Consider the following 115,343-nt stretch of genomic DNA (forward strand, 5'->3'; position numbering starts at 1 on the left):
CGTCACAAATACTGCAAAACTGTTCACCGCAATGATGGTTATATGTATGGGTTTTCCACTCTTGTCCGCTAAATCGGCGATTAGAGGCGTACCGATCGGTTTAGGGAGGCTGAAAAATATTTTGAAATTTTTTTGCTTTACCCCTAGACTTGTGCTGAGATGTTATGTTATAGTTAAAAACGTTATGGCGAGTGTAGCCAAGTGGTTAAGGCAGTGGTTTGTGGTACCACCATTCGTGGGTTCAATTCCCATCATTCGCCCTTTTGATTTTATTGTGCAGAATTAACAAAGGTACGTTGTTGGGCTTCAGCCCTCTTTAGGCGTATATATAAAGAGGGCTCGCATCCCAACAACGTACCTAATTCTCTGATGACTGTAAAACCACCTTGGGTTTCGCCTGTATAGACGCGGTTTCTAACCGCCCAGTCTTCCAATATGCTAATCTTAAATCCAATCTCAAATCTAAAATCCAAAATCTAAAATCAAAATATGCCATCTTTAGTAGCAGAAGATTGGGGATATAAATTTAGTGGCGATCGCACAATTAGTAAATTTATTGGTCAAGTTGAAGGAGAAGCGGCTTTAGCGAAATATTGCGATTGGGAATGCAGAGATCGGGCGGAAGTTGTGATGTCGGAAATAGCCGGTAAATCCCCCAGTCTTTTCTACGTGCGGCGCCAAAAGGTAAATGAGAGATTTTCTGAAGAGGAAATCTGGGAGTTGATTCTTGCTACGGATCGAGATGATTTTAAATTACCGGAATTGTTGCAAAAAGCCGTGAAGCGAAGCTATCCCGAAGGGAATCGCACTTTACGCTTGTTAGCAACTGTACGGATAGAAGACGGAATCGGCGGGTTGAAACTGCTGGATGCTGGTTTGGTGGCGCTTCCTAGAGGTAGAAAAGATGGCTATGCTTTGGCGGTACAGTTGCGACTTTTGCCGAAAAGTAGATCGCCAATTCCTGCAAAGTCGATCGCCCGCGTCCAACAAATGCCATTTTGGGACGAGAGACACATACCAACAACCGAACAATTAAAAGTTTGGCACACTTTCTTAAATGTCGAAAAACGCATCGCCGAAGCGCGTCAATTTTGTGTACCTTTCCGCGCGCATAACTATGGTTCCGGCTTCAAAATCGTTACTTTTGAAATCGATCGCAATTCGGCAACTCTTGACGGCTACGAGGAGAATCCCTTACAAGTCGGCGACTTTCGCGAAAGGCTGAAACAAGCCAGAAATGAAGACATTATTTTGTTTGATTCGCCGCCGGGAAGCAGAAGCAGCCGCGATGGCGAGACTTTGGGTAGCATTGCGGAAATTGAATTTGAACGTGGTATGTTACGGATTAAGTTGGATGTTGATTTGGGCGATCGCATGGCGGGCGGTAGATATCAACTTCCCAAACAAGGATTTTTGTATTTCGAGGCGGCGGGCGATATCAGTCAGATCGATCGCAAAAAGAAAGCTTTAAAGATGCTGGCGGATGGCCGCGCTCAAAATCCCTATTTAAGCGAGTTTTTATTTGACTCTTCCGAGGCGAGAATTCCCGACAAGCTGGTAAAATTGGATCGGGAAAATTTATTAAATCGCAATGCTAACGACGATCAACTCGCTGCCGTAGAAATGGTGCTTTCGGCGCGGGATTTAATTTTGATTCAAGGGCCGCCAGGAACCGGGAAAACGACGGTGATTGCGGAAATTTGCTATCAAATTGCGCGTCAGGGCGGGAAAACTTTGATTGCTTCTCAGGCAAATTTAGCCGTTGATAATGCTTTGAGTCGGTTGGTTCACAATCCGGCAATTCGGGCTTTGCGAAAGGGAAAAGCCCATAAGGTACAGGAGGAAGGCCAGCCGTTTTTAGAGGAAAATGCGATCGGCACTTGGCTGCAAAATACGGCGACTGATTGCGAACAAAAACTGTCGCAGCGTCAGATTAATGTCACATCTTTACAGCGGTTGCTGGCAGATTTCGACAGATTTAATGCCTACTCGGCCGCCGAGAGAGCTTTTTTTAAGGAACAAAAATACCTGCACGACGGGAAGGCGGAGGTTGAGGAAAAGTTGACCGCGCAATCAGCAGCGTATCAATTAAGTTTAACTGCTAAAAGCGAGATTGCGTCTTTGGTTGATGGGCTGGCAAATTTACTGGCGGCGCCGGAGATTAACTGGGAATCTTCAGAAGTTTCCGAGTTTATGCCGAAACTAAAACCTTATTCTGAAGGCAATGTTTTAGTCGAAAACTTTATGGCAAATGTGCGGCTTTGCGTCAACCATACTATTCAAATAGGATTGGATCGCCCTAGTTGCGGTGCGTTTGGGATTGCGGTTTGGTTGCGGGAAACTGTAGCAGCACAATTATCCGAATTTGAGACGGCGGGCGATCGCGCCCAGGAGGTTTGTCACGCCATGTCAGGGGTTGCGGAGTCGTTGCGGGTGTCGCGCCAGTTGTCGGATGCTGTGAATCAACTCGAGTTGGGCGACAAGCAAAATCAGACACACCGCCACAATCTCGAACAGAAAATCAGTAATTTGGAACTGCGAAAAGCAGAAATTGCCGCCGTTGTCGTCGCCGTTGCAGAGTGGATTGAGACGGCGGATACCCGACTTTATACTGTTGTGCAATCTTGCTGGGAAACGGGCGCGATGCTGACGGATGATATGGTAGAATTGCCCGCAGGACTTTTGAAAATTGCCCGATCGCTCAAATTGCCGATCGTCCCGCCGAAGTGTAAAGTCAGTTTGCCCGATTTGGAAAGACTGCAAAAGGCGATCGCCCATGAAGCCAGCGCGGGTTTTAAGGACATTCAAGGGCAGCAGTTCCGGTTTAGCGAGTTTTTGCACCTAAATTTGATTCAAATGCCGATCGTGCTCGCTGCGGGCGATCGGGCGCAATGGCAACAACTAGCCAAAGACTTCGCCAGCTATTCCCAAGTCAGTCAAAGCCAGCGCAAATTTATCCTCGAAAAAGCTGACACTTTCTTAGCTAACATCCAACAATTTTACAGTCAATCCTTGCACCAAAATCAAATTCAAGAAACCTTCGATCGGCTAGTCAAAGAATTGCTGCATACTATTCTCGGAAACGCCCGCCAGTGCATAGTTCCCCTGAAAACCGAAACCGAACAACAACTAATTAAGCAGCAACAGTTATTAGATAAAATCGGTCAAACCGTCAGCCAGCAGCAAATATCCGCCGCCCAAGTTCAAGTAGAAGCCGCGCAGCAAGAAGCGAACTTAAAAATTAGCGAAGTTACGAATCAATTGCAAGCAATTGTAGAACAGTCAAAGGTTCCAGACAAGTTGCGGATTCTCGCCCAACAATATCTCGCGCAAAAGTCGAATATTTGGGAACAACCGCAGCAGTTTTTCAAGCAAGTTGATAGTTGGAAAACCAGTGTGATTCAGCTTAAAAAATCCCTGGCTGACTTAGATCCGTTCGGGATTTTGGAAGTTGTCAAAACTACTCTTGACGAGCAACTATCCCCACTGCAAATTGCCGCTACAACTGCACAGGAGGAACTCGCGACACTTCAAACAGAATTGAACGAAATTACGACTCAACTGCAACAACAGCAGCCCACAGCAGAATTAATCGTAGAGAGAAGTTGGTGGGAATCAGCATGGCAAAATATCCCGACTAAATACCAAATAGAAGTTCCCAGTACCGGATTATTCAGCGTAGATTTTTTAAGCAAAATCAAGCGTTTATTCAAGCATTGGCAGCGGGAATTAGAACGAGAAGAAACTGCCCTCAATCGTTCTCAAAACTTCGTCACAGATTGGATTGAAAAACTCCGCCATCCGTCAGAAAAAGACCGTCAAGATTTAAAGCAAATTTATATTGACAACGCGAACGTCATCGGCATTACCTGCGTGCAAGCTGCCAGCTTTGATTTTAGCAAAAACTTTCCCAGCTTTGATGCAGTCATCATTGACGAAGTTAGTAAATGCACTCCGCCCGAGTTATTAATCCCCGCCTTGAAGGGCAGAAAATTAGTATTAGTGGGCGATCACAGGCAATTGCCGCCGATGTTTAATCAAAGTACGATCGACGACATCGCCGAAGACATCGGTTGTACCGGAGACGAACTTAGCTTTATCAAAGAATCGCTGTTCAAAATATTGTTTGAAAAAGCTGACGACGGTATTAAAAAAATGCTGACAACTCAGTACCGAATGCACCCGCAAATCATGGGCGCAATCAATCAGTTTTACCAGCAAAAGCTCAACTGCGGGATTTTGGAAGCAGACACGAGACGCGCGCACCATCTCGCAGGTGACACCATCAAAGAAAACAATCACATCCTGTGGGTGAAAACGCCCGTGGGACAAGGGTTTGAGGAGGGGAAACAGGGTACTTCGCGGTTGAATGTCAGGGAGATTGACGCGATCGAGCTTTTGTGCGAACAGATGGAAACCGCTTGGCGGCCTAAAATGGTAGAGGGTGAACCGCCGAAGGAAATCGGAATCATTACTTTTTACGGTGCTCAATTGAATGCAATTAAAGATAGAATCGCCGCCGAAAGATTCCCATCTTTGAGTATCCGCACAGGTACGGTTGACATCTTTCAAGGAATGGAAAGACCTGTGATTATTGTCAGCACTGTGTGCAATAATATTAGAGGCGATATTGGATTTGCTAAGGAACCGGAACGGGTGAATGTGGCTTTTTCTCGCGCTCAAGAATTGTTAATAGTTGTCGGCTGTCACGATTTATTTACGCAACAAACAGGTACTGTCGGAAAAATGTATCAGGAAGTTTCAAAAACGGTGCGTCACTGCGGAGGTTTTGTAGATGTTGCTAGCGTCATCGGCTAAACAAATTGATGCGAATTTAAGTTCGCTAGCGGCACAAATTGAGCAACAAAACCCTGATTTGTCGGTGTTGGCGGCGCGTGAATTCCGCTTTGCAATTCGCCAAACTCCGCTGGAAGTGACGATTAGCGAACCTCGCGAGTTTAATGTATTGGAAGAGTTCATTTTGCGGGCGGGTGTGGAGTTCGATCCTGCGCCAACTTTGCAGGAGTTGGCGGATTTGTTGGGGTTGGATCGGGTTTTTGTGAAGACTGCGGCGACGAATTTGGTTAATTTGGAGATTTTGGAGGTGGCGGAAAATGGTAAAATTGCGATCGCGAATCCCGCCCTTACGGGGGCTACGCCAACGAAGACGATCGCACCTCTAGGCGAAGATTTTTTTGATAAAGGTGCAGTTAGTCGATCGCAAATCCAATCAATTTACGCCATTTCCGATCCATTAAACCAAACTCTCACCTTCAAATTCGACGCTGTAGCAGCAGAATCAATCAACTTACCAGATTTAGCAGACTTCGTATCCCTCGAACATAAAATTACCGACCTTGCGGATTTAAGCATAACAGAAATCCAGCCGCTGATCCAAGCTTCCGGCTTAGGGATTCACGTCCCCGAAAACGGCAAAATCGTCTCTCAGTGCGATGTCATCGGTGATGATTTAGATATTTGGCAAATTGTATCAGTTTTTGTGTTGCAGGATGCGATCGAAAATAAAACTACCATCCAACTCCGACAGGGAAAGCACATATTAGAAACAGCCTCAAACTTGCTAAACGAACTCGAATCCCAACAAAAATTTTCCTTAAACGACTTGTGTAAATTAACCGAAGAAGATGTTATTTTGGAAGAACCAGAAATAATTGCTACTCCAAAAACTCGGAAATCGGCAGCTAAGAAGAAAGGCAAGGAAACGATATGATCGGGACTAAAAAAGACTTTATATCAATTCCGGCTGCGCCGGAATGACAAGCGAGGAGACGGCAGTGCCGTGTCCCTACGCCAGATTAATTGTAGGGAAACGGCACTGCCGTCTCCTGATTTTGGGTAATATTAATTCCGATGTAACCCGAATTGATATTAGTCCTGATTAACCAACAAATGAGGTAATTGTGCAATGGATAAACTAGCTCAATACCGTCAATACGTTCAGACATTAATCACCCGTTATGCCGAAGATGATGTTTCCGATGATGAAGTCGAAGTGCAACTTATCTGCGACACAGAACGAGATCATTATCAGTGGATGAATGTCGGCTGGGAACACCTTAACCGAATTTATCGAAGCATCATTCACATTGACATCAAAGATGGAAAAATCTGGCTTCAGCAAAATTTAACCGACCAAAATCCAGCGGAGGAATTAGTTGCAATGGGAGTGCCAAGAGAGGATATTGTTTTGGGATTGCAACCCCCATACAAACGACCGTATACTGACTACGGTGTAGCGTAAATAGTTGACAGTTGACAGTTGACAGTTGACAGTTGACCCCTTCGACTACGCTCAGGGCACAGCAGTTGACAGTCTATTCTTATGGTGCGCCAGTCTTAAGATTACTAAAAAAACTTAGGGTTTCCCTACTGACCGAATAGCAGGGGTTTGAAGCACCAGCATGAAGGCAGATTGTGATAAGAACGGAGTTTAAATCTCCATTCTTATCAATTCGCTGTCAACTGTCAACTGTCAACTGTCAACTGTTTATTGAGCCTTAACGCATTTCAGCATCCGCAAAGTAGCCGCGGCTGCGTAATTGCGCTTTGCAGAATCATCGGGAGCAAAACGAGTTCCAACTTCGTTAACAGCGGAAGCAACAGAACAATAAGCAGACATTTGAGTAATAATCGCAGCAGCCCAATGATTTTGAGTGTCTGAAAAAGTTTTAGGCGGTTCTTTTCCAACTAAATTTGGCTGCATTCCCCGCGCCGACAAACCAAATTCTGATGCTCTCCGCAGCACCGCCATCAATTCAGCGCGAGTCACTGACTGCATGGGTTTAAAAGTTCCATCTTGATAGCCACTAACTATTTTATTGTCCCGCGCAAATTGCACTTTTCCGGCACTCCAGCGCGTGCTATCAACGTCGCTATAAGGACGAGTAGAAACATTGTTAGGAAATGTGATGTTAGCACCTTGGATTCCTTTCAATGATTCCAATACTAAAGATACCAATTGCTCTCGCGTAACGGCAAGCTGCGGCCGAAATGTATTATCTTGAGCAAAGCCGGCGACAAACCCAAGGCCCACAGCTTCTTTAATTTCGGAAGCGTAGATATCGCTAGCAATATCTCCGAATGTAGAAGAGCCAGTATTGCCTCCGGTATTTCCTCCGGTATTTCCGCCAGTATTACCTCCGGTATTTCCGCCAGTATTTCCGCCAGTATTTCCGCCAGTATTTCCGATTTGTCCCGGTGCGGCTTGACTGCTAGTGAAATAAAAGTGACCTAATACTTTCCCTTGATAAGTTCTTTTACTAAAGCGCCAAGCGGGATCGAGAGTGATTTTCATAAAGCCGTTAGTATTGCCGTTGGTGCGGCCGATAATTATCGGTTGAGCGTTAGGATCGCTGGGAATTCCCATTAATACCACATTGCCATCAACATTTTGCAATATTAGGCTGTATTTTAATGCTAAATCGGTGCCGGCCATGCGAATGGAAAAGCCGTTGCTGTCTGTGGCGCGGCCGCAAATGCCGGTGAAGTCAAAAGTAGCTAATAACGGATCGACTGTCACGGGATTAGAACCGCTTTCGCTCCAGCACTTCCGTCTGTCTGTGACTTGTTCTACAATAAGCAATTGGTAGCCGGTCAAACCGCCCGGTTGGGCGATCGCAATTACTCGATCTTGGTTAATTTCGGTTTCGTCAAAAGTATATGCTTTCGCCGGAGCGATCGCCCCGAGTGTTAAAATTGCTGAACCGACAAGTGCGGCCGCTGCTCGTACCAGTGAATGTTTCATAGTTTTTCCCTATTTACCCCTTATTTTGGTCAGACATCTCTAGAAGATGAAAAGGTCGCGGTCTTAAGACAACAAGATAGAATTTTACCATTTGTTGTTCCAGCGATCTCAAGTGCGATCGACTCCGGTTAGATCGGATGATATCGTTTCCGGTTGCATCGGAATGATTTAACCGCAGAGGGCGCAGAGGGCACAGAGAGAGAATAGAGAGATTAATACAGGACGATGCTACCGGATTTGATATGATACTGCAATGCGATCGTTAATGCGGTGTTACGATCGCGAGCGGGGACGCTCGCACTATAGGAAACATATTATTATTCGGATGCCTGCGGAAATGATATTAATTATGAGAAAGAGCGCAATATACAAAAAAACGGTGCGTTAACAAGCCTGTAACGCACCCTAAAACAAATATTGAAAACGTGCTTTCTCTAGCTAGCGGAACATACTGCTAACAGAACTATCTTCGTGAATCCGCCAAATAGTTTCGCCCAGCAAATTCGCTACCGAAAGCACCGTCAACTGCTTGAATCGGTTCTCTTCAGGTACGGGAATTGTATTTGTAACAATTACCTCTTCCAAAACTCCGCTAGACAAACGCTCGATCGCCGGAGGTGAAAAAACCGCATGAGTAGCACAAGCATATACCTGTCTCGCACCCTGGCGGCGCAACAATCTCGCGCCTTCGGTAATCGTCCCCGCAGTATCGATCATGTCGTCCACCAACACGGCAGTTTTGCCTTTGACATCCCCGATGACGTTCATCACTTCAGCGACGTTGTGAGCTTGGCGGCGCTTGTCAATAATTGCTAGGGGAGCATCGCCAAGCTTTTTCGCAAAAGATCTCGCCCTGGCGACTCCGCCCACATCCGGCGAAACGACGACAATATCTGTCAACTTCTTGCTCGCGAGATAATCCAACAGCACTGGCGAACCGTAAACATGATCGAAAGGAATGTCAAAATAACCTTGAATCTGAGCTGAGTGCAAATCCATCCCTAAAATGCGATTTGCTCCAGCTTCAGTAATCAAATTAGCTACCAGCTTTGCAGTAATTGACTCTCTGCCGGCTGTTTTGCGATCGGCTCTAGCATAGCCGTAGTAAGGAATCACAGCAGTAACTTGTCTTGCTGAAGCGCGGCGACAAGCATCGATCATAATTAATAATTCCATGAGTCGATCGTTCACCGGACAGCAAGTAGGCTGAATCAAGTAAACATCGCAACCCCGAATCGATTCTTGAATTTGAACGTAGAGTTCCCCATCAGCGAACCGCTTGCGAACCATCGGCCCCAAATCGATCCCCAAATAGCGAGCCACCTCTTGGGCGAGGGGAACATTAGCAGAACCGGAGAACAGCCGCAGACGGTCGTGAGCGGAAACCGGCGGCTCGGGAAACGGAAGCGGTAAAGTAGCAGAACGGATCACAGCAGGCCTCTTGCAAGACGTTTATTTAACCGCCATCTTACCATCGGAAATTAGAAATGTTCAGCCAATATTTGGAGAGATTTAACTTTCGGGGCGGCCGCAAGTGTTAACTTAGGCGAACTGAATAGAAGTTGCACAAATATGTCGGATAAACAGGGTTTATGGCTGGCTGTGTGCAGGCAGAAGCGCGATCGCACTTCTGTCTCAATACGGTTCACTTAAGGTTTGTTTGTCATTGCTGTCCTCGCGACGCAAACGAGCGCGTCTGTTTGTCACATTCTTTTTCCCCGTGGACTATCAGTGAACCGTATTGACTTCTGTCTGTGCGTCTCAAAATTGTGCCGACAGTCTATTTGGGGCCCAGACTTGAAGTGCAGCCGCTCAAAATTCGGTCAAAGGCCGAAAGCCACCGGCTTCAAGGTGATAAAAATGCCACCAACAGGCAATAAACTTGCAAAATACTGTAAAAAAAGTTAAGAATCGGAAGCATACTCCTGATTTTTGATATAGCAAAGCAAGGTAAAAATCGATGAGCTTAAGAGAACGGATTGACGCAGAAATCAAAGCAGCGATGAAGTCCAAGGACAAAGTTCGCTTGGAAACTGTTCGTGGCATCAAGAAAGTTATTCTGGAAAAAGAAGTCAGCCTCCGTCCCTCGGGGCAAGAGACGCTGACAGAAGCTCAAGAATTGGAAATTTTGATGCAGATAGCAAAACAGCGCCGGGATTCGATCGACCAATACCGCAAAGGTGGCCGCGAGGACTTAGTGGCACAAGAGGAGGCGGAGTTGGCAATTCTGGAAGAGTATTTGCCGGCGCAGATGTCTGATGAAGAGGTGAGTCAAGTGGTTGACGAGGTGATTGCTTCGGTGGGCGCTACTTCTGCCAAAGATATGGGCAAGGTGATGGGCAAGGCTATGCAGCAGCTTAAAGGCAAAGCAGACGGTAACAGAATTCAAGAGATGGTAAAAGCAAAGCTTAACAGTTGACAGTTGACAGTGGACAGTTGACAGTTGGTAGAAGTCATTAGTCAGCAGTCAACAGTCAGCAGTCAGCAGTCAGCAGTCAACAGTCAACAGTCAACAGTCAGCGGTCATTAGGAAGAATGTAGCAGCCTGCTAATTTTTCGCCTTTGCGATCGCCCAAAAAAACCGCAACTATGGGGCAAACCCCTCCGGGGGAACCCCTGATTTTCGATCGCCCGCTTGCGCCTAATTTCTCAAAGTTGCTCAAAAAGAAGTAAAATGCTAACTTTCATCGGGACTGGGAACTACAGACAGTGAAGTACGATCTTGAGCATTAAAGATTTAACATTCTAAGTCTGCCAGCGATCGTCTATTTTTTAACAATTTCTACTTAAACTTATGCAGCCACCTATTTCTATTGGAACTCTCCTACAAAACCGCTACCGCTTGGTGAATATTTTAGGTCAAGGGGGATTTGGCCGGACTTATTTAGTAGAAGACGAGGGGCGGTTTAAAGAACGCTGCGCCCTGAAAGAGTTGATTCCAATGCAAAGCGGGCCTTACGTTTTGGAAAAATCGAAGGAATTGTTTCAAAGAGAGGCGGCAATACTTTACCAAATTGCCCACCCGCAAATTCCCCAGTTTCGGGCAATATTTGAAGAGAATCAACGTTTGTTTTTAGTGCAGGATTACGTGGAAGGGATGACTTACCGCGAACTGTTGCTCGATCGAACTAACACAGGCGGCACCTTCAGCGAAGCCGAAGTTTTAGTCTTTATCCGACAAATGCTGCCGGTACTGGCTCATATTCACGCCCGTGGTATCATCCACCGCGACATCTCGCCAGAAAATATCATCCTCCGTGAAAACGATAAGTTGCCGGTACTGATTGACTTTGGAGTGGTGAAAGAACTCGCTACCAAAGTTCAGTCTCCCGAAGGAACAGCCCACGCGACAACTGTGGGTAAAATTGGCTACGCGCCGATGGAACAATTGCAAAGCGGGCGCGCAACGGCCAGCAGTGACCTGTATGCTTTAGCTGTAACGGCGATCGTCCTGCTGACGGGCAAAGAACCGCAGGAATTGCTGGATCAAACAACGCTACAGTGGAATTGGCAGCAGCAAGTACAGGTGAGCGCTGGTTTGGCTGTGGTGCTGAATCGGATGTTAAATCGCTCTCCGGGCGATCGATATCAATCTGTCAGCGAAGTCGCTCAAGCACTCGACACCCAAACTAATTCTAACCCTCAATCTAACGCGCCAACTGCACCACCAGCATCAGCAGTCGTCCAGTCAAATCCTTCGCTAATCGCAACGGTAGCCGTGGGGAGACCACTCGAATCCGAGCCGGTGGTGCCCCTAAGTCCCGGCCCGCAAAACCAGCCAGATCCGCTAATTGAGCCTGCTGGTGGCTCTTTGTGGGATAATCCGGTTGCTGCGATCGGACTGCTAACAGGCTTAGTCATCTTGACAGGCTTCGGTTCCTGGGCATTAGTAGGCTCATTTCTCAACAGCAAACCGAAGCCCACAGCCACTCCGACAGCGCCATCAGTCATAACTCCGACGCCGAGACTAACTCCGCTTCCAACCCCGGAACCTTTGCCAACTCCAACCCCGGAACCTTTACCAAGCCCAACTCCAGAACCTTCGCCAAGCCCAACTCCAGAACCTTCGCCGGAAATCACACCAGAACCTTCGCCGGAAATCACCCCAGAACCTTCGCCGGAAATCACACCATCGCTACCACCTGAACCAACGCCAGCGCCAGAACCCACGCCAACACCTGAACCGACACCTGCGCCAACTCCCGCGCCGAAACCGACACCCGCGCCAACTCCCGCGCCGAAACCGACACCCGCGCCGACTCCCGCACCCAAACCGACTCCCGCACCGACTCCCGCACCCAAACCGACTCCCGCACCAACTCCTGCACCAACTCCTGCGCCGTCACCAACTCCTGCGCCGTCACCAACTCCTGCGCCGTCACCAACTCCTGCGCCGTCACCAACTCCTGCGCCGGAACCCGCACCGACTCCTGCGCCTTCACCGGAACCCGCACCGACTCCTGCGCCTTCACCCTAGTTCTGGCAAAATTCCTCTAGACTTAAGTTGAAGCCAATTACTTACTAGCTTTTGCCAATGAACTCGCTGCTGATTGCTGGAACTGATACTGACGCGGGCAAAACTGTTTTGACCAGTGCTCTGGCTGCTTATTGGCAAATGTATTTTCCCGATCGCAGTTTGGGAATTATGAAGCTGTTGCAAACCGGCACGGGCGATCGAGAACTCTACACCCGTTTATTTAGCCTCGACCAATCCCCCGAAGAACTCAATCCGCTGCACTTTAGCGCGCCTCTAGCACCACCGATTTCTGCCGAACGCGAGGGGAGAGCGATCGAACTCGAAAAGGTCTGGACGGCGCTGCAAAGCCTCACTGAGCGCAAGAATTTTGTGCTGGTGGAGGCTTTGGGAGGGCTGGGTTCCCCTGTAACGCGGGAACTGACGGTGGCGGATATTGCCCGAGATTGGCGGCTGAGGGGCGTTTTGGTGGTACCTGTGAGGTTAGGTGCGATCGGGCAAGCTGTAGCGAATGTTGCCCTCGCCAGACACACGGGCTTTCAGCTTAGAGGCATTGTCCTTAATTGCCCTCAAGCTTGTTCCGAACAAGAAATTGCCGATTTTGCGCCGATCGATTTAATCCAGTCTCTGACTCAAATTCCAGTGTTGGGTACTTTGCCACATTTAGACGATCCAAATGACCTGAAAAAATTAGCGGCATCAGCATCAGAATTAGATTTAGAGCGGTTGTTACATGGAGTTAATTTGCTTCCTCAGACTGCTAAATAACCCCATTCTCAACACCTCTGTTGCTCAATCTTCTCTTTCTCTGTGTACTCTGCGCCCTCTGTGGTAAAACATCTTAGATTTTATTTTAACCGCAGAGAGCGCAAGATTTTATTTTAACCGCAGAGAGCGCAGAGAGCGCAGAGAAGGAAAAGAGAGTTTTACAAATTATTTAACTGGTTCCCAGGTAAAGAGTAAAACGAGTAAACAACTAACAAATAACAACTAACAAATAACAACTAATATGGTTTCTACTGTACCGAATTTAACCGATTTCGATTTATCTCAGTTGCGGCTGGAGATTAGAAGTTTGCAGCCTCAGCTAGTCGAATGGCGCCGCCGCTTGCACCAAAAACCGGAGTTGGGTTTTGATGAGAATTTAACAGCCCAGTTTATCTCGCAAAAGTTGCAGGAATGGGGAATTGAGCATGAAACTAATATTGCTAAAACGGGTGTTGTCGCAACTATTGACAGCGGGAAGCCGGGGCGAGTTTTGGCAATTCGAGCGGATATGGATGCTTTGCCGATTCAAGAGGAAAATGAGGTGGATTATCGATCGCAGCATGATGGTATTATGCACGCTTGCGGTCACGACGGTCATACTGCGATCGCCCTTGGGACAGTTTGTTATCTCGCCAAACACAAACACAGCTTTTCGGGTAAGGTAAAATTCATCTTTCAGCCCGCCGAAGAAGGCCCGGGCGGCGCCAAACCGATGATTGAAGCCGGAGTTTTGCAGAATCCTGACGTTGAGGCGATCGTCGGCTTGCATTTGTGGAACAATCTACCATTAGGCACTGTAGGCGTCCGCAGCGGCGCCCTGATGGCGGCTGTAGAAGTTTTTGACTGCACGATTTTTGGCAAGGGCGGGCACGGTGGAATGCCACACCAGACTGTAGATGCGATCGTCGTTACAGCCCAAATTGTCAGCGCCCTACAGGCAATTGTCGCACGGAACGTTAACCCGATCGACTCAGCGGTAGTCACAGTCGGCAAATTCCACGCAGGGCACACCCACAACGTCATCGCCAACACCGCCCAAATCGGCGGCACAGTGCGCTATTTCAATCCCATATATCAAGGTTATTTTCACAGGCGAATCGAGCAAGTAATTGCCGGAATTTGTCAGAGTCACGGCGCCAATTACCAACTAGATTATTCTTCGATTTATCCACCAGTTATCAACGATTCAAGCATGGCTGACTTAGTACGCAGCGTGGCTGAATCCGTTGTGGAAACTCCTGCGGGAATAGTCCCAGAATGTCAAACAATGGGCGGGGAGGATATGTCATTCTTTTTGCAAGAAATCCCCGGCTGCTATTTCTTTTTAGGTTCCGCAAATCCAGAGAAAAACTTGGCTTACCCGCACCACCACCCGCGTTTTGATTTTGACGAAACTGCGTTGGGGATGGGTGTAGAAATGTTTGTGAGGTGCGTAGAAAAATTCTGTGGTTAGAGTAGAGTCGGCGGTTGAAACCGCGTCTATACAAATAAAACCTGCCTCCGCAGGTTGAAGAATCAAAGGTTAAAATTACGTTATTCAGCAATTAGACTCGGCGGTTGAAACCGCGTCTATACAAACAAAACCTGCCTCCGCAGGTTGAAGAATCAAAGGTTAAAAATATTTTATTCATCAATTAGACTCGGCGGTTTCAACCGCCGACTCTAACAAACCAGGTTATCTCGTTTGAAAGATATTCTGCACCATTTTCTTATCCACACTCGCCGCCGCCTTATCCAATTCTGCAATCTCCCCCGAATTCAACTCCCAGCCCAAAGCACCAATATTATCCATCGCCTGCGCCGCCGATTTAGCCCCCGGAATCGGAATAGTTTTTTTGCAGATGCACCAGTTGATTGCTACCTGCGAAACAGTCTTGTTTCTGAACGCCGCTATTTCTCGCAAACAGCCCAAAAGCGATCGCATTCCCGGCAATAATTGCTTGCACGCCAAACCTCGGATACCTTTAGGAATAGAGCCATTTTCCGAATATTTTCCAGTCAGCAACCCCAAAGCTAAAGGACTGTAAGCAATCAATTTTATCCCCAATTCATCGCAAACATCTTTCAATCCAAGTTCTGTTACTGGATAAGTAGAAAGTAGCGAATATTGCACTTGTAAAGTCACAATAGGAACTTGGCGCGAACTAAATCTTTGATGCACCCATTTCAACCGTTTCGGCCCGTAATTAGATAAACCCACTCCCTTGACCAATCCTTGCTCGTAAAGGTCTGCCAAACCGTCCAAAAGAGCCCCCTCTTGCCAAGGTGCATAATTGGCTGTAGACCAGTGCATTTGCACTAAATCTACATTCTTTCCGAGGCGCGAAGCCGAGGCTTTTCCAGCAGATATCATGGATTGTCGCGTCAGTCTCCAAGGATAAGCCGCTAGTTTTGTCGCTATACAAATATTGTCTTGATTTGCACCTTGATATTGTTGGGAAAACTGCCCCAAAAGTTGCTCGCTGCGTCCGTTTAATTTCCCGGTTCCGTAGGAATCACCTGTATCAAATAAGGTGACACCATTGTTAACGCAAAGATTGAACGCGGCTTGCAATTCCTCGTCCATACTTTCATCGTAACCCCAGAGTAATCTGTTACCCCAAGCCCAAGTGCCGCAGCCCATTTTTGGTAGTACAATTTTTTGATTAGTTGACATTTTTATTGATGATTAATGATTGATATTAGGGTAAGGTATACTGAACAAGTGACCGGGGATGCTCGCACTCGTTCGTCGTTACCAAAGTATCTCACCAGCCCCTCACACGCGAGCGGGGACGGCACTAGGAAGAGACTGAGGAATGATATTAATGATATTATTTTCGCTTACATCCAAACAATAATTTTCCGCTCTTAAGTGCGAGCGTCCCCGCTCGCGTAACCTTCACTCCCCGCTCGCGTAACCTTCACTCCCCGCTCGCGTAACCTTCGCTCCCCGCTCGCGTAACCTTCACTCCCCGCTCGCGTAACCTTCGCTCGCCAGCGCTGCAATATCACGATGTAACCGGATTTGATATGAGGACTTTTTACTTTTTAGATGTGGCTGGTGAGGGCGAAGGTGGGCTGTTTTTTGTAGGTTGATTGGGCTTAGCTTTGGGGTCTGGTTTGGCTGGGGGCGGCGGAGGAAAAGTTGCCGCGCGTCTCGGTATTTGTAGCGCTGTGCGGAATGCAGAAGACGGGAAGAAGGCGCTAAATTGAGAAAGTCGATCGCCCATTGGTTCGGGTGCATCTTCCCACAAGCTTTCGTAGTAGAAGAAAGCGGCACCTAAGCCGTATTGTTGGACTGCTTGCACCTGGGATTTAATTTGCCCTATCGCTACTGGACGATTTCTTAAACCTGTCATAATCCCAACTCCAGTGGGAATTTTTTGCTGTGCTTCTCGCATTTCTGGACGGTTAATCTTGTCCACAAATGATTCTAGATTGGGACGGTACACTTGCACGATCAGTTCGTCGGCAATATCCAAACGCACCCAAGCCAGCCAATCTTGGAGGTGATGTTTGTAAGCAAATTCGTAGTAATTGGGAGAAATCGAGAAAATTGCCTTGGGTTTTGCTGCTTTGACGGCTTGATTTAGTTGGGACATAAAAGCGGTGATTTTATTAGCTCGCCACTTCACCCATGCTGCGTCTTGAGAGTCGGTTGGAGGTGCTTTTTTGGTTTCTTTGGTATACAAAGCCACTGTGTATTCGTCATAGCCAAATTCTGAGGGCAAACTCATATGGTCGTCGAATTGGATGCCGTCGGCGTTGTATTGGGTGGTGATTTCTAGTACGAGTTCGGTAATAAATTTCTGGACTTCGGGATGAAAGGGATTGAGCCAAACTACTTCGCCACCTGCACCGTTTGATGTTTGAGTGCCGTCTTGTTTTTGTGTCAGCCAATCGGGATTGTTTAATGCTAATTCTGAGGTGGGAGGAGTCATGAAACCAAACTCAAACCAAGGAATTACTAGCAGCCCTTGACGGTGAGCTTGAGCGATTAAATCTCCGATCATATCTTGTCCGTCTAACCCTCTATAAACAAAGGGTTGAATGTCTCTTTTTTGGGCGACTGGGCTGGGATACATTGCATAGCCAGAGTTCCAGACTACGGGATAGATTGTGTTAAAATTTAATCGCTTTAATTGGCTGACAGCCTCGGCTACTTTGCGCCTATCTCTGAGGATGTCTTTGTCGTTTGTCGTCATCCAAACTCCGCGAATTTCTTGGCGGGGTTGCTGGGCGATCGCGCCGATCGCATTATTGACCAACAATACTATAATGAATGAGAGGGCAAACAGCAGTGGGAACAAACGTTTAATCGATCGCGACCAACTGCGAGGAATGATCCGTAATGTCATAATTTTGAATGGTGAGTTAGCTTTCAAACACACCCCGGCATAATTTGGCGATCAAATTTGCTCGCTCTACAGTCTACAGCCATTTGCGCTGAATGTGCGATCGTACAATCGCTGAAAATCTGCGATGTAGGCGGGGGGTAAGTGAGAGCATTTTGTCAAAAGTGCTGGCCAATCTTAATTACACACCGCCAGCTCTCCTGACCGGACAGTCCTGTCTGCGGAAGTGCGAGTGCTGTACAATATCGGGGAAAGGAATATTTCGATCGAACATCTGTAATTGTGAAAGATTTAGTCTTAATTGGTGGCGGTCACAGTCATGCTATTGTATTGAAAATGTTCGGCATCAAACCGCTGCCCTCCGTGCGGTTGACTCTGATTAGCGATGTCCTGTACGCGCCCTATTCGGGGATGTTGCCGGGACACGTTGCCGGGTTTTACGATTATGATGAATGTCATATCGATTTGCGATCGCTCGCCGAATTTGCCGGGTGTCAAATATTGGTCGATCGGGCGATCGCGATCGACTTTAACAAAAATTTAGTAATTTGTCAAACCAGCCCTCCAATTAACTTTGACGTGCTGTCTGTGGATATCGGCAGCACTCCCGCGACTATATCAGTTCCAGGTGCGGCAGAATACGCAATTCCAGCTAAACCCGTACCGGAGTTTTTAGCTAGCTGGAATCAGTTAATCTCTGCAACGCAAAACTATCCAAAAAAACCTGTACGAATCGCGATTGTTGGTGGCGGCGCGGGCGGCGTAGAATTAGCATTGAATATGCAATCTCGTCTGGCGAAGGAAGAAGGAAGAAGGAAGAAGGAAGAAGGAAGAGGGAAGTCGGAAGAGGGAAGAAGGAAGAGGGAAGTCGGAAGAGGGAAGAAGGAAGAAGGAAGAGGGAAGAGGGAAGAGGAAAGAAGGAAGAAGGAAGAAGGAAGAGGGAAGAAGGAAGAGGGAAGAGGGAAGTTCGGCAGCGGATTTTGTAACGGATGGATTTTAAAGGAGAGAGGAAAGTTTAAGCAGGAAGAAGGATTAGAAATTCATTTGTTTCATAGCGGTGCTGAATTGATGCCTGCACATAACAAACGGGTTCGCCGCCGCCTGAAAGAAATTCTGATTAGTCGCGGCATTCAACTGCATCTAATGGAAAAAGTTAGTGCTATAGAAAAGCAAGAAATGATGGAAATAACATCCGATTCTCAATGCCCAATGCCCAATGCCCAATGCCCAATGCCCAATGCCCAATGCCCAATGCCCATTTACCAAATATACTGTGAATCTGGTTTGAAGATTGAGTGCGATCGCATTTTTTGGGTGACACAAGCATCCGCCGCCCATTGGATCGGAGAATCTGGTTTAGCAACTGACTCAAACGGCTTTATGCAAGTCAACGATTGCCTGCAATCAGTCTCTCACTCCAACGTATTTGGGGCTGGAGACATCGCGGCGATGGTTAATTATCCCCGTCCCAAAGCAGGGGTGTTTGCTGTGCGTCAGGGCAAACCGCTGTTTGAAAATTTGCAGCAGTTTTTATTGCAAAAACCGCTGAAACCCTTTGCACCGCAGGAGAAATATTTAGGCTTAATCGGTACTGGGAATAAAAGGGCGATCGCATCTCGCGGATCGTGGATGTGGGAATCAGCGCTACTGTGGTACTGGAAAGATTGGATCGATCGCCAATTCATGCAAAAATTCAGTAATCTACCCAAAAAACAGCAATAGTAAATCAAAATACATTCAACTATAATCTTCTCTTTTATTCTCTTACTCTGCGTACTCTGCGCTCTCTGCGGCTAATAAAAAAAGTTCATTTAGTTGACAGTTGACCGCTTGACAGTTGACAGGTAAACACAACTACCGTCAGAGGAGCGAGTGATTTCGTGGTTTGACTGCTCTTCTATCCAATCAGTACACCACGAAAGCCAGCATTTTGTCAAGACACCTGCTACAGATACATATCAAATCTGCATGGGATTTCCGATATTATGGCAGCGGGCGCTTTGAAAGTGCGATCGACTGAAGGAGGCACCCTTGGCACCCAGGAGACAAACCCCCCGTGTAGGCGCGCGATCGACTTTTTTAAGTTTATTGGCACTTTCGCGGAACATTACAGCTCAAACAAAATCAAAACTACTATAGATTAGAATTGGGAATCTGGAATCGGGAATCGGGAATTGGGAATCGGGAATTGGGCATCGGGCATCGGGCATCGGGAATTGGGAATTGATAATTGCTCCCATGATAACTGATAACTGAGAACGGACAACTGACAATGGACAACTGACAACTGACAACTGACTAATGACCTATTTTCGCTCTGCTTTAATTTTGACATTAGGTTTTTGGCTGCTACCGATAGCAGTGCGATCGCAATCTGTCGTTCCGGCGAATGACGGCACTAATACTGTTGTCAATCAGGAGCAAAATCGCTTAAACATTAGCGGCGGACAACTGTCGGGAAACGGCGCCAATCTCTTTCACAGCTTCAGCCAATTTAATCTTAGCGAAGGTCAAATCGCAAATTTTCTAACTAATCCAAATATTCAAAATATTTTAGGGCGGATTTCCAGCAGCAATATTTCCGTCATTAACGGTCTGATTTCTGTAAGCGGCGGCAACTCAAATTTATTCCTGATGAATCCGGCGGGAATTGTCTTCGGTCAAAATGCCAGATTAAACGTGCCTGGTTCTTTTTTGGCTACAACTGCTACAGGTATCGGTTTCGGCGATCGCTGGTTCAATTCTGCTGGAATTAATGATTATAAAGCTTTACTGGGAAATCCCAATCAATTTAATTTTAATAACTCACAAGTCGGTGCAATTGTAAATGCAGGAAGTTTGGCAGTTGGCAAGGGTCAAAATTTAACTTTGCTGGGCGGTACAGTAATTAATAGTGGGCAATTATCGGCGCCGGCCGGTCAAATTACGGTGGCTGCTGTTCCGGGAAAAAATGCAGTCCGCATCAGTCAAACGGGTAACTTATTGAGTTTAGAAATTACTCCATCTTTGCCGTCAGAAAAATCTGCGATCGCCCCTGCTGCTACTTTACCTCAGTTGCTGACGGGCCCAGGAGTAGCTTCAGCCACAGGTTTAACAACCAACGCACAAGGTGAATTGGTACTGACGGGCGGCCAAACAGTGCCGATAAATGCCGGAAGTGCGATCGTCTCGGGTACTGTAAATGTATTTGCCCCTGCTGGCCAGACTGGCGGCACGGTAAATATTTTAGGCGAAAAAGTCGGATTGTTCGGCGCAAATATTAATGCTTCCGGGACTAACGGCGGAGGTGTTGTGCGCGTCGGAGGCGGTTTCCAGGGGCTCGAACCAGTGTTAAATGCCCAGGTAACTTATGTTAGTCCTGATTCTACGATCGCCACAAACGCGATCGACCGCGGCAACGGTGGCACAGCCGTAATTTGGTCAGACAATACCACTGGCTTCTTCGGCAATATTACTGCTCGCGGCGGCACTGCCGCAGGTAACGGTGGCAGAGTCGAAGTTTCTGGCAAAAATGCTCTAACTTTCCAAGGACAGGTCGATACCCGCGCGCCTAACGGGGCGATCGGCAATTTGTTGCTCGATCCGGCAAATATTACCATCGTCAGCGGTAACGGCATTTCCAGCGCGCGATCGACCGGCGGGGAACTCCAAGCCACAGGATCGCCCGCTGAAACATCGATCTCAGACGCGCAGTTGGAACAGATGGCTGCCGGCAGCAACGTAGTTTTAGACACTCCGGGCTACATCACCGTCCAAGACTTGCCCGACAACCAACTTTCACTGCAAGCGAGAACCGGAGACAGCGTAACATTTAGAGCGGGCGGAGTGTTTTTTGTCAACGATCCCAAGGATTTAATCGAAACTCAAGGCGGCAACATCAACATTTTTGCCAGCAGCATCTCTCTGGGGCGGCTGAATGCGAACGGTGGCAACATTGCTCTCACTGCTAGCGGCATTGACTTCAGGGGCGGCAACAATTCTGTCAGCAGTGCGGGGGGAACAATTAGCTTGCAACCCAACGACGGCAGACAAATTCGGATTGGCGGCAGCGGGGATAATTTAGGGATTTTGGACTTAACGGCAACGGATATCGCTGCTTTGGCAGGGGATTTTGGCTCGATCGCGATCGGGCGTCCCAACAGCAGCTCGATCGCGATCGTCACACCCATTACCTTCAACAGTTCGCTGACACTTCAAGGCAACTCTATCGCGATCGACAATCCCCTAAGAACGACTGGCAGCGCTAGTTTGACTCTCGATGCGTCCCAAACTGCGATCGGCGCAAACATTTCGACATCCGGCGCCGATCTCACTTTGACAGGCAACTTCTCCCTAAATGCTGATGTAGCTTTGAGCACTCAAGCTAGGGGCAACATTCTGTTCTCCGGCAGCCTAGACGGAACTCGCGCCCTTAGACTTGACGCTCAGAGAGTGCTGTTCGGCGGTACAGTCGGTCAAGCTGCGCCCCTAGCTAGTTTGACTGTCAACGGCCGCAGTACCGAGCTATCCGGTGCGATCGCGACTGCGGGCAACATCACTTTCAACAGTGCCGTCACAGTCGATCGCACCGCCACCCTCGCCGCCAGTACCGGCAATATCACTTTTGCCAATACCCTCGACAGCACCCCGGGCGGCGCAAATAATTTGACCCTGCGCGCTGGTGGCAACATTACTTTTGGGGGTTCCGTCGGTCAAACTCAGAGCTTGGGCCAGCTCTCGGCTGACGCTCCTAGCATCACGGCGACTTCGAGAATTACCGCGCGCAATTTGACCCTAAACGCCCGAGATCCCGCTACCCTCGGAGGGGACAACGGGGCGGGTTTACCAGCCGATATCAACGCAGGAAACCTACTCTTAGAGGGCAATTTAAGGACGGATGGCGGCAGCATCAACCTGCAAGCAACTCGCGAGGTGAGGACTGGCAATATTACCTCCAACGGCGGGAGCATTCGAGTTGAGGGAAATACTGTTACTGCCGGTACGATCGACTCCTCATCAGCAACGGGAACAGGCGGCGCGATCGCACTCAAAAGCAATGCCGGCCCTTTAACTGCCGGCTCTTTGAACGCTTCGGGAGCGATCGGCGGCAATATTGACCTCACCTCCCAAGCCGGAATTTCCGCTCTCGATCTCACCTCCCGAGGCACTCAGAGAAACGGTGGCACCGTCTCCCTCAGCGCGACAGGTAACATTCTGTTGGGTTTTATCGATGCTAGAGGCGGCAAACAAGACGGCACAGGTGGCAACGTTGATGTGACAACCCTTGGTTTATTTCGATCGAACAATGTTTTCACCGACGATATATCTGGCAATCTTTCCAGCAGTATTTCTACTGCCGGAAGTGCCAGAGGCGGCGCGATCGCAATTCGGCACGGCGGCGGTAGCAATCGACCATTTGTAGTTGGCGGCGCGATCGACAATGGAACCAAGGGAAGCATTAATTCTGGCGAGGGAAACACCATTTTCCCCAGTCTTGCTTTTGGGGAAACTTACACCCAAGGAAGTTTACCAAATCTGATTTCCCTAATCGCACCAACTCCCGCAGCAACTCCCGCACCAACTCCAACTCCCGCACCAACTCCAACTCCCGCACCAACTCCCGCATCAACTCCCGCACCAACTCCAACTCCAGTGTCCGTAAATCCTGAGCCTGGGCGATCGCTTCCGGCATCTTTGCAAGTAGAATTGCGATCGCCAAATCGAGACAAGCATTCTCCAATTAGCCCGGATATTTTCACTCCTTCTCGCAGATACGATCCGGCAGGCTCGGGAGTGTTAGCATTTGAGAGAACCTTCACTCGCGAGTACGAAAAACATCTAAAACTGCCCGCCAGAACGCCGATAACTAATATGTCGGTAATTTACGAAACTCTTCGCAAAAACGAACAAATTACCCGCGTAAAATCGGCAATCATTTATATGAATTGGGTCAGCGGAACCAACGGGGCAGCGAAAGAAAATAGTTCGGTGCTGGTGGCAAGTCGGAATTTATCTAATGTATTTCCTGCAATCAAAAACCTCACATCCGAGTCTCCTAGCTCCTTAGAAAACAAGTTAGGAAAGAGCCTCCAACCAGCCGGCAAAGAAATTTCCGATGTTCCTAACGGGGAGCAGTTAGAATTAGTATTAGTCACAGCTAACGCTCAACCAATACGCATTTTAGTTCCCGCAATAACGCGATGGCAAGTATTGCAACTAGCAGAATCCCTGCAAGCCGAAATAACTAATCCCAGAAGAAGAAACAGCATCAGTTATTTGGATGCAGCCCAAAAGATTTATCGGTGGTTAATTGCGCCAATAGAGACAGAATTGGCAGCTTTAAAGATTGACAATTTAATTGTAATTCCGGCAGCAGGTTTGCGAAGCTTGCCCTTTGCTGCCCTTCACGATGGCAAACAATTTTTAGTAGAAAAATACAGCATTAGCGTGATTCCAAGTCTGAGTTTGACGGATACCCGCTACCAGAATATTGCTGACGATGAAGTTTTGGCGATGGGCGCGTCGGTATTTCAAGATAAAGCGCCATTACCGGCGGTACCGGTGGAGTTAGAGGCGATCGCGCCGCCCGATCGCGGAAAATCATTTTTGAATCAAGATTTTACCCTCAGAAACTTGCAAGCTCAGCGGACAAATCATCCGTTTGGTATCATTCATTTAGCAACTCACAGCGAATTCCAGCCCGGGCAACCGACTAATTCTTACATTCAATTGTGGGATACTAAGTTGCTCATCACTGAAATGCCGAAGTTGGGGTGGAATGAACCGCCAGTGAATCTCTTAGTTTTAAGCGCGTGCAGTACCGCTTTGGGCGACGAAGAGGCAGAGTTGGGGTTTGCCGGTTTGGCCGTAGCTAGCGGTGCGCGATCGGCTTTAGCGAGTTTGTGGGAAGTCAGCGACGAGGGAACTTTGGGGCTGATGACAGGGTTTTACCGGCAGTTGCGCGCCCCCAGACGCGAGGGGAATGTGACGATTAAAGCCGAGGCTTTGCGGCAAGCGCAATTGGAGATGCTGCGGGGGCGCGTGCGGATTCAAGACGGGCTGCTGCGAGTCGAAGGGCTTGCTTTACCTCTAATTTTGCCTCCGGAAATTGCCGCGCGGGGCGATCGAATCCTTTCCCATCCCTATTATTGGGCCGCCTTCACCATGATTGGCAATCCCTGGTAATTGGCGATTAGTGAGGTACGTAGTTGGGCTTTAGCCCTCTTAGGTACGTAGTTGGGCTTTAGCCCTCTTAGGTACGTAGTTGGGCTTTAGCCCTCTTAGGTACGTAGTTGGGCTCTTAGGTACGTAGTTGGGCTTTAGCCCTCTTAGGTACGTAGTTGGGCTTTAGCCCTCTTAGGTACGTAGTTGGGCTTTAGCCCTCTTATAGTGATTATAAAGCAAGCGAAGTCGCATCAAAAACTCCATTTACAAGTCATACCTCATCTTTCTGAGAAATGCTATAGTCTCGCAGGCAGAAACCAGTTTTTTTACAAAAACACTGGTTTATCGCCTTTAACAAGGGTAAAAAACCCGGTTTCTTTAGTCGGATTACATAATCCCTCTCCCCCTCTCCCCCTCTCCCCCTCTCCTCTGACTTCTAATCACCCCCGATCGAACTCAAATTATTTCGCAAAGTTTGTTCCTGCCGCTTAACCGCCGCCAACAATTCTGCATTTTGCAAAATCACCCCCACTTGATTGTTAAAAATTTTCATATAGTTTTGATCGCTTTGGTCGAAACTTGCCCGAAAACGCTCCGGCACATTTTCCTTAGATAATTCAATCGATTTATCCTCGCCATCCGATTTAATTTTATTAATTAACTGCGTCACAGCAATCAACTCCCCGTCTGGATTCCAAACAGGCATACAAAGCAAACTGCAAGTCCGATATCCGGTTTTTTCGTCCGTCTTTTTAGAAGTTTCAGAACCCGGATAATCATAAAGATCGAACGGTATATTTAGAGGAACCCCCATTTGGGCCACTTGTCCCACATAACCTTGCCCGATCGCCACACGCAACTCCAATAAATTACCATCTGGCAAAATAATTTTTGTCCACAATTGATTAGCATCTCTATCGATTACCCAAAAACTGCTGCGATCTGCATTCATCAATTCTTTAGCAGATTCCATCACACGTTGCAAAATCGAATCAATTTCTAAGCTGCTTTGGCTGACAGAACGAGTAGCCGCCATCAACGCAGCCGCAACTCTTTGTCCTCGGGCTGTTTTGTGAAAGGTACGGAAACTTTCTAAAATCATTTGAATCAAATTCGCATCTTCGGCAAACCGCTCTTCATCCAGTTTTGTAAACCCTTCCAAATCAATTTTTTCTGACAAAGACAAGCTGGAGCGATCGATTTTTTTGATTTTATTAATTAGCTGAATTACAGCTACTAAATTACCCTCGTCATTTAACAAAGGAAGTGTTAACATAGTATAAGTTCGATAGCCATTTTTGATATCTAATGCTTTTGCCGTTTCCGAACGCGGATCGTCGTAAAAATCAAACGGAATATTAATACTTTGTTTCGTAGACGCCACATGACCGACAATTCCTTTATCTGCCGGAACGCGAATTTCTAGCGATCGATCGCCCTCAGCATCGGCTTCAGCAATAATCGACCAAAACTCATTTTTTTCTTCGTCTAGCAAAAAAATGCTAGTGCGATCGGCATTCAAAGACTTACCCATTTTCAAAGTAATCGATCGCAAAGTAGCATCCAGAATATCATCAAAACCCTGACCGTCCATCACCTGATTTAGCATTGCCAGAGTTTGGCTGACCACATTTTGCGGGTGATCTTCAGCCTGCTGTTTCATCGCCGCAAATTGTCTCGCATTGTGCAATGCCACCCCGACTTGAGTGTTAAAAATTTGCATATATTTTTGACTGTTAGCATCGAAGCTGTCTTGAAAGCATTCCGGCGCTTCCGGCCAAGTTTCCGGGTCATATTCTGGAAAATCTCCCGGTCTTCTTTTGTTAATTAATTGAGTGACAGCCACTAATTCACCGTCAGGACTGCAAACAGGCATACACAGCAAACTGCAAGTACGATATTTTGTTTTTTGGTCAGTTTGTTTCGCGGTTATTGATTCGGGATGTTCGTACAAATCGAAGGGAATATTTACAGGTTTGCCGCTGTCAGCAACTTGACCCGCAAAACCTTGTCCGACTTCGATCCGGAGTTCGCGAACCGAGCCATCTTCAAAGCGGATTTTTGTCCACAGTTGCCCTGTTTCGCGTTCTAACAGCCAAAGAGTGCTGCGATCGGCATTCATCAATCTTTTAGCAGCTTCCATCACTTTAGTGATAATTTCTTCCGAATCCAAGCTGCTTTGAGAAACAGATCGCGTTGCTTCCGTCAGAGCTTCCGAAGCTTGCAATCTTTGAGTTAACTTATAACAAGATTGACACCTTTCCAACAACCGCTGAATAGCTGGAACATACTCTCCAATCAAAGTGCGATCGACTTCTGTAAACCCTTCTATATCGACTTTCTCAGAAAAAGTTCCTGCCGGATCGTGCTGTTGTTTTAACTTGTTGACCAACTGCACAAAAGCAAATATATCTCCCTTTTCATTTAACATAGGTGAGGTTAAATTGCTGTAAAGTCTGTAACCAGTCTTTTTATCTTGCTCTTCCACGACATCGGAATACCAATTTTCCGATAAATCGCTGGGAATGCTGACAGCTTTTTTATAAATAGTCACTCTGCCTGCTGTTGGATTGTTTGCCATAATTTGAATCTTTGTCGAACTGCTGTTTGTAGTTCTGGCAATAATCGACCAAAGTTCATTTTTATCTTTATCTATAAAAAATATGGTAATGCGATCGACACTCATCAATTCCCCTAGTTTAATAGTAATCGAACCCAAAATTTCATAGAGTACATCCTCAAAATCTCTGCCTTCCATACTGTTGAGCATAGATAGGACTTTGTGTTCTTGATGGGCAACTAATTGTTTAAAGTTTGGTTGGAGAGCAGCCAAAGCTTTTTTCGTCCAATTTCGATTAAATACAGAGGCATAAATTTTATTATAAATGCTTAAAATCCCCCCTCTTTTCACAACCAAACCAGACAATCGCAGTTCCATTTGTTCGAGGCTTTCATCAGCCGGAATTTTGGCTTCGCTACACGAATCAGAAGCAATTAAAATTTGCTGGTAAATTTTAAGCAAAGTCTCAGTACGCTGTCCGCTTCTGAGAATGCGATCGCGAATTGTTTTCAAATGTGGCGGTTCGTCTTGAACTTCCCAATTATCAATAATTTGCGTCTGGACTAAATTCTCCACCCAATCTGCGATTAAAGATTTATCCTGAGGAATTTTTGCCGGGAAATTTTCGGCTTGTTGCCAAATATAGTTGCAAATCTTTTGAGTTAAAAACGGCTGTCCTCCCGTCCAAATCAGTACATTTTCTACAACAGACTCAGGATAGCTAACTTTCCCTGCTAAACCTTGTACCAAAGGTTGAGCTTCGTGCAGTTTAAAGCCATACAATTCGACAGCGCGACCGAGATTAAAAGGCGTACAGTATTTATCTTGAATCAAGTCCGAAGGAGTCGCAACCCCCAGCAAAGCAAAAGTCAGGCGATCGAATTCATGGCAAGCACGAATGAAGGCAAAAAAGTCATCTGCCCGAAAATTTAAACTCAAAATACTGTCTATTTCATCAACAAAAATTACAATCTTACCCTGAACATTTTCCAGTAAAACTTGTTCAATAAACTCGCTTAGGCGCTGTACGGGCGGCAAGAATTCTCGCTCCCGCACCCACGATCTCAAATTCAAATCTAGCTTAAAACTGGTAACTAAACGTCTAATAACCCCCGCATACCACTGATCGGGATTGATATCTTGAGAACCGATTTTAGTTAGATCGATCGCCGCACAAGCAATACCTTCTGCTTGCAATTTGTGCATAGTTCGCACGCGCAAGCTAGTTTTACCCATCTGGCGAGAATTCAGCACATAACAAAACTCGCCATTTGTTAAGCCTTGATAAAGTTCAGAATCCGCTTGTCGCACTACATAAGTGGAAACATCTAGAGGCAAATGTCCACCAACTTTATAAGTATAGGCTGAGCTTTTTTCTTGATACATAACCTGTTTTCAATGAGTAGAATACACAGCCGATCGCCATTTGAGAGCCTAATTACCCTTCAATTTGTCCAGATTGACTTAAAAGACGCTGCAATGCTTCAAAAGCACGGCGCGCCAAATTGAGTTCAACAGTAACTTTTTCTCGCTGAAAAATCACGCGATCGCGAATTTCCAGCGCCGCCACCAAAACTTCATAATCCTCCCCATTCATCAAACCGTGAGCGAGGAATGTTTGAGCCAAAATAGGCGGTTCTTGAATTTCAAAATTAATCGAGTGGTGTTCAGCTACCATCCGCATCACTGATTCAGTAATAGATCCGATCGAACAGGTAGCGAGTTCAAAATTACCTTTTTCGATCATTTCTGATGCTCTTACCATGTAAACCTGAATATCGTATAGATCGTGCTGGCGATAGTCATAGGAAGGTTGCATCATCTCTTCTTCGGAAGTCTTTTGACTTTTTGACTCAGGAGGACGCGGTTTTAATGCTGCAAGGACAGATTCTTGAGCCGTACAAATAATCAAGTCTATTTCTGGATTTTGAATAAATTTTTGCCAGTCATAATCCCTCGACTTTACTAACACTTGATAACCTTGCTGGCGATATTTATCGGCAATCTCTGCAATTTCTGTTACTTCTAATTTTTGTATCGTTGCTATCATTGATTTAGCTCCATCGGCTCAGTTGGTATGTCAATTTTAACATAGATAAATTCTAGGGCAGCAGTCAAAGCTTCAGCTATCAAAGGAGATATTGCAGTGAAATCTTCTAATTCCTTAAGTTTGCGCCGTTTTACTGTGAGGTCAGTCACTTGTCTGTCATCAACGTAAACTAAAATCTTCATCGCATCTACAATCGGCTTGATAATGTTATCTAAATCAGATATTTGAGTAATGCAATAGTGAGTGATGATGACTTGAACTGGTTCGCTAGTTGCTGGGATGCCTATTGGCATAGCTTCGGCGGCTATTTGACCGACTTGGGCTTTCCACTCTTGAAGTTTTACTCGGTTATTTGTTTGTAGAGAAACTGGCGAACCAGTGACGATAAATTCAAAGGGAATCAAGATTTTTCACTCCTCTTGGTGATAATATTTTAATCGATCGCCCGAAAGAACTCCCCGTTCACCGCAATCCCCTTTCCTGCAAAAGCGCCTGTGCCCAACCAACATCATCGTCCTTCAGTCGCGGCACAGGCTGCTGAGCATAGTCGATCGACAAATCAAATCCCGCTCTGTCATACACACCGCTGAACAAAGCTTGCAAATCCACCTGAAATTCTGTATCTCCCGGCTGCAATGGCAAGAAAAATGGTGGAATTTCTTCTCGTACCGTAAAAGCATACAATTGAGCTTTTGGACGGCGATTTGCCCTGCTAATTAAAATGCGATAATCCGTGTTAGTCCCGCCAGTTACAGGCATTTGTCTCCCGGCCCTGAGCAAGTCAATTTCTACTAAATGAGAGGCACTTCTTAACACTTCTTGTCGCTTGTTTTCATAGGCCTCTCGACCTTTCCCAGTGCGTTTGTTTTTCGGCGAAAGAATTTCTATGACTGTGATTACCCGATTTGTACCTACCTCTCGGAGTTCTAAATAGCCTTCCCTAGCTTCTTCCAATATTGGTACCGTAACTGTCATCGGTTCAGAATGGGGCAGCGTTGCAGTCATAACAGATGGGCTGGCGGTGGACGGGCGATCGAATACTGTCACGTCAGGAATTGCCAACAAATCGCTATCTTCGGCCTCGCTCAAATAAATCCGCTTTTCAATTGCCGCCCGGTATTTCGGGCGCAGCGCAGGCCCGATCGCATCGGCGATCGCCGTAATTAAGCGGTGATGAACTTCCGGCCAAAATTCAGGATTTTCTAAGTAAGGGTCTACCCCTGGAAATGGAGACGGCATTTTATTACCTCCCGCAAGAGTTTTGTAAGTTAGATGAATCTTAAATACATTTTAGTCGATCGCCAAAATACTGACGGTACAACTCAAAGCGCACAGTTACCTCATTTCCCCGCAACTGCACCAGCCCCAAACTGTGCAACTTAAACGCCAGCACAGATTCTAACTCTACAGGTTCATTAGCTGCTACTACCCTACTAAAAGCCACTGCTAACTCCTGATGTTCTTGCAAATTCCACAAATGACGGCGCAAATGATCGCCGTAAATTCCTGCTTCAGTAGGAGCAAGTTCTAAAAGTTCATCTAAACTTTCCTCTAAATCTTTTTGTTCTTTGGCAGAACCTGAAAATCGGCGATTGAAAAGAGCAAATTCTTGAGCAATGTGATATAAAGCTACCCGCACCAAATACGGATGACCGCCCACAATATTCATCAATTTTTCCACCATATTTATTTGCCAATTCAGCCCGTGCCTTCTCGCTAAATCAGCCACTTGTTCGGCGCTAAACTCGGACAATTCTATTGGCAAACCCACATTGAAAGGCGATTGATTCACGTTCAGCGGAATGTAAACTTCTGTTGAATGCACCACTACCAAACGCAGTTTTGCCCACAGTTCGCTGTCGCTGTCGCCATATCCGGCTTCTTCATACCAGGCCCTTAGCAGCCCAAAAAAATCATCGGCAATTGTAGGATACTGAAAAACGCGATCGACCTCATCCAATCCCAACACCAGCGGTGCATTGTTTCCCGACAACAAACAATCTTCAAAATAAGCCGTACAATTATCTTTACTGCCGTAAGTATCAGTCCAATAATCGTCAATCTGGTGAGGCAACCGCAGCTTGCGCGTAATTTTGTTGCAGAACCACCTCAGCAGTGAATTGAGATTGGCAAATGACGCAGCATCTGCGTGTTGAAAACTCAGAGGAACAGTGCGATAGCCTTGTTCTTTTGCCTGATAAAGAATCCTCGCCATTAACGAAGTTTTGCCCATTTGTCTCGGTGCTTTTATCCTAATTAAAGTTCCCGGCTGCAAAAGTTCCTTGTAACACTGAGCTTCCCAGGGAACGCGATCGACATAAAAAGCCGAATCCAGCCTGACTTGTCCTTGGGGAATCTGCGGCTCTGCGGCGGGTGATGGAGGATTTGAAAGCGGCAGAGTCCGAGAAATGGTTACAGTCTGAGTCGCAGTTTTAAGGAAAGAATGCTCTGGCGCCAGCAGGTTTAAATTAACTATAAATCCTGCGGATATGTCATCTTCTGTATCTGTTTGCGATGTACCTGCTGGCTGTACTGTGCTTTCCCCAGCGACTGTTTCTAAAAGCATTTGGTTGATTTCTTGTAGCAGTAGTACCGTGTCAGCCGGCGATGTCCACTCGCGCTGCTGAGTATCGTTGATGTAGTTCCGCAAGTCATGGTTTAGCCGTATGCTGGGAGGATAATTGACTCGAATTGGCAACACGGCAGGCGCCGGATTTTGCCGTCTGTAGCGCAATTCTTTGATTTTCCGCAATTCTTCCATAACTATTTCACTAACTGCTGTTTCCCCGGACAGCAGCAATAAAAAATAGTCACACTGTTCTAATTGAAAGTCAATTTGAGAAAGCCAGTTTTTTGCTGATTCGCGATCGGGATAAACCGCCCCAATATTGGCAGCGAATACTTGGTGTCCCGTTGCATTTATGCCTTCGGCAAGCTCCAGTGCCAAACTCAGATCGGGTTCTTGGTTGCAATAGCTAATAAAAACTCGTTTTCCGTGATTTGTCCCATTTCTCGGTTCAGTCTGGGAAGGCTGTTTTAGATGTTCTGCCGATCGCATTTCCTGCCGCGCGATCGATCGAGCTATGGCTCCTCGCACGTTCTTTTTTGTAACTTTCTCTCCCAAGATACTTGACAGCTTCTGCCACAGCTTGTATCCTACATCTTTTTCGACATATTCCGGGTTTAATGGGTAAATCTGTTCATAGGTTTGTCCTTGCCAAGTCCCGATAAAAACCTGCCTTTCCAAATCGTTGAGGTGTTTGCCAGTTTTGAGGTGAACTGAGTTTTCTATAAATTCTAAAGCTTCTTGAATATTCATTTTTCTACTAAGGTATTTCGATTGTAGATTGGAGATTTTAGATTTTAGATTTTAGATTTGGGAATCACTGATGGCGATCGGGGTTGGGAGCTTGCCTGCTGTAGGTTCGTTTTAGAAAAAAAGTCCCACACTTCCTTGATAGCAAGAATTTTTATAAATTGTATAGCCTCGCGGGTCAACATTCAAGCCAGCAGCCGAGCTGAGGGCTTGCACGGCAAATTCCGAGTCGAGTTAGCTGCTCCTTCGCTTTCCTGAGGTTTTATGAGTTTTTATGAGGTATTGCGGTAGCTCCCCAATCAGCGGGAAATTGCTGAGGCGCAAAAACTGTCAAACTTATGAGCTTTTCTGGTTGCGATCGCCAATTGCGATCGGTGACAATAAAAACCAACAGCCAGTCGATCGATTTTAGATTTTAGATTTTAGATTTTAGATTGACTGCACAAATGACTTCTTGGAAAAAAAAATACTCCTCTGACAGACTAATTGCAAATATGCAATAGTTCGCAATCACCCGCCATCAAGGTAACTACAAATGTTGAACCCCACCACAGTCATCATCAGTTCCTTAACTGAAAGCTTAAAAGCCGGATACCGAAACACTTACGGGAACATTAAATCTGACAGCGCCAGACTTATCGAACAGGTTGTCAGCCTAGCTTTAGAAAACATTGCCAGCAGCGACGCTCTTTATCACAACGTCGAACATACAGTTCTTGTCACCTTAGTAGGGCAAGAAATATTGCGCGGTAAATACCTGAGCGAAGGAAACATCTCCCCAGAAAATTGGCTGGAGGCGATCGTTTCTTGGCTGTGTCACGATATCGGTTACGTCAAAGGAATCTGCCCTCAAGATCAACAAAGCCAAAGATTGTATGCGACAGGCACTGACAACAATACAATTTATCTAGAATCGGGTACAACTGATGCTAGCTTAACTCCCTATCATATAGACAGGGGTAAAATGTTCGTACAAGAACATTTTTTCGGTCACGATTTGATTGATTCGGAGGCTATTATGCGTAATATTGAATTGACTCGCTTCCCCGTACCGAACGACGAAGAACACTCTTGTACTGGCAATTATCCCGGCTTAGTGCGGGCAGCAGATTTGCTCGGTCAACTCAGCGACCCCCGCTACTTACAAAAAATACCGGCGCTGTTTTATGAATTTGAAGAAATAGGTAGTAATAAAAATCTAGGCTACTGCCATCCGGCAGATTTGCGATCGGGCTATCCCAAGTTTTTTTGGAATGTTGTATATCCCTACATTCAAGAAGGATTGCAGCATTTGAAAATGACTGCTGGGGGTCAAGAAATAATTGCCAATCTTTACGGAAATGTGTTAACAGTAGAGAAAGAAATTGCCTCTTGTGCTGCAACTTCGGCGGTAAAATCTACGCCAAAGTTACTGGCTGATGTTCGCGGGTTTCAATTTCTGAATTTCCAGCGGTTTCGGGGATTGCCTGACAGTTTTAGTCAGAGGAATAAAAAAAACATGAAAAGTTTGTTTGTAATTGGCAATGGGTAATTGGGCATGGGGCATGGGGCATGGGGCATGGGGCATGGGGCATTGGCCTTCCCAGGGCATTGGGGATTGGGCATTGGGCATTGGCCTTCCCAGCGCATTGGGCATTGCGGATTGGAATTGGTAATTAGTAATTGCTTCCAATGACTGTCAACTGCCAACTGCCAACTGTCAACTGTCAACTGTCAACTGTCAACTGTCAACTGTCAACTGTCAACTGTCAACTGTCAACTGTCAACTGTCAACTGTCAACTAACTTAAGGTTTTTCCGTCTGCTGCAAATGTCGCCAAATTGCTTGATAACATACGTGCCAAAAATACATAGCCAAATTCAGAAGAGCTAATAACTTAGTGCCATCTTCTAACATAGCGTGTGCTCCTAGACTACGAGTGTCTATAATATCCTCAAACCGCGAGATAGCAAATAAGAGGAATGCGGCGATTAAGGGCAGGTAAGGAGTGGTTTTGATGTATCGCCAAAATTTAATTCCGTAAAGGAAAACGCCACTACCATAACACAAATAAATTAATTTCTTAGATATTCCCAACTGAGAAAGAATCAAAGTCATCCGAAACCTGTCATCCAAGAAAAAGACTCCCAGCAGTAAAGCGCTAAAAAAGAAGAATATTGCCGATCGACTGCGGGGGTCTTTTTGGCGCAGGAGTCCGAATGTAAATGCACAAATTGCGACTGGGATGCACCAGAGGACTTCGGAAATTCCGGTGAAAAGGCCTTCGTAAGGGAACCAGAAATTAAAAGGATCGCTAAAGAGGCGTTCAACTCCGTCTCCCTGGTTGTTGAGTTTGGCGTATAGGCTCAGTCCGCCTAAAATTAGGAGAGCCAGAGTGTTGAAAATGACTAAAAATGGTACAGTAAAAAAGTGTTTTTTGAGAAGTTCTAAAAAAGTTGAAAAGTTGGGAATTTTATCGAATAAAGGCTGATGCTTCATAATTGTTTTCCCAGGAATAGAGTTTGTTAGACTATTTTATATTTTAAATTTTAGATTGGCAATGACTGATGAAGAGCATTCTTGGGAACATGGGTTTACAGTTGCATTCTTGTTTGAAGCGAGTGTTAAGTAAATCCACCCGATCAAACGTAAAATACGGTTCGCGGTTAAGCTTACTGTGTATCTCTTCTTCCTTCTTCCTTCTTCCTTCTTCCTTCTTCCTTCTTCCGAACCGGCAGCCAAACGACGAATGTAGTGCCGCTATCGGTTGGATATAAATGAGCTGCACTAGATGGCAGCCATTCCGGATTTACTGGGGAAAATACTTGGATTTCTCCTTGCATTTGGCGGACTAAATCGCGGGCGATCGCCAAACCCAATCCTGTGCCGGGAATTTCTGTCTGGGCTTTTTCTCCCCGGTAGTGTCGCTCAAATAAATGCTCTAAATCCTGGGGGGGAATGCCGGAACCTGTGTCGCTGACTGCAACTGCTATGGCAGGTAAGGGGCGGTGGTTCGCTTCGTAGCTTACTTTAATATAAATTTGGCGGCCGGCGGGGGTATATTTCAAAGCATTGTCAATTAGGTTGCTCAAAACTTCGCGCAAAGCTCGATCGCTCGCCGAGACTGGTGGTAAATCCGCCGGAATGTCGGCTAGCAATGACAGATGCCTTTCCGATGCGATCGCCTCGGCGGAAATTAACAGCGGTTTTAAGACTTCTGTCACTACACAGGATTCGTCCAAATTGGCCACTGGTAACAGCGACAGAGGAGAATGCTGGATTAATTCGATATTAGAAGTTGCTGTTTCTGAAGTGCCTGATGGGAGTCTGAGATTTGCTTCGCCGGTATCTACTGTGCGATCGAACTGGCCGAGCAATTCAGAGAGCCGATCGCTCTCTCGGACAATACTATAAGCCACATTGCGATTTTTGTCTTCTGGTACCAGCCTGCGCGCTAACAGTTTGCCAAAAGTTCGCAACGCTGTCAGCGGACTCTTGAACTGGTGCAGCAAGTTGTGCATCGTGTCATAAACCTGAGCCTGGATTTGCCGAGAAGATCCCAATTCCTGATGCATCCACTGCGATCGCTGGTCTAAAATGCAGGCTAGGGCCAAAGTGCGAGCAATTTGTTGTATCTGAGCCTCCTCTCGATCGTTCCAAGCCCTGTCTTCCCTACCGCTGACCAGGAGTCCCAGGACAGCGTCCTCGTGTATCAGAGGCGTCACTATTTGCCTCCGTTGCTGCCACACATTCCCCGGGCCTTGGCACTGATTGGAACTGTTTTCAAAACCCGGCAGTGGCTCGGGTGCGATCGCCCCCACGGTTGATGCTTCCACAGCCAAAACCGGCGCAGCCAGCCGCCGCGGCATTGGTTTCACTGTCGAGCTTGAAGCCGGTTCGAGCCTCAACTCCTGATTTTCTGGTTCGACTGAGGTTTCTGGGTAAACTGCGATCGGCACTAACTTTGCCTCGCTGCCTTCTACCAGCTCTTGTGTCAGGTATACTGCGCTGAATGTCGCACCCAAACTGACTGCGATCGCCACCTGCGATCGACAAAGCTTGACAAATTCTGAACTGGCTGGCATTAACATGAGTGCCACATTAAGATATTTTACGGAATTTTAACTAAATTACAACTGCTCAGCCCCCGATTACAGATTGGAGACTCCTAAATTTCTAGTATGTGGGCTTTGATGGCAGGCTGCTCGGTTCCCAGGATTCAGCTTTCACAAACACAATTGCTTTAAAGCCCCGCCTGCATAGCTTCCCCAGAGTCCCAAGCTTGGCTGCTGCCGGAAGTTGCGGCCCACCTTACCACAACCGCTGCACTTTTGTCGATCGGCACGAATGTTAAGATTATGTCGATATATTAAAAACAGTTGAAGTTTAGAGCTAGAACAGATATACTGGCCTCGGATTTGGTAGCTATCATTACCTAAAAATTGGATAAAAAGCCACGCCCGATCGGGACAGCTTTGATGATTGAATCATGTATTGTTGATTCGCCAGATGTAAAAATCCGGTCTCAACTCTATAATCCAAAAAATCTGAGATAGGTTGGGGCATCAACCTAGGATGCTCGGCAATATCAGACAAACTGTGCTTGAGAAAAGCTGTTTGAATCCAGAATCCCCATGTCTTTATGGCTGGGGAGTATGTCAAAACCTGTCTGCTCATACTGTCTGCTCACACTGTCTGCTCACAGAGGAGGTAAAGAAATTGGCCAGGAGACGCAAGCGCAAAAGTCGCCGCCGACAAGAAGGACGCAGAATTTTAGAGTGTGTGCCTCAATATAGCATCGAGAGCGGCGAAGATAAACCCGTAACAGCGGCTCGCAAGTTCATCCATGCCGAAGGCATTGCTCCCCCAGCTTTACTGTTGGTCAAGCGTAACGAGCATACCACCGACAGATACTTTTGGGCTGAAAAAGGTTTGTTCGGAGCCCAATACGTAGAAGAGAACCATTTCTTGTTTCCCAGCTTAAAGGTGATGCTGGAAGCAACCGCAGAAAAAATTCCTGCGGTGTCCGCCAGTCGCGCATAGATCGAAATGTTTAGATCAAAACATTGACACCAATGTTTTTCTAGCTCTTTTAACAAAAGCGCGAGAGTTCTCATTGTCTGGAGAGTGCCAACTGAAATTTACGCGAAAAATCCTTGGGAAGTTAAGGTAGAAGGAGCCATCGCAACAGTATAGATCGTCAAGAAAGGGCGATCGGCACAATTGGCACTCTCAGGATAATGGTTTTTTTTGACTCTGCCCAAAAACGAATACAAGCCCGGAATCGAGTCGCGAACCACTCCAAATTTTAGACGAAAATTAAAGCTCCCAGATTCATCTGTAGAATAAATCTCAAATCTAAAATCTCACAATCTAAAATCGTTTGACCGTGCCAGATACATTTAACCCAGCAAATCCAAGACTAAGCCCGAATTAGCTGTGTATGGCAAGACGCGTGAAAGCTGCAAGCTCTCCCGTCAAGGAGGTATCTCTCAAAGCTTTCAACAAGATATTGAAAGCGCCATTTCAATCTCTGTTCACACTTTGAACAGGTTTGTGATGTGTATTATTCGGTTATGTCTACTACAAAACTGCCATATTTAACAGCTTGATGCTTCAACATTTGCTGAAAACGATAATGACTCAAAGTGACCATCGCCCTAGCTGTTTTAATCGCTAGAGCGTTTTTTATTCCCGCCCTACACTACCAGCTTTTACCCAATTATTCAATAAGTTTCTAGAAAATCATTTACTTTGCATCAACAGTCGATCGAACTTTCGGGCCAACTAGAGAACTGCCAGCAGCAATCCTTTTGTCGGCTCGAAGTCGAAGCACGGCATCTAGCATATCAAAAAAACGTTCCGCGCCAAACTTTTAATCTTCCAGGGGTTTCAAATTTAAAGCTTTTTGCATAGTTGCTAGTTCGTCGCGGTGAGCTCTGACAGTAACAAAGCTTTTAGTTGGGCTTTCCGAGTCAGCAACTGATTCGAGTTTTAGAAGGACTTGCTCGGAGCGTCCGGCTTTTTTCCAGTAAAATACTCCCGTCAACGGCGACAGCAGTACCAAACCTAGGAAAATTTGACCTTGCTGTGGTACTAGCATTCCCAAAACCAGTCCCAAGCAGAGAGCGCCGCCTGCACTCAACAGGGTTAAAAAGATAGCTAGAAACCAACTCGGCCGCACAAAACCCTCAAAGGTGACTTTATAGTTGGGGGCATCAACGGCTGCAACTCGGTAAGCCCTAGAAGCAAAATACTCTTGTAGCTGGGTTAACAGTAACTCTTGGGCGCTCTCGGAAGCAAGCTTGACTTGTTCGATGCGATCTTTGACTGAGGCCTTGATGAAGAAAAACAAGCCAACAGCCAACAGCAGCGTCATCACAAAAGTTGAAGAAAGAACAGTAGTATCCATCGGTAGAAGTTTGTGTAAGTGAAATTATCTACTATGACTTTACAGAAGTTTACAGAAGAAAGCGATCGAGGACTTACGCAGACACTTTTTAACCCAAATTCTCGCCAAGCTTTCTAGCAATGCGTTTTTCTCCCCATCACCCAATTCCCATATCTCCCCATCATCCTTAATTCTCAAGTGACAATGCGTAAGTCCTGACGTAGTGAATCGCTACTCTAATCGCTGTGCGGCGGCGATGCTGGCAAAGCGAAGGCAATCGGACAATTCGCTTTGCTAGTAGCACCGCATCTCAAGGGTTTAGGCATCCGATTTCAACGCCTGCTAACCCGTGTGACCAGTTTCCAAGGCACGGGGACGACGGCCAGACGCGCCGTTTCCCTGACCGATGTACTCGTGCCACAGACGAGCCAGGTCTTGAGCTTGATGCCGCCACTCAGGGAGGATTTGATACATCCGGCGGGGGCGGCCGCGTCCTTCTACTTTTTTCCAGTAACCGGTAATGACGGCTTCATCTTCGAGAAATTTCAAAGCGCTGTAGAGGACGGTATCAGAAAGTCGGTAGATGGGGAATTCCCTTTCTAGTTGTCCGATGAGTTCTGTACCGTAGGAATCTCCGCGCAATAACACCGAGAGAATGTAGCACACTGCCAGTTCCTTGTTTAGATAAACAGGAGGGGGGTCTTGAAAAAATTGATAGATATGTTCAAATTTCATCTGTCTTGTCCGCTGGAAACTCTCGTGATACCGTCAGGTTAACGGGAGAGGAAAGCGGGGCGGGGTGTGCCGCTTCCTAAGGATTAAGTGGGAATGGGGGAAACAGAGGTGCAGTATTTCCCCAGTTGTGTTGATAGCCGGAACTGTTGTGGTGCACTGCGCTAATGTTTGCTTGCGCCAAGGTTGAGGAGCGCTCACATAACTAGGGTAACTTTACTTCCTCTTCCAATCTATCGCAGCTACTATTGCCAAGTGTGCGATCGCACGGAAGAGTTGCACTTATTTCGGGGGTTAGTGTTTTAACTCAAACTCAGAAGTCGCAACCCCCAAACCCTCTGCGTTCCTGGTTTGTGGGCTATGGTTTGTCAGAGTTCGCCGGCTTTTTCGGGCAGAAATTTTGCCTTTAAACCGGACTCAGACCTAACATGGCGCGCAGTGTAAAAGTTAGAAACACAAAAGTCGCTACAATCGAAGTAATCAGGGCGATCGCAGTTGCCGGTCGATCGAGCAGAGGTTTGAGTCGCTCGAACAGGAAAAAAAAGATTCCCAGACACACAGTAATCAAAAAACGAGGGTAGCGAGAGATGTTATTAATGAAATCTTGCATGAGCACCGGTGGGGTAAAGTGTTACAGCTCGATCTTTGACTGGTAACACTTGTGAGCGAGTTAGACAATTTTGGCACAGCCGGAGCTAAATCTGCCGATCGGGCGATCGGTCATTTTTCAAGGGCGATGCTAACATATATAATTCTAACGAAAAGTTTTGTGAGAGCGATCGGGTCTGAGTCTGTTCAATGCCGGAACGCGACCTCCGTTCAACAGTTGACCGCTTGACAGTTGACCGCTTGACAGTTTGAGAGCGACCTCTACCTATAAGTCCGAGGATTGGAGTAATGAATAGTCTGATTTTAATTTCTCCCTCAAAGCGTTCCGGCTTTCAACCAATTCTTTCTGGTAACGAATGAGAGAAGTATTTCTATTCAGTTGTAGTTGTGAGTTGTAGTTGTGATAAATATTATAGGGCTGTTATTTCTACCTAAATGTCTGCTGCCGCACCTTCTTTCGTCTTGCCGCGTCCATTTCTGAAATGGGCTGGAGGCAAAACAAGGTTGATTGGACAATATCAACCTTATTTTCCTAAAAAGTTCACCACTTACTACGAGCCTTTTTTGGGCGGCGGAGCCGTATTTTTTTACTTAGCACAACAGCACCCTTCTGTGCAAGTTGTGTTAACAGATATTAATCCTGAGTTGATTAATGCTTATCGCTGTGTCAGGGATAAAGTTGAGGATCTGATTGAGCTTTTGTTAGAGCACGCTTTAGAGCACAGCAAGGACAATCCAGCCTATTATTACTCGGTGCGATCGCGATCCTACAACACAGATACAGAAAAAGCAGCACGGCTAATCTACCTCAATAAAACTTGTTACAACGGCCTCTACAGAGAAAACTCCAAAGGTGAATTTAATGTTCCCATAGGCAGATACAAAAATCCTAACATTTGTCAACCAGAATTATTGCGATCGGTCTCATCTCTACTCGAACCAGCTCAAATTGAAGTGAGAAAATTCGATCGAATTTTAGATTTTGCTACAAGCAGCAAAGACTTTGTTTATTTTGACCCGCCTTATTATCCTATCAGTTCTACTAGCGATTTCACAGCTTACAGCCGCGAGAACTTCAAACAAGCCGAACAGATAAAGCTTAGAGATGTTTTTGCAGAACTTGCCCAACGGGGTGTCAAAATTATGCTGTCTAATTCTAACTGCGATTTCATCGATAAAATATACAGCGATGCTGAAGCTTTTAAAATAGCTCATCTCCCTCAGCAAATTGAAATATCAGCGTCTAGGGGAATTAACTCTAAGAGTTCCAAGCGCGGCAAAGTCAAGGAATTATTAATAAGTTCATTTTAACTAAACACCAAAATCCACTCTCTATCTAGTCGAAGTTGAGTTAGTTAGGTGTAGGGTGCGCCGCCACCGAAAATTCCTCAAGAAAAATTGATAATGTAACCGTTCCACACCTGTGATTGCACGGCCTGTGGAAACAAACCCATTTTTGGATAGCAATGCTTTTCGTCGATATCAACCACAAAAAGTTTAGAAACAGTGTCAAAAAATTGGCAAAAAAAAGGAATTATTACCTATTGACTTGTTTGGACTTTAGGTGGTATATTTTAGATAATGGAAGTGGTGAGTCTAATTTTAATTTTGCGACTATTCCCATTATTAAATTGTACCTCCAAAAAACTTCAGAGTCAAGCGGTTAACTCGAAAAAAAAGGGCGATTTTTTTCACTTTAATAAAATTAAAATATTTGAATGCTGGGTTATCGTAAATAATAGCAGTTTCCCCAAAAAAAGCAACTGTAGGGAAGGGGAAAATGGCGATCGCGATCGGTAATGCCTGATTAGAGATGTTTGTTAGCCCAAGTAATGAAAGCTTCGAGCTTGTGAGCCCCCAAAAGATTTTGATTTTAGGGAATTTGCTTTTTAAACCAGTCGATCGAACCTTGCCCATTACTCACAAGTTAAGCTAAAAGCACTGTTGTCAATGAGTAATCTTACTCATTTTTTTTACCGAGATACCAATTAAAATATGACTCCATTTGTTCCTTTATTATTGAAAAAAAATTGTTCGGGACTTCTTTGAGTTCCAGGGAAAGGAGAAATAATTAGCCTGATCTGAGGTTTTCGTTGTCGCTTAACAATCCCTAAATCTTGATTTTTATCGTCAGCAAAATACTTAACTTTCGTCAGAAGCTAATCCTTTTTGATAGGCAACAGAAAAATGATACATTCCCCGATAAATCATTTCTAATGAAACACGTTCAATTGGCACTCCTAATTCATCTGCAACGGCATCCCCTAAGTCTACCAAAACCGCATAAAATAGCCAGGTAGCCCAGATTTGGAGCTGAATTCCGTTGACAGAACCTGTCCATAAATAACTTAAATTTAGGAGTCTCTTTACTATACAAAAGGCGTCTTCAATTCGCCAGCGTCTTTGATATAAATCTGCCACTACATAGGGGGCAATATTTCGGGTTCTCGGACACTCGTCAGATAAGAACGCCAGCTATTTTTCGAGCGAATTTGTACTAATCTTATAGTCAAACTTGGTGTCTTTTTTGTCCCTGCACCTATCTGGATTATCTGGTCTTTGACATTATAAGTATTGGTTAATACCCGCTTGACTTGATAAGATGCACCTTGGGAGCATCTCATTTTTGCAAAAAGCATTTTTTTTTACAGTGCGAGCTTAAGAGCTCGCGTATTGTACAATACGCGAGCTCTTAAGCTCGCACTACTACAAATGCAAAACTGAGATACACCCTGCACCTTTCTTAATTTGAGTGATAAATCCAATTTCTTGCTCAATTGATTTTGACCAAAAAGCGAAGTGATAGAAGCCTCTATCCAGTAACAGCAAAGTTTTTGGCTTAACTGTTTTTAGTAAATCTTCTTCCCAATGGGTATCTGCTTGTTTCGGATTTGTCCAAAACCAAATTTCTTCGGGAAGATGAGTTACTAGGTCTATTATTACTCACATTTTTCCGGATAATTTACCAATTGGAACATCTGATAAACTTTCTAGTTTACGAAATAATGCTTCTAATGTTGAGCCGTCTGCTATGCAGATATTTTCAAAGTTTTTTAAGGCAAATTGTACGCTATCTGGTAATGGTCTCGACTTTCTCATCAACCATTTTTGTCGAAAATGAGGTACTAATTCTTTAAATACTTTTTCAAACAAAATAGCTCTCAAAGTTAAAAATCTGAGTGATAATGCTTGTTGGCTAATTTCTTGTGGCTGACATCATAAAAAGCCTTCTCTCTTTAATAATCTGGTTAATTCTGTTACTCCTGCTACGTCTCGCCATAATAAACTTAATACGGAGACCATCATTAACGGTAGTGTTAAAATTCTATCTCTTAAATTTAGTTGGCGATAAAAAGTTTTTTGGGCCGCCATTGCTGGAATTAATAAATCTTCCAGGTGATTCGCGATCGCTTCGTTTTCTACTTGAGGACGATTTTTTTTCTTTGCACGATCTCGGTTGATTCGTTTTTTGCTACTCATAAACTGGTTCAATTATGGCTCAACTGCTTACCCGGTCAAGGTTTCATCCTATTTTACCTCTTGCAAGTCTACCCCCTTGACAATTTGCACTTTTTCTTAACTTGTCACAAATGGTCAACCGTCAACCGTCAACCGTCAACAGACTACTTTTGCGGGCGCTGATATTTACTCAATAAATCAGCAAAGCGTTTGTAATCCAAAGGCTTCCTCAAATACTCCGCCGCTCCCAATTCTAAACCATGATTTTGATCGTCCAAAAAAGTCAACATAATCACCGGAATATTAGCTAACTCCGGATCGGCTTTCAAGGCCGAGAGAACCGCCCAGCCGTCCATACTCGGCATCATCACGTCTAGAGTAATCGCATCAGGTAGCGACTCCTTAGCTAACTCAAGCCCTGCCTCACCGCTAGCTGACGAGAGTACCCGAAATCCTTGTTTCGACAAGCAGCGGGCGATCAAATCTCGCGAGTCAGGATCGTCGTCAATTACTAGCACAGTCGCAGCATCAGGAAGTTCCAGCGCTTGCGATCGCACTTCTTGCTGCGCCGTTTCTTCCGGTGTTCGATCGCCCTCGGCTTCTTTCTCGATTTTAATCGCCATCGGCAAGCGAATCGTAAAAGTAGAACCGCAATCAAACTGGCTCTCAACTGTAATATCCCCGCCCATCATCTGGCAAAACTTTCGGCTAATAGTAAGCCCCAAACCCGTGCCACCGTACCTGCGGGTAGTCGAATCGTCAGCTTGTGAAAAAGCTCCAAACAGCCTCGAAATCTGATCGTCAGTCATGCCGATGCCCGTATCGGTGACTTGAAACACGATCGAATATTTGTGAAATTCAGAGGCAATATCCGAGATATCCTCGGAATTCTCCACCGGCAAAACTTCCGATTCTTCCTTCCAAACATTAATTGTAATTTTGCCTCGATCGGTAAACTTAGCAGCATTGCTGGCCAAATTCAACAGCGCTTGCCGCAGCTTCGCCGAATCAGCGTAGATCGTACCAATATCGCGATCGCAATTGACACTCAAAGTATTGCCATTTTTCCCCACCAGCGGTTGAACAGTAGTCATAACCTGATCGACTAAATTCAAGACATCAAAAGTCTCCAGGAAAAGAGTCATCTTTCCTGCTTCTATTTTAGAAATATCCAGGATGTCACTAATAATGTTCAGCAACTGCTTGCCTGCCATATTAATGCTTGCCAAATCCATCACAAACTCTTCTTCGCCGAGTTCAAGAGCCTCTTCTTGCAGCAGCTCGCTGTAGCCAATAATCGCATTTAAGGGCGTCCGCAATTCGTGAGTCATATTTGCCAAAAACGTGCTTTTCGCGCGGTTAGCAGCTTCCGCAGCGTTCTTAGCAATTTCCAATTCACCCGATCGCTCTTCTAGCTGTCGTTGCCGCACCTCCAAACCTTTGAGCAAACTGCTAATTTGCTGAGCCATTGTATTGAGAGTAGAAGATAGAACTCCGATCGCATCATTAGACACCACAGGCGATCGAGCCGTCAAATCACCGCTCGCAATCAGTTGGGCAGTTTCCCGGAGCAAACCCAAATTCCGAATAATCGCCGACACCGACACACAAGCAACTATACCTGCGATCGAACTCAAAACCAAAGCCCCCACCAGCCAACTCTGAGTGCGACTCGCCACAGCCATAGTTTGCTCGGCCAGCACCGCCATTGTTGCCTCCGCAGCCCCCGCTGGAGCTGATGCTGCCTGCATCGCCAGCAAAGAGTTCTTCATCTCCAAAGAACCCATCCACCCGACTCCCACCGCCATCCAAGCGATCAGTACCATGATCACAAACAGCCCGAGCAAAGAAGCCCTAGTACCCACAGAAATCTGCTTCGGACTTAGTGCGGCCGCCCAAGGGTAGCTTTTGAGAAAAGGATCCGGCTGTACAGGTGCCCCGGAATTCCAAATCTCCTCAATTTGACCGTCCGATCGCACCTGACCAATCCGCACTGTTTTCCAGGTATGCTGAGTTTTGGCATCTATTTTTACCATGCCAGAAGGCGCTGCAAACTCAATATTTTTAGCAGCCGCCCTGACTTTAATTACATCTATCGAACCAGCTTTTTCTACTGCTTTCTTCCACAGATAAACCCCCAAATAAGCCGCTTCGATTGGGTCATCCGTGACACGATTTTCCCCGTATCTCGCTTTATAATCCTTAACAAATTTCTGATTTTCCGCTGTATCAACAGTTTGAAAATAGTTCCAAACCACCCAATGTCCGGCAATATTGGACGGCCCTATCGCCCGTATTTCCTCTTCTGCCACGCTAACCGACATCACCGGCAAATCCTCCGGTTTCAAACCAGCTTCCCGCAGACGAAGGAAAAAAGCCACATTGCTGTCGCCGTTAAGACTGTTGAGAATCGCATCCGGTTTCACTGCTAAAATATGTGCGATCGCCTCGTCCACCTCCCTCGAACCCAGTGGCAGATACACTTCCCCCGCCAACTCTCCTCCGAGTGCAGCCAGTTGAGCTTTCACAATCAAATTTGCCGTCCGGGGAAAAATATAATCAGAACCCAACAGGAAAATTTTCCGCTTCCCCTGAGCCAGCAAGTAATTCACCCCAGGTACAATCTGTTGGTTCGGGGCCGCACCAGTGTAAAAAATATTCGGACACTGTTCTAGCCCTTCATACTGTACCGGATAAAAGAGCAACCCATTGCCGTACTCAAAAGCCGGCAGTACCGCCTTGCGACTAGCCGAAGTCCAACAACCAAATACCACCGCCACCTGCGATTCTTGGAGCAATTGCTTAGCTTTTTGAGCAAAAGTCTGCAAATCGCTGGCTCCATCTGCTATCACCGCTTCCAAGGGGCGTCCGAGTACCCCTCCCGCCGCATTAATTTCCTCAACAGCCAACAGCGTCGCATCTTTTACAGAAATTTCGCTGATGGACATAGTTCCCGTCAGCGAATGCAACACGCCTATTTTGATCGGCTCACAAGTTTGGCCGGCTGCTTCGAGGGGGTTACTGCTGCTTGCTCCCATAGGGTTTTAGATACTTTTTACTAATAACAGAAATTTTAGTTCAATCTTGCGGGAAGTTAGTCCGGAGGCTAACTCTGGTTTAGCAGATTATTTCACCCGATCGCCACACAACTTGACAATTGCTGCATCTTGTTGATTTTAACGGTCAAACCTTCCTGCATTGACTTAATTCTGCACTAACCTGTCACCGATTTTTCTCTCAATCTGTGACGGAGGTCTAAGCAGCCTCATCAAACAAACGGTAGAACCCACTTGTGCAATGCAGCAGAAAAATTATCCCCCTCTTCCCTCTTACACTCTCCCACGCTCTCATCCATCTCCTCTCCCCAACTCATTCACCGCCTAGCTGCGTGCGAGTCACCAACTAATAGCACCTACTCAGACACTATTCCCATTCCCATATCTTGCTTCCGGGAGATGTAACTCTCGGTAGATTGCTCTTAGTATAATACTCAAACCTCAGAACTCACCCACTCTTCCCCAGCCCCTATCACCCTTCAGGCAGAGGGAACTCTCCGTGCTTTACCTTAGGATCGAGGTAAGGTCAACTTTGAATTAGCCTTGTTGAAAATATTTTTGGCATAAATTAGGGTTGTCAGCAGTTGCCAAAATACCTAGATTTACCTAGAAATAAAAGTTAATTCAAGGGTGGTCAGTAGATTTAAGATAGATGTTAATATATAAAAATCAAGTCAGGCGAACCCGACAACTATCGAACTCAATGACCAGCATCACTTACTGCAAAGCACTTTCTACACCGATAGATGAGTTGAACGCGATCGGTAAAACTCAGCTAGAAATGTTTTTGAGCGCTTACACACCAATATTTCACAAAGCAGTATGTGAAACTGTCAACTTTATGATGTTAGGAGAAGGATTTAACAAGTCATACTGGAACACGCACCTACAAAAAACTTACGGTATTAGCAAACGTCATGCCAATGGTGTAATCTCATCGGCTAAGGGTGCTGTTGATAGCGCCAAGGAGTGCCGGATTTCACACATAAAAACCTTAGAAAATCAAGCTAAATCTTGTGAAGCTTGGCTAAAAAAAGCTGAGAGAAAACTCAAATTAGCTCGAAAGTTTTACGCTAAAAAAAACTGGCAAAATAGTAAAAGCGGTTGTGCATTTCCGTTATCTAGTGACCTAAAGTATAGACAAACTAACTGGCAAAACCTACGCTTTCAGATACACAATAAAAAACGTAAGCTGACCAGGTATCGGCAAATATTAGCCGTCCTAAAATCAATCCCTGTGCGGGTTCGTGTCCCCAAGAATCAAGCCTTTATCGTGGGTTCCAAAGATGAATCTTATGGTAATCAAGTGTGTCAGTGGGATGGGGATAATTTAAGAGTTAGAGTGCCAGCTTGTTTAGAATCTAAGTTTGGTAAAAATGTAGATTCGTATATTGGCGATTTCCCTCGCAATATTAACCGATTACCAGCTACGGGCGCTAAAACTTGGCACTTCTATTATAAATCTGGTAAATGGTGTGTTGCTGTTAGTTTCACGCCCTCCAATGTTGAGCAGGTATCGCGTTCTGTAGATTATGGTTGTATTGGTATCGACATGAATCCAGGCTCGATTGGTTGGGCGTATATTGATACCGAAGGTAACTTGAAAGCACAGGGTAAAATCCGACTACAAACTGGTTTACGCAAGGGTCAACAGCAAGCTCAAATTGTTAAAGCTTGCCGAGAATTATCGGCATTAGCTATCAAGTTTCAATGTCCAATAGTCTGCGAGGAATTAGACTTTACCAGCAAGAAAGAGCAACTTAGAGAACGTGGCAAGAAATATGCTCGGATGCTATCAGGTTGGGCTTATTCTGAGTTGTTTAAGTTGTTAAACTCAATTCTTTCTAACAGAGGTATTGAGCTTTTAACGGTCAATCCTGCTTATTCTAGTATTATTGGTTTAGTCAAATATCTGAGGATGTATGGTTTGGCTAGTGATGAAGCAGCGGCGTTAGTTATCGGCCGTAGGGGAATGAGATTGTCGGAAAAAATACCAGGCTCCTTAACCGCCTTTGTTGAGGTGAACTCAACAAAGCACGTTTGGAGCCTGTGGAATCAACTGAATAAAAAAATCAAGCAATCTGGAATAATAACTAATAGACATAGTTACTATTCTAACTCTAACTGGGATTTCCTGGGCAACCTTGACATTGAGGAAGCGTAAGCGATAGGAAAGAATGCTTAAGAACCTTAAACCGCTGAGTCTTGCTAGGTTTACCTAGATTTTTAAAAGCGGTGAAAACTAATGAATATTGAAGAAAACCAGATCCACACTGTAAGTGGCAGCGAAGTTACATTACCAAAATCAAGGGAAAAATTGCTGGGCGAGGAAACAGAAAAAGCCCTCGGCCAGCAGAAACAAGAAAAAGCTCAAACTATGCGCGCTGTGGAACAGTTGAAAGAAGAACTTCAGCACAAAATAGATAAAGAATGTCATCACAAGGTAGATTAAAACTAATAACGTTTTTTTAGGGTGTGGGTAAGATGAAGTCTTGCCCACACTCTTTTTTTGAAGTCAGTTGTTAGTTGTTAGTTGTTATTTGTTAGTTGTTAGTTGTTAGTTGTCAGTTGTTATTTGTTATTTGTTATTTGTTAGTTGTCATTAGCGCGAGCGTCCTCGCTCGCGAACGTTTGTGAGTTGTCATTAGGAACGAAAAGTTAATAACTTACACAAGTTTGTGGGATGGGCGTCCCGCCCGTCCAGAAAGAATGGGCTCTCCCGCCCATCCCACAAGAACAATAAAAATTGTAAGTTATTTAATTCTCATTCCTTAGCGCGAGCGTCCCCGCTCGCGAACGTTAATTTCCCAAATCAGGATTTAAGTGTTTTGGTTTATGCTTCTGACAAAAAACTGATTTTGACTGCCAAGTACGACCAGCAATCAAATCAGATTGAAGACAAGTCTTGACTTGGTTAAAAAGCGGAATTTATAGCAGCGCGACGCTTTAATATTCCGCAGCTTTTTGAAGTCGAAGGAATCTCAATTTGAGACGGAACTGTTGTGTAGTTGGGAAAATAATTACCATGAGTAGCAGCGATAATTACAAGCGACAAATCATGAGCGATTTGGCTCAGGGCGATCGCGAAATGATGCCTGAGACAACTGGTGAAGAGTACGAAAATTTTGACGATTTTGCTCAGAGAACTTCCCCGGATCAGCGCAAACAATTATTCGGGCGTTCTTTTAATCACGAGTCTCTTCCGCCGGCACAGTTGGAACCGGAATTGCAAAAGGCGATCGCCCAAATCAAGCCGAACGAACTGGACGACGTGGCTCGGGAGTTCTTCAAGCAGTTGGACAAGAGAGGATTGAACGATCGCCAGTTGGAAAAGCAATTAGGACTTTCTACCCACCACGCGAGTCGCATGACTGCTGATGATGTTACCAAGCTTGCCTCGTTCACCTATCACAATCACCCGGATATTTTCCGAGAAGTGCTGGCAGAACAGCCTAGTTTGATGAAGTTTTTGGGAAATCCAGTGGTTGCGGGTATTTTGGGGATAGTTGCTGCTAAATGGCTCAACAGCCGGAAATGATTGAGGAAGGACTGAAGTCCTCACTACAAACCTTTAGAGATTGTTTGTAGCGAGGACTTCAGTCCTCTCTCATTTGATGAGGACTGAAGTCCTCACTACAGACTATTCGCTCCAATATCATACTAAATTTCGAGATTTTAAATCTTAATTATGCCGCTGGTTGCTGTTAGGGTGAGTAGGGAGCATCTCATTGTTGCAAGAAGCGTTTTTTATTGTAGTGCTGTCCCCGCTCGCGTGTTTGTATAAACACGCGAGCGGGGACAGCACTATAAATGCAAAACTGAGATGCTCCCGGTTAGTAAAACCCACTGCCAATTGCCCACTCCGAATTTGCGATCGCCAATTGCTAATTATTGCTTAGATATAAAAATAGCTGCACAGCACTAAACTGCGGTACACCTGACACTCCGCAAAATTAAATGTAGGATTAAGTGTTGCCGTAAACCAGGAAAAAAGATGAACATATCCACTATTTGGCGAAAATTCCGCAGCCAGCAAGCCTTCTGCTTGGCTGCACTGCTTGCGGGTTGCCTTGTATTTATCGGTTGTTCCCCCGCCCAGTCAGCGGCTGGCAATTCAGTCGATCCCAAGTTTAAAGAGCAAGTCTTGCAGGTGATCCGCGAAAACCCCCAAGCAATTTTAGATTCGGTACAAGCGTATCAGCAACAGCAGCAGCAGTCTCTCAAAGCAGCGCAGGAGTCATTTTTCCAGGAGATGAAAACAAATCCCAAATCGGCGATCGGGGATTCTCCTAGCACGGGTTCGGCTTCGCAGCAGATTGTACTTTTAGAATTCTCTGACTTTCAATGTCCGTTTTGCGCGCGCGCTCACGATACCGTTAAGCAGTTTATGGCAAAACACCAGGACAAAGTTACTTTAGCTTACAAGCATTTTCCCTTGAGTTCAATTCACCCTCAAGCGCTACCAGCAGCTAAAGCAGCTTGGGCTGCACAACAGCAGGGAAAATTCTGGGAATATTACAGCGCTTTGTTTGAAGGGCAAAAACAGTTAGGCGAGGAATTTTACGGATCGATCGCCCAAAAGCTCAATCTCAAGTTAGATAAATTCAACAGCGATCGCAACAGCCCCGCCGCCGAAGCCGCGATTCAGAAAGACGTGCAACTGGCTCAAAAACTGGGAATCGAAGGCACTCCATTCTTTATTCTGAACGGCAAAACATTCTCCGGTGCGCTGGAGCTTTCTGAGATGGAAAAGATTCTCGCCAGTGTCTCCAAATAACAAGGTAAAAGATACGACAAACTTAGTTTTTCTGTCTTTTTCACTTTTTCGTTGCAATTTCAATTTGGAGTCGTTAAAGATGCATTCCCAGACTAAAGTCTGGGAACAATCAAAATTTAACTGATTAGCGGAATTCCCCATCCGTCTACACGGTGGGGATGGATAGCGCGGCTGTTGGAACTCCCCGATCCAACAGCCAATTAGCTTTGCCTTCGACCTAGAATATTTATTTACTGATTTAAGTTTTTCGTAGTAAGATAGAGACATGAAACACGCAGTCAAGGTACGAATTTATCCTAACGATGAGCAGCAAGTAGCGCTATCAAAAGCATTCGGCTGTGCCCGTTGGTTTTGGAATAATTCGTTAGCCATGACCAATCAACTTTATAAAGAAACTGGTAAAGGGCTATCCCAGGAAGGGAGAAACGACCGTCTACCTGCTCTCAAAAAAGAGTTTGGATGGTTGGCTGAACCTTATAGCCAAGTGTTGCAATCGGTGTCGCTAAACTTGTCTAGAGCGTTTATCAATTTCTTTGAGCGACGGGATAAGGAATGAAAATTTAATAACACAAGCAAGGTATAATAAACAAATGAGTGATTGCAAAGGATGTAACATTTCATTTTGTGGTCAAAACTCATCCTTAGGAATGAAAATTTAATAACACAAGCAAGGTATAATAAACAAATGAGTGATTACAAAGGATGTAACATTTCATTCTGGTGGTCAAAACTCATCCTTATTCGATGTTCACCTTCTTTGTTTTCCTAATAATTGGTTAGTTAATTTCCTTCATTTTGTTCAGGTAAATTTATGTATTACTCCTCTGAAATTACTGCTCAGATGCGGAAACTTTATCAATCTCTATCTGAAAAAGATCGACGAAGATATGCAGCAATAGAAGCCGAAAAACTTGGTTATGGTGGAATTAGTTACATATCCCGAATTTTGGCAGCAGACAGAAATACAATAGCCAAAGGCATTAAGGAATTAAAAAGTGAATCAGAGACTACTTTTGAGGGACACAGAATTCGTCAAAAAGGAGGAGGAAGAAAAACTAGCGAGTCTCTGATACCTGGCTTGAATGAAAGTTTTTTAGAAGTGTTAAAACATTATACAGCAGGCAGCCCAATGGATGAGAAAATTAAATGGACTAATCTCACTCAAGAAGAAATAGTTGAAGGTCTGAAAGTTCATGGCATAACAGTCAGTGTAACGGTTGTCAAAAAATTATTAAAAAAGCACGGATATGTGAAACGTCAAGCTCAAAAAAAACAAACAACAGGAATAACAAAGAATCGTAACGAACAATTTGAAAATCTTGCCAGAATCACTGAAGAGTATGAGTTACAGGGAAATCCTATCATTAGCATGGATACCAAAAAAAAGGAATTTATTGGAAATTTATATCGCTCAGGAACTCTGTATACTACCGAAACAGTTACCACACTTGACCATGACTTTTTCAGTTTGGCTGAGGGCAAAATAGTACCTCATGGAATTTATGATGTGCAACATAACCGAGGATATTTAACCCTAGGTATTAGTAAAGATACGAGTGAATTTGCTTGTGAATCGATTAAATCATGGTGGATAAATTACGGAATCTATCTCTACCCTCAAGCAAGTTCAATCTTGATTAAATGCGATGGAGGTGGCAGTAATAATTCTAATCACTATATCTTTAAATCGGATTTGCAAAAATTAGTCAACGTAGCTCCATATAGAAATCAGAATAGCACATTATCCTCCCTATACATTGGAGTATAATCCAATAGAGCATCGCTTATTTCCTCATGTAACGAGAGCTTGTCAAGGAGTGATTTTTACTTCTGTTGAGTTTGTCAAAGAGCTCATGAAAAAAACCCACACAAAACCGGACTTTCTGTGGTGGTAAATGTGCTTGATAAAATTTATAAAACTGGTAGAAAAGTAGCAGATGGATTTAAGAATACAATGAAAATTATTTTTGATGAATATTTGCCAAAATGGAATTACCGTGCTGTTCCGACAAATGAGTAGATAATGAAGTTATTAATTTTTCAGTCCTAAGGATAGGGATTTTGTTGATTTAGTAATTAGCCTTGGCAAACCGCCTCAAATTCTTTGGCTAACCTGTGGCAACATTACGAATAAAGATTTGCATCGTATTTTTACTCGTGCTTTTCCTGACGCAATTGAGCTATTTAATAATGGCGAAAATATTGTGGAAATTGGTAGGATAAAATATAGCCTTTCTCAAAAAGATGAGGTATGACAGACAGCTTACATAACCTCCCAGACAAAGAGGGCTCGCATCCCAACAACGTCCGCGAATCTTTCTGAGAACCGCTATAAATTACTTTCGAGTTTTCCAATTATCAATCTCCTTGGTCACAAACTTCTCTAAAAATGTGTTTTTAGTCATTAGTTAATAGAGTTAATAGTGAAAAACTAATAACTAATGACCAATGAATAATTAATCTAAAAATCCCATTAAGGTCGAGCTGTCGTCAATGTCGTTGGAAGCAATTGGCCGGTTGCCTCCCATGGTGGAGTAAACTTCATCAATGTGCAGATTGCTGATCGCAATAGGGCGCGCACCGGACATACTGAACATTTCGCTGACTTGCATGGCGCTGGAGCCGATCGGGCGTCTGCCGAGTGTAGCCACCACTTCAAAGTCGCTGGCTTCGATCGGGCGATTGCCTACAGTGCCGTAGGTTTCGCTGATGTGCAGGGTGCTAGCGCCGATCGGGCGATTCCCCGAGATCGAGACTGTCTCGCTGATGGTAAAATCGTTTGGGCCGACGGGGCGGTTGTCATGTAGGAGTTGCGGCTGATAAAGTTGAATGCCCGCTGATTTGGCTTCGCTGGCGGGTGGTAGGGCCTTGGTAGTGCCTTTGCCGCCGCGGGGGCTCGCTTTGACTTTGTCTTTGGGTGTGAGAGCCATAATTTTTTTTCCTTGCTGATTACTGGGTTCGGACAACTGCTTTTCTGGGCTTTCTGCTTTCTATTTGAACCGATAATTAAAATAATATTATAAAGTTTAACTATTTTCTTAACGAAATTGCAGAATCTCTGAATTTTTGTTAAAATTTATCGGTAATAGCGACATTTTCCTATGGTAACTGCGGCAGCATCTTTTCAATTGCAAGCGCCCTTCGATCCCACGGGCGACCAACCGCTAGCGATCGCCCAACTCGTCAAAGGCATCCAAGCGGGCGATCGATTTCAAACCTTACTCGGCGCCACAGGTACAGGCAAAACCTTCACCATTGCCTCGGCGATCGAAAAAATCGGTAGACCCACCTTAGTCTTAGCACACAACAAAACCCTGGCCGCTCAACTGTGCAACGAACTCCGCAATTTTTTCCCCAACAATGCAGTCGAATACTTTGTCAGTTATTACGACTACTACCAACCTGAAGCATACATCGCCGTCAGCGATACTTTTATTGAAAAAACCGCAGCAATTAACGATGAGATCGATATGCTGCGACACTCCGCCACGCGATCGCTCTTTGAACGCCGCGACGTAATTGTCGTAGCATCAATTAGCTGCATTTACGGTTTGGGAATGCCCGCAGAATACCTAAAAGCTGCTATCCCTTTGCAAGTAGGAATGGAAGTCAACCAGCGGCAAATATTGCGAGATTTAGTCAACGTCCAATACAGCCGCAACGACCTAGATTTAGGTAGAGGCAAATTTCGAGTCAAAGGCGATGTTGTAGAAATCGGCCCCGCCTACGAAGATCGAATTATTCGCGTCGAATTCTTCGGCGACGAAATCGATGCCATTCGCTACGTTGACCCCGTAACTGGTAAAATCATCCAAAGTACAACGGCTTTAAATATTTATCCTGCGCGCCACTTTGTGACTGCTGATGATAAATTAGAGGCAGCTTGCCAAGGAATAGAACTCGAATTAGAAGACAGGCTGCTAGCATTTGAGAAAGAAGGGAAACTATTAGAAGCGCAGCGGATAGAACAGCGCACTCGCTACGATTTGGAAATGCTGCGGGAAGTTGGATACTGTAACGGAGTAGAGAATTATTCGCGGCATTTAGCAGGCCGAAATGCCGGAGAACCGCCCGAATGTTTGATTGATTATTTTCCGAAAGATTGGATGTTGGTAGTAGATGAATCCCACGTCACAGTGCCGCAAATTCGGGGAATGTACAACGGCGACCAAGCGCGGAAAAAAGTATTGATCGAACATGGTTTTCGCTTGCCAAGTGCTGCTGACAACCGCCCTTTGAAAGCAGAGGAGTTCTGGGCAAAAGAGAATCAGTGCATCTTTGTTTCTGCGACTCCGGGGAATTGGGAAATGGAAATCTCGGAAGGGAGAGTTGCCGAGCAAGTAATTCGCCCTACGGGAGTCGTCGATCCGACAATTTTCGTGCGCCCGACGGAAGGACAAATTGACGATTTGTTGGGGGAAATTAAGCAGAGAGTCACTCGGGACGAGCGAGTTTTGGTGACGACTTTGACGAAGCGGATGGCGGAGGATTTAACTGAATATTTGCAGGAAAGGGCGATTAGAGTCCGGTATTTGCACTCGGAAATTCAGTCGATTCAACGCATCGAAATTATTCAAGATTTGCAGGATGGCAAGTTTGATGTGTTGATTGGCGTCAACTTGTTGCGGGAAGGTTTGGATTTGCCGGAAGTGTCGCTGGTGGTGATTTTGGATGCGGATAAAGAGGGGTTTTTGCGATCGGAACGTTCTTTGATTCAAACGATTGGGCGGGCGGCGCGCCACGTGCAGGGACAGGCTATTTTGTACGCGGATAATTTGACTGATAGTATGGTTAAGGCGATCGACGAAACGGATCGGCGCCGGGGGATTCAGCTAGCGTACAATAAGATGCACGGGATTACGCCGCAGCCGATCGCGAAAAAGCGATCGACTAATGCGATTCTGGCGTTTCTGGATGTGTCGCGCAAGCTGAACTCGCAGCAGTTGGAGGAGGTTTACGAACAGGTGGATGAGTTATCTTTGGACGAGATTCCTCAGTTAATCGGGCGGTTGGAGACGCAGATGAAGGCGGCGGCGAAGAAGTTGGAGTTTGAGGAGGCGGGTAAATTGCGCGATCGAATTAAGCATCTGCGGGATAAACTGTTAGGGCATTAGATATCGACCATATTTACCGTGGAACAGGCATCTTGCCTGTTCAAAATAGGCTTTTGATGTATATTAAACTCGGCGGTTGAAACCGCGTCTACACGAACAAAACCCGCCTTCGCGGGTTGAAGAATGGGGAGCAATGAGCAAATTTCAGTTATTCGATGCAGTATGTTTAACCGAAGCAGTCGCCCTCGGTGATGGCGAGATTGCACCGCCAGAAACAGCCGGGGCAATTGTTGAGGTATTCAAAAACGGTGAAGCCTATTTAGTCGAGTTATTTGGCGGATGGGTGAAAGCAGAAGTTGGCGGAGATTTTGTTACCGCAACTCAGGATGAACCAGAATCATTTATGGAAACGATAGGTGTTGAAACGGTTTATCCGCATCAGTTGCGATTATACAACTGACGCATGGGCCCAGAAACCGGGTTTTTGTGAAAATACTTCGTTGTGGCGAGTAAATTCGTTAAAAACCCGGTTTCTTTGTCGGAGTGCATAAATTCCGATCGACCTATTATATCGACCTATTATATAGATGAATGGGAAGGGCGCTCGCATTAAGAATTTGCGCGATCGACTGTTAGGTTATTAATGGATAATTTAAAAGCCGAACATTAGCTTGAGTCCATTTGCGATCGGCTGATACTCTTCTGCGGTTAAACTGCCAAGATACCGCAATATTCGCCGGATATCTACAGTGCGTACTTGATCCAGCAATACTATCGAGTCGGCAGTTAGATTTCCCACTCCTGCCCGAAGACTTGGGTATAAAATTGGATTTTGTGCAGTCCAATCTCCTGATTGTCTGGTAATCGGCACAACAATCACAAGCTCAAAACGGATCGTACCTGTGTCGCTTGGGCTCCCCACTACTACAGCAGGGCGTCTTCCTTGTTGTTCGTGCAGTGCAGGCGTTTGAGGAGGGAAATCAACGAGTAAAATATCGCGGATGTTGAATGTATTAGTCACGCTTATTACTTTACCCTTTCGTCTTCAAGAATAACGGCACCTACTCCCGGTATATAGCGCACAGGTTGACCAAGTTTCATCGGATCTACATCTCCCCAATCATAGGGGGGAATTTCATTATCGACGAGGTAAAGTTGGCGCCAAGGCGATTTTGCCAATGCTTCCTCGGAAATGTCAGGAAAAAACATAAGCACTTCTGCGATACCGACTGGAAAACCATTGAGTTTGCTCAAGCCATCTATAATGGCGGCTAAGACGGATAAGTCTAGGTGGCTGAGGTTTTCTGCTTTTTCGATCAGTTGGTATACGGTTTCAGGATTGAGTGTTTCGCCGACAGCTTCGATTAAGTTTTCGGGGGTGAAGCCTCGACATTTCAAGTATTCGGCTAGTTGTAAGCGAATTGTACTCATGGGTTTAGTGGAGAAAGATTTTAGGGTGAAGGGCGATCGCCCTTTACCATTGTCTTATTTTTTGGATGGTAAGGGCGATCGGCTTTTTGTTAAATTCCTAGTCTATCCGTAACATATTCGCGATCGTGACAATCTGCGTGTGATGAACCATCGTTATCCCAAGGATTTGGCTGACAATCAAGTTCGTACTTCAAGTCATCTATTTCCTGTCGCTGTTCTTGGATAGTTTCGTCCTTGTCATCAAGCAGACTGCGGATACACTCTGCCCAAGCGGGGTTTAACTCCTCCAAAGCAGAGAAGATCGGAGTCAGGCTATGCTTGGCATACAATAGTCCATCTTGTGGGTTATAATTGTCGAACATATATTTCAAAAGTTGGGTTTAGTTGTGTGGGTCTGACGTTTACAGGTCAAATCAACTGAGCTACCTAGCTAAAACGAGGGCATTGTCTGAATTAGTAGTTCAGGCGAGCCTTTTTCGTATCAGGATAGGATTCGGTATTATGAAAAATCCAAGATTGCAAAAAATACAAGACATTAGAGAGTTCTTATACTTGGCAATTTGAGGAGTTTTTGTCTTCTTTTGTCTTTTAAGACCTTAACACTGGCCAGCAGAATTGGCAACTATATTTTGTGCCGAATATCGATAAATATAAACCTCTCTACCTGATATCAGCGTCAATCCAATCTGGGAAATTTTCCCAATATTGGGAATAATGACTTGAAAGATTGTTGAGTTAGGTATGCTAAAGTTTAGATCGCTCCTCTATCCCATTTCCTCTGCGTCAAGGGCGATCGCCCAAAACACCACCAAAAACCAACTACTTGCTCAATACCACAGCATCGCTACTGCTAGCAAAAGCCGGACGAATAAACTCCTCCTTCTCGAACAGCGTGATGTAACCCTGATCTACCGCTAGCTGCATCACTTCCGTCAAAAATCCTCTGAGGGTATCTAATACTTGAGCGCGATCGCATTCAAACACCTTTTCCCAGCACGAAGTCCCAAACTCGATCCAAGTGCAGTTAATCTTATTGTCGATCGGTAGCAACATAATAGTAAACCAACTCTCACCAAAGTCTATTTCTATTGGTTTACCTTGCGATAGCTTCGCAATTTCCTTGGGAAAGTAATTGTCGATCATCATACAGATATCTGGATCTAAAAACACCTCTTTTTGAGCATCACCTATTTCTATGAAAACTTTATGGTTGTATTCAAAACAGAAACATCGCCATCCCATTTCAAAATGAGAAAGCTCTCCTAATGGATCTTCTGGAGGTTCTGCCCAGTCTTCTAAGAAACGCTCTCCTAATTTAAAATTAAATTTTTGACCGCTATTCATGGCTGCTACTCCTATGTTAGAACTTCGCGCTCTCCCGATTATGCAAAAGTATGAAAATATATGATATTCGATCGCACTTACAGATTTTTGCTCAAACGCTTCGACTATACACAAGTTTGTAAAGAATTTTTAAATAGATCGCCACTTTTAGGTATTTATGTTAGTGTAAGGCCAAGTCAGGGAAGCACAAAAAAATGATTGCTGTTTGGTTTGATGAAAAATTTAGCAAGCTGACAATATTACCCAATAATTGTATACTATGAAACGGAATTTATTAATCCTGACTTTAGGCGCGATCGCACTTTTCGGCTTGCCCAGTTGCTCAACAAACGCCAGTACCTCCACGGCTACAACGGTTGCAACGGCAGCAGCGCCAACTGATGCCTCGCTCAAAATCGGAGGTTCAAGCAGCACAATAGGTGTGATTCAGACGCTAGCGACTAATTATGAATCCACCTCCCAAAACACCAAAATTACTCAGTTAGAGCCGGGACAATCTGAAACAGTGATTGCAGGAGTCAAACAACAACTTATTGATATTGGTGCAATTTCTAAAACATTAAAGCCCGAGGAAAATGATGGCACATTAGAGTTTCGTGAAGTCGCCCACGATGCCCTTCTCGTTGCTACTCATCCCAGCGTCAAAGGGGTGAAAAACCTGACCACTAAAGACCTCAAAGCCATTTACAGCGGCACCTTGACCAACTGGAAAAAACTGGGCGGGCCCGATGCTAAGATTGTGGTACTCGATCGCCCAGAAGATGAATCTGCCAAACGCCTCCTCCGCAAACACTATCTCGGAAAAGATTTGAAGAGTTCACCGCAAGCAGTAGTGTTCCGCAAAGAAGGAGAATTAATCGAGGCGATTCAAAGCACTCCCTACAGCATCGGTACTTTTTCCCTGGCTTACGCCATTTCCCATAAACTACCCGTAAACCGTCTTAGTCTCAACAATGTTGAGCCTACAGCCGAAAATGTCAAAGCAGGCAAATATCAAATGGTACGCCCGATCGAAATTCTTTGGCATAAAAATGCTTCGGAGTCTACTCAAGGACTGATTAAATACATTTTTAGCCCGTCAGGAACCACTGCTTTGGAGAAGTCTGGGTTTGTTGTTAGTAAATAGCATCAACTTGAGCTGCGAACCTAGTGTCAGCTTACTGATGAGTTAACAATCTTCTCGATCCTTCTCTATCCAGCTTTGTTAAGAAGGGACTAGACGATCGATTCCCCCTTTTTAAGGAATATTTACTGGTATCGAGAGTGCGCGGTAAGCTAGATTTATTAAACAACTTGACGTTTAAATTGACACTACATGGTTTTAGCTACACTCAATCCTAGGTTGAAGTAGATATGTTACAGGGCTTCAGATATGTGCGACTCCCAATCTCAGTCAAGCTGTTGTCTCCTTTGTTGGTGGCATTCCTTAGCCTGTGGACTTTCGGAACCCTGGGCTTTGGTTATTTTGCCAGAAAGAACTTAGAACAAACGGCGCACAAGGAGATAGAAGATAGGGCTACTTTACTCCAACAAGATCTGAAGCAAAAGCAAGAATTGCTCTACTTAAAAGCTCGTTGGGTGAGCGAGGACAGGAATGTAATCAGGGCCGTTGCTGCGGGCGATCGCCCTTTATTGCTCCGTACCATGTTACCAATCCAGGCATCCTTAAAACTGGATTTGATCAGAATCGTAGACACAAATGGTGAACTCTTAGTATCTTCGCAGCAGGGAGCACTGACACAAGCAATATTAGAAGATACTGCCATCAATCGTGCGGCTCGTGCTGGACTAAGTTTATCGGGCATTCTGCTGGCAGAAAAAGGGGCTGTACCCTCCCTGGTGGGATTGATCTCGATCAAATCTTCTACACAAATTTTGGCTGGTTTGGTTGTGGGGGGTGCGATTGACGACGCACTACTTCAGCAAATTCGCGGTAACACATCCATGCACTTAGTTGCATTCCAGGGCGATCGCATAACTGCTTCTACTTTACAGCTTAATCGCGATCGACCCTGGCAAGCTCCCCAGCCTGAATCTCTACCTAAAGTCGCAAAGATTGCAGGCGAAAACTACTTGATTAAAACGATCGGGCTACCAGGATTCGATCGCGCAACCCTCAAAATCGCCGTACTCAAGTCTGTCATACAAACCGAACAAGCAGAACAAAAGTTGTGGTTTGTGGTGGGTGGCTTTGGGCTGCTGGGAAGTTTCCTGGTTACGGGAGTGACACTCTGGGGATTTCGCATCACCCAATCTCTGGGGCGTCGGATTCAAAGCCTAACCCAAGCAACCCAGCAATTAGCCCAAGGCGACTTAAGCACTCGAATTCCCGTCAACAACCAAGATGAAGTGGGGATGCTCGCACAATCATTTAACGTTATGGCACAAGAGCTAACAAATCGCGATCGACAACTAAGCCAACAAATGCAGCAATTAGAAAGCACGCTGAAAGAATTGCATCGTACCCAGAGTCAGATGGTGCAGAGTGAAAAAATGTCAGCACTAGGGCAAATGGTAGCAGGCGTAGCCCATGAAATCAACAATCCAGTTAGCTTTATTCACGGCAACATCACATACGTCAATCAATATACACAAGAACTGCTGCGATTGCTCAATTCATATCAACAGCACTATCCGAACCCTCCCCAATCGCTGCAAACAGAACTAGATGATGTGGATCTAAATTTTCTGAGTGAAGATCTCACCAAGGTACTGCATTCGATGCAAGTAGGCTCCGATCGCATTCGGGAAATTGTAATTTCGCTCCGCAATTTTGCTCGCCTGGATCAAGCAGAATTGAAGTTTGTCAATCTGCATGAAGGCATTGATAACACATTAATGATTGTGCAACACCGCATCAAAGCGACAGCACAACACCCAACCATTGAGATCGTAAAACAATATGGCGATTTGCCGCAGGTAGAATGCTATGCAGGACAACTCAACCAAGTATTTATGAACCTGCTAGTAAATGCGATTGACGCCTTGGAGGAGAGCAACCGAGGGCGCAGTTTCGATCAGATTGCCACCAACCCGAACACGATCTGCATTACTACCTCTCGCACGGAACCAAATCAAGTGCAGATAGTGTTTGCCGATAATGGTGCAGGTATTCCAGAGAATGTGCGATCGCGCCTATTTAACCCTTTCTTCACCACCAAGCCAGTGGGAAAGGGAACCGGGTTAGGCTTATCTATTAGCTATCAGATAATTGCTGAAAAGCATGGCGGAAAATTATGGTGCGATACTGCACCAAACTGCGGCACGAAATTTATCATCGAGCTGCCAATATCGGGCAACCATCAAGTTCATTAGGGAAATAATTATAGCACTTATGGTGTAACATGAGTTACGCTTAGGTAATTGATAATTGGCAATTAGCAATTGCTCTGAAGGTCTGTAGTGAGGACTTTAGTCCGCATTCACCTGAGGAATAAAATCAAATCCGGTAGCATCCGAATTATGTAGTGCGAGCGTCTCGCTCGCGAGTGGATCGCGAGCGAGACGCTCGCACTGAACGATTCAAATATATAATTCCGATGCTACCGGAAACGATATAAAATCCGAACGAGCGAACCAATTTTAGGATGGCGATTCCAGCGAAAATGATATGATTTAACCTTAACAAAAACGGTTCGTATTGCCCTTCATTTTGTGTTTGGGCTGCGGACTGAAGTCCGCACTACGAACCTTACTGATTGCGGTCATTCGAGCGGAGGCTATATCACTTAACCGCAACCTACTAATAAGGATTACGGCGTGGGATTGGGATAATTCGCGTGTACCGAATTGATTTCTGCTACGATATCTCGATCGAGAGTCACCTCCAAACTGCTAAGATTTTCCTCAAGTTGTGCGATCGATGTTGCACCGATAATTGTGCTAGTTACGAACCAACGCGATCGCACATAAGCCAAAGCCATTTGCGCCGGACTCAAACCGTGCGATCGCGCAATCTCAACATAGGCTTTCACGGCATCGTTCAGATTAGTTTTATCGTAACGCTGACCGAATCCTGCGAACAAAGCCAGTCGGGAATTTTCTGGGATTCCATTTAGATATTTACCCGTTAAAAGTCCGAATCCCAAAGGACTGTAAGCCATCAATCCCACATTTTTAAATCTGCAAGTTTCTGCCAAATTCATGTGAAAAGTCCGATTGCTCAAACTGAAAGCATTCTGAATCGAAATAACCTTCGGCAAATCGTGTTTTTCGGCTAATTCGCAAAACTCGCAAACTCCCCAAGGCGTTTCGTTGCTCAAACCCAAATAGCGAATTTTGCCAGCTTTAATTAAGTCAGCAAATACCTCTAATTGTTCCAAAATCGGTACGGTTTCGTGTTCTTGGGCGATGTCGTAATCTGGCGCACCAAATAGGGGCACGTAGCGATCGGGCCAGTGGATCTGATAGAGGTCGATGTAGTCTGTTTGCAGGCGCTTCAGGCTGTCGTTCAGGGCTTTTTCGACATTTGGGCGATCGATCTGATTTTTCCCTTCCCGAATCCACTTCAATCGAGTGCTTCTGCCGGCCACTTTAGTAGCTATAATGACTTTATCCCGCTGCTGTCGCGCCAACCATTCGCCGATATATTCCTCTGTTTTGCCCTGAGTTTCGGGTTTTCCCGGCACCGGATACATTTCTGCCGTATCGATAAAGTTGATGCCTCGGGCGATCGCAAAATCGAGCTGTTCAGCCGCTTCTGCAACCGTATTCTGCTGGCCGTAAGTCATCGTACCCAAACAGATTTCAGATACTAATAAGTCGCTGTTACCTAGTTTTTTGTATTCCACGATCTCAATTGCCGAAAAATTATCTAATTCTATCTTACCGAAAAACCTTGATTTAATATACAGCTCAGAAAAGTGAGATCGGCTTTCTCCTCTATTCCTCTTTTTCTCTGCGATCTCTGCGCCCTCTGCGGTTAAAAAAAATAAAATATCTCCGCAATTAAGTGCTAATATAAATAATTACTCTCCCTCCGATGTATGAGCAGTCGCCAGCCAAAAGTTCCATTTGTAAACCTTTACCTGCAACACCAACCAATCGAATCTCAAATAGCAGCAACACTTGCAACAATTATCCAGCACGGAGACTTTATTTTAGGTGAAGCACTGGCAGAATTTGAAACAGCCTTTGCAGCAGCTTCTGGAGTAAAATACGGCGTAGGAGTGGCTTGTGGAACTGATGCGATCGCCCTTGGACTCCAAGCTTGTGGCATCCATCCGGGCGACGAAATCATCCTCCCAGCCAACACATTTATCGCTACTATAATTGGTGTGATTCAAGCCAAAGCAGTACCTATTCTGGTAGATTGTGACCCGGAAACCGCCCTGATTGACCTCACAGCAGCCGAAACAGCAGTCAGCTCAAAAACTAAAGCAATTATCCCCGTACACCTCTACGGTCAAATGGTATCGCCTAGGGAAGTTTTAGATTTTGCTAGCCGCCACAAATTAATGATATTTGAAGATGCGGCACAAGCCCATTTAGCCGAAAGAGAAGGATACCGTGCAGGTTCCTTTGGTAAAGCAGCAGCATTCAGCTTTTATCCCAGCAAAAACCTCGGCTGTTTTGGCGATGGTGGGATGTTAATTACTAACGATGCAGAAATCGCACAAAAAATGCGAACTCTCCGCAATTACGGAGCACCCAGCAAATATTTGCACGCAGAAATCGGCACCAACAGCCGCCTCGATAATTTGCAAGCCGCCGTGCTCAATTTGAAATTGCCTTACTTGGAAAAATGGAATCGCGATCGCACCGACGCCGCTCAATACTACAATACTCTACTAGAACCCCTGAAACCCAAAGGCATTGTACCGATCGCCAATCACAGCGGCACAGGTCACATTTATCACCTCTACGTAATCCAGATTACTGACAAAAGCCCGTTACGGAAGCCCTCCCCTACGGGGGCTACGCCAACGAAGAGGATCGCCCGCAACACCCTTCAGGAACATCTCACCCGAGAAGGCATCCAAACAGGCATCCACTATCCCGTACCTTGCCACCTGCAACCAGCCTACCAAAACTTAGGCAATCCGGGCGACTTCCCCCACACCGAAACCCTGTGCGAACAAATTTTATCCTTGCCAATGTATCCCGGATTGAGCAATACTCAGATCGAGCAGGTTGTAAGGGCGATCGAGAAATCAGTTGACAGTTGACAGTTGACAGTTGACAGTTGACAGTTGACAGTTGACAGTTGACAGTTGACAGTTGACAGTTGACAGAAGGAAGACGCAATACTGAAGGAAGGCGCAATACTGAAAGAAGACGCAATGCTCTAGATGGAAGAATACACAGACAGTAAACTGTTTCGCGATCGGTATTTTACCTTTAATTAAGTTAATTTACTTAATTGTTTATAAAAGTTATGGTGAGGATGTTGCAAGCCATAGAGTAGAAATCTCAAAGCGTTGGAGTTGGGCATTAACAAATCTTTAACTCACCGTTCAAAATCGCTTTCGCGTTGCGAATCCAGCGCGGCCATGTCAAAACTTCTCAAACCATGCAAATCCAGCGCCGAATTCGCATTGTTCTCAAGCGATACCTCATGGGGGAAGGTATCACGGTACTCCTAGTGCTGCTTTACGCCCCCCTGCTAGTACACTGGTACGACGGCTGGTTCAACAAAAACATCAGCATCGAACACGAATATTTCAGCCACGGAATAATTGGTTTACCCTACGCCGCTTATATTGCTTGGACAAACCGAAACTGCTGGCGGCGCTTAGGCGACTCGCCACATCCTTTGGGAAGCTTTTTGCTGTTAATAGCAACGCTTTTTTATCTGAGTCGCTTAAGCGATTTGGTGAATTTATCTCTACCACTAATGCTAGCCAGTATTTGCTTGTCTTTAAAAGGATTTTCCGGCTTAAAATTGCAAGCAATGCCGCTTTTGTTCGTATTTTTTGCCTCGCCAAATCACATTCCTTACCTCATAGAACCCTACGCCTTGCCGTTACAGCACTTCATTGCTCAAGTATCAGGCTGGATCTTAATTAAAGTCGGTCTGAACGTGAGAATCGAAGAAATTTATCTGTACGTAAACGATCGCATTGTCGAAGTCGCCCCTCACTGTGCAGGCTTAAAAATGCTGTTTACCAGTCTTTATGTCAGCTTAATTTTGATAGATTGGACGGGAGTTTGGAGTTCCCAAAAAAGAAGCATTTTGTTTTTAGTGGCCACATCTATCATTAGCATCACTTCCAACATTCTCCGCAACACTTTGCTGACTTACTTTCACGGAACCGACAGAGAGAGACTTTTTACTTGGTTGCACGCCGGATGGGGCGGAGACTTGTATTCTGCTTGTATACTAGGCTTATTGGTACTTCTCATCAACGGGATGGAAAAGTATTTCCCAAGCCAGCCTGCCGATTAATGAAACAAATGATTTCAGCACGGAAACTACTGCGGCGCTACCAAGTATCTAAAATTGTGGTACTGGTGTTTTTGCTGGTACTGGTTGCGGGAGTAGCAATTCCTGGCTACGCGACGGGAAGGTGGCCTTGGACAAATCCGCCAACAGTTACAAACCTCAAGCAGTTAAAAAGTTTGCGCCAACACGGGATGACACTTCCTGACTGGGAGGTGATCCGCATCCAGAATAACCTTCAAATTGGCGGACACAGATGGTTAGTTGAAGAAATTAAAAATCATCAAACAATTGCCATTTTATTGCTAATGCCTCAAAATTCCCCCAAAAACCAGCCGCAAGTAGAATGGCTAGATATTGATGGATTTCACCGGTGGCAAACAGATTCTCATCGCACTTTGAGGTTTACAGTTAAATTAGCGCCAACATCCGACAAGCCCTCACCTACTATCGAGACGAGGTTTTTCCGAAGCTGGACTTCTCAACAAACTTTTGCTGTCGTGCAGTGGTACGCTTGGCCTAATGGGGGTTCTCCAGCAACCAGCCGCTGGTTTTGGGAAGATAGTATAGCGAGGCTGTCGAACCGCCGCGCCTCTTGGGTTGCTGTCAGTATCATAGTTCCCATCCAACCGCAGGGCGATATTAAGATAGTTGAACCGCTGCTGGAATCTCTGGGCCAAAGTGTTCAGACTCAATTAATGGCAGAAATTTTCTGAGTTTAATCAAGAGGGCGATTGAAATCGCTTCTACACAAACAAAGACCGCCTCCGCGGGCTAGAAGAATCAAGAGGAAAAGTTAAACGAATTTGGTATCAAGAGTAGATATTTATAGTTGAGAATTGCGGAGATGAAACTTAAAAAACAGCGAAACATTGAAAATATTACCCTTTTTTATTATTTCAAAATGCCGGATAAATTCATAATTAGAAATCGCGTCGCTTTTTCCTTGGCTGGCCTGTATTCAAGTGCTTGGACTCTATCTTTCGCTGCTGTATTGTGGGGCTTTAACGGCAAGGTTTTTTCAGAAACGGCTTTAGCCCAATCTGTTGTTCCTAGTTCTGAGCGACTTGTGCCGCCACAGCCACTGCGCGTACCGCCACCGCCACCTACTAATTTCAACAGGGAAATTAACCCAGCTTTTCGGAATCGGCCGTACCGCCTGGGCCCGGGAGACCAGATTTCCGTTCAAGTTCAGCGCTTTCCAGAGCTAAATTTTACGGGTGCAATCAGCCCTGAAGGGGTAATTGTACTGCCGCTAATCGGCACAGTAAATGTGCGCGGCCTTACCGTCGAAGAAGCACAGCAGCGCCTCCGCGAGCGCTTTACTCAATTTATCAAAAATCCTCAAGTCTCGGCTGCTTTGCTCGTTCAGCGCCCGGTAGTGGTGACGGTGACGGGGGAAGTGGCCAGGCCTGGTTTTTATCCGCTGCAAACTCCGCAGCTTCCGGCGGCTTTGGCTGCTGCTGCTGGGACTACTCCGACGGCCGAACTGCGGGCGGTGCGGGTGCGGCGGACTTTGCCGGGTGGTGCTGTGGCTGAGCAAGTTGTTGATATTTTGACGCCGCTGCAAACTGGTATTGCTCCGCCGGATTTGCGTTTGGAAGATGGAGATGCGATCGTCGTACCGTATAAACAGGTTACAGCCGATCGCAAGTCCGATCGAGATTTAGCATCCAGATACAGCCTAGCCGCTGCCGCTGTCCCCGTTCAAATCACAGTCACCGGAGAAGTCAGCAAACCTGGTTTTTACACGCTTCCGGCGGGTTCAGGTCGAATTTCCGCCGCTTTGACGATTGCGGGGGGAGTCACGGGAAAAGCCGATTTACGAGCCGTGCGAGTGCGACGGACGCTGGTGGATGGCTCCTCGGTGGAGCAACCCCTCGACCTCTACACTCCCTTAGCAAAGGCTAACGATTTGTTCGATTTTCCTTTGGCCTCGGGAGATGTGATTGTCATCCCAGAATTGGACGCTAGTATCAAAAACCTAGACTACGACAAAGCTTTGGTGGCGCGCTCTACCTTGATTAAGCCCAGGATCTACGTTCGAGTTTTGAGTTACGCTAGTGGTAGTTTGACCTCGTTTTACCTAGAAAATGGCAGCAAGTTTTTGGATGCTATCAACAACTTGCCTGTGAATCTGGCTGATTTGCGGAAAATGGCCTTGATCCGGTTCGACCAAAAGCAAGGTAGAGCAATCAACCGCAAGATAGATGCAAAAGCTGCTTTGGAGGGCAATGTTTCTCAGAACCCGATGCTGGAAGATAATGATGTGATTGTGATTGGTCGGAATCTGGTAGAGCGTATTGGTTATGTTCTCAATACCTTTACTCGACCATTCCGGGATACTTTGGGATTTATTCTGTTTTTTGAGCAGTTGAGAAATGGGGTAAACAATCTGTTTGGGCCATCCAACAATAATAATAATAGGTAGTTAGTGGTTAGTTGTTAGTGGTTAGTTGTTAGTGGTTAGTTGTTAGTTGTTGTTAGTTGTGGGTTGTTGGTTGTTAGTTGGTAGGGGCTGTACCCCCGTGCCAGCCCTCAGTTGTAAGTTGTCAGTTGTCATTAGTCAGCAGTGCTGTCCCCGATCGCAAAAATCAGTCATTGGTCATTGGTCATTCAGTAGGTTGTTACACATAAACACGCTTAGGGAGAGGCGGTTTTGTACTCGTAAACTCGCTTCTATCAAAGACTGTTAGCTAAACCCGCCGAGACAAGATACTACAGCGGTTCTCAAAAAAATGAGGTATGCCCTGTTTGCCCAATGCCCTGTTTGCCCAATGCCCTGTTTGCCCTGTTTGCCAATGCCCTATTATGCACGTCTGGTACCTCAGATGGGAGCTCAAAAGGCTATAGTTTTTTTTCCATCACCTACTTAGTTAGGATTTATAGTTAGCAATTCTTCAATCTAAAATCTAAAATCTAAAATCTAAAATAGTTATGACTTTATCAGTTGTCAAACGTTATTTGATTGCTTTTGACCAATACAAGTGGGTGGGACTAGCCACTCTTGCGGTGACTGTGGGCGTGTCCGGAGTAGTTGCCGTGCAGCCAAATCAGGCGCCGGTTTACGTTGCTAAAGGTACGCTGGCCTACAGCAAGCCGACCGTGATTTTTTCATCAACCACTACCAAGATTCAACAGGAAGGACAAGAAATAACTAAAGATAAGTTGCTCAATCAACAGGTCATCCAAGCAGCCGCCAAAAAACTCATTAAAGCAGAAAACAAATTAAATAAACAAGCAGCAGAACTAAATTCAGAAGAATTGAACGAAAAAGTAAAAATATTGACTAAAAAGCTGAAAGACGGCGTGGAGATCAAGATGCCGACCAAGAGTAATGACCCCAGTGCTTTGATTCAAGTATCGTACAAAAATGCCGATCCCCAAAAAGCAGAAAAGCGAGCAGAGGCTTTGATGAAAGAAATGGTGATTTACAGCGAAAATTCTAATAATTTCAGCGTCCGAAAAACGATCGATAAAATTAACCAACGCTTGCCGAAAGTAACTCAGGAACTCAGAGAGGTGGAAGCAAAACTTGAATCCTACGAAAAACGAGAAGAAACTTCTATTTTAGCAGTTCAGAGCGGTACTTTGCCGCAAGCGATTATCGCCACCGAACAGCAGCAGCGGCAACTCCGGGTGCAGTTGGGAGCAATAGTAGCTCAAATTAAAAGCTTGCAGGAACGCTTGGGATTGAATGGAGAGCAAGCTTACGTGGCTCAAGCACTGTCTGCCGATCCAATTATTGCACAACTGCGAGTGCAACTGTTTTCGATCGAATCTCAGCTCAAAATTCTGCGTAGCGACTTGCAGGAGGAACACCCGAAAATTGTGGAATTGCTCAAACAAAAACAAGCTTTTGAGCAGCAGTTACAGCAGCGACAATCGGAGGTGCTCGGGGGGAACGGGGTGGCGGCTCCACTCAGAAGTGCCGATCGAATTCGGATAGACTCTTCTTTAGACCCGGCGAGACAGCAGCTAGCTCAAAGTTTGATTGCTTTACAAACGCAGCGGGATGTGGTGCAAGAACAACTCAAAGGAGTAGAGAACACTGAACGACAATTGCGCCAGGAATACGCGAAAATCCCCAACAAGCAGTTAGAACAAGCGCGGTTAGCCCAGCAAGTGGCGCTGAAAAAAGCTCTCTACGATAAGATGCAGGCGGCTTTGGTAGATGCTGAGGCGGCGAGAGCTGAGACAACGGGGAGTTTGACAGTCGCCCAGCCTCCCAAAATTGATGACGTTCCGCCAAACAAGAAAGGTTTGCCGGTGATGCTGGCGGTGGGCGGATTTGTGGGATTGCTGCTGGGCGGCGGGTTCATATTTTTGTTGGGAATGCTCAACGGGAAGTTTTACAGTTGGGAAGAAGTGCGGGCGGCTTTGGTGGAAAAAGAGGTGCCAATACTGGCTGTTTTGCCTGAAGTGATTGTGTTTGATTCCTATGGGGAGGAGATGCCGCTGGCTTTGGAACCCAATTCGCCTTATTTAGAGTTTTACGAGCGGTTGCGGACTAATTTACGCCGAATTGGCGAAAAGCCTGTAAAAGTGGTGTTGCTGACTTCGGCGGCGCCTTTGGAGGGAAAGAGTTTTAGTGCTTACAATTTGGCAATTGCGTCGGCTCGATCGGGTAAACGGACTTTGTTAATTGAAGCAGATTTGCGATCGGGTTCTAATGTGGAATCTTTGAAAATAGCTGCGGATCCTCTGGCGGCGGTGGAACCTTTGCACTATTACGGCAATATGAGCGAGTGCGTTTTGTTGGTTCCAGAGGTAGAGAACCTATATGTCGTGCCGAGTCCGGGCAGTTTGCGGCAGGCTTCGGCGGTACTGGAATCGAGTGAAATGCGGAGGTTGTTTGAGGATGTTCGCAATCGCTTTGATTTTGTGGTAGTGGATTCTCCGGCGTTGAGCGAGTGCAACGACGCGCTGACGCTGGAACCCTATACGGACGGTATAATTTTGGTGGCGCGGGCTGGTTATACTCTGGCGAGTATGTTGTCTGAGGCTGCGGATCAGTTGCTGGAATCTGATGATGAGGATTCGCACAAATCGGGGCCGCGGCTGTTGGGGGCGATTATTAATGGTGCTGATATTGCGGTGAAGTACCGCAATGATATTGATGAATTCGAGTTGCCTTTGAGTGCTGTGAGCGATGGGGCGATCGAAGTGCGATCGAGGCAATTACCGCAGCAGTCTAAGTCAAAAAACAAAGCTATTAATAGTAAATTCAACTAATTTTACATTCGATAGCATCTTAGTTGTGCAGAGGTACGTAGTTGCGCTTCAGCGCTCCTGGCATTTAAGGTACGTAGTTGCGCTTCAGCGCTCTTTAAAAAACAGGTACGTAGTTGCGCTTCAGCGCTCTTGGCCTCTACGGTACGTAGTTGAGTTAGGATCGCAAATTAAATAACTTACAATTTTAATTATTATTGTGGGATGGGCGTCCCGCCCGTCTTTCCGGGACGGGCGGGACGCCCATCCCACTTTCAAGAGTGGAAGTTATTTAATTGTGATTCCTTAGCTAGAGGGTTCGCATCCCAACTACATACCGTAGAGGTACGTAGTTGCGCTTCAGCGCTCCTGGCATTTAAGGTACGTAGTTGCGCTTCAGCGCTCCTGGCATTTAAGGTACGTAGTTGCGCTTTAGCGCTCTTGGCATTTAAGGTACGTAGTTGCGCTTTAGCGCTCTTGGCATTTAAGGTACGTAGTTGAGTTAGCTAGAGAGCTCGCATCCCAACTACATACCGTAGAGGCACATAATTGGGCTTGGGCCCTCTTTTGATTAAAACCCACTAACGCAAATTGCTATTGATACTCCCCAGCCCGCTCCGGGACGGGGATTCTTGAAGAGTCCAGATACGAACTTTCAAGGGCGAAATCAAAGCGCCCCTACCCGCTCAGCTTAAATAAATCCAAGCTTTGCGTATACTTTTAGCTTTCTATGCTTTCGGAGTCCATCACTAATGCCAAAGATACGGTACGCTCAACAACCTGCCATTATTTGCCCTTTAACTGTTCCGAATCGAAGTCGGATATGTCCGTTGCCTGGATTTCTCAGAACTAGGATGTCTCAACACGTAGATGGTTATTCTTACTTACTGTTCCATTGTATCACAAATACTGAAGGCGGTTGAAACCGCCACCGACTTATCCCCGTGTCGGTAGCCCGGGGCCGGGCGGGCTCGTCCTTCGGTCAAAAGAGCTACTTAGGCAAATTGGTTGTTCAACGCAACGAAACCAGGATTAAGCTTCGAGTCTGTGAGTGAATTCAACCAGCTATCGGCGACACCGAAGTTGGAGACTGAGTTGGAATTAATCCCGACATTAGAGGCTCCGATTCCGCCACCCAGTAGCTCGTCGGCGATAGATTTGTTCACCAAATCTGCTCTTCCCTGCGCCGGAGCCCCAGACAAGCTGGAAGTCTTTCGCAGGCCACCGTTGAGTAGCTCGTCGTTTGTCAAAGTGAGACTACTTGCCGTTCTATTCCCAAATTCTGAGTCATTATCGACGATCGTCAGAACGGCGCTACTTTGGGTTCCAATCGTGGCGCCTGTCGGGTTGACCAAACTTAAATTGACAGTTTCGTCAAGCGGAAAGAAAGCGCCATCCGGGAAAAGGTCATCGATAATGGGAATAGTGATGGTTTTGGGTGTTGAATCCCGATTGGCAAAATTGACAGCGATCAAACCATTGCTGTAATCAGCAGGGGCTGTAGCAGTACCATCGGTCAAGTTGACAAAAGCTGAGACTGCACCGAGATCGCTGCCAGTGCGAGTGACTGTCACTGCTGCAACGGGCGTTCCATCTTCGTTGACACTGAAGAAAGGGGCACTAAATTGCAGGGTGCTGTCATTGTCTACGATCGTCGTAATGGCTGTGCTTTGCCCTCCAATCGTCGCATTTCCTGTCGGGTTGACCAAACTTAAATTGATAGTTTCGTTTGGCTCCACCAAAGTGTCGTTGACAATGGGAAGATTGACGATCTTGGGTGTAGAATCCCCAGCGGCAAAATTGACAGCGATCGGAGTATTGGCGTAGTCACCAGGGGCGATCGCAGTTCTATTAGTGAGGTTCACAGTAGCTGAAACTGCGTCAGCACTACTACCAGTGCGAGTGACTGTCACGGCTGCGATCGGTACGCCATCTTCTCTGATCCTGAAGGTAGGGGCGCTAAATTGGAGGGTGCTGTCATTGTCAATGATGTCGAAAGTGGCGGTACTTTGGGTGCCAATCGTGGCATTGCCTGTCGGGCTGCCCAAAGTTAAGGTGAGATTTTCGGTAGGCTCTACCAAGGTGTCGTTGACAATGGGAATGCTGACTGTTTTGGGTATGGTGTCCCCAGCGCCAAAATTGACCAAGATCGGAGTATTGGCGTAGTCAGCAGGGGCTGTAGCAGTTCCATCTGCCAAACTGACGGTGGCTGAGACTGCACCGGTACTAACACCAGTGCGAGTAACTGTCACGACTGCAACGGGTGTTCCATCTTCATTGGTGCTAAAGGTAGGGGAACTAAATTGCAGGCTGCTGTCATTCTCTGCGATGTCCAAAATGGCGGTACCTTGGGTGCCAATGGTGGCATTGCCTGTCGGGCTAACCAAACTTAAATTGATTGTTTCGTTACCCTCCACCAAAAGGTCGTTGACGATCGGAATATCGATCGTCTTGGGTGTGTTGTCCCCATCAGCAAAATTGACAAGGATCGGAGTACCGGTGTAGTCAGCAGGGGTTGTAGCAGTACCATCAGCCAAGTTGACGCTGGCTGAGACTGCACCAATATTACTGCCAGTGCGAGTGACTGTCACGGCTGCGATCGGTACGCCATCTTCTCTAACCCTGAAGGTAGGATCGCTAAATTGTAGGGTGCTGTCATTGTCTAAGATGTTCAAAGTGGCGGTACTTTGGTTGCCAATAGTGGCATTGCCTGTCGGGCCAACCAAACTTAAATTGACTGTTTCGGTACCCTCTACCAAAGCGTCGTTGACAATGGGAATGGTGACGACTTTGGGTGTAGAGTCCCCAGCGGCAAAATTGACAGGAATCGGAGTACCGGTGTAATCACCAGGGGCGATCGCAGTACCGTTGGTCAAATTCACGTTGGCTGAGACTGCACCAGCACTACTGCCATTACGAATGACTGTCACTGCTGCAACGGGCGTTCCATCTTCGTTGACGCCAAAGGTAGGGGAACTAAATTGCAGGCTGCTGTCATTGTCTACGATGTTGACAGTGGCTGTGCTTTGGGTGCCAATGGTGGTATTGCCTGTCGGGCTACCCAAAGTTAAACGGACAGTTTCGTTACCTTCTACCAGAGTGTCATTGACGATCGGAATATTGACCGTTTTGGGTGTGGTGTCGCCAGCGGCAAAATTGACAGCGATCGGAGTATTGGCGTAGTCACCAGGGGCGATCGCAGTACCATCGGCCAAGCTGACGGTGGCTGACACAGCACCAGCACTACTGCCAGTGCGAGTTACTGTTACGGTTGTGATGGGGGTTCCATCTTCGTTGACACTGAAGCTGGAGCCACTGAATTGCAGGCTGCTGTCATTGTCTAGGATGTTCAAACTGGCGGTACCTTGCGTTCCAATTGTCGCACCGCCTGTCGGGTTAACCAAACTTAAGTTGACTGTTTCGGTACCCTCTACCAAGGTGTCGTTGACGATCGGAATATTGATCGTCTTGGGTGCAGAATCGCCAGCACCAAAATTGACCAGGATGGGACTATTGTTGTAATCAGCAGGGGCTGTAGCACTACCATTGGCTAGGTTCACAGTAGCTGAAACTGCTGCGGTATTGCTACCAGTGCGAGTGACTGTCACGGCTGCGCTTGTTGTCCCATCTTCGTTGACACTAAAGGTAGGAGCACTAAATTGCAGAGTGTTCGCAGGGGCAGTGTCATTGTCTATGATGTTGAAAGTGGCTGTACTTTGCGTCCCGATTGTGGCATTGCCTGTCGGGCTACCCAAAGTTAAGCGGATATTTTCGGTACCCTCTACCAAAGTGTCGTTGACGATCGGAATATTGACGACTTTGGATGTGGAGTCGCCAGCGGCAAAATTCACCAGGATCGGAGTATTGCCGTAGTCACCAGGGGCTGTAGCAGTACCATCGGCCAAGCTGACAGTGGCTGAGACTGCACCAGAGGCTACACCTGTGCGAGTGACTGTCACTGCTGCAATGGCCGTCCCATCTTCGTTGGCGCTGAAGACAGGAGCACTAAATTGCAGGCTGCTGTCATTGTCTGCGATGTCCAAACGGGCGGTACCTTGCGTTCCAATCGTCGCACCACCTGTCGGGTTAACCAAACTTAAATTGACTGTTTCGGTAGCTTCGAGCAAAGTATCGTTGACGATCGGAATATTGATCGTCTTGGGTGCAGAATCGCCAGCGGCAAAATTGACCAGGATGGGAGCATTGTTGTAGTCAGCAGGGGCTGTAGCAGTACCATTGGCCAAGTTGAGGCTGGCTGAAACTGCTGCGGTACTGCTACCAGTGCGAGTGACTGTCACGGCTGCGATCGGTACGCCATCTTCTCTAACCCTGAAGGTAGGAGCACTAAATTGCAGAGTGCTCGCAGGGGCAGTGTCATTGTCTACGATGCTCAAAGTCGCAGTACCTTGTGTCCCAATCGTCGCACCACCTGTCGGGCTGCCCAAAGTTAACTTGACTGTTTCGGTACCTTCCACCAAAGTGTCATCGACAATGGGAATGGTAATAGTCTTGGATGCAGAATCACCAGCGGCAAAATTGACCAGGATGGGAGCATTGTTGTAATCACCAGGGGCTGTAGCAGTACCATTGGCTAGGTTCACAGTAGCTGAAACTGCTGCGGTATTACTGCCAGTACGAGTGACTGTCACGGCTGCGATCGCTGTCCCATTTTCGTTGACGCTGAAGGTAGGAGCACTAAATTGCAGAGTGCTCGCAGGGGCAGTGTCATTGTCTACGATACTCAAAGTCGCAGTACCTTGTGTCCCAATCGTGGCACCACCTGTCGGGTTGGCCAAAGTTAAGTTGACATTTTCGGTACCTTCCACCAAGGTGTCATCGACAATGGGAATGGTAATAGTCTTGGGTGCTGTGTCCCCAGCGGCAAAATTGACAGGGATGGCAGCATTGTTGTAATCACCAGGCGCTGTTGCAGTTCCATTGGTCAAGTTCACAGTAGCTGAAACTGCGCCCTCGCTACCACCCGTGCGCGTCACAGTTACGGCTGCAACCGCTGTCCCGTTTTCGTTGACGCTGAAGGTTGGGGCACTAAACTGAAGGCTAGGCTGATTTGCCGTGCCTTGATAGTCAATCTTCCGCACCAGGTAGTCGGAACTATCGTCTTTGAAAGAGGTGGCGGTGTAGGCAGCGGTGGGGCTATCGTAGGGTTTGGCGGAGAACCGCAGTTCGTCAAAAGCAGTGTTGGTGAGAGGCTTGGCTTCTATCTTGAATTGGAAACTGCCATCGGTGCGATCGCCAGTGAAAGTCACTCCATCTGCACCCGCAGTAATCGCTTTTGGAGCGATCGGAGCGTTGAGACGAGTGATCGTAAAATTGCTGGCCGGTACCAGAGTCCCATTATTAAAGATTTGTAGCAAACCAACTTCATTACCTTGATCGCCAACTCCTGGGCTAGTTTTGGGACCCAAGGTGCTAAGGTCGATCGTGGCGCTAGTGATATTTTGGTTATCTGCCCATTTCAGCTTCAGCGCCTGAGATTGATTTGTGTTGGGATTATAGTTGATTTCCGCTCTAATTTTAGTGGTGTCGGTGAACCAACCATCATAGGAGGATGGGACACCAATACCAGGGCTACTGCCATAACTCAACCAGCTTTTAGGATTTTCATTAGTTGGTAAGGTGAGATTGGCGATCGCTTGAGGATTAAGGTAATCAGTTTCCACGCCATCAAAAGCTATCCCAGACAGTTTGATACCTTGATTCTGGGCAGCAGTCGGCCATTTTGTAATTAGGTCATTGACGCTGGTGAAATTAGTGGGTTGACCCAAAGAACCATTCAATGGAGTAGGCATAGCTTCTGTTTTGATAGTAATTAACGATTAGAAGTGACTGAAAACCAGAGAGTTTGGCTTTCTTTATAGTTATCGGTCACGATATGAAGTGTTTCATCGTCAATTACTGCGATCCGGATAAATTTCAGATAAATTTTTCAGCAATGCAAATAGCGGGTTTTCCACATACGTAGGGGAGAGTTTAAATAATTGTCAAGATACGTGAATTTACGTATAATAATTATCAAAATATGTGAAGGTGTAGTTAGACGGCAGCGGTGTTCTCTCTGGACTCTGAAGGTGAATACCGTTGGATTAAAGTTTTTTATCATTGCGAGGAACAAATTATTTGTAGGGTGCGTCAAAGTAAAAATCGTATCCAAAAAATATCGAAAATCTCACAGCTACGCACACCCGCGACAATATTTGAGCCAACAAACCCAAAAATTGTTTGGTAGCAATACTTTTAAAAATTGCTATTAAAAGATGAGGTACGTTGTTGGGCTTCAGCCCTTCTTGGCTTAAGTGGTGATATAAGCTGTCAGTTATACCTCATCTTTTTGAGAAAGGCTATATATATTTGAATCGTTGAGCGTGCGAGCGTCTCGCTCACGATTCAGGCCGCGAGCGAGACGCTCGCACTACATAATTCCGATGCAACCGGAAATGATATAAAAACAATACGCTTGGGTTAGAGGTTGTCCGAAGAGAGGAACGATTGGCGAAAACTAACATTCCTCGCAATGACCGAAATAGGTTACTAATCCCTAAAATCGCGTACTATCTAACACCCCGTGCAAACCAGCGCCGCATCAACTCAACCTGAAAACAATAACCATCACCAACTTCCTCAATCAACTCCCGTTGCCTAAGCAAACCGACAGCATCAAAATCATCAGGAAACGCTTGTAAAATAGTTTCCCGGCTCACGATTTTCCCTTCCCCTTTTGCTGCCAAAAACTGTAAAATAGCTAATCCTGCCGCATCTACTTGATTGTTTTGAATATCCGCAAAGACGAAACTGCCATTACTTAAAGCCTGTGGGATCGCTGCTTCCACATCGGCTAAAGTTGCAAGTCGCCGGATAGAGGGAATTTGCTCGTTTTTGAGGGCGACAATTTCACCGCAGAACATTTGTACTAGAAAAGGGTGACAGCGCGTAAGTTGCAAAACTCGATCGACTGCATCGGGTTCGTAGCGCAGGGTAAAATCTTGGACTGGTTGCTCAATTAGTTGACGCGCTTCTGGTTCTTTTAGATAGCTGATATGAACGACTTGGACATTGATTAAATAGCTTGCCCAACGCTGAAATTCTTCTATGGTATGACTACCAGCTAGCATTACTTTGAAGCGGGGACGATGTTGAATTAGGTGACGCAACATTCCCAAAACATCTTGCTCGTCGAAACGTCCTTTTCTGATGGCATTATCTAGCGCCTCGAATTCATCTAAGGCAAGCAGGGCAATATTTTCTTGTAGCGCTGCTTCTACTTTCTCCAGCCATTCATCAAAGCAGGTGAAAGGGTCATATTGTAGTGTTTCTCGGTCAAGAAATGGGATAATTAACGCACTTTGGCGCTTCGCTGAAATTGCCATACTCTTGGCAATATTGTAGAGAAATCCAGCAGAATTACTTGCTGATGAAACTGGGCCTTGCAGGTCTACAAACATGGGAATAATATTGCTGGGTAGCAAGCGTCCTAGGTTGTTGAGTAGGGAAGTTTTGCCCATGCGCCGCTGACCGTACAGTAGCAAGGGTGGGCGGCGGCGGTCTAGGAGTAATTGCTCGATGCGCGTGCCGATATCAGTACGCCCGGTGAAGATTTCCTGCTGTTCTGTCAGGGGTACGCCGATGATATAAGGGCTGTCAATTTCTTGGCGAAGTTCGACTGCTTCTGCTAGTTCTCGTATATGGTTGGTGACTATTTCCGACCAATTGGTAGCAATGGGGCGAAAACGAACAGAATATTTATCGCTGCTGCGGGTGAATTCTCGTATTAAATTGTTTAATTTTTCTGCTACCGAACTGAGAGCTAAACGCTGGTTGTAAGGACTTTTCTGGTTGAGGGCTGCATCTACGTCTTGGCTGATATAACTGAAGCTACTGAGTATGGTGCTGGCTTGACTGTTTAGTTCGCCGATCGATATACTGCGGTGAGCGTTACTTATGGCTGTTACGTCTGCACAGATTTCTAGCCTTTGTACATCCTGTTTAATCTTTGTTAGCCGATCGGACGATCGCCGATAGCTAGTATATCCAAAAAATATAAGTAAAAATGCACAAATGAGTGCAAATACATAAAACATTAAAATATGAGCTGGCAATAAATTAATGCAGCTCGCTAAAATTGCTGTGTTAGATTTGCGTTAGGGAAAAAGAGAATAGAGTGCCCAGTACCTTTAGACTCTGGACACCCACGCTCCCCCTGAACATTACCGTTAAGCTACCGTTCAGAAGCTTTGATTAAACTTTTGAACAATTGGAGAGCTAAATGGCTAATTTTTATCGACCACTGTTAATTGTTGCAGTGGTGATTTGCGCCATCTTGAATGACGTACCTTTTAATGATCCAGTCGTGTTTCCCGTTATCATCCAATTACTCATGCCTATGGAGGATAGGAGCAAGGGCAAGGATGACGACAAGCATGAATAGCAACAGTGTGAATCGTTGAACTACTTTTTGTAATCAAGACCAGCTAAGTAAGGTGACAACTTACTTGGCTTTTTTGTTTTACACGATTACACCGCTTTAAACGAATACAGTCTGTTTTCGTTAATACATATTTGTATTATACATTTAGACGTGACTGACTTAAAAGTTTATAAAGTTGACTTGTGACTGACTTGTGACTGACTTGTGACTGACTTGTGACTGACTTATTGTTAACAATGAAATTATTGCATAAATTGGCTCCGCAAGACCGATTGCCAGCCCCCTAGAGGCAAGAGGCGGTTTCAGCCTCAAAATTATCCAACTTAACTGCGCGATAGCTTAGCTTATTTCTAGCACCATCTAGTAGCAAAAGGTGAGTAAATGATTCAGCTTTAGAGGCAAATTAGTTCTCACGGCATTTACTTTTTAAAATGAGCGAATAGCTTTATCTGTTGCAAACCTTCTTCATGCCAATTATCCCCTGTTTCCCCATCTTCCAGACTAAATAATCGTTCTCTACACAGGATTTGCATCAGCAGAGGCCAGCATTCACTTTGATTCAAAATCCACTCGACATCCTCATCGGGAAAAGGAATGGGCGAACTGGCTATCAACTCCCGTGCTTCTTCTTCAGTCATAGCTCCCAGAGTTGTAGTATATCCAAAAATATTGAAAAAAGGCGAACTATGTCCGGTGCTAGTCGCTAATTCAATCGGTGATTCAGGAGCAGCTAAAACAAACCCTAGATTCCCATTTGTTTGGTTGGTTGCTAAAGAACGCAAACTTTCCCAAAATCCATCATCTAATTCCGGACAGCGTTGTAAACCGACACCAATTTCGTCTAGTAAGATGACTGTCGGCTGATGTAAATTACGGCTAACTACATCCATAAATCTATCCAAGTCGCAAGGATTAGGCACTGCCATTTTCAGGGATTCTAAAATATATCGCAGCAGCCCTTCCCGATTCTGAAGTCGCGAATCTTGAAAATCTACGAATATCCAGCGATAGTTTTCTGGATTGGGCAACCAGTCAGATTTTTGACTGGGGCGCAACTTTTCTATTGGGGTGGTGGTAATGTTTTTTAAGTATTGTAGCAGAGAAGTTTTGCCACTGCGCTTTTTGCCGATAATGGCAGCATTTTGCAATGGCTGTCGTTTGATCAAATTGAATAGGCGTTTTAGTTCTTTCTCGCGTCCAAAGAAGCAGCGCGGATGGGTGATGGGATTGCCGGTGAGGAAGGGTGAAGTTTCTTCACCGGTTTGTGGTGAACTAGGCTGAGGTGGCTGGGAGTCTGTTACTCCTGTATCCGCAATGGTTTGCCAATCTAACCCCAAATTTTCGCTAATTTCAACAAAATTTATATAATCAACAGGATTTCCCCTCAAAAAGCTCTTGACAGTAGATGGGGATAATCCCAATGCTTCAGCCAAAACCTTCTGACTCGAAAAGCCGTTGCGCCCTACAGCCGATTTGACTTGTTCGATGTACCTTGGAGAAACTCTAAGCGATCGCCCCATAATTATTATCAGCAAATAATATTTATTCGATCGTTAATCTGCAATATGCTTGTAGATTTCCAGCAAGATAAATGTTTAATAATCATTTAAATATTAACCAACTATTGTCCTGCGATAATTCTAGCACAATCGATCGCACTCCTCAACAAAAAATTTTGCATCAAGCTCATTCCTATTCTCTGGCAATACGTGGATTCATCATCACCAGTGTTTTGCTCTATCTTGTAGGTATCGGTTCCTTTGTTGCTGGCAAAGTTCCAGAAGGAACAATTAACACCGCCAGCGAGTTAACACTCAAGATCCTGTTTGTGCTCGCCAAGCTCGATCGACAAAACACCGATCGCCTAAATCGCCTATCCATAGACCAAGACTAACCACGGTATAACCGCTGGCCCGATCGCACTCTCCGGCAAAATCCAGCCAGGGCGATCGTCCGCCAGCTTATATCATCCGTCATTTGCCGGATATGATTAATTAAAACGTGTCGCACTATTGATTAGATTCCGGGCGATTCTGGCGCTTATTCTGGATAAACTGTTCCAAATCTGCGATCGCATCTTCAAAATCCGACAAATTAATTTTCTTAGCTTTAGCCTTCTTCGGCGGACTCGCAGACTCACTCGCAGGCTTAGCTTGAGGCGACGGAGACTGAGGCTGTGCTGCTTCTGGGTTGGAAGCTTCTATATAATCAAACAATTCATCCAGGGACTGAAAAAAAGCTTGAGCCGAGGCCCGGCGTGAATCTTTCAAATCATCCTCATCCATCATAAGCCACTCCATAGACTTCAAAACTTGCCTAGAAACTCTGCCCACCGGCACGTGCAGATATTAGACATCAAAACCTCAATCAACTAAAATCCTTGAGAAATTTCGCTTTTATCCTCTTGCGAGATCCCCCTAAATCCCCCTTAAGAAGGGGGACTTTGAGAAGAATCCTGTCCGCCCCTTAAGAAGGGCTTGACAAGGGGAACTTTGATCGCCTCTTGTTCCCCCCTTCTTAAGGGGGGCTAGGGGGGATCTGGGCCCTATCGTCAAACAGTAGACCGACACTGCATTTGACTTTCAGTTGACACGGCTTACGCATTGTCAGCCATCAATCTGTACTTAACTTTACACCCGCCGACAGGGTGATTTGAGACTTGGCGCACAGCCAGCTCAACATAATCGACCCTAAAAAAATCTCAGTTACTGTCTAATTAACCCTAGTCTAGTCGAGAATAAGGACACAGGACTTATGCAACTATTACCGCTGTTCAAAGGTTGCGATCGCAACGCACCACCTCGAAAGGACGGACAGACGGTGTTTTTTGCTTGAGTCCTAAGATTTCAAAGGCATTAGGAGATTTTAAGGTGACTCAAGGATTTGATTACGATTTAGCAATTATCGGCGCCGGCGTGGGCGGGCACGGGGCCGCCATACACGCGGTTAGCTGCGGGCTGAAAGTGGCAATTATCGAAGCAGGCGACATGGGCGGGACTTGCGTCAACCGCGGCTGCATTCCCTCCAAGGCGCTGCTGGCGGCTTCCGGGCGGGTGCGGGATATGCGGAATGCCCACCATCTCAAGACTTTGGGAATTCAGTTGGGAAGTGTGGATTTCGATCGAGGGGCGATCGCCAATCACGCTAATACTATTGTTAGCAAACTGCGCGGCGACTTGACAAACAGCCTCAAACGTTTGAACGTCGATGTCATCCAAGGTTGGGGCAAAATTGCCGCTGCTCAAAAAATTGCGATCGAAACCGACAAAGGCGAGAAAACTATTACCGCCAAGGATATTATTCTCGCCCCCGGTTCAATTCCCTTCGTCCCCCCTGGGATAGAAATTGACGGCAAAACTGTATTTACTAGCGATGATGCTGTCAGATTGGAATCTCTACCGAAGTGGATCGCAATTATTGGCAGCGGTTATATTGGTTTGGAGTTTTCGGATATTTACACAGCCCTCGGCTGCGAAATTACGATGATTGAAGCTCTAGATCAATTGATGCCAACTTTTGACCCGGATATTGCTAAATTAGCAGAACGAGTTTTGATTGCACCGCGCGATATTGAAACAAAAGTTGGTTTGTTGGCTAAGAAAATTATTCCTGGTTCCCCCGTAATTATTGAATTAGCTGATTTCAAAACTAAAGAAGTTGTGGAAATTTTGGAAGTTGACGCTTGTTTGGTAGCAACTGGTCGAGTTCCCGTCAGCAAGAATTTGGGGTTAGAAACAGTTGGCGTCGAAACGATGCGCGGCTATATTCCAGTTAACGATAAGATGCAGGTTTTGGTAGCAGGAGAACCGATCGCGAATTTGTGGGCGATCGGCGATGTTAACGGCAAAATGATGTTAGCCCACGCTGCATCTGCTCAAGGAATTGCCGCCGTCGAAAATATTTGCGGCCGCACTCGCGAAGTTGACTATTTGAGTATCCCAGCGGCGGCTTTTACTCACCCAGAAATTAGCTATGTGGGAATGAATGAACCTGCGGCGAAGGAGTTAGGAAAAACCGAAGGGTTTGAGGTCGCTTCTGTCAAGAGTTATTTTAAGGGAAATTCTAAGGCTATTGCGGAGGGTGAAACCGACGGTATGGCTAAGGTGATTTACCGGAAAGATACTGGGGAATTGTTGGGAGTTCACATTTTCGGTTTGCACGCTTCGGATTTGATTCAGGAGGCGGCAAATGCGATCGCCCAGCGGGATTCTGTGAACACTTTAGCATTCCGAGTTCACACGCACCCGACGCTTTCGGAAGTGTTGGATGAGGCTTTCAAACGGGCGGCTGGGGCGGCGGGCGGTCATTAATTTGTAGGGGCGGTGTTCTTTTTTTACACTCCTGGACGCACTCCACGCAAAGAAACCGGGTTTTTTACTTAATCTGTGGGTTGGAACGAAATATTTTCCTAAAAAAACCCGGTTTCTGGCCCCCGCGCGTAAGTGCTATTTTTAGATACCCGACTTTTTCAAGAAGTCGGGTATCTAGGTATTCTAATTGTTCAGGTTTCATAAAGCTATTCCCTCTTGACGAATGTTCCTCAATAAAGGCCCGTTGTAGTGCATGAATCGCTGTTCATCCATAAATAGACAGCTAATCACTTCATCATTTTGGAGTGACAAATCGGCTCGAATGTGACTGGTTCTTTTAATTTCTTCGCCAGGATTGACTTCTCCTTTGAGGACTACTAACACATCTATATCCGAGTCGGGGCGTGCATCGCCTCGCGCTTGGGAACCGTAGAGTACCATTTGGGTGAGGCGATCGCCGTACAGTTGCTCGAAGTGCGATCGAAGTTGCGTCAGTATGTTCTTAAGTTGATCGTCGATTGTGAGGAACTGCATATTATTTGTCGTTAAAATATACTAGATTGTACCTTATATGTTACCTTAGTAGATATCAAGCGAATACTTCGGACAGTTTTTCTATGGCCCAATGACTTATCCTCGCTTGACTTTGAGCCACTGTGGATAATTAAATCAAAGTCATGTCCACCCCAGACGCGGCATTTAATTCGACTTTTTCATAATCCTTAGCCTTTAAAGCTTGTATTATCGTTCCAAAAACTGTCCGGGGTATTGTCAAACAACAAGGAAAATTAAAATCAAATATCGCCTGCCTAAAATTTACGGTCGTTAAGTTTCGTCGCCCTATTACTCAGTTCGTTTGAACCCAATATAATTCTAACCATTTGGAGAGTCATAATTTTATGACAACAAAATTTGCTTTATCAAACTTCAAAGGATTTAAAGAGCTTGATGTAATTGAAATGAAACCCCTGACAGTGCTGTGTGGCATCAACAGTTCTGGCAAAAGTTCAATTATCCAGAGTTTGCTTTTGATGAAACAATCAAATATTGATAGCAGCCAACTCTCTATTGATTCTTACATTCAAGAACCTGTGGTTTTTAATGGTCTGTACGTGCGTCTGGGTGATTGGGCAGATGTAATCAACAATCATGCAACCGAAAAAGAAATCGGGTTTTTCTGGAAATTATCAGGGGATTTTGATTTAAGAGACAAAACAAGATATTGGAATACAAGACAATCTGTTCAGATTGATGTAGAAGTGGAAATAAAACTCTCCAATCTGGAAAATGAAACAATGAATTCATCAGAAAACAAAAACAAATTGTTAGTTAATAGCTTTGTTTTTCGAGATATAGAAAGAAACTTTTCATGGGAAATTATTCAATCAGGCGAGGGAAAATATTTAATCAAATTAAAGTATGTTGAACTGAAAGATTTATTATTTAGATGGATAGATTATGGATTATTTGACATATTTTCTACATACCAGCGCAATCGTTTAGATACCAGAAAATTCACAGAAACCAAGTTTTTCAAAGAGACCGTGATAGAGGAAGTAGTGTTTGACAATGTACAAGTTAAATTTGAGGGTATACTACCAACGCTTTTAACAATCAATGACTTCACCAAACAAAGCTATACAAATCTAAATAAGGTTAACAACGATTTCACAAATAGCAGAACAAAAATACCGAAACACTTATCGAAATTTATTGATACCACGCTCCGTAACTTGAGTACGTATCTTCAGAAGAAACCTGCACCCGAAAAAAAAGCAGATATTCAGAAGATCCCTGCAACTTTGCTCGGAGATGAATTTTCTTTATTTAGGCAAGAGAAAGAATTTGAACTGATGTATTATTATGGTTCTTATCAAGTCACCGCCACTTATTTGAGAAATTTATGGTCTAGTGTTAGATATATAGGGCCTCTACGTGAAGCGCCCAAGCGATTCTACTTTTTTGAGGATTTGAGAAAGATTGATATTGGGATTAATGGTGAATATACTCCCTTAGTTCTTGCTATCGAACAAGAACATAAAATTCCTAAATATTACAGATGTATTTATCAAGGAAAACAGATCAAAGAATACGAACTGCGAGAGTCAGACAAAATGCTAGAAGCAGTCAACTGGTGGTTATCCGAATGTATGAAATTACCTAATATCACTTCTGTAGTTGGTTTAGGTGGCATTCCAGGTCAAGTTAAATTAAACTCATCGGGAATAGAAGTACATTTACCAGATGTCGGATTTGGTGTCAGTCAAATTTTGCCAATTTTAGTAGAATGCTTGCGGACAAAACCAGAAGAAACTATTGTTTTAGAACAGCCTGAAATTCATTTACATCCTTCACTACAGTCAAAGCTTGCTGATTTTTTTATTTGCATGGCTAAGTCTGGAAAAAAATTAGTTATCGAAACCCATAGCGAACATTTAATCAACCGATTGTGTCTGCGAATTGCCCAAGAAGAATCAGGGGAAATTAAAGAGCTTTTAAATACCCTTTTCGTGAGTTTTGATGAGAAGCAGAAAACTTCGGTTGTAAAACCAATTCAAATTAATGAGTTTGGCGAGATCCAAAATTGGCCAGTTGGCTTCTTTGATGAAAATGACGCGCGGGATTTAATGGAAGCAACTTTGAAGAAAAGGATGGCAAAGTTTAGATAATGAGAAAATATTTAGATCCTGTCTATTTAGCTGTCAGTGAAAAAGCATGGCAATCGCGACGCTATTTTGAAATTTTTCAGTCCCTTAACTCATTACTAACCGATATTGAAAATATTGAAAGAGATACAGACAGTTTATATCAGTTAATTAAGTTTAAATTTAGTGAGGGACTGCTGGCAGAAATATACAATAATAATCCTTTCAAAAATCAGCCAGAAGTTGAAGAACATTACACAAGATTTTTTAAGGATAAAATTATCCCTGAATTGTTTAGAAGATTTGAATTTTGTCCTGGAGAGTGCGCCGCATTAGCCGAAAATAACCCCGCGTGTAAATTTGGTAATGAATTACTTCCTGAAGATGTCTTAAATGAATGGAATTTATTGCTTGATAAATGCTTGTCTTGTAATTATACTGACTTGCTGTACTTGGTAAGTCCTACTGCTTGTCAGACAGTAATGGTAGAATCTGATAATATTTCAGTTGCTCAAAATTTTTTGGTAGCTGAGGATGTAAAACAGCTATTTGATGTAACTGATTTTTTATCAAAAATTATAGTTGACGAAAGACACCGAGAAAATCAGATTCGGCAAGCTATTGAAATTTGCTACAGTCAATCAGTTTTACAAGATGGATGGTTGTCTAATTTGACACGGCAAGATTATGAATTAAATGAAAAATTTTGGCTGAGTATACAACGAGCTAAGTTTTTCAATGAAAATCGTTCCTATCAAGAAAGATTTATCAAATCGATGACTCAAATTGTCTACGATCTAGATATAGATATTCGCAAGCACAAGTATCAAGGTGAAAAAATAACAATTGGCCGTAAAAAATACACTAAATATAGCGCTGATGTTTTCAAAATGGGACAAAGTAGTAGTGATAAAAGATGTTCCCGGATATTTTACTGTAAAGTTAGCCAAAAAATTCATTTTTATGAATTTGAACCCGATCGCCATGCAGGTGAATAGATTTAAATCAGCAAATCGTTAACGAATGATAATCATAAAAACAGGTAATGTCGTGGCTAGCAAGTGAAACCGCGCCTGTTTCCCTCTCAAAAGTGCCAGAGAATCTGCTATTATCCCGATCGCACTTTTTGAAAGTTATGCAATCCTTGGGACGGCGTTCATTAGTTGAAAAAATCCAGGAGGGCGATCGCACATTTTTCACCCTTGGGCCCGTACTAAAAGAGTATGTCAAAACTAACTATTCCCGCCCAAACATAGAAAAAGAGGCCCGATCGACCTTATAATATCTTTATCAAATGCAATCTAATTTGTCAATCGATCGCTAAATGCACGTTATCAGTCGCAAAAAATTAAGAGACTACTGCCAAAATCATGCTGATTCTTGCGAAGCCCTCGATGATTGGTACAAGATTGCTAGTCAAGCCAACTGGACTAAGCTTATTGAAGTTCAAACTATTTATCCTCAAGCTGAAGCAGTTGGAAATTTTACAATTTTCAACATCAAAGGAAATAAATATCGCTTAATCGTAAGTCTTAACTATCAAAAGCAGATTGTTTATATCAAGTACATTTTGACTCATGCAGAATATGACAAAAACAACTGGAAAAATGACCCTTACTTTTGACTCCGACAGATACAGCAGCTTGCTATCTCAATATCAACCGCGCATTATCAAAAATGAAGATGAAAACAAGATATTTTTAGAAATAGTTGAAAGCTTGCTTTCTCGGAACAATCTAACTCCCGAAGAAGACACTCTCCTAGAACTCTTAGTCAAATTAATTGAGGATTTTGAAGAAACACATTATCAAATAAATGCTTCAACTCCCCACTCAAGACTTCTTCATTTGATGGATGCTAAAAATCTAGAGCCAGCGGATTTAGTGGGAATTATGGACACAATTGAGATGGCAACAGAAATCGTTAACGGTCAACTAGAAATTACCAAAAAACAAGCTGAGGCTTTGGGAAAGTTTTTTCATGTCAATCCGAGTTTGTTTCTGTTCAATTAATCGTAATAGAGACTTCTATCATATAATAGATTGAAACTTGTCGCGATCGCCCTTTATCCCCTCTACTATGCTTCAAATCCGCCGCCGTCCCCCCAGCACCTCAGTCTCCGTACTCTACCTCAGCTACAAAATCGCCGTACCCGACGCCGAACCCCGGCACATCCTCGAAGAAATTGTCTGGCAAAAAGAGGTTGAAGTAGCCCAAAAGCGCGATCGCACGCCCTTAGCCGAACTTCACAAAAGACTCCCCTTTGCGCCGCCGATCCGCGACTTCCTCGGCGCGCTTAAAAACGGTAAAACCGCACCAGCAATCATCGCCGAAGTCAAAAAAGCTTCCCCCAGCAAAGGCGTAATTCGCGAAGATTTCGACCCCGTGGCGATCGCCCAAGCATACCAAGAAAACGGCGCCAGTTGCATCTCCGTACTCACCGATGAAAAGTTCTTTCAAGGCAGTTTCGACAACCTCGCTAAAATCCGTGCCGCCGTCGATTTGCCCTTACTTTGCAAAGAATTTATTATCTATCCTTACCAAATCTATCTCGCCCGGATTAGCGGCGCCGATGCTGTATTGTTAATCGCTGCCATCTTATCTGACAAAGACTTACAATACTTTGTGAAAATTGTCAAGACTTTGGGGATGACGGCCTTAATAGAAGTTCACACTCTCGAAGAACTCGATCGAGTATTAACCCTAGAAGGAGTCAACCTGATCGGCATCAACAACCGCAACCTCGAAAACTTTTCCGTCAGCCTAGAAACCACCAGCCAACTATTAGCCTCGCGCCAAACGGCAATCCAAGCAAAAAATATCCTCACCGTCAGCGAGTCAGGAATCCACACTCCCGACGACCTCACCCAAGTTGCTAGCGCCGGAGTCCAAGCCGTCCTGATCGGCGAATCCCTAGTCAAACAGCCAGATCCGGGTGCTGCTTTAGCCTCCCTTGCCAAGACACATCCGCCCATCACCAAAGGCGAGACTGCTTGACCAAAGAACGAGCCCGCCGGGCCCCTCGATGCGAGACATGGGGATAAGTCGGTAGCGGTTTCAACCGCCTAGAAGGGGTTGCACGGCTTTAGCCGCCGTGGTACAATAGATTCAAGCGAGTAGGAGCAACCATCTACGCGACGAAACATCCTAGTACTGAGAAATCCAGGCAACGGACATATCCGACTTCGATTCGGAACAGTTAAAGGGCAAATAATGGCAGGATGTCGAGCGTACCAACCTGGCAGAGTGATGGACTTTCCAAGCGATAGAAGCATAAAAGTATACGCAAAGTTTAGAGTAATCTAGACTGAGTGGGTAGCGGCGCATTGAACACGCCTGTGTGAAACCTTTATTGGAATCGCACGAATCCCCCCGATTCATCGGTGGGGTTAGTTCAAAAACACCCCCGAATTCTGATAAAAAATGATTGAGTAGGTAAATAATCAGAAATTCTAGCCTGCATCGACTCAAGCGCCTAACTGCAAAAAAAATAGCACTCAAAGCTATATTGCAGAGAAATATTTTGCCAGAAAGCAATTAAATCTATTCGCTGTCGCCAGTCGATCGCAAAATTTAGCGTTACCAACGCACCCAGCCCCGAATATTCGATCGGCAAAGCAGGGGTTTTTGTAAGGTTAGAAAACAAATAAGAAGTCGGGCATCTAATGTTCACCTGTGATGCCCCATGCACTTGCAATGGGGTATCGGTTCGCTGAGGTATGTTAGCTTTCATGGAGCCAATTCCCCTTCCTTCGTACATTCATTATGAATTGTTACTTCAATTGTTAGAACGCAAAACAATGTTTGCTGTCAGTCCACAATCGCCCCAACAGCAACAAGTTCACCAACTTATTATTACCCTGCGTAAAGCCCTTGCCATTCAAAAGCAATTAGAACAAAGCTGCGAGCGATCGAACTTGGCAGTAGAATACCGTTGGTCTTTAAATGAAACTAACCATACTGGCATTAAAAGTTAAAAAACTTAGAGTACCAACCGATCGTATTTGATTTATTCTGTAGAACTCCCATCGAAAAAGTTAGGACGACATAATGGACAACAAGTTAATGCTGATGATTCCCGGCCCTACACCGGTGCCGGAAGCGGCTTTGCTAGCAATGGCAAAACACCCGATGGGCCACCGCAGCAAGGAATTTGACGCGATTTTTGCCGAATGTACCGAAAATCTCAAATGGCTGCACCAAACCAGCGGCGACGTACTGAGTTTGACGGTTTCCGGTACCGGCGCGATGGAAGCTGGGATAATTAATTTCTTGAGTGCGGGCGATCGAGTTTTAGTCGGATGCAACGGCAAATTTGGCGAACGCTGGGCTGAAGTCGCACAAGCTTACGGTTTAAATGCCGAAATCGTCAAAGCTGAGTGGGGTCAACCTTTGAACCCCGAAGACTTCCGCGAAAAACTCGAAGCAGATACTGAGAAGCAAATCAAAGCTGTCATCGTCACTCACTCAGAAACCTCTACCGGTGTCCTGAATGACCTCGAAACCATCAACCGCCACGTCAAAGCCCACGGCGAAGCTTTAATTATGGTTGATGCTGTCACCAGTTTAGGTGCTGTCAGCGTGCCAATGGAAGCTTGGGGGCTAGATGTGATTGCTTCTGGTTCTCAGAAAGCTTACATGATTCCCCCGGGTTTGGGTTTTGTAGCCGTTAGTCCTAAGGCTTGGAAAGCTTACAAAACTGCCACACTGCCCCGCTATTATTTAGATTTGGGTAAATATAGCAAAGACGCTGCCAAAAATACGACTCCTTTTACTCCGCCAGTCAATATGTTTTTTGCGCTGCAAGCATCGCTGCAAATAATGAAAGGCGAAGGATTGGAAAACGTTTTCGCCAGACACAAGCGCTTGATGACAACTACTCGCGCCGCTGTAAAAGCTTTGGGTTTGCCATTATTTGCTGCTGATGATGCCGCCAGTCCTGCCATTACCGCAGTTATGCCGCCTGCGTCTGTAGATGCTCAAAAAGTGCGAACTTTGATGAGAAAGAAGTTTGATATTGCTCTCGCCGACGGACAAGACCATTTGAAAGGTAAAATCTTCCGCATCGGTCATTTGGGCTTTGTGTGCGATCGCGATATTCTAGCAGCAATTTCCGCTTTGGAAGTCGTGTTGCAAGAATTGGGTCATGAAGGCTGCCTTCCTGGTGCCGGTATCGCCGCTGCTGCGAAAGAGTTAGCTGGATCTTAATCTTAGTTATTAAAGGATTTTGGATTTTGGGTTTTATCTCAAATCTAAAATCCTTTTAATAGGCTTGGGATAACCAATCAAAGATTTTATCCAATTGTTCCAGAGTGACTAAACCGTACTGCCACAGAACCATCGGCAAGGAATTAGGGTCTCGATCTCGCTGCCGTTTTTCGTCACCGCCAACACGTTCGGCGACAGCGATGGACGCGGGAGAGATTGCCAAATCTTCTTGTAAAAATCGAATTAATCTAGTGTATGTAGCGGGTGCCATGTGATTTTGTCTCCATGTATAGGACACCATTTTCTGATGCGAACCTGATGTTTTTGATTAGTAATAAGCCAGTTTTAAATCTGTCTCTTGGCCGTCGATAGCTGTTAAAACAGTATTAGCGGTTGTGGAAAATCCCAAATTTACTGCTGAGTGTGACTCTAAAGCCAACCTTTCCCCAGAAGTGAAAGGTTTTGCACTTTTGCTGCTGTCTGCCCGATCGCCTGTTGAGCGCGATCGAACTTAAACTGAATACCTCGGTATTGTGCAACGCGAATCTGAAGAAATTCTGCTACCTAAACTAATTGCACTGTTGTTCAGAGTTTAACTTCATCTGCGAAAGTGCAGAATCCGCAAATCTACTTCGGCAATATTTGGTCAGATATGTCGATCGCAGCCGACCTTGCTACCTTAAGTTAACTTTGCCACTTAATTTGGCTTGTAGCATCTTACTTCCGACAGGTTTAGTAGATTCAGGTTTGGCGCCAGAAGTTCCAGAGAATTTCTTTTCGTGCCAGGAGCCCGATCGGCTAAGCATCGTCTCTCAGGATTGGTAACGAGTCGCTGACTCTTCTCATACCTGGAACTAACAATCTACAGCTTCTGCAAACAAGCTCAAGCCCAGACGAACTCAGATTGACATCGTAGCAAATCTTTTGGTCTTTGTGCTGTATCTTACATTAATACTTTAACAGATATTATCAAGTTTTGTAAAGTTTATTAATTTTTTGAGGTTTTCTCGAAGCCGAACTCAGCGGGAAAGGGAGAGGGGAGAGAGGGGGAGAGGGGAGAGAGGGGGAGTGACTTCAGAAACCGGGTTTCTACTAAATTTTGCGACTGGGAACCAGAAATACACCTAGAAACCGGGTTTCTAGCCCCATGTGTAAGCCCTGAAAATGTCCGAAGTGTTACTGGAAAAACTCGATTTCAATCCGATCGCCCACTTTGACACCAAGTTCAGCAGCCCGGCCACCCCGGATCTCGATTACTCGATCGACAGCAGTATCGGGCCCGTAGGTGGGACAAGGATCGGCTGTACAAGGAGGTGCCTCTGCTGCGATGGCTGTCACGACTCCATCCCGCAGAAAAATCATATCCAGAGAAATCTTGCAATTTTTCATCCAAAAATTGACCCAGCGCGCGGGTTTAAACTCAAACAGCATTCCTCTGTCATCGGCCAAAGAAGTTCTGTACATTAAACCCATAGCCTGTTGTTCGGATGTTTTGGCGACTTCAAGTTCGATCTGGCGATCGGCTATCCGAGCTCTAGCAGAAACAGGCAAAACTTGACCGGATGTTGTCGCCGTCGGAGACTGCGACGCCAAAGTACCAGTAACACCAGAATTTGCGACAGGTAAAGCCGGCGAACATCCAAGCAAAAATATAATTACCCCAATATTTAGGAAATTAGTTAAATAACTCATAAAGATTTTAGATTGGGAATGGGGAATTGGTAATGGGTAATTGGTAATGGGTAATTGGTAATTGGGAATTGGGAATTGGTAATTGGAATGGGACTTTTTAACAACTGTCAACTGACAACTGTCAACTGACAACTGTCAACTGTCAACTGACAACTGTCAACTGACAACTGTCAACTGACAACTGTCAACTGACAACTGTCAACTGACAACTGTCAACTGTCAACTGACTTCAAGCTTCGCGCATCACGTAACCAACACCGCGCACAGTCTGAATCAAGCGCTTTTCGCCCTCATCTTCAATTTTGAGACGCAGATAGCGGATGTAAACCTCAATCACATTCGACTCACCCAAAAAGTCGTAACCCCAAACATTCTCTAGAATTTGTTCGCGAGTCAAAACGTCGCGGGGATGTTCCATCAAATACTTTAGCAGTTCAAATTCCTTCATCGTCAGGTCGATCGCCCGTCCGTTGCGTAGAGCTCGCCTAGACGCCAAATCCAAAACTAAATCACCAAACCTCAGTTGTTCGCTGCTGGTGTTATCCGGCTGCAAATACAAGCGCACCAACTGCATAAACTCCTCAGTGCGGTAAGGTTTGAGAAAATAATCATCTGCGCCAGCTTCCAGACAAGCCACGCGATCGTCCACTGTATCGCGACCGATCAATAATAGCACTGGCGCCCGATTGCCACCACTTCGGAGGTGAGAACACAGCGACAGCCCCGATTCAGGGCCAAGTATGCGATCGATTACAATCAAAGCTGGCTGCAATTTATGGGCTAAATGTTGGCCTGTGGCGATACTAGAAGCTATTACTGGTTCGTAGCCGGAGGATTTTAAGTCTAGACTTAAGTGTCCGGCGAGAACTTCGTCTGTTTCTACTAGCAGGACACAGGGATTGCGATCGAGAGTGAGTGCAGCCATTGCATTGACCGATGTAGACCATACCAGTTCTAGCACGTCTCAGGGGACAGTTGACAGTTGACAGTTGACAGTTGACAGTTGTCAGTTGACAGTTGTCAGTTAGATGGAAAAATCATGAAATAAGCAAGATAAGCCAATGACAATTCCCAATTACCAATTACCAATTACCAATTACCAATTCCCAATTCCCAATTACCAATTCCCAATTCCCAATTACCAATTCCCAATGCCCAATTCCCAATTCCCAATTCCCAATGCCCAAATTCAATATTAAACTCAGAGGACTGAAGTCCTCACTACAAACCTAATTACCAATTACCCAATTCAACAATCCATGAGCCTCATTGTATTTGGCAGTATCAACATTGACCTCGCAGCAAAAACTCCCAGATTGCCGCAACCTGGGGAAACTATCATCGGTAGCAATTTTTTCACTGCCGGCGGCGGTAAAGGAGCAAATCAAGCCGTAGCAGCGTCGCGTCTTGGAACTTCGACTCACCTGATCGGGCGTGTGGGCAACGATAAATTTGCTGAAGAATTATTGACAAGTTTACAATCCTATGGTTTGAATACAGAAAATGTATTAATAGATAAAAGCACTCATTCAGGTGTGGCAATTATTGCCGTAGACGATAGCGGTCAAAATAATATTATTGTGATTCCGGGTGCAAATAATAATGTTGGTGATGCAGATATAGAACGTCTTAAAAAAGTGTTGTCTGAAGCTACATCTTTGCTGTTACAGTTAGAAATTCCGCTGAAATTTGTTCAAAAAGCTGCGAAAGTCGCCCGTGAATTGGGGGTGCGAGTGATTCTCGATCCGGCACCGGCTGCGGGGGATTTGCCGATCGACCTTTATCCCCTAATTGACATTATCACACCGAATGAAGTGGAAGCTGGACAGTTATTCGGTTTTCCGGTGAATGACACAGAAACGGCGATTCGGGCAGCTAAACAGTTGCAGCAGCGCGGTGTCGAGAATGTTATTGTCAAATTGGGCGATCGCGGGGCGGTTGCTGTGACTGCGGATGAGAGCTTTTTTGTGCCTGCTTTTGCTGTGAGGGCGATCGACACAGTGGCTGCTGGCGACGCTTTTAACGGCGGGTTGGCTGCGGCGCTAGATGGCGGGCGATCGCTGTCGGAGGCGGTGGTGTGGGGCTGTGCAGCGGGTGCTCTGTGTGCAACTAAGGTGGGTGCTCAGGTTGCTATGCCCGATCGGGCAACTTTTGATAAATTTTTGCAGCATAATTTAGCAGCAGAATTTAGATAAGACGGCGGTTGAAACCGCATCTACACAAACGATGTCCGCCTTCGCGGACTGAAGAGGATAACATAATTTTAACTGCCCACTCTTCAACCCGCGGAGGCGGGTTTTGCTTGTATAGACGCGGTTTCAACCGCCCAGTCTTCTTGAATTTGTAAGGTGCCCCGAAGCACAGCCTACTGTGGCCGCTGAATAATTGTTTCAACTACCCGGCGCTTGACTTTTGGATCGATACCAATCAGCCGCACGTATTCCCCGCCGTGTTCCGCCAAGCAAGTTTCTAACGATACAACCACATCTTTTTCCTGTGCCGTTTTAATTGTCGCACAACTTTGCCAGGAACCTGTTTTAAATCGGCGATTGTCTGCATATTCCATCCCTATTTTGCAGCCCCTTGCTAATAACTGTTGCACTTGTTCCAATACCTCGCCGCTCAGCCGCGCAGCTTTACTGTTACTAATAGTTGAAGTTGGCTCGACATAAGCCTTATAATATTTCGATGAGGGGTCGTTTTGTTGATTTTGTGTTGGCGCAGCAGCCGGGACATTGACAGTTCCAGGAACGTTAAACAGCCGTGATTGGTTGTATTCATCTACCAAGCGCATTTCCTGTACCCGCTTTTGTTGACCAACCATTGAACTACCCATTTCTAATAAATGAGCGAGGCTGAAATTAGGGTTCGGGAAATCTGGCTGTGCTTCCAGAGTGTTGACTAAACGCTTGGAAACTTGCTCGATTCCTATCTTGTGGATGAATTCGCGGATTTGTTCGTCGTAAATGCGCGATCGCAAAGCGCTAAAAAAGTCGATCGCCTGATCTGCAAAATTATCTACCAAACCCACTATCTCGGTTTGTGACAAATTGTCAGACTCAAAAATTCCGCTGACAATCCCAATTTTATCATCCCGGCTGGGTTCCCAATAAAACTTTTCCATCCGCCCGTCGCGAATCAGCGGCGCGTACAGGGTAGCAAAATCATTTCCGGTGACAATAATCGGCACTCGGTGCAGCGGCGTGCTGTCATAACTTCCCGGTAACTGCACGTTAGTGGGATTGTCCGCAATATTCATCAGAGTGGCATTGACCATCTGAGTATTTACAGTATATTGAGTCGTAGTATCGAACCTGCCAGCACCGGCATCCAAATCGTTAATAAAAATTGCACACATCTCGCCCCGCACTCGAATTTGCTCCGCAGCTTCGCGGTAGCGCAAACGAATTAAACGCGCCGGATCTCCGGCATCGGGACTTTCTAATTCTCCACCAGATATCATCACCGGTTCAAAGCCCATTCGCCGAAAAACCAGTTCGGCTTGAAATGTTTTACCTTCTCCTTTGCGGCCGTGAATTCCCAAAATTAGGGGAACTCTTACCCCAGGCAAATTTAAAAAGTTCTTAGTGACGTGCACCGCAACTTTATCGAGAAAGTTAGGAGAAATGTAATAACTCATCAGTAGATTTGTGAGGGATTTATTGCTGTTACTGTTACAATTTTATGACAAAATTAACAGCCTGCAACGCGAAGCTGGATTTTTACCGTACAATCTAGTTCTACATATTATGTGTTAAGGAGCGATTCGTGAGTCCAGAAACCTTACTAAAAGAACCAAGCGTGCAAGCCGAAGCCAGTTTGTTCAGTTCTGAGGGCTTCGACAGTTATGTAATGACTACTTACGGGCGTTTTGCGATCGCCCTGGAACGAGGCCTCGGCTGTCGCGTTTGGGATACCGAGGGCCGCGAATATCTCGATTTTGTGGCGGGTATTGCTACCTGCACTCTGGGACACGCCCATCCGGCGATGGTGGCAGCGGTAACTCAGCAAATTCAGACGCTGCACCACGTTTCTAATCTTTACTACATCCCCGTACAGGGCGAGCTGGCAAAGTGGCTTGTAGATCATTCTTGCGCGGACAGAGCTTTCTTTTGCAACTCGGGTGCGGAAGCTAATGAAGCGGCGATTAAGCTGGCGCGCAAGTACGCCCACGAACAATTAAATATCTCGAATCCGACCATAATTACTGCTGTTGCTAGTTTCCACGGGCGGACTTTGGCGACGATTACGGCGACGGGACAACCTAAATATCAGAAGGGTTTTAGTCCGTTGGTTCCGGGATTTCACTATGTTCCTTACAATGACATTAGTGCGATCGAACTGGCGATCGAGCAACTCGACAAAGACGAACGCCAAGTAGCTGCAATTATGCTGGAAGCGCTGCAAGGTGAAGGGGGAGTTCGTCCCGGAGATATCGCCTATTTCCAACGGATTCGGGAAATTTGCGACGAAAAAGGCATTTTGCTAATTCTCGACGAAGTGCAAGTCGGGATGGGACGCAGCGGTAAATATTGGGGTTACGAAAATCTCGGTATTGAACCGGATATCTTTACCTCTGCGAAGGGATTGGGCGGCGGTATTCCGATCGGCGCTATGCTGTGCAAGTCTCACTGCGATGTGTTTGAACCGGGAAGTCACGCGAGCACTTTTGGCGGCAATCCTTTTGCTTGTGCTGTCGCTTTGTGCGTGTGCCAAACTTTAGAACGGGAAAACCTGCTGGAAAACGTCCAACAGCGCGGAGCACAGTTGAAAGCTGGCCTCAACCAACTGGCGGCTGCATATCCGAATTTGATTGCTGAGGTGCGGGGCTGGGGCTTGATTGTCGGGCTGGAATTGCAGGCTGATATTGCACTGACATCGGCTGATATTGTTAAATCTGCGATCGCCGCTGGTGTGCTGTTGGTTCCCGCCGGGCCGAAGGTGTTGAGGTTTGTTCCACCTCTAATTGTTTCTGCTGCTGAAGTCGATCGGGCTTTGCTTGCCGTTGAGGAAGCGTTGCGCTCTCAAGCGGTACACTAAAATCTACTGGGTTGATTTTTGTGAGCTGTAGCGCTGCAACTGGCGCAATATGCAGAGGCGCTATTCCTGAGAAACCCGGTTTCTTAGCCTCCTGTCGTGTTCGATCATCGCAATCAGATGCGTTCGTAGTGCGGACTGAAGTCCGCAGCATCAGAGCGGACTTTCGGGCGCACTACAAACCGTTTTTGTTATGGTAATCGACCGGACATGATATCAGTCCCTATCAGGGTAAAAGTAAACCCGCCCCGCTGCAAGTCTGTCGGGGCGGGTTTTATCCAGTTTAGGACTTGCCCGGAAACCAGTTTTTTAGGCAAATACACTGCGCTGTGACGATGTGTATGCTGCAAAAACCGGGTTTTTTTAATACTTCTAGATAAGTCTTAAAGTTAATAGACTCCCGGTTGGGAATTTTTAACCGCTTTTGAATCCCGATCGACACAAAAAATATCTCAAGATAAAATTGAGTTTTATCCTCGACTAGAATATTGTCTGTGAAACCCGCCCCGAAACACTGACGACGCATTAGACCGGAATTTGGCTAAAGACAACGGGCACAATAATACTATTAGTGATTGTAGGTGCTAATCTCGCTATCAGCCTGTCTGTTGCCACTTGTGAATCCTGGTTTAACTGATTTCATCCTTTAAGGTCTATAATCCGTCGGAGACTCCTACCTCCGGTTCGAGAGCCAAATTGAAACAGTTCCTAATTTCATTGGCTGCACAGAAGCAGCAATCCTATCGTTAATAGTTCGGCGGAATGCACGATGGACGAACAGCGTCGCGAAACTGATGTTAATATGCTCCGAGCGCTGCTGGAAAATCCTGTGGACTCAGGAATAGATTTGATTTTGAGGACTGACTCAAAGTCGATCGACTTTGGGTTTGTGCAAATGCTGTACTTGGAAGAGCCGGCACTGACACGAGACAGCTTGCTCAAAGCTGCAAAATTCTTTCAAAGGACGATCGCACCCTTAGAATCTGCTAAGAGCAATGCTAAATTGCCCGGAACCGGGGCAGCATATCTGGCTTTTTTAGCAGAAGTATTGCAAGCAGTGGCGCGCAACCCTGATTCGCAGCACGTGTACGCGCTGCTGAGAAACAATTTAGACAAACTCGACCAGAATTTCGCAGATTTGCTGCGCCGCTGGGCAACTTTGGTACTCCCTACTGCCCCAGAATCAGAGGCGAGGCGCATTGCGGCCCTAATTGGCAATCTGAGCAACAAAATTGGGCGGTTTCCCCTCGGTAGCAAGGCGAATAACTTGGAAATCGAAATCGCCGGTTACGAAACCGTGGCTAAGGTGTTTACCCGCAAAGACTTTCCCCAAGAGTGGGCAGTCATGCAAAATAATCTGGGCAATGCTTATACCGATCGCCCCAAAGGCGATAAGGCTCAAAATATCGAACAAGCCATTGCTTGCTTTGCTAATGCCCTGCAAGTGCGAACTCGCGAACAGTACCCGGAACAGTGGGCGACGCTGCAAAACAATCTGGGAAACGCTTATAGCGAGCGCCTCAGGGGAGATGCGGCCGAAAATCTCGAAATTGCGATCGCCTGCTATCAAAACGCCCTACAAGTTCGCAACCGCGAGGGTTTTGGAGGAGATTGGGCAAGCACTCAAAACAATCTCGGCCGCGCTTACAGCCGCCGACTGCGCGGTGACAAAGCCCAAAATCTCGAACAGGCAGTCGTTTGCTACCACAATGCCTTGCAAGTCTACAACCGCAAGATGTTTCCCCGGCGCTGGGCGACGACTCAAAATAATTTAGCAAATGCTTACTATGATTTCCTGCGGGGGAATCGGGCAGAAAATCTCGAATACGCTGTCAACTGCTACCAGAGAGCTTTGCAAGTGCGGACTAAGGAAGCTTTTCCGCTGCAATGGGCGACGACTCAAAGGAATTTGGGCCGGGTGTTTATCGATCGAATTAAGGGCGAAGGAGTCGAAAATCTGGAAATGGCACTCACCTGCTTTCAAAATTCTTTGCAAGTCTACACTCGCATCAAATTTCCCGAAGCCTGGGGTTCGATCCAAACTTACCTCGGCAGGATCTACAGTCTGCGGGTGAAAGGGGAAAAAGCGGAAAATCTGGAAATGGCGATCGCCTGCTATCAAAATGCTTTGCTCTTTTGCAACCGCCAAAAAACTCCCGAACGCTGGGCAATGCTCTGTGCCTACCTCGGACGCGCTTTCAGCCAACACGTGAAAGGCGAAAAAAACCGCAATCTCAAAAGCGCGATCGCCTGTTATCAAAATGCAGCCCAAGTCTACACCAAACACGGATCTCCCCACCGCTGGGCCATGCTGCAAATTTATCTGGGCCGAGCTTTTTCGGAACTGACGGAGACGGAAAACTCGTCTCGCATCGAAAGCGCGATCGCCTGCTATCACAGTGCCGGCCAAATCTACACTCGCGAAACCTATCCCCACCGTTGGGCACAAATTTTATTTTATTTGGGTGAAGCTTACCGAAGGCGAGGCGAGTTGCTGCGCGCCTACGGCGTTTTTACTACTGCTGTCGATACTGTGGAATTCTTGCGGAGCGAAGTTGGGGTTGATGCGGCCGATTTGGGCGATCGGGGAAGTAACTCAAAAGCCAAATTAGTCAGCACCTGGAGAGGACTCTATAAATCCCTCGTACAAGTTTGCCTAGAACTCGGCCCGGGCCAGCCGGAATATTACGCTAAAGCCCTGGAATACGCTGAACGCCACAAAAATCGGAATTTGGTAGAACTCCTGGTTAAATCCCCCCTGACCCCAAAAGGCGACATTCCGGCAGCGGTACGCAGCGAGTTGGAGTCATTGCAACTGGAAATAGCAAGGGAACAGCGGCAGCAACAACAGCGACAACCCGAACCCAGCACTAGCTTGATTTCTGAGGGCGACAGCCCTGGTTTGAACAGCGGTTCTCTGATGCCGAACTCCGATTTTATGCACTTAAATCAATTGTGGCGGCAGTTTGATGGGTTGATTGCGCGCGAGGTGCAGGCAAACGACCCTTTCTTCAGCTTAGCTCGCAAAGTTGAACCCATTACTTTCGAGCAAATTCGCCAATTGTTGCCTGATGCCAATTGTGCTGCTGTGGTGTGGGCGAGTTTGGAGGATTTGGTAGTGGCTTTTGTGGTGGTGAAGAGTGCAGAATATCCCGCCGTTCACCTCTGTGCCGCGGGAAATGCTTTAGCTGCCGAAACTTGGGCCGGAGAGTACCTCAGCGCTTATTCCGAGCAAAAAGGTCGCTGGATCAATCATCTCCCGGCTCGCCTCAAACGCTTGGCCGCGCTGTTGGAAATCGATCGAGTGGTGGCGCTGATTCCGGAAAATTGCGATCGGCTAATTGTGGTGCCGCACCGATTTTTGCACGCTTTGCCGCTCCATGCTTTGCCTTTGGGGGTGAGAGACGGGTTGGAGGACACCGGGGCAATTTTCAGGTCTCATGGCGGCGATCGCAGCGGTTTCGATCTGTTGGATACGCACAACAGTTCGGATTTTTCTCACAGTTCGTCCTTTGGGGAAATTTCACCTCCTCCTGCTTATTTGATCGATCGATTTGCCGGAGGAATTCGCTATGCTCCTAGCTGCCAGCTATTGCGGTTGAGACAAATCGCGCGCAGCGCAGCTATCGGCCGCTACAGACCGAATTTGCAGCACCTGTTGGCAGTTCCCACTTTCAGCAGAGATGCGCTTTACAGCAACCTGGAAATCGGCAATATTTCCCAGTGTTTTTCCAGTACAGAAATTTTGCGGCAGAAGCCAGCAATTAAAGAGGCTTTTTCTCGATCGATATCTGTAAATGATGGGAATTCATCCGCGAAAATAGGACAAGTGCAGCAGAAAAAATGCGCTCACTTTGCTTGTTTGAGCGTGCTTGATTTCGCTTTCCCGCTCAAATCAGGCGTATTTGTGAGAAATGATACTATGACTTTGGAGGAAATTTTTAATTTCGATTGTCGGCAATACTTTTTAGTTACTTTATCGGCTTGCGAAATTGCAGCAGGCTCAGTCAGCGGTACTGAAGATTTTGTCGGTTTGTCCGCGGGTTTGTTGTATGCTGGCACATCTAGTGTTGTCAGCAGCCTGTGGAAAGTGAATGATGTTTCAACGCTGCTGCTGACGAGCAAGTTTTATGAAAATCTCGGGCGTTTTCCTCGATTGCAAGTGGGAGATGTGGCGCGATCGCTTGCGGAGGCTCAAAGGTGGCTGCGGGATTTGACAGGCGAGGAATTGGAGGTGTTGCTGGCGGATTTTCAGCCTCAAATTTCGCAAATGTTCGATCGGCTTTCACAAAGTTCTCGCCTGATTGCTGAAGCATCTTTACAGCAAATTCGCAACCGCAAACCCTGTCCTTTTGCCAATCCTTATCACTGGGCAGCTTTTACTGCTGCTGGAGTTTAGTCAGTTGACAGTTGATAGTTGACAGTTGACAGTTGTCATTAATTATAGCCCAGATTCCGCAGATATTTAAACAGAATTGATGGTTGTCAAGTTGAAATATTCAAGCCTGAAATATTTATCCAGCAAGCATTTCAGGCTTTTTTGGTTAAAAAATATTGAGTCAGGATAAAAGAGGTAAAAACCATGAATGATCCTCAAGGAGCCATAACGCTCTTTCGTCACTTTCATGAGAGTAAATTCTCGAAGACACGACAGCAAAGGATCTCTTCCCAAACGATCCCAACAAAGGAAGGTGTTAGAAAATCGCTCCACAAAGCCATACTAGATAAGCATTATCAAATTATGGTCATATTTTTACTGTCTGAGAGTGATGAAGGAGCGATAACAGTCCTAAATTTAGGCTATTTAGGAATACTAGGGCGTCGGTTCAGTAAAAGAAATTGACACTCCTCGGCATAGTATGTATGTTGATGTAGACCTTGGCCCGGCGTTGCATGAGGACAAAAAAAATGGTTGGCGATCGCGATCTACTGTCGCCCTCATGCGAGAACCCCTACATAATACATATTTCGTTCTTTTTGTCAAAATATTCTACTGTACCGACGCTCTAGTATGAGAAATTAGGTTAAGAAATCAACAAATAAACCGACAATACGGTCGGTATTTCAGATGTTTTAAGCCGTACACTTAGTCAATCTAAATGGAGCCGAACAGGTGAGCAACTTAACAAAAAACAGGATATATTGCAATACCGTTTACTTAAGACCGCCCTGAGGGTAAAACCCTATGAGAAATAGATACGGAGATTGCTTTCCTTCGGATCGCGAAAGCTAACGTTCCTCTCTTCGGACTATTCTAAGTAAACCGTATTGGGATATATTGAATTATTTAGGAAACGTTTGCAGTGAATATTTTTTAATAGTTGAAGATGGATAAGGATGAAAATAAACCTGAGAATATAGTTGAATAAATCCCAATAATTAGCAAGGCAAAAATCATGTTGCCGGAATTGTGATATCTAATTTATGGCAAATTAGCTCAAAGATTCCACAAATGAATATATTAGGAAATATCTGTAAATTCAAAATTCTTGTATATCTCAAAAATCTGACAATAATGATACCAAAAGTAGACAAGGTAGGCGCAGATGTTTTTCATACAGTGAATATATGAAAAACCTTAATCATCAAAGCCAGAACTGCGGAATATGGGCTAAAAACTCTTTCTTAAAAAAATAGGGCAAGCCTAAGCCCGCCCTACAAATCAGATTAAATCACTTTACACATTAATAAGTTTCAACGTGCCAGCGATGCTCTTTCTTCAACTGTTTTTGATAGCCAGCCCAGTCAATGCCGTGCTTGCTAGATGCAGCAGACATTCCCTCATCAATGCCGCCTTCCATGCCCTTCAAACCACAGATGTAAGTGTGAGTTTTCGGCTTTTGAACCAATTCCCACAGTTGGTCTGCGTTCTCTTGAATCCGGTTTTGAATATACATCTTACCGCCGTCAGCAGTCTTTTGCTCGCGGCTGATCGCATAAGTTAAGCGGAAATTATCGGGGAATTCGCGCTGCAATTGCTCCAATTCTTCTTTATAAAGAATGTTGGGAGTGTAAGCAACTCCAAAGAACAGCCAAGCTAAACCTTTGAACTTGTAACCAGGATTATTTTCTTTAAACATCCGCCACAAATAAGCGCGGAAAGGAGCAATACCCGTACCAGTAGCCATCATAATCACGGTGGCATCTTCGTCATCGGGTAACAACATTTCTTTCCCTACCGGGCCAGTGATTTTGACATCAGCCCCAGGTTCCAAACCTGTGAGAAAAGTCGAACAAACGCCGAATACTCTTTCGCCACTTTTCGGGTCATTGTACTCCAGCCGGCGAACGCACAAAGAGACAGTTTTGTCGTCGAGGTTGTCGCCGTGACGGGTAGAGGCGATCGAGTAAAGTCGAATTTTGTGAGGTTTACCGTTTTTATCGGTTCCATCGGGAATAATCCCGATACTTTGACCTTCTAGATAGTGCAAATTGCCACCAGAAATGTCGAAAGTGACGTGACGAACTGTGCCGTCGCCGCCTTCTCTGACCATTTCTTCTGTAGAGATGCACTTACCAATATAGGGATTGGCCGGTTTGTAGAGGTTAACAGGAACCTGAACTTTTTCCTTTGCTTGAGTCATGGGCTTAGTTTTTTCTCCAGATTTCTGACTCTGTAGCCCTGCTTCTGGTGCGACTTTGCCATTAGTAGTTTCGGGAGCGCCGTTTGAGGGGCGGATGCTGACGATTTTGCCACCCATGCGAGCAATTCTGCGCATTTCCTGATTCATGCGATCGTACGGCACGGAGATAAACACGCTGCCGCTACGGCGAATCGGGTGATTTGTTTCGTCAGTTGCTTTGCTCTGACGCATACCCTCCACTTCGTAAACAAAGATGCGGCTGCCTGATTCTGAGTTGGCCGCTACACCAGATATGCTTGGGCTGTACATTTGTTGCTTGTCCTTCACGATACAGAGTTATAAAGAAAGAGAATGTGACGTTAGACTCAATTTACTTTTTTCTTAAGGCCACCTGGACTAATTTGCCCGCGCGAATCTTTGGGCATTGCCGCGCAGGCGGGAGTGTCAAGTTGAGATCGCTCTGCCTCTAATTCCCGATTAGCCGATCGCCGCCCTTGGTCTCGCCCGGCTGCATTCAGGTGTTGACCTATAGCTATTGTTGTCTGCGTACTGCCAATATTTTACCCGATCGGGGGATCTGCCCCGATAACTCGTTCTGATTTGGGGAGAGGGGGAGAGGGGGAGAGGGGAATACGGCTCAAGAAATATACAATTTAAATGCTGTCTTGCTGAAAGTAGGATTTAGCTAAATGACGTTGAGCTTGTAGGGGGCGGACGCATTCTGGTAAGATTAACCACTAAAGTTAGTATTAATTTCTTGCCTTGAAGATTGCTTGGGTCTTCCCGGACAGGCAGTCAACTGACTGCTGTATGCTGGTTAGTCCTCGATCCTCTCGGGGTAGCAAACCCGCAGAAAGCCTGCTTGTAGCTACCTGCGGGCTGAAATTTTTTGGAATCTAGACTTCAGTTACTTAGTAAACAGTGATTTTGTTAGAGGGAAACTATGACCAGTAAGCCGGATCGCGTGGTTTTAATTGGCGTTGCCGGAGACTCCGGCTGCGGAAAATCTACTTTTTTGCGCCGATTGACAGATTTGTTCGGGGAAGATTTCGTGACTGTAATCTGCCTTGACGACTATCATTGTCTCGATCGCAAGCAACGCAAGGAAACAGGGATTACCGCCCTTGACCCCAGAGCGAACAATTTTGACCTGATGGCCGAGCAAATGAAAGCGCTCAAAGAAGGTCGGGGAATAGACAAGCCGATTTACAACCACGAAACCGGTCTGCTCGATCCTCCTGAGCGGGTAGAGCCGAATCACGTGATTGTGATTGAGGGGTTGCACCCCCTTTACGACGAGCGAGTGAGAAATCTCATCGACTTCAGCGTCTACCTCGACATCAGCGACGAAGTAAAAATTGCTTGGAAAATCCAGCGCGACATGGCGGAACGGGGCCACCGTTACGAAGACGTGCTGTTTGCGATCAATGCTCGCAAACCAGATTTCACAGCGTACATCGACCCACAAAAGCAATATGCTGACGTGGTAATTCAAGTATTGCCGACCAACTTGATCAAAGATGACAAAGAACGGAAGGTTCTGCGCGTCCAAATGATTCAGCGCGAAGGTATCGCCAACTTTGAACCTGCGTATTTGTTTGACGAAGGTTCGACAATTAACTGGATTCCTTGCGGCCGCAAACTGACTTGTTCCTATCCCGGAATTAAGATGTACTACGGCCCAGATGCTTTCTACGGCCACGAAGTCTCGATTTTGGAAGTAGACGGTCAGTTCGAGAATCTCGAAGAAGTGATTTACATCGAAAGCCACTTGAGCAAGACTTCTGCGAAATACGAAGGCGAGTTGACTCACCTGTTACTCCAACACCGCGAATATCCTGGTTCCAACAATGGAACTGGTTTATTCCAAGTATTGGTGGGATTGAAGATGCGGGCGACTTACGAAAAGTTGACTGCAAAAGAATCAAAAGTTGCTGTTAGTGTTTAGAACTCTGACTTGACATCCACCCCGACCTGAAGGTGCGGGGATTCCCAATCATCGCTAATTGGGTTTCTGCTTCATAGCACCAGCCTTCCGAGACTTACTCTCTTCGGGTCTTACAGTTGCTCCGCAGACTGAAACGGCTAGCCCAGCCGCCAAAATGTTCTTTGCAGCATTGATGTCACGATCGTGGTTTGTCCCGCACTTGGGACACTCCCACTCGCGAATATTCAACGGCAATTTCTCAACAATGTGACCGCAGTTTCCACAGCGCTTAGAGCTGGGAAACCAGCGGTCTATTTTTATTAATTCACGCCCGTACCAATCGCATTTGTAACTTAGCTGGCGAATCAATTCACCCCAACTAGCATCGCTGATGGCAAGAGCTAACTTATGGTTTTTCACCATATTCTTGACAGCCAAATCCTCAACTACAATCGTTTGGTTTTCACGAACGAGTTGAGTCGTTAGCTTGTGCAAGAAATCTTTACGCACATCGACTATCTGTGCGTGGACTTTTGCCACCTGTCTCCGGGCTTTTTCCCGATTGTTGCTTCCCTTTTGCTTGCGTGCTAACGTTTTTTGCTTTCTTTTTAACTTTTTGCGAAGTCTCTTAAAGTGTTTGGGATTGGCGATTTTATCGCCGTCGCTAGTAGCAATCAAACTCGTAATCCCCACATCCAATCCGATAGTTTTATCTGTTTTTGGAAATGGTTGGATTTTATAGTCGTCTACTAATATGGATACAAACCAAAGCCCAGCAGGCGTTAATTTCACTGTAATCGTAGACGGAATGCACCCTTGGGGAATTTGTTTGCTCCAGCGGATAGGTAGTGGCTCGTTACATTTAGCCAAAAATACCTGTCCGTTTTTCCAGCGGAAGGCAGATTTGGTAAATTCAGCACTGCCACCGTTATGCTTTTTCTTGAAATTAGGATATTTGGCTCGTCCTGCAAAGAAGTTGGTGAACGCTGTCTGAAGGTGGCGCAAGCCTTGTTGAAGAGGTACGCAGCTAACTTCATTCAAGAAATCAAGTTCTTCCTCTTTCTTCCAGTTCGTCAGCATAGAGGAAGTTTCGCTGTAGCCAACTCTTTCTTGGCGTTCGTACCAAGATTCCGTGCGGTAAGTCAAAGCCTTGTTGTACACTAGCCGGGTACAGCCCATTGTCCGTCGCAAGAGGTTTTCTTGCTCGCTGGTGGGATAGAATCGGTAGCGATAGGCTTTTTCCATATCTTCACAGCCTAACACGTCTTTTGTGATATTAGCTCTGTGTTGTATGTTTTTGTAAAGCCGTCGAGCGAAGGACGGGGTTTCCACCCACTTTTTTTGATGAAAGATTTGAGAGGCGCGAGTGCGCCTCTTTTTTTTGTGGGTGAAATGAACGGCAGATGGTGATATTGGCACAGCGAATAATTAAGGCGTAATACGGTTCATTTAAGAACTATCTGACTTTTTAAAAATGCCTGTATTGCCTATGAAATCGTGAGACGAAATTCGTAAAAAATCTTTAAGCCAAGCCTATTGAGTTAGGGTAGAGTATTTGGCAATAGAGAGTTTAAAAATGTTTTTCCGGCTTGATTGAGGGAAGTTCTACTTTTTTGAATTATCTAATTTGATGCAACCCTGTGTGAATATCGATTAAGAATGCCAAAAACTTTACTGCTACACCATTACCTCCTCCAGTAATAGCTTCATTCGATTGCCGATCGCCCCGACATTGGGTTCCAGTAAAATACTGAGATGGTCTCCAGGTACATCGTAAATGGTCAGACCGTCTTTGAGATAAGGTTTCCAGCCTAGATCCGGATCGAGGATGACACTTATGCCATCTTGAGAATCCTGTGCTCGAAACATCACTACTTTGCCAGCATAGGGTTTTGGCGCGTAAGCTCGTTCTGCCAGATCAATTATCTTCTCTCTGATCAAATAGTCGGTGGTGTAAGACATTGACTCTGTAGGTTCTTTCACCTTGTTGTCTCGCCCGATCGTCTTGCGGGCCAGCATTGTCATTCCGTCTGTAACTGTCGTTATTTTATCGACGACACTACTGACGATGTAACCTACGCCCTGCTTAGCAATTTTTTGGACATGGAAGCGCAGCCGCTGCTGAATGGGTAGGGGCTTGTAGGCAGAGGGCAACATGGAATCAAACATCACCAATAACGCTGTTTCCTGTCCTTTAGCTGCCAATTTTTGAGCAACCTCAAAAGCAACAATACCTCCAAATGACAAACCACCCAAATAATAGGGGCCTTCTGGTTGCACCTTCACGAGTTCATTGATGTAATAGTCTGCGATCGCCTCAACCTGATTGACTGGCCCGTGCACGCCATCTTTAACAACAGCAATTAAGCCATATATCGGCTGATCTAGCCCTAAATATGGAATTAACGGATGATAAATAGACACTCCTTCAAACAGAAAGAGTGGTGGCTGAGAACCTTTCGGTTGAATCTCGACAAGAGAAAGGCTTTGGTTGGGGATATCGCCTTGACGTAGAATCTGGGATAGTTGCTTGATGGTTGGGGCTTGGAAGATAATCGATAGTGGGACTTTCTGCTGGAACTTTTGGTCAATTTTGTCAGCTAAGCGAGCGGCTAACAGGGATGTACCGCCTAAATCCATGAAATTATCCGTAGTGCCGATCGGCTTAATATTGAGTATCTGCTCCCAAATTTGAACAAGTTGAGCTTCTAGTCCATCAATAGGCAACACAACTTCACTATTTGTAACCAGATCGGCAACCTGAGGTTCTGGAAACCCACGGCGATCGACCTTACCATTGGGCGTCATCGGGAAAGAGTCCATCACTACAACCGCTGCCGGAATCATGTATGCCGGTAGTTTGGTTTGTAGAAAACTACGCAATTCAGACACCTGAATTGGTTGTCCAGGCTTCGGAATGATATATGCCACTAAGCGCTTTTCACCGGGTACATCTTCCCGTGCCAAAACTATACCTTGCTGCACAGATGGGTACTGTTCCAAATAGGTTTCAATCTCTAGTAACTCAATCCGAAAACCTCGAATTTTTACTTGAAAATCGATGCGACCAATAAACTCCAACGTTCCATTGGGTAAATAGCGGCAAGTATCCCCTGTTATGTAAAGTTTGTCTCCAGGTCGATCGCTAAATGGATTAGCAATAAACTTACTTGCAGTGCGTTCTGCCAAGTTGAGATATCCCCTCGCAACCCCTGGGCCGCCAATATACAGTTCTCCAATGTCGCCATCGGGCACAGGATTTAGGTTTTCATCCAGAATGTAAATTTGGCTGTTGGGAAGGGGACGACCGATCGGAATGTCTGCTTCACTACTGAGATCGTAGCCTTCAGCGATCGGGTCATAAATGGTGGCCGTCACCGTAGTTTCAGTCGGCCCGTAGGTATTGAGCCAACGAGGATATTCCCCTACCAATTGTCGCCATTCAGCATACAGAGCGCGAGAGGCTTTTTCTCCGCCCACAATCACCAATCTCACATCTGGGGACATGGGAACACCTAGCAATGAGAGTCCGCTGACGAGACCATGCCAAAAAGCAGTTGGCAAGTCCAGAATAGTAATACGTTCTTGCTCAATAAATTCGAGGAATTGGCGAGTAGAGCTAATACAGTCTTCAGTTCGCAGCACGATTGTTGCACCACTTACCAAGGATGGAAAAACTTCCTCAATGATGATGTCAAAGCTCATGCTAGAGAATTGCAGTACCCGATCGCCAGCCTGAAGATTAAATGCCTGTGCGATCGCCTTGCTGTGGTGAACCATGCCCCGGTGAGTAATCATTACACCCTTGGGATTTCCCGTCGAACCAGAGGTGTAAATAACATAAGCCAAATGCTCGGGCGTTGTCAGCAGAGACAAATTTTCAGTGCTGTATGGCGCCATATCGTGCCAGTCTGTATCTGGACAAATCACGCGAGCATTGTGTTCGGGCAAAAATTCAACCAGATGCTGTTGAATCAAAATGAATCGCACAGCGGCGTCTCGTAACTTGTACGCTCGACGTTCGTGGGGATAGGCTGGGTCGATCGGCACATAGGCCGCCCCAGCCTTCATCACCCCCAAAAAGCAAATCACCATTTCCATGCAGCGATTCATAGAGATAGCAATCAGTTCATCCGGTTGCACTCCTAGTGCTTGGAGGTAATGGGCGAGCTGGTTTGCGCGTTGATTTAAGGCATCATAGGTTAATTCTTGCCCTTGAAATGAAAGGGCGATCGCATCAGGAGTCTCCTTAACCTGTGCTTCAAACCATTGATGGATACTCACATAGTCAGATGGAGTTCGATCGACTTGAGAGTCCTCGACAGAGGAAATATCCTGACTATGTAATGGAAGATCGACACAGACATCGTGGGTAGTTTTTAGTGCATCAGTTTCCTGGTTGGGTAAGTACCCATCACGACTCGTCAAAACATCTTGAGAATTCATCATATTTTTGATTTAAGTAGAGTGAGGGAGATTAAGAGAGGCACCCTAGGGAAAATTCCTTATCGCGCATTGATCCAGATCACAGCTTTTTGTGGATTGCTTATTTAGCAGTCTCGAAACTGTCACATTGCAGTAATAATACGTATATGACGGCGCGAATCAATGTGCTTTTGGGGAACGGAAGTTGTTTCTGGATAATTACTTTTTGTCCTGTTTTAATTATACGGCTTATTAATTGATCTGGTCTAGATCAAGACTGTTTTGGCAATCATCTCATTGGCGATCGGGGGCGATCGGGAGCGATCGCAGTAAACAAGCAAAGCACTTTAGCTACCTTACTCCTTCAGTAGAGCTAAACTGCTTTGCCTGTAAGTATTTCAGCTATTTACATTTTTTTGTATGCCTTAAAAATTTGTACCTTTACTTAAGTTGTCACCAATAGGAGACGGTGCTTGGAAGTAGAGAGGTTAAGAATATTTGTCCGGCTTCATTGAGATCGTCATTTAGGGAAAAGTTTAGACTGCGAACTCGCAGATCGCCATTTTTTATGTCTAGTGGCTGTTTGAGGTGTTCCGGGTAGATAAGAATTGCATTTTTACAGTTTACTGCATTGGCGTAGGCAACTATTTGATGGCGGTCTCCACTGTCTGCTCGATCGGGAGCTTTGTATTTGGTATCGAGGACGTATTGGACTTTACCTGTTTCTATGTCGCACAGCAGTAAGTCAATGCAATCGGAGTAATTTTGGTCATGTGTGACCGTGTTTTTTTTCTTGACAAAGAAGCCTTTTGGTGTATTAGCCTTGAGCCATTCAGCGACAAACTGTTCATATAAACTAGCCATGTTGATCAGAAAAGGGAGCATTTCGCGATCGCCCATTTCGTGACTGGGCCCTGTGTTATCTAAAAAAAACCGACAGAGGGCGTGTAAAAGTTGATAATCTTGATTAAGACGGTGATAAGTGCGATCGATACAAGCTTCAGGTTTAAAAGATGTGAGAGTCACAAATCCTTGGAGTGCGTGAAAAGCTTTTCGCACCGTCGATGAGACAGATTCGCGGCACAAACCGCTGCGGCCAATAATGAAGAGTGTCCAAGCCAGAATTTGATTATCTTCGATATCGCCTGTTTGTTCGTTATAGTGACATTTTAGTTTAACCTCCCAAGGTTTTTGCACAGCTTCCCGGACATCGATGCGACCGCGAATATAGGAAAGTTTTTCTATTTTTGGTAAGTAATCGCGATATAATCCTTTGCGACAGCGTTCGAGAATTTTCAGCGCCAGGATGTTAGCTAATCGTTCATATACTTGTTTCAAAGATTCGCACTCAATCTGTCCTTTCGGAAAACTTATCTTAAGTTCGTAGGCATACTCAAGCATTCCGAATAAATTTGCGATCGGAACTTTGGGTTTGATCACAATGTGAAATTGTGGAGTAATTGGAATATTGCCAACTCGGCCTTGAGACTTTAATTGCCATTTATATTTTGTTTTAGGGTTGGGAAATTCAATATCTATTTCCTTAGCATAATTCTGGTAGATTTTCTCTCCTACTGATTGGGGGATTGCATCTCGCTCAAAGGTCGCTAATTGATATTCTGTGAGTTCGATAATTTGGGGTGATTCTCGTTTCATAGAAATACGGTTCAGTCAGTAGTTGTCATTGCGAGGAACGTTAGCGAAGCGATCCGTAGGAAAGCAATCGCAGTATCTATTGTTCACACAGTTTTCCCTCTAGGACTCTCTTAACTCAACCACTTTGTTTCATAGATGCTGTAACGGCATATTTTTGGTAATGGTAGCGTTAGATGCTCAATTGCTCAATTTGTCTTTGATTTTATCCCAGAGAAATTCATCCATTTTTGCCTGGTTATCAAAGAAGTATTCTTCGAGGTATGGCTCAATTTCCATTTGCCAAATATCTTGGATATCTTCAGCTAAGGTTTTTGTCAAAAAGAAGGAGATGCCTAATTCATAATGTTTGTTGTTAATTGCCACATTTATATCTTTTAAAATACCAATTAAGCGATTTAATCTAGCAATTGGAAAACCTGTTTGCCATGTTTTGTGATAGTGACGCAAGACTTTATAGTTAGGAGATAGGGGGATGAATGCAAAGCGGCGGCGGAGTGCGTTATCAACTAAGGCTATAGAGCGATCGGCAGTATTCATTGTACCGATGATGCAGACATTTTTAGGTATTCTAAATAGTTGACCGCTGGCTAGTTTAACAGTGCGATCACGATCGTCCAGCAAATACATTAATTCTCCAAATACCTGAGATAAATTTGCACGATTAATTTCATCAATAATGAGAACGCAAGTGTCTTGACGAGACTCAGCTTTTGTGCAAAATTCGAGTAATCTGCCGGGAACTATGGGATATGTTAATTGCCCATCTTGACTTTGCGGACGGATGCCTTGAATGAAGTCTTCATAAGTATAAGCTGGATGAAATTGAATAAGGTCTGAAAAGCCGTCACCGCCGCCGATTAAGTGTTGGGCTAGTTTTTGAGCGAGGAAGGTTTTTCCGGTTCCGGGCGGGCCTTGGATGATGGCTTGTTGCTTGCGGTTAATGGTGCGTATCCAGCGGTTGATTTCAGATGTTTGAAAACCTGTTAGTTCCGACATTTCTTGGAGATTGTAGGCTCGATTAAATTCTTTGTTATATACTAAAAAATATTCATTTACAAGAAGAGATAAGTTATTCTCATAAACATTAAAAAATAAAAACAATGGAAATAATTTTTTAAAGGTTTGTGCTATTTTTGCGATTAACTGTTTAGCAGAATATCCTAATACCTCTGGTGATTCTAGTGAGACAGCAACCTGAATGTTATTGACTTTAGGTGTGATTAATAAATTCTTGGGTATTTCTTGCCAACAAAAAATCTCTTCTAGCAAACTAAAAACAGATTGTGAATTTTTAATTTTTACGAACCTATAGTCTTCAAGTAGGTAACGATAAGAATGAAGGTGGCGATTTAACTCGCAAAAATTTTGATGGGGCAGCTTGTATAATTCAAGCAAGGTTTTCCAGGAATTACTTCTACATTGAGAGCTATAATTGTCAATGAATTTTTCCAAACTTGTTATTTTTGAGTAAAATCCAAAAGTGAATTTTTCAGGTTCAATATTTAGCATTAACTGCGCCTTATCTAAAGAATTTATATCTCCCAGACCCAAAGCTACACTGTACGATATTGATGGGAAT

At 45.5% G+C, this 115,343-nt stretch carries 82 protein-coding genes, 1 tRNA gene and 4 pseudogenes (1 of these 87 running past the window's edge); 48 read left to right on the forward strand and 39 right to left on the reverse strand.

All coding sequences use genetic code 11. The annotated features are described in order from the left end of the window. Positions 1-187: 187 nt before the first annotated feature. The 4 genes from JGK14_RS00200 to JGK14_RS00215 all read left to right on the forward strand — a co-directional run bounded on the left by JGK14_RS00200 (position 188) and on the right by JGK14_RS00215 (position 6,262). A tRNA-His gene (locus JGK14_RS00200) sits at positions 188-260 on the forward strand. A gap of 229 nt (positions 261-489) precedes the next feature. Beyond that, the gene (locus tag JGK14_RS00205; protein ID WP_325314561.1) at positions 490-4,818 is read left to right on the forward strand and encodes an AAA domain-containing protein; all 4,329 of its coding nucleotides are present in this window, start codon (positions 490-492) and stop codon (positions 4,816-4,818) included. Continuing rightward, positions 4,796-5,731: a hypothetical protein gene (locus JGK14_RS00210; protein ID WP_293242716.1), complete on the forward strand. Its 936-nt coding sequence runs from the start codon at positions 4,796-4,798 to the stop codon at positions 5,729-5,731. The genes JGK14_RS00205 and JGK14_RS00210 overlap by 23 nt, the downstream gene beginning before the upstream one ends. Positions 5,732-5,926: 195 nt before the next feature. Further along, entirely contained in the window at positions 5,927-6,262 is a 336-nt protein-coding gene (locus JGK14_RS00215) for a XisI protein (protein ID WP_293175798.1), read from the forward strand. A 246-nt stretch (positions 6,263-6,508) separates the two neighbouring features. Here JGK14_RS00215 and JGK14_RS00220 read toward each other — a convergent pair whose 3' ends face one another. Then, positions 6,509-7,765 carry a DUF3747 domain-containing protein gene (locus JGK14_RS00220; RefSeq protein WP_293242719.1) on the reverse strand — a complete coding sequence of 419 codons (1,257 nt, stop codon included), beginning with the start codon at positions 7,763-7,765 and terminating at the stop codon, positions 6,509-6,511. A gap of 438 nt (positions 7,766-8,203) precedes the next feature. Next, positions 8,204-9,196: a ribose-phosphate pyrophosphokinase gene (locus JGK14_RS00225; RefSeq protein WP_293175802.1), complete on the reverse strand. Its 993-nt coding sequence runs from the start codon at positions 9,194-9,196 to the stop codon at positions 8,204-8,206. A 529-nt stretch (positions 9,197-9,725) separates the two neighbouring features. On the opposite strand from JGK14_RS00225, the gene JGK14_RS00230 reads away from it, so the two are divergent. The 4 genes from JGK14_RS00230 to JGK14_RS00245 all read left to right on the forward strand — a co-directional run bounded on the left by JGK14_RS00230 (position 9,726) and on the right by JGK14_RS00245 (position 14,460). Continuing rightward, positions 9,726-10,184, forward strand: a complete 459-nt coding sequence (locus tag JGK14_RS00230) for a GatB/YqeY domain-containing protein (RefSeq protein ID WP_293175804.1) — start codon at positions 9,726-9,728, stop codon at positions 10,182-10,184. Between the two features lie 375 nt (positions 10,185-10,559). Then, positions 10,560-12,242 (forward strand): serine/threonine-protein kinase, encoded by a 1,683-nt coding sequence (locus tag JGK14_RS00235; protein ID WP_293323579.1) that lies wholly within the window; start codon positions 10,560-10,562, stop codon positions 12,240-12,242. Between the two features lie 57 nt (positions 12,243-12,299). After that, positions 12,300-13,007, forward strand: a complete 708-nt coding sequence (gene bioD / locus JGK14_RS00240) for a dethiobiotin synthase (RefSeq protein WP_325314562.1) — start codon at positions 12,300-12,302, stop codon at positions 13,005-13,007. A gap of 241 nt (positions 13,008-13,248) precedes the next feature. After that, complete coding sequence (locus JGK14_RS00245) at positions 13,249-14,460, forward strand: M20 family metallopeptidase (protein WP_293175810.1); 1,212 nt, start codon at positions 13,249-13,251, stop codon at positions 14,458-14,460. A 222-nt stretch (positions 14,461-14,682) separates the two neighbouring features. On the opposite strand, the gene JGK14_RS00250 is transcribed toward JGK14_RS00245, so the two are convergent. Further along, entirely contained in the window at positions 14,683-15,663 is a 981-nt protein-coding gene (locus tag JGK14_RS00250; RefSeq protein ID WP_325314563.1) for an aldo/keto reductase, read from the reverse strand. Between the two features lie 367 nt (positions 15,664-16,030). Continuing rightward, positions 16,031-17,347, reverse strand: a complete 1,317-nt coding sequence (locus JGK14_RS00255; RefSeq protein WP_325314564.1) for a glycoside hydrolase family 10 protein — start codon at positions 17,345-17,347, stop codon at positions 16,031-16,033. A 279-nt stretch (positions 17,348-17,626) separates the two neighbouring features. On the opposite strand from JGK14_RS00255, the gene JGK14_RS00260 reads away from it, so the two are divergent. After that, positions 17,627-19,066: an FAD-dependent oxidoreductase gene (locus JGK14_RS00260; RefSeq protein ID WP_293269300.1), complete on the forward strand. Its 1,440-nt coding sequence runs from the start codon at positions 17,627-17,629 to the stop codon at positions 19,064-19,066. 579 nt (positions 19,067-19,645) lie between these two features. Further along, positions 19,646-24,508 (forward strand): CHAT domain-containing protein, encoded by a 4,863-nt coding sequence (locus JGK14_RS00265; RefSeq protein WP_325314565.1) that lies wholly within the window; start codon positions 19,646-19,648, stop codon positions 24,506-24,508. A 415-nt stretch (positions 24,509-24,923) separates the two neighbouring features. Here the strand turns inward: JGK14_RS00265 and JGK14_RS00270 are convergent, their stop codons facing one another. Genes JGK14_RS00270 through JGK14_RS00290 form a run of 5 tightly spaced genes read right to left on the reverse strand, consistent with a single transcriptional unit; the run spans position 24,924 to position 32,416 of the window. After that, on the reverse strand, positions 24,924-28,433 hold the full coding sequence (locus JGK14_RS00270) for a GAF domain-containing protein (protein WP_293175820.1): 3,510 nt from the start codon (positions 28,431-28,433) through the stop codon (positions 24,924-24,926). Positions 28,434-28,485: 52 nt separating this feature from the next. Beyond that, positions 28,486-29,097: a hypothetical protein gene (locus JGK14_RS00275; protein ID WP_293197859.1), complete on the reverse strand. Its 612-nt coding sequence runs from the start codon at positions 29,095-29,097 to the stop codon at positions 28,486-28,488. Continuing rightward, on the reverse strand, positions 29,094-29,501 hold the full coding sequence (locus tag JGK14_RS00280) for a RusA family crossover junction endodeoxyribonuclease (protein ID WP_293197861.1): 408 nt from the start codon (positions 29,499-29,501) through the stop codon (positions 29,094-29,096). The genes JGK14_RS00275 and JGK14_RS00280 overlap by 4 nt, the downstream gene beginning before the upstream one ends. Positions 29,502-29,559: 58 nt before the next feature. After that, positions 29,560-30,336 (reverse strand): DUF4058 family protein, encoded by a 777-nt coding sequence (locus JGK14_RS00285; protein WP_293175826.1) that lies wholly within the window; start codon positions 30,334-30,336, stop codon positions 29,560-29,562. Between the two features lie 40 nt (positions 30,337-30,376). Next, positions 30,377-32,416 (reverse strand): AAA-like domain-containing protein, encoded by a 2,040-nt coding sequence (locus JGK14_RS00290; protein WP_293175828.1) that lies wholly within the window; start codon positions 32,414-32,416, stop codon positions 30,377-30,379. A 271-nt stretch (positions 32,417-32,687) separates the two neighbouring features. On the opposite strand from JGK14_RS00290, the gene JGK14_RS00295 reads away from it, so the two are divergent. From JGK14_RS00295 to JGK14_RS00305, 3 genes are all read left to right on the forward strand, one after another. Next, positions 32,688-32,825, forward strand: coding sequence for a hypothetical protein (locus JGK14_RS00295; protein ID WP_293193746.1), 138 nt, complete (start codon positions 32,688-32,690; stop codon positions 32,823-32,825). A gap of 123 nt (positions 32,826-32,948) precedes the next feature. After that, on the forward strand, positions 32,949-33,944 hold the full coding sequence (locus JGK14_RS00300) for an Npun_R2479 family HD domain-containing metalloprotein (RefSeq protein ID WP_293175830.1): 996 nt from the start codon (positions 32,949-32,951) through the stop codon (positions 33,942-33,944). Continuing rightward, a complete protein-coding gene (locus JGK14_RS00305) occupies positions 33,937-34,068 on the forward strand; it encodes a hypothetical protein (RefSeq protein WP_293175832.1) in 132 nt (43 codons plus the stop codon). The genes JGK14_RS00300 and JGK14_RS00305 overlap by 8 nt, the downstream gene beginning before the upstream one ends. 130 nt (positions 34,069-34,198) lie before the next feature. Here JGK14_RS00305 and JGK14_RS00310 read toward each other — a convergent pair whose 3' ends face one another. After that, complete coding sequence (locus JGK14_RS00310; RefSeq protein ID WP_293175834.1) at positions 34,199-34,891, reverse strand: hypothetical protein; 693 nt, start codon at positions 34,889-34,891, stop codon at positions 34,199-34,201. Positions 34,892-35,064: 173 nt separating this feature from the next. Beyond that, entirely contained in the window at positions 35,065-36,477 is a 1,413-nt protein-coding gene (locus JGK14_RS00315; RefSeq protein ID WP_293214430.1) for a GAF domain-containing sensor histidine kinase, read from the reverse strand. Between the two features lie 634 nt (positions 36,478-37,111). Between JGK14_RS00315 and JGK14_RS00320 the strand changes: the two genes are divergently transcribed. Next, a complete protein-coding gene (locus JGK14_RS00320; protein ID WP_293144355.1) occupies positions 37,112-37,435 on the forward strand; it encodes a DUF3155 domain-containing protein in 324 nt (107 codons plus the stop codon). Between the two features lie 832 nt (positions 37,436-38,267). Here the strand turns inward: JGK14_RS00320 and JGK14_RS00325 are convergent. The 3 genes from JGK14_RS00325 to JGK14_RS00335 all read right to left on the reverse strand — a co-directional run bounded on the left by JGK14_RS00325 (position 38,268) and on the right by JGK14_RS00335 (position 40,125). After that, positions 38,268-38,804, reverse strand: a complete 537-nt coding sequence (locus tag JGK14_RS00325; protein WP_293214432.1) for a cofactor assembly of complex C subunit B — start codon at positions 38,802-38,804, stop codon at positions 38,268-38,270. Between the two features lie 321 nt (positions 38,805-39,125). Next, positions 39,126-39,518, reverse strand: a complete 393-nt coding sequence (locus JGK14_RS00330) for a PadR family transcriptional regulator (RefSeq protein ID WP_293144339.1) — start codon at positions 39,516-39,518, stop codon at positions 39,126-39,128. A gap of 403 nt (positions 39,519-39,921) precedes the next feature. Then, a complete protein-coding gene (locus JGK14_RS00335; RefSeq protein WP_293144336.1) occupies positions 39,922-40,125 on the reverse strand; it encodes a DUF751 family protein in 204 nt (67 codons plus the stop codon). Between the two features lie 51 nt (positions 40,126-40,176). On the opposite strand from JGK14_RS00335, the gene JGK14_RS00340 reads away from it, so the two are divergent. After that, on the forward strand, positions 40,177-40,353 hold the full coding sequence (locus JGK14_RS00340; protein ID WP_293203593.1) for a hypothetical protein: 177 nt from the start codon (positions 40,177-40,179) through the stop codon (positions 40,351-40,353). 206 nt (positions 40,354-40,559) lie between these two features. Continuing rightward, positions 40,560-41,435, forward strand: coding sequence for a DNA adenine methylase (locus JGK14_RS00345; protein WP_325314566.1), 876 nt, complete (start codon positions 40,560-40,562; stop codon positions 41,433-41,435). Between the two features lie 677 nt (positions 41,436-42,112). On the opposite strand, the pseudogene JGK14_RS00350 reads toward JGK14_RS00345, so the two are convergent. From JGK14_RS00350 to urtA, 3 genes and pseudogenes are all read right to left on the reverse strand, one after another. After that, positions 42,113-42,745, reverse strand: a pseudogene (locus tag JGK14_RS00350) (transposase); the annotation flags it as partial. A 105-nt stretch (positions 42,746-42,850) separates the two neighbouring features. Beyond that, positions 42,851-43,604, reverse strand: a pseudogene (locus tag JGK14_RS00355) (IS4 family transposase); the annotation flags it as partial. A gap of 143 nt (positions 43,605-43,747) precedes the next feature. After that, positions 43,748-46,621, reverse strand: coding sequence for an urea ABC transporter substrate-binding protein (gene urtA, locus JGK14_RS00360; RefSeq protein WP_293210411.1), 2,874 nt, complete (start codon positions 46,619-46,621; stop codon positions 43,748-43,750). A 721-nt stretch (positions 46,622-47,342) separates the two neighbouring features. Here urtA and JGK14_RS00365 point away from each other — a divergent pair. The 8 genes and pseudogenes from JGK14_RS00365 to JGK14_RS33935 all read left to right on the forward strand — a co-directional run. Then, positions 47,343-48,803, forward strand: a complete 1,461-nt coding sequence (locus tag JGK14_RS00365; protein WP_325314567.1) for a hypothetical protein — start codon at positions 47,343-47,345, stop codon at positions 48,801-48,803. 81 nt (positions 48,804-48,884) lie between these two features. Next, positions 48,885-49,091, forward strand: a complete 207-nt coding sequence (locus JGK14_RS00370; RefSeq protein WP_293174182.1) for a hypothetical protein — start codon at positions 48,885-48,887, stop codon at positions 49,089-49,091. Positions 49,092-49,664: 573 nt separating this feature from the next. Next, entirely contained in the window at positions 49,665-50,177 is a 513-nt protein-coding gene (locus JGK14_RS00375) for a hypothetical protein (protein WP_293174185.1), read from the forward strand. 456 nt (positions 50,178-50,633) lie between these two features. Continuing rightward, complete coding sequence (locus JGK14_RS00380; RefSeq protein WP_293174188.1) at positions 50,634-51,416, forward strand: DsbA family protein; 783 nt, start codon at positions 50,634-50,636, stop codon at positions 51,414-51,416. A 265-nt stretch (positions 51,417-51,681) separates the two neighbouring features. Beyond that, positions 51,682-51,972 carry a helix-turn-helix domain-containing protein gene (locus JGK14_RS00385; protein WP_293189355.1) on the forward strand — a complete coding sequence of 97 codons (291 nt, stop codon included), beginning with the start codon at positions 51,682-51,684 and terminating at the stop codon, positions 51,970-51,972. Between the two features lie 255 nt (positions 51,973-52,227). Next, positions 52,228-53,184, forward strand: coding sequence for an ISAzo13 family transposase (locus tag JGK14_RS00390; RefSeq protein ID WP_293202696.1), 957 nt, complete (start codon positions 52,228-52,230; stop codon positions 53,182-53,184). Further along, positions 53,174-53,436: pseudogene (locus JGK14_RS00395) on the forward strand (ISAzo13-like element transposase-related protein). The gene JGK14_RS00390 and the pseudogene JGK14_RS00395 overlap by 11 nt, the downstream one beginning before the upstream one ends. A 40-nt stretch (positions 53,437-53,476) precedes the next feature. After that, positions 53,477-53,671, forward strand: a pseudogene (locus JGK14_RS33935) (DUF5615 family PIN-like protein); the annotation flags it as partial. 201 nt (positions 53,672-53,872) lie between these two features. Here JGK14_RS33935 and JGK14_RS00400 read toward each other — a convergent pair. Next, complete coding sequence (locus JGK14_RS00400) at positions 53,873-54,346, reverse strand: hypothetical protein (RefSeq protein ID WP_293174197.1); 474 nt, start codon at positions 54,344-54,346, stop codon at positions 53,873-53,875. A gap of 171 nt (positions 54,347-54,517) precedes the next feature. Between JGK14_RS00400 and uvrB the strand changes: the two genes are divergently transcribed. Continuing rightward, a complete protein-coding gene (gene uvrB, locus JGK14_RS00405; protein ID WP_293174200.1) occupies positions 54,518-56,530 on the forward strand; it encodes an excinuclease ABC subunit UvrB in 2,013 nt (670 codons plus the stop codon). Positions 56,531-56,663: 133 nt separating this feature from the next. Continuing rightward, positions 56,664-56,930, forward strand: coding sequence for a DUF4926 domain-containing protein (locus tag JGK14_RS00410; protein WP_293231829.1), 267 nt, complete (start codon positions 56,664-56,666; stop codon positions 56,928-56,930). Between the two features lie 192 nt (positions 56,931-57,122). Here JGK14_RS00410 and JGK14_RS00415 read toward each other — a convergent pair whose 3' ends face one another. From JGK14_RS00415 to JGK14_RS00430, 4 genes are all read right to left on the reverse strand, one after another. After that, on the reverse strand, positions 57,123-57,491 hold the full coding sequence (locus JGK14_RS00415; protein ID WP_293174206.1) for a type II toxin-antitoxin system PemK/MazF family toxin: 369 nt from the start codon (positions 57,489-57,491) through the stop codon (positions 57,123-57,125). A 5-nt stretch (positions 57,492-57,496) separates the two neighbouring features. Next, a complete protein-coding gene (locus JGK14_RS00420) occupies positions 57,497-57,901 on the reverse strand; it encodes a hypothetical protein (protein ID WP_293189349.1) in 405 nt (134 codons plus the stop codon). Positions 57,902-57,990: 89 nt separating this feature from the next. Further along, positions 57,991-58,263: a hypothetical protein gene (locus JGK14_RS00425; protein WP_293174212.1), complete on the reverse strand. Its 273-nt coding sequence runs from the start codon at positions 58,261-58,263 to the stop codon at positions 57,991-57,993. Positions 58,264-58,720: 457 nt separating this feature from the next. Next, on the reverse strand, positions 58,721-59,245 hold the full coding sequence (locus JGK14_RS00430; protein WP_325314568.1) for a hypothetical protein: 525 nt from the start codon (positions 59,243-59,245) through the stop codon (positions 58,721-58,723). Between the two features lie 259 nt (positions 59,246-59,504). On the opposite strand from JGK14_RS00430, the gene JGK14_RS00435 reads away from it, so the two are divergent. Next, positions 59,505-60,371: a substrate-binding domain-containing protein gene (locus JGK14_RS00435; RefSeq protein WP_293174217.1), complete on the forward strand. Its 867-nt coding sequence runs from the start codon at positions 59,505-59,507 to the stop codon at positions 60,369-60,371. A gap of 248 nt (positions 60,372-60,619) precedes the next feature. Next, complete coding sequence (locus tag JGK14_RS00440; RefSeq protein WP_325314569.1) at positions 60,620-62,560, forward strand: sensor histidine kinase; 1,941 nt, start codon at positions 60,620-60,622, stop codon at positions 62,558-62,560. Positions 62,561-62,997: 437 nt separating this feature from the next. Here JGK14_RS00440 and JGK14_RS00445 read toward each other — a convergent pair whose 3' ends face one another. Beyond that, a complete protein-coding gene (locus JGK14_RS00445) occupies positions 62,998-64,035 on the reverse strand; it encodes an NADP(H)-dependent aldo-keto reductase (RefSeq protein WP_293174223.1) in 1,038 nt (345 codons plus the stop codon). Between the two features lie 195 nt (positions 64,036-64,230). Here JGK14_RS00445 and JGK14_RS00450 point away from each other — a divergent pair, with 195 nt between their 5' ends. From JGK14_RS00450 to JGK14_RS00470, 5 genes are all read left to right on the forward strand, one after another. Then, positions 64,231-65,412: a DegT/DnrJ/EryC1/StrS family aminotransferase gene (locus tag JGK14_RS00450; protein WP_293174226.1), complete on the forward strand. Its 1,182-nt coding sequence runs from the start codon at positions 64,231-64,233 to the stop codon at positions 65,410-65,412. Positions 65,413-65,756: 344 nt separating this feature from the next. Continuing rightward, positions 65,757-66,632 carry a cyanoexosortase B gene (crtB, locus tag JGK14_RS00455; protein WP_293174229.1) on the forward strand — a complete coding sequence of 292 codons (876 nt, stop codon included), beginning with the start codon at positions 65,757-65,759 and terminating at the stop codon, positions 66,630-66,632. Beyond that, positions 66,632-67,342 carry a cyanoexosortase B system-associated protein gene (locus tag JGK14_RS00460; RefSeq protein ID WP_293174232.1) on the forward strand — a complete coding sequence of 237 codons (711 nt, stop codon included), beginning with the start codon at positions 66,632-66,634 and terminating at the stop codon, positions 67,340-67,342. The genes crtB and JGK14_RS00460 overlap by 1 nt, the downstream gene beginning before the upstream one ends. 131 nt (positions 67,343-67,473) lie before the next feature. Beyond that, positions 67,474-69,057: a polysaccharide biosynthesis/export family protein gene (locus JGK14_RS00465; RefSeq protein ID WP_293223857.1), complete on the forward strand. Its 1,584-nt coding sequence runs from the start codon at positions 67,474-67,476 to the stop codon at positions 69,055-69,057. 506 nt (positions 69,058-69,563) lie between these two features. Then, entirely contained in the window at positions 69,564-71,861 is a 2,298-nt protein-coding gene (locus tag JGK14_RS00470) for a GumC family protein (protein WP_293223855.1), read from the forward strand. A gap of 971 nt (positions 71,862-72,832) precedes the next feature. On the opposite strand, the gene JGK14_RS00475 is transcribed toward JGK14_RS00470, so the two are convergent. From JGK14_RS00475 to JGK14_RS00485, 3 genes are all read right to left on the reverse strand, one after another. Beyond that, positions 72,833-77,647 (reverse strand): beta strand repeat-containing protein, encoded by a 4,815-nt coding sequence (locus tag JGK14_RS00475; RefSeq protein WP_325314570.1) that lies wholly within the window; start codon positions 77,645-77,647, stop codon positions 72,833-72,835. 759 nt (positions 77,648-78,406) lie between these two features. Continuing rightward, positions 78,407-79,933, reverse strand: coding sequence for an AAA family ATPase (locus JGK14_RS00480; protein ID WP_325314571.1), 1,527 nt, complete (start codon positions 79,931-79,933; stop codon positions 78,407-78,409). Positions 79,934-80,699: 766 nt separating this feature from the next. Further along, the gene (locus JGK14_RS00485) at positions 80,700-81,800 is read right to left on the reverse strand and encodes an ATP-binding protein (RefSeq protein WP_325314572.1); all 1,101 of its coding nucleotides are present in this window, start codon (positions 81,798-81,800) and stop codon (positions 80,700-80,702) included. A gap of 71 nt (positions 81,801-81,871) precedes the next feature. On the opposite strand from JGK14_RS00485, the gene JGK14_RS00490 reads away from it, so the two are divergent. Then, positions 81,872-82,174: a hypothetical protein gene (locus tag JGK14_RS00490; RefSeq protein ID WP_325314573.1), complete on the forward strand. Its 303-nt coding sequence runs from the start codon at positions 81,872-81,874 to the stop codon at positions 82,172-82,174. 115 nt (positions 82,175-82,289) lie between these two features. Here JGK14_RS00490 and JGK14_RS00495 read toward each other — a convergent pair whose 3' ends face one another. Then, entirely contained in the window at positions 82,290-82,580 is a 291-nt protein-coding gene (locus JGK14_RS00495) for a hypothetical protein (protein ID WP_293174248.1), read from the reverse strand. Between the two features lie 570 nt (positions 82,581-83,150). Between JGK14_RS00495 and lpdA the strand changes: the two genes are divergently transcribed. After that, complete coding sequence (gene lpdA / locus JGK14_RS00500; protein ID WP_293204714.1) at positions 83,151-84,590, forward strand: dihydrolipoyl dehydrogenase; 1,440 nt, start codon at positions 83,151-83,153, stop codon at positions 84,588-84,590. A 198-nt stretch (positions 84,591-84,788) separates the two neighbouring features. Here lpdA and JGK14_RS00505 read toward each other — a convergent pair whose 3' ends face one another. Beyond that, complete coding sequence (locus JGK14_RS00505) at positions 84,789-85,124, reverse strand: nucleotidyltransferase domain-containing protein (RefSeq protein ID WP_293174252.1); 336 nt, start codon at positions 85,122-85,124, stop codon at positions 84,789-84,791. Positions 85,125-85,489: 365 nt separating this feature from the next. On the opposite strand from JGK14_RS00505, the gene JGK14_RS00510 reads away from it, so the two are divergent. The 6 genes from JGK14_RS00510 to trpC all read left to right on the forward strand — a co-directional run bounded on the left by JGK14_RS00510 (position 85,490) and on the right by trpC (position 90,232). Then, positions 85,490-87,259 carry an AAA family ATPase gene (locus JGK14_RS00510; RefSeq protein ID WP_293174254.1) on the forward strand — a complete coding sequence of 590 codons (1,770 nt, stop codon included), beginning with the start codon at positions 85,490-85,492 and terminating at the stop codon, positions 87,257-87,259. Beyond that, entirely contained in the window at positions 87,259-88,233 is a 975-nt protein-coding gene (locus JGK14_RS00515) for a hypothetical protein (RefSeq protein WP_293174256.1), read from the forward strand. The genes JGK14_RS00510 and JGK14_RS00515 overlap by 1 nt, the downstream gene beginning before the upstream one ends. Positions 88,234-88,280: 47 nt before the next feature. Continuing rightward, the gene (locus tag JGK14_RS00520; protein ID WP_293174258.1) at positions 88,281-88,517 is read left to right on the forward strand and encodes a hypothetical protein; all 237 of its coding nucleotides are present in this window, start codon (positions 88,281-88,283) and stop codon (positions 88,515-88,517) included. 42 nt (positions 88,518-88,559) lie between these two features. Beyond that, positions 88,560-88,859 (forward strand): type II toxin-antitoxin system HigB family toxin, encoded by a 300-nt coding sequence (locus JGK14_RS00525; protein ID WP_293174260.1) that lies wholly within the window; start codon positions 88,560-88,562, stop codon positions 88,857-88,859. Continuing rightward, a complete protein-coding gene (locus JGK14_RS00530; RefSeq protein WP_293174262.1) occupies positions 88,843-89,247 on the forward strand; it encodes a helix-turn-helix domain-containing protein in 405 nt (134 codons plus the stop codon). Before JGK14_RS00525 ends, JGK14_RS00530 begins: the two co-directional genes overlap by 17 nt. 67 nt (positions 89,248-89,314) lie before the next feature. Further along, positions 89,315-90,232, forward strand: coding sequence for an indole-3-glycerol phosphate synthase TrpC (gene trpC, locus JGK14_RS00535; RefSeq protein ID WP_325314574.1), 918 nt, complete (start codon positions 89,315-89,317; stop codon positions 90,230-90,232). 478 nt (positions 90,233-90,710) lie between these two features. On the opposite strand, the gene JGK14_RS00540 is transcribed toward trpC, so the two are convergent. After that, complete coding sequence (locus JGK14_RS00540; protein ID WP_293174266.1) at positions 90,711-90,968, reverse strand: hypothetical protein; 258 nt, start codon at positions 90,966-90,968, stop codon at positions 90,711-90,713. On the opposite strand from JGK14_RS00540, the gene JGK14_RS00545 reads away from it, so the two are divergent. Beyond that, the gene (locus JGK14_RS00545; protein WP_293144225.1) at positions 90,967-91,212 is read left to right on the forward strand and encodes a DUF5340 domain-containing protein; all 246 of its coding nucleotides are present in this window, start codon (positions 90,967-90,969) and stop codon (positions 91,210-91,212) included. The two genes, JGK14_RS00540 and JGK14_RS00545, sit on opposite strands and share 2 nt — an antisense overlap. A 73-nt stretch (positions 91,213-91,285) precedes the next feature. Beyond that, a complete protein-coding gene (locus JGK14_RS00550) occupies positions 91,286-92,443 on the forward strand; it encodes a pyridoxal-phosphate-dependent aminotransferase family protein (protein WP_293174268.1) in 1,158 nt (385 codons plus the stop codon). 55 nt (positions 92,444-92,498) lie between these two features. Here JGK14_RS00550 and JGK14_RS00555 read toward each other — a convergent pair whose 3' ends face one another. The 3 genes from JGK14_RS00555 to nblR all read right to left on the reverse strand — a co-directional run bounded on the left by JGK14_RS00555 (position 92,499) and on the right by nblR (position 95,060). Next, complete coding sequence (locus tag JGK14_RS00555; protein ID WP_293144219.1) at positions 92,499-92,714, reverse strand: DUF2949 domain-containing protein; 216 nt, start codon at positions 92,712-92,714, stop codon at positions 92,499-92,501. 905 nt (positions 92,715-93,619) lie between these two features. Next, a complete protein-coding gene (locus tag JGK14_RS00560) occupies positions 93,620-94,135 on the reverse strand; it encodes a DUF192 domain-containing protein (RefSeq protein WP_293174386.1) in 516 nt (171 codons plus the stop codon). A gap of 229 nt (positions 94,136-94,364) precedes the next feature. Further along, positions 94,365-95,060, reverse strand: coding sequence for a response regulator transcription factor NblR (gene nblR, locus JGK14_RS00565; RefSeq protein ID WP_293174270.1), 696 nt, complete (start codon positions 95,058-95,060; stop codon positions 94,365-94,367). 136 nt (positions 95,061-95,196) lie between these two features. On the opposite strand from nblR, the gene JGK14_RS00570 reads away from it, so the two are divergent. Further along, positions 95,197-95,334 carry a hypothetical protein gene (locus tag JGK14_RS00570; protein ID WP_325314575.1) on the forward strand — a complete coding sequence of 46 codons (138 nt, stop codon included), beginning with the start codon at positions 95,197-95,199 and terminating at the stop codon, positions 95,332-95,334. A gap of 60 nt (positions 95,335-95,394) precedes the next feature. Further along, positions 95,395-96,330: a ribokinase gene (gene rbsK, locus JGK14_RS00575; protein WP_325314576.1), complete on the forward strand. Its 936-nt coding sequence runs from the start codon at positions 95,395-95,397 to the stop codon at positions 96,328-96,330. A 170-nt stretch (positions 96,331-96,500) separates the two neighbouring features. On the opposite strand, the gene JGK14_RS00580 is transcribed toward rbsK, so the two are convergent. Then, positions 96,501-97,775 carry a ribulose bisphosphate carboxylase small subunit gene (locus tag JGK14_RS00580; RefSeq protein WP_325314577.1) on the reverse strand — a complete coding sequence of 425 codons (1,275 nt, stop codon included), beginning with the start codon at positions 97,773-97,775 and terminating at the stop codon, positions 96,501-96,503. A 128-nt stretch (positions 97,776-97,903) separates the two neighbouring features. Here JGK14_RS00580 and JGK14_RS00585 point away from each other — a divergent pair, with 128 nt between their 5' ends. Continuing rightward, entirely contained in the window at positions 97,904-99,175 is a 1,272-nt protein-coding gene (locus tag JGK14_RS00585; protein WP_293174276.1) for an aspartate aminotransferase family protein, read from the forward strand. 280 nt (positions 99,176-99,455) lie between these two features. Here JGK14_RS00585 and JGK14_RS00590 read toward each other — a convergent pair whose 3' ends face one another. Further along, positions 99,456-99,698, reverse strand: a complete 243-nt coding sequence (locus JGK14_RS00590; RefSeq protein WP_293241334.1) for a hypothetical protein — start codon at positions 99,696-99,698, stop codon at positions 99,456-99,458. Between the two features lie 243 nt (positions 99,699-99,941). On the opposite strand from JGK14_RS00590, the gene JGK14_RS00595 reads away from it, so the two are divergent. Further along, the gene (locus tag JGK14_RS00595) at positions 99,942-103,571 is read left to right on the forward strand and encodes a CHAT domain-containing protein (protein WP_293189304.1); all 3,630 of its coding nucleotides are present in this window, start codon (positions 99,942-99,944) and stop codon (positions 103,569-103,571) included. Between the two features lie 1,285 nt (positions 103,572-104,856). Here the strand turns inward: JGK14_RS00595 and petH are convergent. Continuing rightward, complete coding sequence (petH, locus tag JGK14_RS00600) at positions 104,857-106,065, reverse strand: ferredoxin--NADP reductase (protein WP_293174283.1); 1,209 nt, start codon at positions 106,063-106,065, stop codon at positions 104,857-104,859. 634 nt (positions 106,066-106,699) lie between these two features. Between petH and JGK14_RS00605 the strand changes: the two genes are divergently transcribed. Further along, the gene (locus tag JGK14_RS00605) at positions 106,700-107,704 is read left to right on the forward strand and encodes a phosphoribulokinase (RefSeq protein WP_293174286.1); all 1,005 of its coding nucleotides are present in this window, start codon (positions 106,700-106,702) and stop codon (positions 107,702-107,704) included. Between the two features lie 54 nt (positions 107,705-107,758). On the opposite strand, the gene JGK14_RS00610 is transcribed toward JGK14_RS00605, so the two are convergent. The 4 genes from JGK14_RS00610 to JGK14_RS00625 all read right to left on the reverse strand — a co-directional run. Beyond that, positions 107,759-108,928: an RNA-guided endonuclease InsQ/TnpB family protein gene (locus JGK14_RS00610; RefSeq protein ID WP_293174389.1), complete on the reverse strand. Its 1,170-nt coding sequence runs from the start codon at positions 108,926-108,928 to the stop codon at positions 107,759-107,761. A 432-nt stretch (positions 108,929-109,360) separates the two neighbouring features. Next, a complete protein-coding gene (locus JGK14_RS00615; RefSeq protein WP_325314578.1) occupies positions 109,361-112,132 on the reverse strand; it encodes a non-ribosomal peptide synthetase in 2,772 nt (923 codons plus the stop codon). A 429-nt stretch (positions 112,133-112,561) separates the two neighbouring features. Further along, the gene (locus tag JGK14_RS00620; protein WP_293223840.1) at positions 112,562-113,764 is read right to left on the reverse strand and encodes an McrC family protein; all 1,203 of its coding nucleotides are present in this window, start codon (positions 113,762-113,764) and stop codon (positions 112,562-112,564) included. A 177-nt stretch (positions 113,765-113,941) separates the two neighbouring features. Next, positions 113,942-115,343, reverse strand: partial view of an McrB family protein gene (locus tag JGK14_RS00625; protein WP_293223838.1) — the 3' portion only. It continues 242 nt past the right edge of the window; only the last 1,402 of its 1,644 coding nucleotides appear in the window; the start codon falls outside the window, past its right edge; the stop codon is at positions 113,942-113,944.

The organism is Microcoleus sp. PH2017_28_MFU_U_A, assembly GCF_020738035.1.
Taxonomy (GTDB): domain Bacteria; phylum Cyanobacteriota; class Cyanobacteriia; order Cyanobacteriales; family Microcoleaceae; genus Microcoleus.

What these genes read in the sequence shown, in the direction of transcription:
- JGK14_RS00205 (WP_325314561.1), top strand. Translation starts at nt 490, where the DNA reads ATGCCATCTTTAGTAGCAGAAGATTGGGGATATAAATTTAGTGGCGAT.
- JGK14_RS00210 (WP_293242716.1), top strand. Translation starts at nt 4,796, where the DNA reads ATGTTGCTAGCGTCATCGGCTAAACAAATTGATGCGAATTTAAGTTCG.
- JGK14_RS00215 (WP_293175798.1), top strand. Translation starts at nt 5,927, where the DNA reads ATGGATAAACTAGCTCAATACCGTCAATACGTTCAGACATTAATCACC.
- JGK14_RS00220 (WP_293242719.1), bottom strand. Translation starts at nt 7,765, where the DNA reads ATGAAACATTCACTGGTACGAGCAGCGGCCGCACTTGTCGGTTCAGCA.
- JGK14_RS00230 (WP_293175804.1), top strand. Translation starts at nt 9,726, where the DNA reads ATGAGCTTAAGAGAACGGATTGACGCAGAAATCAAAGCAGCGATGAAG.
- JGK14_RS00235 (WP_293323579.1), top strand. Translation starts at nt 10,560, where the DNA reads ATGCAGCCACCTATTTCTATTGGAACTCTCCTACAAAACCGCTACCGC.
- bioD (WP_325314562.1), top strand. Translation starts at nt 12,300, where the DNA reads ATGAACTCGCTGCTGATTGCTGGAACTGATACTGACGCGGGCAAAACT.
- JGK14_RS00245 (WP_293175810.1), top strand. Translation starts at nt 13,249, where the DNA reads ATGGTTTCTACTGTACCGAATTTAACCGATTTCGATTTATCTCAGTTG.
- JGK14_RS00250 (WP_325314563.1), bottom strand. Translation starts at nt 15,663, where the DNA reads ATGTCAACTAATCAAAAAATTGTACTACCAAAAATGGGCTGCGGCACT.
- JGK14_RS00255 (WP_325314564.1), bottom strand. Translation starts at nt 17,347, where the DNA reads ATGACATTACGGATCATTCCTCGCAGTTGGTCGCGATCGATTAAACGT.
- JGK14_RS00265 (WP_325314565.1), top strand. Translation starts at nt 19,646, where the DNA reads ATGACCTATTTTCGCTCTGCTTTAATTTTGACATTAGGTTTTTGGCTG.
- JGK14_RS00270 (WP_293175820.1), bottom strand. Translation starts at nt 28,433, where the DNA reads ATGTATCAAGAAAAAAGCTCAGCCTATACTTATAAAGTTGGTGGACAT.
- JGK14_RS00275 (WP_293197859.1), bottom strand. Translation starts at nt 29,097, where the DNA reads ATGATAGCAACGATACAAAAATTAGAAGTAACAGAAATTGCAGAGATT.
- JGK14_RS00285 (WP_293175826.1), bottom strand. Translation starts at nt 30,336, where the DNA reads ATGCCGTCTCCATTTCCAGGGGTAGACCCTTACTTAGAAAATCCTGAA.
- JGK14_RS00290 (WP_293175828.1), bottom strand. Translation starts at nt 32,416, where the DNA reads ATGAATATTCAAGAAGCTTTAGAATTTATAGAAAACTCAGTTCACCTC.
- JGK14_RS00295 (WP_293193746.1), top strand. Translation starts at nt 32,688, where the DNA reads ATGAGGTATTGCGGTAGCTCCCCAATCAGCGGGAAATTGCTGAGGCGC.
- JGK14_RS00300 (WP_293175830.1), top strand. Translation starts at nt 32,949, where the DNA reads ATGTTGAACCCCACCACAGTCATCATCAGTTCCTTAACTGAAAGCTTA.
- JGK14_RS00305 (WP_293175832.1), top strand. Translation starts at nt 33,937, where the DNA reads ATGGGTAATTGGGCATGGGGCATGGGGCATGGGGCATGGGGCATGGGG.
- JGK14_RS00310 (WP_293175834.1), bottom strand. Translation starts at nt 34,891, where the DNA reads ATGAAGCATCAGCCTTTATTCGATAAAATTCCCAACTTTTCAACTTTT.
- JGK14_RS00315 (WP_293214430.1), bottom strand. Translation starts at nt 36,477, where the DNA reads ATGCCAGCCAGTTCAGAATTTGTCAAGCTTTGTCGATCGCAGGTGGCG.
- JGK14_RS00325 (WP_293214432.1), bottom strand. Translation starts at nt 38,804, where the DNA reads ATGGATACTACTGTTCTTTCTTCAACTTTTGTGATGACGCTGCTGTTG.
- JGK14_RS00330 (WP_293144339.1), bottom strand. Translation starts at nt 39,518, where the DNA reads ATGAAATTTGAACATATCTATCAATTTTTTCAAGACCCCCCTCCTGTT.
- JGK14_RS00335 (WP_293144336.1), bottom strand. Translation starts at nt 40,125, where the DNA reads ATGCAAGATTTCATTAATAACATCTCTCGCTACCCTCGTTTTTTGATT.
- JGK14_RS00345 (WP_325314566.1), top strand. Translation starts at nt 40,560, where the DNA reads ATGTCTGCTGCCGCACCTTCTTTCGTCTTGCCGCGTCCATTTCTGAAA.
- urtA (WP_293210411.1), bottom strand. Translation starts at nt 46,621, where the DNA reads ATGGGAGCAAGCAGCAGTAACCCCCTCGAAGCAGCCGGCCAAACTTGT.
- JGK14_RS00365 (WP_325314567.1), top strand. Translation starts at nt 47,343, where the DNA reads ATGACCAGCATCACTTACTGCAAAGCACTTTCTACACCGATAGATGAG.
- JGK14_RS00370 (WP_293174182.1), top strand. Translation starts at nt 48,885, where the DNA reads ATGAATATTGAAGAAAACCAGATCCACACTGTAAGTGGCAGCGAAGTT.
- JGK14_RS00375 (WP_293174185.1), top strand. Translation starts at nt 49,665, where the DNA reads ATGAGTAGCAGCGATAATTACAAGCGACAAATCATGAGCGATTTGGCT.
- JGK14_RS00380 (WP_293174188.1), top strand. Translation starts at nt 50,634, where the DNA reads ATGAACATATCCACTATTTGGCGAAAATTCCGCAGCCAGCAAGCCTTC.
- JGK14_RS00385 (WP_293189355.1), top strand. Translation starts at nt 51,682, where the DNA reads ATGAAACACGCAGTCAAGGTACGAATTTATCCTAACGATGAGCAGCAA.
- JGK14_RS00390 (WP_293202696.1), top strand. Translation starts at nt 52,228, where the DNA reads ATGTATTACTCCTCTGAAATTACTGCTCAGATGCGGAAACTTTATCAA.
- JGK14_RS00400 (WP_293174197.1), bottom strand. Translation starts at nt 54,346, where the DNA reads ATGGCTCTCACACCCAAAGACAAAGTCAAAGCGAGCCCCCGCGGCGGC.
- uvrB (WP_293174200.1), top strand. Translation starts at nt 54,518, where the DNA reads ATGGTAACTGCGGCAGCATCTTTTCAATTGCAAGCGCCCTTCGATCCC.
- JGK14_RS00410 (WP_293231829.1), top strand. Translation starts at nt 56,664, where the DNA reads ATGAGCAAATTTCAGTTATTCGATGCAGTATGTTTAACCGAAGCAGTC.
- JGK14_RS00420 (WP_293189349.1), bottom strand. Translation starts at nt 57,901, where the DNA reads ATGAGTACAATTCGCTTACAACTAGCCGAATACTTGAAATGTCGAGGC.
- JGK14_RS00425 (WP_293174212.1), bottom strand. Translation starts at nt 58,263, where the DNA reads ATGTTCGACAATTATAACCCACAAGATGGACTATTGTATGCCAAGCAT.
- JGK14_RS00430 (WP_325314568.1), bottom strand. Translation starts at nt 59,245, where the DNA reads ATGAATAGCGGTCAAAAATTTAATTTTAAATTAGGAGAGCGTTTCTTA.
- JGK14_RS00435 (WP_293174217.1), top strand. Translation starts at nt 59,505, where the DNA reads ATGAAACGGAATTTATTAATCCTGACTTTAGGCGCGATCGCACTTTTC.
- JGK14_RS00450 (WP_293174226.1), top strand. Translation starts at nt 64,231, where the DNA reads ATGAGCAGTCGCCAGCCAAAAGTTCCATTTGTAAACCTTTACCTGCAA.
- crtB (WP_293174229.1), top strand. Translation starts at nt 65,757, where the DNA reads ATGCAAATCCAGCGCCGAATTCGCATTGTTCTCAAGCGATACCTCATG.
- JGK14_RS00460 (WP_293174232.1), top strand. Translation starts at nt 66,632, where the DNA reads ATGAAACAAATGATTTCAGCACGGAAACTACTGCGGCGCTACCAAGTA.
- JGK14_RS00465 (WP_293223857.1), top strand. Translation starts at nt 67,474, where the DNA reads ATGAAACTTAAAAAACAGCGAAACATTGAAAATATTACCCTTTTTTAT.
- JGK14_RS00470 (WP_293223855.1), top strand. Translation starts at nt 69,564, where the DNA reads ATGACTTTATCAGTTGTCAAACGTTATTTGATTGCTTTTGACCAATAC.
- JGK14_RS00475 (WP_325314570.1), bottom strand. Translation starts at nt 77,647, where the DNA reads ATGCCTACTCCATTGAATGGTTCTTTGGGTCAACCCACTAATTTCACC.
- JGK14_RS00480 (WP_325314571.1), bottom strand. Translation starts at nt 79,933, where the DNA reads ATGTTTTATGTATTTGCACTCATTTGTGCATTTTTACTTATATTTTTT.
- JGK14_RS00485 (WP_325314572.1), bottom strand. Translation starts at nt 81,800, where the DNA reads ATGGGGCGATCGCTTAGAGTTTCTCCAAGGTACATCGAACAAGTCAAA.
- JGK14_RS00490 (WP_325314573.1), top strand. Translation starts at nt 81,872, where the DNA reads ATGTTTAATAATCATTTAAATATTAACCAACTATTGTCCTGCGATAAT.
- JGK14_RS00495 (WP_293174248.1), bottom strand. Translation starts at nt 82,580, where the DNA reads ATGGAGTGGCTTATGATGGATGAGGATGATTTGAAAGATTCACGCCGG.
- JGK14_RS00505 (WP_293174252.1), bottom strand. Translation starts at nt 85,124, where the DNA reads ATGCAGTTCCTCACAATCGACGATCAACTTAAGAACATACTGACGCAA.
- JGK14_RS00510 (WP_293174254.1), top strand. Translation starts at nt 85,490, where the DNA reads ATGACAACAAAATTTGCTTTATCAAACTTCAAAGGATTTAAAGAGCTT.
- JGK14_RS00515 (WP_293174256.1), top strand. Translation starts at nt 87,259, where the DNA reads ATGAGAAAATATTTAGATCCTGTCTATTTAGCTGTCAGTGAAAAAGCA.
- JGK14_RS00520 (WP_293174258.1), top strand. Translation starts at nt 88,281, where the DNA reads ATGTCGTGGCTAGCAAGTGAAACCGCGCCTGTTTCCCTCTCAAAAGTG.
- JGK14_RS00525 (WP_293174260.1), top strand. Translation starts at nt 88,560, where the DNA reads ATGCACGTTATCAGTCGCAAAAAATTAAGAGACTACTGCCAAAATCAT.
- JGK14_RS00530 (WP_293174262.1), top strand. Translation starts at nt 88,843, where the DNA reads ATGACCCTTACTTTTGACTCCGACAGATACAGCAGCTTGCTATCTCAA.
- trpC (WP_325314574.1), top strand. Translation starts at nt 89,315, where the DNA reads ATGCTTCAAATCCGCCGCCGTCCCCCCAGCACCTCAGTCTCCGTACTC.
- JGK14_RS00545 (WP_293144225.1), top strand. Translation starts at nt 90,967, where the DNA reads ATGGAGCCAATTCCCCTTCCTTCGTACATTCATTATGAATTGTTACTT.
- JGK14_RS00540 (WP_293174266.1), bottom strand. Translation starts at nt 90,968, where the DNA reads ATGAAAGCTAACATACCTCAGCGAACCGATACCCCATTGCAAGTGCAT.
- JGK14_RS00550 (WP_293174268.1), top strand. Translation starts at nt 91,286, where the DNA reads ATGGACAACAAGTTAATGCTGATGATTCCCGGCCCTACACCGGTGCCG.
- JGK14_RS00555 (WP_293144219.1), bottom strand. Translation starts at nt 92,714, where the DNA reads ATGGCACCCGCTACATACACTAGATTAATTCGATTTTTACAAGAAGAT.
- JGK14_RS00560 (WP_293174386.1), bottom strand. Translation starts at nt 94,135, where the DNA reads ATGAGTTATTTAACTAATTTCCTAAATATTGGGGTAATTATATTTTTG.
- nblR (WP_293174270.1), bottom strand. Translation starts at nt 95,060, where the DNA reads ATGGCTGCACTCACTCTCGATCGCAATCCCTGTGTCCTGCTAGTAGAA.
- JGK14_RS00570 (WP_325314575.1), top strand. Translation starts at nt 95,197, where the DNA reads ATGACAATTCCCAATTACCAATTACCAATTACCAATTACCAATTCCCA.
- rbsK (WP_325314576.1), top strand. Translation starts at nt 95,395, where the DNA reads ATGAGCCTCATTGTATTTGGCAGTATCAACATTGACCTCGCAGCAAAA.
- JGK14_RS00580 (WP_325314577.1), bottom strand. Translation starts at nt 97,775, where the DNA reads ATGAGTTATTACATTTCTCCTAACTTTCTCGATAAAGTTGCGGTGCAC.
- JGK14_RS00590 (WP_293241334.1), bottom strand. Translation starts at nt 99,698, where the DNA reads ATGCGTCGTCAGTGTTTCGGGGCGGGTTTCACAGACAATATTCTAGTC.
- JGK14_RS00595 (WP_293189304.1), top strand. Translation starts at nt 99,942, where the DNA reads ATGGACGAACAGCGTCGCGAAACTGATGTTAATATGCTCCGAGCGCTG.
- petH (WP_293174283.1), bottom strand. Translation starts at nt 106,065, where the DNA reads ATGTACAGCCCAAGCATATCTGGTGTAGCGGCCAACTCAGAATCAGGC.
- JGK14_RS00605 (WP_293174286.1), top strand. Translation starts at nt 106,700, where the DNA reads ATGACCAGTAAGCCGGATCGCGTGGTTTTAATTGGCGTTGCCGGAGAC.
- JGK14_RS00610 (WP_293174389.1), bottom strand. Translation starts at nt 108,928, where the DNA reads ATGGAAAAAGCCTATCGCTACCGATTCTATCCCACCAGCGAGCAAGAA.
- JGK14_RS00615 (WP_325314578.1), bottom strand. Translation starts at nt 112,132, where the DNA reads ATGATGAATTCTCAAGATGTTTTGACGAGTCGTGATGGGTACTTACCC.
- JGK14_RS00620 (WP_293223840.1), bottom strand. Translation starts at nt 113,764, where the DNA reads ATGAAACGAGAATCACCCCAAATTATCGAACTCACAGAATATCAATTA.